At 68.4% G+C, this 114134-nt stretch carries 105 protein-coding genes, 1 tRNA gene and 1 riboswitch (2 of these 107 cut by a window edge); of the genes, 33 read left to right on the top strand and 73 right to left on the bottom strand.

The annotated features are described in order from the left end of the window. The 5 genes from AB8K43_RS07610 to glgA all read right to left on the bottom strand — a co-directional run. Positions 1-746: the 5' portion of a sulfite exporter TauE/SafE family protein gene (locus AB8K43_RS07610; RefSeq protein ID WP_370893073.1), read on the bottom strand. 28 nt of this gene lie to the left of the window's left edge; the window shows 746 of its 774 coding nt (coding positions 1-746); the start codon lies at positions 744-746; its stop codon lies beyond the left edge, outside the window. A 64-nt stretch (positions 747-810) separates the two neighbouring features. Continuing rightward, entirely contained in the window at positions 811-2031 is a 1221-nt protein-coding gene (locus AB8K43_RS07605; protein ID WP_370893070.1) for an SPFH domain-containing protein, read from the bottom strand. A 15-nt stretch (positions 2032-2046) separates the two neighbouring features. Next, positions 2047-2550, bottom strand: coding sequence for an NfeD family protein (locus AB8K43_RS07600; protein ID WP_370893068.1), 504 nt, complete (start codon positions 2548-2550; stop codon positions 2047-2049). 90 nt (positions 2551-2640) lie between these two features. Further along, a complete protein-coding gene (locus AB8K43_RS07595) occupies positions 2641-3429 on the bottom strand; it encodes an ABC transporter ATP-binding protein (protein ID WP_370893066.1) in 789 nt (262 codons plus the stop codon). 33 nt (positions 3430-3462) lie between these two features. Beyond that, a complete protein-coding gene (glgA, locus tag AB8K43_RS07590) occupies positions 3463-4653 on the bottom strand; it encodes a glycogen synthase (RefSeq protein WP_370893064.1) in 1191 nt (396 codons plus the stop codon). A gap of 77 nt (positions 4654-4730) precedes the next feature. Here glgA and glgC point away from each other — a divergent pair, with 77 nt between their 5' ends. Next, positions 4731-5981, top strand: a complete 1251-nt coding sequence (gene glgC, locus AB8K43_RS07585; RefSeq protein WP_370893062.1) for a glucose-1-phosphate adenylyltransferase — start codon at positions 4731-4733, stop codon at positions 5979-5981. A gap of 24 nt (positions 5982-6005) precedes the next feature. Continuing rightward, a complete protein-coding gene (gene serB, locus AB8K43_RS07580; protein ID WP_370893060.1) occupies positions 6006-6734 on the top strand; it encodes a phosphoserine phosphatase SerB in 729 nt (242 codons plus the stop codon). Here the strand turns inward: serB and fabI are convergent. Next, positions 6731-7486, bottom strand: a complete 756-nt coding sequence (gene fabI / locus AB8K43_RS07575; protein ID WP_370893058.1) for an enoyl-ACP reductase FabI — start codon at positions 7484-7486, stop codon at positions 6731-6733. The two genes, serB and fabI, sit on opposite strands and share 4 nt — an antisense overlap. Before the next feature lie 51 nt (positions 7487-7537). After that, positions 7538-8251: a 3-oxoacyl-ACP reductase FabG gene (gene fabG / locus AB8K43_RS07570; protein ID WP_370893056.1), complete on the bottom strand. Its 714-nt coding sequence runs from the start codon at positions 8249-8251 to the stop codon at positions 7538-7540. Between the two features lie 168 nt (positions 8252-8419). Between fabG and AB8K43_RS07565 the strand changes: the two genes are divergently transcribed. Further along, positions 8420-8704: a DUF3099 domain-containing protein gene (locus AB8K43_RS07565; RefSeq protein WP_370893054.1), complete on the top strand. Its 285-nt coding sequence runs from the start codon at positions 8420-8422 to the stop codon at positions 8702-8704. Positions 8705-8741: 37 nt separating this feature from the next. After that, positions 8742-9521, top strand: coding sequence for an SURF1 family protein (locus AB8K43_RS07560; protein WP_370893052.1), 780 nt, complete (start codon positions 8742-8744; stop codon positions 9519-9521). Here the strand turns inward: AB8K43_RS07560 and AB8K43_RS07555 are convergent. The 6 genes from AB8K43_RS07555 to AB8K43_RS07530 all read right to left on the bottom strand — a co-directional run bounded on the left by AB8K43_RS07555 (position 9518) and on the right by AB8K43_RS07530 (position 16686). After that, complete coding sequence (locus AB8K43_RS07555; protein ID WP_370893050.1) at positions 9518-11395, bottom strand: ABC transporter ATP-binding protein; 1878 nt, start codon at positions 11393-11395, stop codon at positions 9518-9520. The two genes, AB8K43_RS07560 and AB8K43_RS07555, sit on opposite strands and share 4 nt — an antisense overlap. A 19-nt stretch (positions 11396-11414) precedes the next feature. Continuing rightward, on the bottom strand, positions 11415-12116 hold the full coding sequence (locus tag AB8K43_RS07550; protein WP_370893049.1) for a sirohydrochlorin chelatase: 702 nt from the start codon (positions 12114-12116) through the stop codon (positions 11415-11417). Beyond that, entirely contained in the window at positions 12117-12626 is a 510-nt protein-coding gene (locus AB8K43_RS07545) for an NAD(P)-dependent oxidoreductase (protein ID WP_370893047.1), read from the bottom strand. It abuts the gene before it with no gap. Beyond that, the gene (locus AB8K43_RS07540) at positions 12623-13351 is read right to left on the bottom strand and encodes a phosphoadenylyl-sulfate reductase (RefSeq protein ID WP_370893045.1); all 729 of its coding nucleotides are present in this window, start codon (positions 13349-13351) and stop codon (positions 12623-12625) included. Before AB8K43_RS07540 ends, AB8K43_RS07545 begins: the two co-directional genes overlap by 4 nt. Beyond that, positions 13348-15018 carry a nitrite/sulfite reductase gene (locus tag AB8K43_RS07535; RefSeq protein ID WP_370893043.1) on the bottom strand — a complete coding sequence of 557 codons (1671 nt, stop codon included), beginning with the start codon at positions 15016-15018 and terminating at the stop codon, positions 13348-13350. Before AB8K43_RS07535 ends, AB8K43_RS07540 begins: the two co-directional genes overlap by 4 nt. A gap of 69 nt (positions 15019-15087) precedes the next feature. Then, the gene (locus tag AB8K43_RS07530) at positions 15088-16686 is read right to left on the bottom strand and encodes an ABC-F family ATP-binding cassette domain-containing protein (RefSeq protein ID WP_370893041.1); all 1599 of its coding nucleotides are present in this window, start codon (positions 16684-16686) and stop codon (positions 15088-15090) included. A gap of 119 nt (positions 16687-16805) precedes the next feature. Between AB8K43_RS07530 and AB8K43_RS07525 the strand changes: the two genes are divergently transcribed. Continuing rightward, positions 16806-17717, top strand: a complete 912-nt coding sequence (locus AB8K43_RS07525; protein WP_370893039.1) for a neutral zinc metallopeptidase — start codon at positions 16806-16808, stop codon at positions 17715-17717. A gap of 323 nt (positions 17718-18040) precedes the next feature. On the opposite strand, the gene AB8K43_RS07520 is transcribed toward AB8K43_RS07525, so the two are convergent. Genes AB8K43_RS07520 through AB8K43_RS07470 form a run of 11 tightly spaced genes read right to left on the bottom strand, consistent with a single transcriptional unit; the run spans position 18041 to position 26904 of the window. After that, positions 18041-18628 carry an acVLRF1 family peptidyl-tRNA hydrolase gene (locus AB8K43_RS07520; protein WP_370893038.1) on the bottom strand — a complete coding sequence of 196 codons (588 nt, stop codon included), beginning with the start codon at positions 18626-18628 and terminating at the stop codon, positions 18041-18043. Positions 18629-18638: 10 nt separating this feature from the next. Then, a complete protein-coding gene (locus AB8K43_RS07515) occupies positions 18639-18968 on the bottom strand; it encodes a metal-sulfur cluster assembly factor (protein ID WP_370893036.1) in 330 nt (109 codons plus the stop codon). Beyond that, the gene (gene sufU, locus AB8K43_RS07510) at positions 18965-19438 is read right to left on the bottom strand and encodes a Fe-S cluster assembly sulfur transfer protein SufU (protein WP_370893034.1); all 474 of its coding nucleotides are present in this window, start codon (positions 19436-19438) and stop codon (positions 18965-18967) included. The genes AB8K43_RS07515 and sufU overlap by 4 nt, the downstream gene beginning before the upstream one ends. A gap of 6 nt (positions 19439-19444) precedes the next feature. Next, entirely contained in the window at positions 19445-20722 is a 1278-nt protein-coding gene (locus AB8K43_RS07505; RefSeq protein WP_370893033.1) for an aminotransferase class V-fold PLP-dependent enzyme, read from the bottom strand. Between the two features lie 2 nt (positions 20723-20724). Beyond that, positions 20725-21483, bottom strand: coding sequence for a Fe-S cluster assembly ATPase SufC (sufC, locus tag AB8K43_RS07500; protein ID WP_370893031.1), 759 nt, complete (start codon positions 21481-21483; stop codon positions 20725-20727). Positions 21484-21536: 53 nt separating this feature from the next. Further along, positions 21537-21887, bottom strand: a complete 351-nt coding sequence (locus tag AB8K43_RS07495) for a non-heme iron oxygenase ferredoxin subunit (RefSeq protein WP_370893029.1) — start codon at positions 21885-21887, stop codon at positions 21537-21539. Then, complete coding sequence (gene sufD / locus AB8K43_RS07490) at positions 21884-23080, bottom strand: Fe-S cluster assembly protein SufD (protein WP_370893027.1); 1197 nt, start codon at positions 23078-23080, stop codon at positions 21884-21886. Before sufD ends, AB8K43_RS07495 begins: the two co-directional genes overlap by 4 nt. A gap of 40 nt (positions 23081-23120) precedes the next feature. Beyond that, positions 23121-24542 carry a Fe-S cluster assembly protein SufB gene (gene sufB / locus AB8K43_RS07485; protein WP_370893025.1) on the bottom strand — a complete coding sequence of 474 codons (1422 nt, stop codon included), beginning with the start codon at positions 24540-24542 and terminating at the stop codon, positions 23121-23123. Further along, complete coding sequence (locus tag AB8K43_RS07480) at positions 24539-25261, bottom strand: helix-turn-helix transcriptional regulator (protein WP_370893023.1); 723 nt, start codon at positions 25259-25261, stop codon at positions 24539-24541. The genes sufB and AB8K43_RS07480 overlap by 4 nt, the downstream gene beginning before the upstream one ends. 47 nt (positions 25262-25308) lie before the next feature. After that, positions 25309-26235, bottom strand: a complete 927-nt coding sequence (gene pssA / locus AB8K43_RS07475; protein WP_370893021.1) for a CDP-diacylglycerol--serine O-phosphatidyltransferase — start codon at positions 26233-26235, stop codon at positions 25309-25311. 12 nt (positions 26236-26247) lie between these two features. Then, positions 26248-26904: a phosphatidylserine decarboxylase gene (locus AB8K43_RS07470; protein WP_370893019.1), complete on the bottom strand. Its 657-nt coding sequence runs from the start codon at positions 26902-26904 to the stop codon at positions 26248-26250. Between the two features lie 24 nt (positions 26905-26928). Here AB8K43_RS07470 and AB8K43_RS07465 point away from each other — a divergent pair, with 24 nt between their 5' ends. From AB8K43_RS07465 to AB8K43_RS07455, 3 genes are all read left to right on the top strand, one after another. After that, positions 26929-27636: an ABC transporter ATP-binding protein gene (locus tag AB8K43_RS07465; protein WP_370893017.1), complete on the top strand. Its 708-nt coding sequence runs from the start codon at positions 26929-26931 to the stop codon at positions 27634-27636. Then, positions 27633-28397, top strand: coding sequence for an ABC transporter permease (locus AB8K43_RS07460; protein WP_370893015.1), 765 nt, complete (start codon positions 27633-27635; stop codon positions 28395-28397). Before AB8K43_RS07465 ends, AB8K43_RS07460 begins: the two co-directional genes overlap by 4 nt. A 98-nt stretch (positions 28398-28495) precedes the next feature. Next, the gene (locus AB8K43_RS07455) at positions 28496-28993 is read left to right on the top strand and encodes a DUF2231 domain-containing protein (RefSeq protein ID WP_370893013.1); all 498 of its coding nucleotides are present in this window, start codon (positions 28496-28498) and stop codon (positions 28991-28993) included. Here AB8K43_RS07455 and AB8K43_RS07450 read toward each other — a convergent pair. Continuing rightward, positions 28990-29844, bottom strand: coding sequence for a polysaccharide deacetylase family protein (locus AB8K43_RS07450; RefSeq protein ID WP_370893012.1), 855 nt, complete (start codon positions 29842-29844; stop codon positions 28990-28992). The genes AB8K43_RS07455 and AB8K43_RS07450 overlap by 4 nt on opposite strands. Positions 29845-29900: 56 nt before the next feature. Between AB8K43_RS07450 and AB8K43_RS07445 the strand changes: the two genes are divergently transcribed. Then, on the top strand, positions 29901-30842 hold the full coding sequence (locus tag AB8K43_RS07445) for a heme A synthase (RefSeq protein ID WP_370893010.1): 942 nt from the start codon (positions 29901-29903) through the stop codon (positions 30840-30842). Here AB8K43_RS07445 and AB8K43_RS07440 read toward each other — a convergent pair. Beyond that, positions 30839-31777 (bottom strand): heme o synthase, encoded by a 939-nt coding sequence (locus AB8K43_RS07440; protein WP_370893380.1) that lies wholly within the window; start codon positions 31775-31777, stop codon positions 30839-30841. The two genes, AB8K43_RS07445 and AB8K43_RS07440, sit on opposite strands and share 4 nt — an antisense overlap. A gap of 215 nt (positions 31778-31992) precedes the next feature. Between AB8K43_RS07440 and tkt the strand changes: the two genes are divergently transcribed. From tkt to pgl, 6 genes are all read left to right on the top strand, one after another. Beyond that, positions 31993-34140: a transketolase gene (gene tkt / locus AB8K43_RS07435; RefSeq protein WP_370893008.1), complete on the top strand. Its 2148-nt coding sequence runs from the start codon at positions 31993-31995 to the stop codon at positions 34138-34140. Between the two features lies 1 nt (position 34141). Beyond that, the gene (gene tal, locus AB8K43_RS07430) at positions 34142-35254 is read left to right on the top strand and encodes a transaldolase (protein WP_370893006.1); all 1113 of its coding nucleotides are present in this window, start codon (positions 34142-34144) and stop codon (positions 35252-35254) included. A 64-nt stretch (positions 35255-35318) separates the two neighbouring features. Further along, positions 35319-36935, top strand: a complete 1617-nt coding sequence (locus AB8K43_RS07425) for a glucose-6-phosphate isomerase (protein ID WP_370893004.1) — start codon at positions 35319-35321, stop codon at positions 36933-36935. After that, a complete protein-coding gene (gene zwf, locus AB8K43_RS07420; RefSeq protein WP_370893002.1) occupies positions 36932-38473 on the top strand; it encodes a glucose-6-phosphate dehydrogenase in 1542 nt (513 codons plus the stop codon). Before AB8K43_RS07425 ends, zwf begins: the two co-directional genes overlap by 4 nt. After that, entirely contained in the window at positions 38470-39528 is a 1059-nt protein-coding gene (gene opcA, locus AB8K43_RS07415; RefSeq protein ID WP_370893000.1) for a glucose-6-phosphate dehydrogenase assembly protein OpcA, read from the top strand. The genes zwf and opcA overlap by 4 nt, the downstream gene beginning before the upstream one ends. Beyond that, positions 39525-40247, top strand: coding sequence for a 6-phosphogluconolactonase (gene pgl, locus AB8K43_RS07410; protein WP_370892998.1), 723 nt, complete (start codon positions 39525-39527; stop codon positions 40245-40247). The genes opcA and pgl overlap by 4 nt, the downstream gene beginning before the upstream one ends. On the opposite strand, the gene AB8K43_RS07405 is transcribed toward pgl, so the two are convergent. The 10 genes from AB8K43_RS07405 to AB8K43_RS07360 all read right to left on the bottom strand — a co-directional run bounded on the left by AB8K43_RS07405 (position 40244) and on the right by AB8K43_RS07360 (position 49522). Next, positions 40244-40594 (bottom strand): RNA polymerase-binding protein RbpA, encoded by a 351-nt coding sequence (locus AB8K43_RS07405; RefSeq protein ID WP_370892996.1) that lies wholly within the window; start codon positions 40592-40594, stop codon positions 40244-40246. The two genes, pgl and AB8K43_RS07405, sit on opposite strands and share 4 nt — an antisense overlap. Positions 40595-40631: 37 nt before the next feature. Then, positions 40632-40877 (bottom strand): preprotein translocase subunit SecG, encoded by a 246-nt coding sequence (secG, locus tag AB8K43_RS07400; protein ID WP_370892994.1) that lies wholly within the window; start codon positions 40875-40877, stop codon positions 40632-40634. Between the two features lie 121 nt (positions 40878-40998). After that, entirely contained in the window at positions 40999-41790 is a 792-nt protein-coding gene (gene tpiA / locus AB8K43_RS07395) for a triose-phosphate isomerase (protein WP_370892992.1), read from the bottom strand. A gap of 5 nt (positions 41791-41795) precedes the next feature. Beyond that, positions 41796-43004, bottom strand: a complete 1209-nt coding sequence (pgk, locus tag AB8K43_RS07390; protein WP_370892990.1) for a phosphoglycerate kinase — start codon at positions 43002-43004, stop codon at positions 41796-41798. Positions 43005-43051: 47 nt separating this feature from the next. After that, positions 43052-44059, bottom strand: coding sequence for a type I glyceraldehyde-3-phosphate dehydrogenase (gene gap / locus AB8K43_RS07385; protein ID WP_370892988.1), 1008 nt, complete (start codon positions 44057-44059; stop codon positions 43052-43054). 148 nt (positions 44060-44207) lie between these two features. Further along, on the bottom strand, positions 44208-45188 hold the full coding sequence (gene whiA / locus AB8K43_RS07380; protein WP_370892986.1) for a DNA-binding protein WhiA: 981 nt from the start codon (positions 45186-45188) through the stop codon (positions 44208-44210). A 52-nt stretch (positions 45189-45240) separates the two neighbouring features. Then, a complete protein-coding gene (yvcK, locus tag AB8K43_RS07375) occupies positions 45241-46185 on the bottom strand; it encodes a uridine diphosphate-N-acetylglucosamine-binding protein YvcK (protein ID WP_370892984.1) in 945 nt (314 codons plus the stop codon). Positions 46186-46190: 5 nt separating this feature from the next. Beyond that, entirely contained in the window at positions 46191-47102 is a 912-nt protein-coding gene (gene rapZ / locus AB8K43_RS07370) for an RNase adapter RapZ (protein WP_370892982.1), read from the bottom strand. Then, the gene (gene uvrC / locus AB8K43_RS07365) at positions 47099-49078 is read right to left on the bottom strand and encodes an excinuclease ABC subunit UvrC (RefSeq protein ID WP_370892980.1); all 1980 of its coding nucleotides are present in this window, start codon (positions 49076-49078) and stop codon (positions 47099-47101) included. The genes rapZ and uvrC overlap by 4 nt, the downstream gene beginning before the upstream one ends. Positions 49079-49087: 9 nt before the next feature. Further along, on the bottom strand, positions 49088-49522 hold the full coding sequence (locus AB8K43_RS07360) for a Rieske (2Fe-2S) protein (protein WP_370892977.1): 435 nt from the start codon (positions 49520-49522) through the stop codon (positions 49088-49090). A 235-nt stretch (positions 49523-49757) separates the two neighbouring features. On the opposite strand from AB8K43_RS07360, the gene AB8K43_RS07355 reads away from it, so the two are divergent. The 5 genes from AB8K43_RS07355 to AB8K43_RS07335 all read left to right on the top strand — a co-directional run bounded on the left by AB8K43_RS07355 (position 49758) and on the right by AB8K43_RS07335 (position 55431). After that, the gene (locus AB8K43_RS07355) at positions 49758-50975 is read left to right on the top strand and encodes a branched-chain amino acid ABC transporter substrate-binding protein (RefSeq protein ID WP_370892975.1); all 1218 of its coding nucleotides are present in this window, start codon (positions 49758-49760) and stop codon (positions 50973-50975) included. 169 nt (positions 50976-51144) lie between these two features. After that, positions 51145-52110 carry a branched-chain amino acid ABC transporter permease gene (locus tag AB8K43_RS07350; RefSeq protein WP_370892974.1) on the top strand — a complete coding sequence of 322 codons (966 nt, stop codon included), beginning with the start codon at positions 51145-51147 and terminating at the stop codon, positions 52108-52110. Further along, positions 52107-53819 (top strand): branched-chain amino acid ABC transporter permease, encoded by a 1713-nt coding sequence (locus AB8K43_RS07345; protein WP_370892972.1) that lies wholly within the window; start codon positions 52107-52109, stop codon positions 53817-53819. Before AB8K43_RS07350 ends, AB8K43_RS07345 begins: the two co-directional genes overlap by 4 nt. Further along, entirely contained in the window at positions 53816-54718 is a 903-nt protein-coding gene (locus AB8K43_RS07340; protein ID WP_370892970.1) for an ABC transporter ATP-binding protein, read from the top strand. Before AB8K43_RS07345 ends, AB8K43_RS07340 begins: the two co-directional genes overlap by 4 nt. Then, positions 54715-55431, top strand: coding sequence for an ABC transporter ATP-binding protein (locus tag AB8K43_RS07335; RefSeq protein WP_370892968.1), 717 nt, complete (start codon positions 54715-54717; stop codon positions 55429-55431). The genes AB8K43_RS07340 and AB8K43_RS07335 overlap by 4 nt, the downstream gene beginning before the upstream one ends. 18 nt (positions 55432-55449) lie before the next feature. Here the strand turns inward: AB8K43_RS07335 and uvrA are convergent, their stop codons facing one another. Beyond that, positions 55450-58458 (bottom strand): excinuclease ABC subunit UvrA, encoded by a 3009-nt coding sequence (uvrA, locus tag AB8K43_RS07330; protein WP_370892966.1) that lies wholly within the window; start codon positions 58456-58458, stop codon positions 55450-55452. 61 nt (positions 58459-58519) lie between these two features. Here uvrA and AB8K43_RS07325 point away from each other — a divergent pair, with 61 nt between their 5' ends. Continuing rightward, positions 58520-59185: an MBL fold metallo-hydrolase gene (locus AB8K43_RS07325; protein WP_370892964.1), complete on the top strand. Its 666-nt coding sequence runs from the start codon at positions 58520-58522 to the stop codon at positions 59183-59185. Further along, positions 59179-60066 (top strand): DMT family transporter, encoded by an 888-nt coding sequence (locus AB8K43_RS07320; protein ID WP_370892962.1) that lies wholly within the window; start codon positions 59179-59181, stop codon positions 60064-60066. The genes AB8K43_RS07325 and AB8K43_RS07320 overlap by 7 nt, the downstream gene beginning before the upstream one ends. A gap of 21 nt (positions 60067-60087) precedes the next feature. On the opposite strand, the gene AB8K43_RS07315 is transcribed toward AB8K43_RS07320, so the two are convergent. Both AB8K43_RS07315 and uvrB read right to left on the bottom strand, forming a co-directional pair. Continuing rightward, complete coding sequence (locus AB8K43_RS07315; RefSeq protein ID WP_370893378.1) at positions 60088-61074, bottom strand: TerC family protein; 987 nt, start codon at positions 61072-61074, stop codon at positions 60088-60090. 122 nt (positions 61075-61196) lie between these two features. Then, entirely contained in the window at positions 61197-63299 is a 2103-nt protein-coding gene (uvrB, locus tag AB8K43_RS07310) for an excinuclease ABC subunit UvrB (protein WP_370892960.1), read from the bottom strand. 79 nt (positions 63300-63378) lie between these two features. Here uvrB and AB8K43_RS07305 point away from each other — a divergent pair, with 79 nt between their 5' ends. Then, positions 63379-64185 carry a phytanoyl-CoA dioxygenase family protein gene (locus AB8K43_RS07305; RefSeq protein WP_370892958.1) on the top strand — a complete coding sequence of 269 codons (807 nt, stop codon included), beginning with the start codon at positions 63379-63381 and terminating at the stop codon, positions 64183-64185. Positions 64186-64199: 14 nt separating this feature from the next. Here the strand turns inward: AB8K43_RS07305 and AB8K43_RS07300 are convergent, their stop codons facing one another. The 3 genes from AB8K43_RS07300 to rpsA form a co-directional block, all read right to left on the bottom strand. Beyond that, entirely contained in the window at positions 64200-64556 is a 357-nt protein-coding gene (locus AB8K43_RS07300) for a hypothetical protein (RefSeq protein ID WP_370892957.1), read from the bottom strand. Positions 64557-64561: 5 nt separating this feature from the next. Next, on the bottom strand, positions 64562-65752 hold the full coding sequence (gene coaE / locus AB8K43_RS07295) for a dephospho-CoA kinase (RefSeq protein WP_370892956.1): 1191 nt from the start codon (positions 65750-65752) through the stop codon (positions 64562-64564). Between the two features lie 101 nt (positions 65753-65853). Continuing rightward, complete coding sequence (gene rpsA / locus AB8K43_RS07290) at positions 65854-67332, bottom strand: 30S ribosomal protein S1 (protein ID WP_370892954.1); 1479 nt, start codon at positions 67330-67332, stop codon at positions 65854-65856. A 158-nt stretch (positions 67333-67490) separates the two neighbouring features. On the opposite strand from rpsA, the gene AB8K43_RS07285 reads away from it, so the two are divergent. After that, entirely contained in the window at positions 67491-68426 is a 936-nt protein-coding gene (locus AB8K43_RS07285) for a class I SAM-dependent methyltransferase (RefSeq protein WP_370892952.1), read from the top strand. A 72-nt stretch (positions 68427-68498) separates the two neighbouring features. On the opposite strand, the gene AB8K43_RS07280 is transcribed toward AB8K43_RS07285, so the two are convergent. Then, the gene (locus tag AB8K43_RS07280; protein ID WP_370892951.1) at positions 68499-69419 is read right to left on the bottom strand and encodes a DUF3068 domain-containing protein; all 921 of its coding nucleotides are present in this window, start codon (positions 69417-69419) and stop codon (positions 68499-68501) included. A gap of 184 nt (positions 69420-69603) precedes the next feature. Between AB8K43_RS07280 and AB8K43_RS07275 the strand changes: the two genes are divergently transcribed. Continuing rightward, entirely contained in the window at positions 69604-71355 is a 1752-nt protein-coding gene (locus AB8K43_RS07275; RefSeq protein ID WP_370892949.1) for a hypothetical protein, read from the top strand. Continuing rightward, positions 71352-72536 carry an acyltransferase family protein gene (locus AB8K43_RS07270; RefSeq protein ID WP_370892947.1) on the top strand — a complete coding sequence of 395 codons (1185 nt, stop codon included), beginning with the start codon at positions 71352-71354 and terminating at the stop codon, positions 72534-72536. The genes AB8K43_RS07275 and AB8K43_RS07270 overlap by 4 nt, the downstream gene beginning before the upstream one ends. Here the strand turns inward: AB8K43_RS07270 and AB8K43_RS07265 are convergent. Both AB8K43_RS07265 and AB8K43_RS07260 read right to left on the bottom strand, forming a co-directional pair. After that, positions 72437-76567, bottom strand: coding sequence for an alpha-(1->3)-arabinofuranosyltransferase family protein (locus AB8K43_RS07265; RefSeq protein WP_370892945.1), 4131 nt, complete (start codon positions 76565-76567; stop codon positions 72437-72439). The genes AB8K43_RS07270 and AB8K43_RS07265 overlap by 100 nt on opposite strands. Continuing rightward, positions 76564-77349, bottom strand: a complete 786-nt coding sequence (locus AB8K43_RS07260; protein ID WP_370892943.1) for a class I SAM-dependent methyltransferase — start codon at positions 77347-77349, stop codon at positions 76564-76566. The genes AB8K43_RS07265 and AB8K43_RS07260 overlap by 4 nt, the downstream gene beginning before the upstream one ends. Before the next feature lie 31 nt (positions 77350-77380). Here AB8K43_RS07260 and AB8K43_RS07255 point away from each other — a divergent pair, with 31 nt between their 5' ends. Continuing rightward, positions 77381-78529, top strand: coding sequence for a glycosyltransferase family 4 protein (locus AB8K43_RS07255; protein ID WP_370892941.1), 1149 nt, complete (start codon positions 77381-77383; stop codon positions 78527-78529). Position 78530: 1 nt separating this feature from the next. On the opposite strand, the gene AB8K43_RS07250 is transcribed toward AB8K43_RS07255, so the two are convergent. The 3 genes from AB8K43_RS07250 to polA all read right to left on the bottom strand — a co-directional run bounded on the left by AB8K43_RS07250 (position 78531) and on the right by polA (position 83048). Further along, entirely contained in the window at positions 78531-78686 is a 156-nt protein-coding gene (locus tag AB8K43_RS07250) for a hypothetical protein (RefSeq protein WP_370892939.1), read from the bottom strand. Positions 78687-78757: 71 nt separating this feature from the next. Then, positions 78758-80377 (bottom strand): hypothetical protein, encoded by a 1620-nt coding sequence (locus AB8K43_RS07245; protein ID WP_370892937.1) that lies wholly within the window; start codon positions 80375-80377, stop codon positions 78758-78760. Further along, positions 80364-83048, bottom strand: a complete 2685-nt coding sequence (gene polA / locus AB8K43_RS07240) for a DNA polymerase I (protein WP_370892935.1) — start codon at positions 83046-83048, stop codon at positions 80364-80366. Before polA ends, AB8K43_RS07245 begins: the two co-directional genes overlap by 14 nt. A gap of 113 nt (positions 83049-83161) precedes the next feature. On the opposite strand from polA, the gene AB8K43_RS07235 reads away from it, so the two are divergent. Both AB8K43_RS07235 and AB8K43_RS07230 read left to right on the top strand, forming a co-directional pair. Further along, the gene (locus AB8K43_RS07235; RefSeq protein WP_370892933.1) at positions 83162-83584 is read left to right on the top strand and encodes a hotdog fold thioesterase; all 423 of its coding nucleotides are present in this window, start codon (positions 83162-83164) and stop codon (positions 83582-83584) included. A 31-nt stretch (positions 83585-83615) separates the two neighbouring features. After that, a complete protein-coding gene (locus tag AB8K43_RS07230) occupies positions 83616-84371 on the top strand; it encodes a DUF554 domain-containing protein (RefSeq protein ID WP_370892931.1) in 756 nt (251 codons plus the stop codon). 40 nt (positions 84372-84411) lie between these two features. Here AB8K43_RS07230 and AB8K43_RS07225 read toward each other — a convergent pair whose 3' ends face one another. The 14 genes from AB8K43_RS07225 to hisI form a co-directional block, all read right to left on the bottom strand. Beyond that, complete coding sequence (locus AB8K43_RS07225) at positions 84412-85020, bottom strand: ANTAR domain-containing response regulator (RefSeq protein WP_370892929.1); 609 nt, start codon at positions 85018-85020, stop codon at positions 84412-84414. Between the two features lie 33 nt (positions 85021-85053). Next, positions 85054-85137: transfer RNA gene (locus AB8K43_RS07220), tRNA-Leu, on the bottom strand. Between the two features lie 58 nt (positions 85138-85195). Continuing rightward, entirely contained in the window at positions 85196-86644 is a 1449-nt protein-coding gene (pyk, locus tag AB8K43_RS07215) for a pyruvate kinase (protein WP_370892927.1), read from the bottom strand. Positions 86645-86729: 85 nt separating this feature from the next. Further along, on the bottom strand, positions 86730-88187 hold the full coding sequence (locus AB8K43_RS07210; protein WP_370892925.1) for a glutamate synthase subunit beta: 1458 nt from the start codon (positions 88185-88187) through the stop codon (positions 86730-86732). After that, a complete protein-coding gene (gltB, locus tag AB8K43_RS07205; protein ID WP_370892923.1) occupies positions 88180-92733 on the bottom strand; it encodes a glutamate synthase large subunit in 4554 nt (1517 codons plus the stop codon). The genes AB8K43_RS07210 and gltB overlap by 8 nt, the downstream gene beginning before the upstream one ends. A 130-nt stretch (positions 92734-92863) precedes the next feature. After that, complete coding sequence (lgt, locus tag AB8K43_RS07200) at positions 92864-93757, bottom strand: prolipoprotein diacylglyceryl transferase (RefSeq protein ID WP_370892921.1); 894 nt, start codon at positions 93755-93757, stop codon at positions 92864-92866. After that, the gene (locus tag AB8K43_RS07195) at positions 93754-94575 is read right to left on the bottom strand and encodes a DsbA family protein (protein ID WP_370892919.1); all 822 of its coding nucleotides are present in this window, start codon (positions 94573-94575) and stop codon (positions 93754-93756) included. Before AB8K43_RS07195 ends, lgt begins: the two co-directional genes overlap by 4 nt. 68 nt (positions 94576-94643) lie before the next feature. Further along, the gene (locus AB8K43_RS07190) at positions 94644-95117 is read right to left on the bottom strand and encodes a MauE/DoxX family redox-associated membrane protein (RefSeq protein WP_370892917.1); all 474 of its coding nucleotides are present in this window, start codon (positions 95115-95117) and stop codon (positions 94644-94646) included. A 3-nt stretch (positions 95118-95120) separates the two neighbouring features. Next, positions 95121-95933 carry a tryptophan synthase subunit alpha gene (gene trpA, locus AB8K43_RS07185; RefSeq protein WP_370892916.1) on the bottom strand — a complete coding sequence of 271 codons (813 nt, stop codon included), beginning with the start codon at positions 95931-95933 and terminating at the stop codon, positions 95121-95123. Then, on the bottom strand, positions 95934-97130 hold the full coding sequence (trpB, locus tag AB8K43_RS07180) for a tryptophan synthase subunit beta (RefSeq protein ID WP_370892914.1): 1197 nt from the start codon (positions 97128-97130) through the stop codon (positions 95934-95936). It abuts the gene before it with no gap. After that, a complete protein-coding gene (trpC, locus tag AB8K43_RS07175; protein WP_370892912.1) occupies positions 97127-97945 on the bottom strand; it encodes an indole-3-glycerol phosphate synthase TrpC in 819 nt (272 codons plus the stop codon). Before trpC ends, trpB begins: the two co-directional genes overlap by 4 nt. Before the next feature lie 10 nt (positions 97946-97955). Next, positions 97956-98567, bottom strand: a complete 612-nt coding sequence (locus AB8K43_RS07170) for a Trp biosynthesis-associated membrane protein (protein ID WP_370892910.1) — start codon at positions 98565-98567, stop codon at positions 97956-97958. Then, on the bottom strand, positions 98564-100126 hold the full coding sequence (locus AB8K43_RS07165) for an anthranilate synthase component I (protein ID WP_370892908.1): 1563 nt from the start codon (positions 100124-100126) through the stop codon (positions 98564-98566). The genes AB8K43_RS07170 and AB8K43_RS07165 overlap by 4 nt, the downstream gene beginning before the upstream one ends. Next, a complete protein-coding gene (hisI, locus tag AB8K43_RS07160; RefSeq protein WP_370892906.1) occupies positions 100123-100494 on the bottom strand; it encodes a phosphoribosyl-AMP cyclohydrolase in 372 nt (123 codons plus the stop codon). The genes AB8K43_RS07165 and hisI overlap by 4 nt, the downstream gene beginning before the upstream one ends. Positions 100495-100632: 138 nt before the next feature. Here hisI and AB8K43_RS07155 point away from each other — a divergent pair, with 138 nt between their 5' ends. Further along, positions 100633-101268: a TIGR03085 family metal-binding protein gene (locus tag AB8K43_RS07155; RefSeq protein ID WP_370892904.1), complete on the top strand. Its 636-nt coding sequence runs from the start codon at positions 100633-100635 to the stop codon at positions 101266-101268. Between the two features lie 8 nt (positions 101269-101276). Here the strand turns inward: AB8K43_RS07155 and hisF are convergent, their stop codons facing one another. After that, on the bottom strand, positions 101277-102077 hold the full coding sequence (gene hisF, locus AB8K43_RS07150) for an imidazole glycerol phosphate synthase subunit HisF (protein ID WP_370892902.1): 801 nt from the start codon (positions 102075-102077) through the stop codon (positions 101277-101279). 37 nt (positions 102078-102114) lie between these two features. Between hisF and AB8K43_RS07145 the strand changes: the two genes are divergently transcribed. Continuing rightward, on the top strand, positions 102115-102714 hold the full coding sequence (locus AB8K43_RS07145; RefSeq protein ID WP_370892900.1) for a hypothetical protein: 600 nt from the start codon (positions 102115-102117) through the stop codon (positions 102712-102714). Positions 102715-102716: 2 nt separating this feature from the next. Then, positions 102717-103835: an aromatic acid exporter family protein gene (locus tag AB8K43_RS07140; protein WP_370893377.1), complete on the top strand. Its 1119-nt coding sequence runs from the start codon at positions 102717-102719 to the stop codon at positions 103833-103835. Here AB8K43_RS07140 and AB8K43_RS07135 read toward each other — a convergent pair. The 4 genes from AB8K43_RS07135 to pnuC all read right to left on the bottom strand — a co-directional run bounded on the left by AB8K43_RS07135 (position 103832) and on the right by pnuC (position 106272). Further along, entirely contained in the window at positions 103832-104233 is a 402-nt protein-coding gene (locus AB8K43_RS07135) for a PH domain-containing protein (protein ID WP_370892899.1), read from the bottom strand. The two genes, AB8K43_RS07140 and AB8K43_RS07135, sit on opposite strands and share 4 nt — an antisense overlap. Before the next feature lie 68 nt (positions 104234-104301). After that, positions 104302-105144 carry an ATP phosphoribosyltransferase gene (gene hisG / locus AB8K43_RS07130; protein ID WP_370892897.1) on the bottom strand — a complete coding sequence of 281 codons (843 nt, stop codon included), beginning with the start codon at positions 105142-105144 and terminating at the stop codon, positions 104302-104304. Between the two features lie 43 nt (positions 105145-105187). After that, the gene (locus AB8K43_RS07125; RefSeq protein WP_370892895.1) at positions 105188-105451 is read right to left on the bottom strand and encodes a phosphoribosyl-ATP diphosphatase; all 264 of its coding nucleotides are present in this window, start codon (positions 105449-105451) and stop codon (positions 105188-105190) included. Between the two features lie 65 nt (positions 105452-105516). Next, positions 105517-106272, bottom strand: a complete 756-nt coding sequence (gene pnuC, locus AB8K43_RS07120) for a nicotinamide riboside transporter PnuC (RefSeq protein ID WP_370892893.1) — start codon at positions 106270-106272, stop codon at positions 105517-105519. 17 nt (positions 106273-106289) lie between these two features. Then, positions 106290-106418, bottom strand: a riboswitch (FMN riboswitch). 79 nt (positions 106419-106497) lie between these two features. Between pnuC and AB8K43_RS07115 the strand changes: the two genes are divergently transcribed. Further along, positions 106498-107340 (top strand): hypothetical protein, encoded by an 843-nt coding sequence (locus AB8K43_RS07115; protein ID WP_370892891.1) that lies wholly within the window; start codon positions 106498-106500, stop codon positions 107338-107340. A gap of 95 nt (positions 107341-107435) precedes the next feature. Here AB8K43_RS07115 and rpe read toward each other — a convergent pair whose 3' ends face one another. The 6 genes from rpe to metK all read right to left on the bottom strand — a co-directional run. Continuing rightward, the gene (gene rpe, locus AB8K43_RS07110) at positions 107436-108092 is read right to left on the bottom strand and encodes a ribulose-phosphate 3-epimerase (RefSeq protein WP_370892889.1); all 657 of its coding nucleotides are present in this window, start codon (positions 108090-108092) and stop codon (positions 107436-107438) included. 55 nt (positions 108093-108147) lie between these two features. Continuing rightward, positions 108148-108810 carry a hypothetical protein gene (locus AB8K43_RS07105; RefSeq protein ID WP_370892887.1) on the bottom strand — a complete coding sequence of 221 codons (663 nt, stop codon included), beginning with the start codon at positions 108808-108810 and terminating at the stop codon, positions 108148-108150. 5 nt (positions 108811-108815) lie between these two features. Then, on the bottom strand, positions 108816-110396 hold the full coding sequence (locus tag AB8K43_RS07100) for an RsmB/NOP family class I SAM-dependent RNA methyltransferase (RefSeq protein ID WP_370892885.1): 1581 nt from the start codon (positions 110394-110396) through the stop codon (positions 108816-108818). 30 nt (positions 110397-110426) lie between these two features. Beyond that, complete coding sequence (fmt, locus tag AB8K43_RS07095; protein ID WP_370892884.1) at positions 110427-111359, bottom strand: methionyl-tRNA formyltransferase; 933 nt, start codon at positions 111357-111359, stop codon at positions 110427-110429. Positions 111360-111419: 60 nt separating this feature from the next. Continuing rightward, positions 111420-113510 (bottom strand): primosome assembly protein PriA, encoded by a 2091-nt coding sequence (locus AB8K43_RS07090; protein ID WP_370892882.1) that lies wholly within the window; start codon positions 113508-113510, stop codon positions 111420-111422. Positions 113511-113582: 72 nt separating this feature from the next. Then, positions 113583-114134, bottom strand: the final stretch of a protein-coding gene (gene metK / locus AB8K43_RS07085; protein ID WP_370892880.1) for a methionine adenosyltransferase. The gene runs 669 nt beyond the window's last position; 552 of the gene's 1221 nt are visible here — the last part of the coding sequence; its start codon lies off the right edge, out of view; it ends in the stop codon at positions 113583-113585.

The following is a 114134-nucleotide window of genomic DNA, read 5'->3' as shown; positions in this document are numbered from 1 at the left end:
CCGACGAGGCCGATCACGACGATCACGGCGCGCAGCACATTGGGGGGCAGGCGGCGGCCGATCCGGGCACCGAGGAAGCCGCCCATCAGCGCACCGATTGCGATGAGGGCGGCGATCCGCCAGTCCACGAGTTCCGGCGCGACCAGGATGAAGATCAGCGAGGCGACCGCATTGACGGCCGTGCCGAGCACGTTCTTGAGGCCATTGAGCCGCTGCAGCGGCTCGGTGGATAGGGCGCTTAGCAGCCCGATCAGGATGACCCCCTGAGCGGCTCCGAAGTAGCCGCCGTACATCCCGGCGACAAAGATCCCACCGATAAGCGCGATGACCTGCCAGGTCGGGGTCACTCCCCCTTCACGATGGTGTGATCGGCCCCAGGCCTGAAGGCGGGGCCCGGCGATCACGAGGATCACTCCGAGCGCGATGAGCACCGGGACGATCGCCTGGAAGGCCTCGGGCGGCAGGACAAGTAGCAGCAGGGCGCCGCTGATCCCGCCAAGGAGCGAAGCCGGCAACAGCCGTGCGACGAGCCGGCCCGCGCCCTTGAGTTCCGGCAGGTACCCCGCAGTCCCGCTGATCCCACCGGCCACCAGCCCGATGGAGTTCGAGATATTCGCGGTGACGGGCGGGACCCCGAGCGCGAGCAGGGTCGGGAAGGTGATCAGGGTGCCCGAGCCGACGATCGTATTGATGGCCCCGGCGGCCAGCGCTGCCACGATGACGGCAACGACTTCAACGACGGACACCCGGCCAACCCTAGAGGGCTGGCCGGGTGTCCGGAGAGTCGGCTCGCGCCGGGAGGAACGAGGACTACCGCTGCGGGAAGTCCGGGCTCTCCGGTGCGGGCGGGGGCACGTCCGGCATCGGCGGACCGGTCGGAGGCGCGGTGGGCGCGCTCGGTGCACTCGGCGGCTCGGGAGCGCGCGGGGCGTCCGGGATCGAGTGCCGGGGCGAGGCGGAGGGCTGCACCCGTTGGGCCGGGGTCGCGTGCTCGGTCGCCTCCCGGCTGGCCTGACCGGCCTGACCGCGGGCTTCCTTCAGTGCCTCGCGCGGGTCCTCCAGGACCGTGTCGTCGAAGGCGTCGTCGGTGACCTCTTCGGGCACATCGACCCAGTCCTCGCTGTCGATGCCGCCGGGGCCGTTGCTGTCGCCGCCCTGGCCGAGCGCGCCGCCAATGCCGCGAAGGGCGTCGGTGAGCTCGGAGGGGACGATCCACATCTTGTTGGAGTCACCACGGGCGATCTGCGGGAGGACCTGCAGGTACTGGTAGGCCAGCAACTTCTGGGTGGGCTTGCCGCGGTGAATCGCGTCGAAGACCTGCTTGATGGCGCGAGCCTGACCCTGTGCCTCGAGGATGCGAGCCTGGGCCGAACCCTCGGCGCGCAGGATCTGGGACTGCTTCTCACCCTCGGCCGTCAGGATCTGCGACTGCTTGACACCCTCGGCGTTCAAGATGGCGGCGCGGCGGTCCCGCTCGGCCTTCATCTGCTTCTCCATCGATTCCTGCACGCTCATCGGCGGGTCGATGGCCTTCAGCTCGACGCGGTTGACGCGGATCCCCCAGCGGCCGGTCGCCTCATCGAGGGCGCCGCGGAGCTGGCCGTTGATCTGGTCACGGCTCGTCAGGGTCTGCTCCAGGTCCAGCGAACCAATGACATTACGCAGCGTGGTCACGGTCAGCTGCTCGATGCCCTGGATGAAGTTGGCGATCTCGTAGACGGCCCGCTTGGCGTCGATCACGGTGTAGTAGATGACCGTGTCGATGTTCACCACGAGGTTGTCGGAGGTGATGACGGGCTGCGGCGGGAAGGAGACGACCTGCTCGCGCAGGTCGATATTGGCGCGGACCTTGTCGACGAAGGGCACCAGGATGTGGATGCCCCCTTCGAGGGTGCGCGAGTACCGGCCGAGTCGCTCGATGATGAGCGAGGTCTGCTGCGGGACGATGCGTACGGTCTTAAAGAGCAGGACCAACGCGAAGAGCAGCAGGGCCAGCAGGAAGATCAGCAAGACCCCTGTACCTGAGTTCATTGTTTCCTTTCGACGTTAGGCTCCGCCGACCGGCGGACCCCCCTGATGAGCATCGGGCGATTGGTAGCCGGCGGGCTGGTTGGTGACGACGGCAATGGCGCCGTCGATGGCGAGGACTCGCACCTCTTCGCCGGGCTCGCAGGGCGGCGCGCCATCGGGGACGCGGGCGCTCCAGGTCTCGCCGGCGAGTCGAACCCGGCCATCGGTTTCGGTGACGGTCTCGATCACCCGGGCCAAGCGGCCCGGTAAGGCCGCTGCCCCGATCGAATGCGAGGCCTCGGAACTGGCGAACTGGCGCTTGACGTAGGGGCGCAGGAAGAGGATCAGCGCGAAGGAGACGACCACCGCGATGATGACCTGCCACACGAAGCCCAGGCCGGCTCCGGCCGCGACCGCTCCGGCGAGTGAACCACCGGCGAGCATGACGAAGGTGAAGTCGACGGTCGCAGCCTCGATCGCCACCAGGACGAGGGCGAGGCCGAGCCACGCGAGCCAGAGGTTCTGATCGAGCCACTCCATGGGTGATCCCCCTTCATCGGATGGGTGCGACGGTGCTGCCTTCATCTTGCCTTGTCAACGGCCCCGCCGACGAACCCAGGACCGAAGTTGTTACCGGTCCGTCGCCCGTGCGGCCCACCGGTCGCCGCGCCGCTCCAACTCCAAAGGGAGCCCGAAGGTGGCGCTCAGATTCTGCGCGGTGAGGGCCAGCTCGAGCGGACCTTGGGCGACGATCCGCCCCTCGCGGAGCAGGAGCACGTCGGTGAAGTGCGGCGGGATCTCCTCGACGTGGTGGGTCACCATGATCGTGACCGGGGCTTCGACATCCTCTGCGAGGGCGCCGAGTCGGCCGACGAGGTCCTCGCGGCCCCCGAGGTCCAGTCCGGCGGCGGGCTCGTCGAGAAGCATCAGCTCCGGATCGGTCATCAGGGCCCGGGCGATCTGCACCCGCTTGCGTTCGCCTTCGGAGAGCGTCCCAAAGCGCCGCTGCGCGAGATGCTCGGCGCCAAGCGAGCGCAGCAACTCCCTTGCGCGCGCGTGGTCGAGGTCGTCATAGGACTCACGCCACCTTCCGACGACCCCCCAGGAGGCGGTGACGACCACATCGGAGACGGTCTCCCCCGCCGGGATCGCTTCGGCCAGCGACGAACTCGCGAGGCCAATCCGAGGCCGCAGTTCGAAGACGTCGACCGCACCGAGGACCTCATCGAGGATGCCGGCGACGCCGGAGCTCGGGTGCATCCGGCCGGCGGCCAATTGCAGCAGCGTGGTCTTGCCGGCCCCGTTCGGTCCGAGGATCACCCAGCGTTGACCCTCTTCGACCTCCCAGGTGATATCGGCGAGCAGGTGATTGCCGCCGCGCACGACACCGACTCCAGCGAAGGCGAGGACGTCACTCATGTCCTCGACCCTAACGGCTGACCGCGATCGGTATTAGGGCAGGACCGAGCGGTACACCTCGAGCGTCGACTCCCCGATGCTCGTCCAGGAGAACTCATCGATCGCGCGGGCCCGCCCAGCGATCCCGAACTCTCGGGCTCGGGTGAGGTCGGCGAGGGAGGTGTTGAGTGCCGCCGCGAGGTCGGCGACGAAGCGATCGGGATCGGTCGGCGTGCCGGTGCCGTCTTGGACCTGTTCGATCGGTACCAGCCAGCCGGTCTGCCCGTCGGCGACGACCTCCGGGATGCCGCCCGTGGCGGTCGCGACGACGGGCAACTCGCAGGCCATGGCCTCGAGGTTGACGATCCCGAGCGGCTCGTAGATCGACGGGCAGACGAAGACGGTGGAGGCGGTCAGCAGGGCGATCACCTGCTCGCGCGGCAGCATGTCGGCGATCCACACGACCCCGTCGCGGGTCGCGCGGAGGTCGGCGATGAGTCCTTCCACCTCGGCCAGGATCTCGGGCGTGTCGGGAGCCCCGGCGCAGAAGACGAGCTGGACTTCCGGCGGCAGTTCTCGCGCGGCGCGCAGCAGATAGGGCAGGCCCTTTTGGCGGGTGATCCGACCGACGAAGATGACTGCGGGGCGCTCGGGGTCGACGCCGTGGGAGCGCACGATCTCGTCATTGCGCTGCGGTCGCCACAACTCGGAGTCGATGCCGTTGTGGACGACCTGGACTCGGTCGGGGTCGATCGAGGGGTAGCTGCGCAGGATGTCGGCGCGCATCCCATGGCTCACCGCGATCACCGCCGCTGCGGCCTCGTACGACGTCTTTTCGATCCACGAGGAGAGGCGGTAGCCGCCGCCGAGTTGCTCGGCCTTCCACGGGCGAAGGGGTTCGAGGCTGTGTGCGCTGATCACGTGCGGGATGCCCTGGAGGAGGGAGGCCGTGTGGCCGGCTAAGTTCGCATACCAGGTGTGCGAGTGGACGAGGTCGGCGCCGGCGGTATCGGCCGCCATCGCGAGGTCCACCCCCATGGTCTGAAGGGCGGCGTTGGCCCCCTTCAGCTCGGTGAGGTCGGGATACCCGGTGGTGCCCTCTTCGCCCCGTGGTTCGCCGAAGCAGCGCACCATGACCTCGAGATCGCCGCGGGCCCGAAGCGCCTTGGTCAACTCCGCAACGTGCACCCCCGCCCCACCGTAGATCGCTGGCGGATATTCCTTGGTGAGGATGTCGACTCGCACGGTTCCCACACTAGGGGGGACCGGCTAGGTTCGATAGGTAGGCAGCGATTCGAGACCGACCCCTCCTGGAGGTTCCCATGCCCCGTCGCGGCGCACCGAAGGTGCTCGTCATCGTTTTGGCGGGAGGTGAGGGTAAACGGCTGATGCCGCTCACGGCGGACCGGGCCAAGCCCGCGGTCCCCTTCGGCGGGATCTATCGGTTGATCGACTTTGCGCTGTCCAATGTGATCAACAGCAAGTACATGAAGGTGGTCGTGCTGACCCAGTACAAGTCGCACAGCCTCGACCGGCACGTCTCGAGGGCGTGGCGGCTCTCGACGATGCTGGGCGACTACGTGGCGGCGATCCCGGCGCAGCAGCGGCGCGGCAAGCAGTGGTACATGGGTAGCGCCGATGCGATCTATCAATCGCTCAACGCGCTCAATGACGAAAAGCCCGACATCGTCGTGGTCGTCGGCGCCGATCACGTCTACCGGATGGATTTCTCCCAGATGGTGGCCGAGCACATCGACAACGATGCCGCCTGCTCCGTCGCGGCGATTCGGCAGCCGATCACCATGGCTGATCAGTTCGGGGTGATCGAGGTCGACCCGGCGAACCCGCAGCGGATCAGCGCCTTCCGAGAGAAGCCGACCGACGCGAAGGGGCTCCCGGATAACCCCAACGAGGTGTACGCCTCGATGGGCAACTACGTCTTTAGCGCCGACGCCCTCGTCGAGGCGGTCACGGCCGACGCCAAGAAGGAGGGCAGCAAGCACGACATGGGCGGCGACATCGTGCCCGCCTTCGTCGAGCAGGACGCCGCCTACGCCTACGACTATTCGACCAATGACGTGCCGGGATCGACCGACCGCGACCGCGGGTACTGGCGCGATGTGGGGACGATCGACTCCTACTACGACGCCCACATGGAGCTCATCTCGATCCACCCGGTCTTCAACCTCTACAACTACGACTGGCCGATCTACACCCACTACGGCCCGTACCCGCCGGCGAAGTTCGTCCACGGGGACGGCAACCGGATGGGCGAGGCCCTCAACTCCTCGGTCTCTCCCGGCGTGGTGATCTCGGGGGCGCAGGTCAACAACTCGATCCTGTCGCCAGCCGTGCACGTCCACTCGTATTCGACGGTCACCGACTCGGTCGTGATGGATGGCGCCAACATCGGGCGGTACTGCACGATCCGCAAGGCGATCCTCGATAAGGGCGTCACCGTCCCCGAGGGCACCCGGATCGGGATCGACCGCGAAGAGGACCTGGCGCGTGGCTTCCACGTCACCGACAGCGGCATCGTCGTGATCGGCAAGGGCCAGCACATCGACGGGTAGGCACCCCCCGTAGCCTTACCCGGCGTGAGCACCATTGCGCCCGATGACTTCCGGTTGCCCCCTTCGCTTGAAGGCGGTGAGCCGCGCCTGCTCATCATGGATGTCGACTCGACCCTGATCGAGGACGAGGTGATCGAGCTGCTCGCCGACCACGCGGGGGTGCGCGCCGAAGTGGCCGCCGTCACCGAGGCGGCCATGCGCGGCGAACTGGACTTCGCGCAGAGCCTCCACGCCCGGGTGCAGACCCTCACCGGATTGCCGATCTCGGTGATCCACGAGGTGCGCAGGCGGGTCCGGCTCACCCCCGGCGCGCGCACGCTCGTGCGGACCTTCCGGGCGCAGGGCTGGCCGGTCGCCGTCGTCTCAGGCGGTTTCACCGAGGTGGTCGAGCCGCTCGCTGCCGCCCTGGACATCCCGTACGTGCGGGCCAACACCCTCGAGGTCGAGGATGATCGCCTGACCGGCCGGGTCCTCGGCGCCGTCATCGACCGCGCGGCGAAGGCGCAGTTCCTCCGTGAGGTCGCTGCCGACGCGGGCGTCCCGGTGGAACGGGCCGTCGCCGTCGGTGATGGCGCAAACGATCTCGACATGCTGGCCGCCGCCGGTCTCGGCGTCGCCTTTTGTGCCAAGCCAGCGGTGCGCGAGCAGGCCGATGTCGCGATCACGACGCGGCGCCTCGATCGGGTGCTCGACCTCTTGGGGATGGACCCCGTCCCCGTCGCGAACGACGACGGCTCCACTCCCCTGGCTTAAATGCCCATCGCGTGCACGCCGCCGTCGACGTGCACGATCTCCCCCGTCGTGGCGGGGAACCAGTCGGAGAGCAGCGCGATGCAGGCCTTCGCGGTCGGCTCGGGGGCGTCCACATCCCAGCCGAGCGGGGCTCGGTCATCCCAGGATTCCTCGAACTGCTCGAAGCCCGGGATGGATTTCGCCGCGGTCGTGCGGATGGGCCCGGCCGCGACGAGGTTGCAGCGAACCCCCTTCGGCCCGAGATCGCGAGCCAGGTACCGGTTGGTCGACTCAAAGGCCGCCTTCGCCACCCCCATCCAGTCGTAGACCGGCCAGGCGAAGGAGGCATCGAAGGTCAGCCCGACGACGCTGCCCCCTTCGCTCATGAGCGGCAAGGTCGCAACTGCCAGGGCCTTTAGCGAATACGCGGAGACGTGCACGGCGGTCGAGACGTCCTCCCAGGTCGCGTCGAGGAAGGTGAAGGCACCCTCGGGCGCGAAACCGATGGAGTGCAGGACCCCGTCGATCCGGTCGGTGTGCTCGCGGAGGCGCTCGGCGAGGGTGTCGAGGTCCTCCGTGCTCGTGACGTCGAGCTCGATGACCGGCGCCTCCTGCGGCAGTCGCTTCGCGATGGTGCGGGTGATCTTCATCGTCCGCCCGAAGGAGGTGAGGATGACCGTCGCCCCCTGCTCCTGGGCGATCCGGGCGACGTGGAAGGCGATGGAGGACGGCATCAGCACGCCGGTGATGAGCAGGGTCTTGCCGGTCAGCATGAGGTGGGGCCTTTCGGGAGTCGGGAGCGAAGGGAGGAGGCGCGGGCGAGGTCAGTGACCCATGCCAAGGCCGCCGTCGACGGGGATGACAGCGCCGCTGATATACGCGGCGTCATCGGAGGCGAGGAAGGCCACGGCTGCGGCGACCTCTTCGGGGGCGGCGAATCGCCGGGCGGGGATCGACGCCTGGTACTCCTTTTGGGTCTTCTCCGGCAGGACCGCGGTCATATCCGTCTCGACGAAGCCCGGAGCAACGACATTGGCGGTGATCCCGCGCGCCCCGAGCTCGCGGGTCACCGACCGGGCCAGGCCGACGAGGGCCGACTTGCTGGATGCGTAGTTGACCTGCCCCGGCGATCCGTAGAGCCCGACCACGCTGGAGATCAGGATCAGCCGTCCGAAGCGGGCTCGCACCATGGGGGTGGCCGCCTTGCGCACGCACCGGAAGGTGCCGGTGAGGTTGGTGTCGGTCACCTCGGTGAAATCGTCATCGCTCATCCGCATGAGGAGGGTGTCCTTGGTGATCCCGGCATTGGCGACGAGCACCTCGACTGCTCCCCCAAGGTGCTCCTGCGCGGCGGCGAAGGCGGCATCGACGGACTCGGTGTCGGTCACCTCACAGGGGACGACGGTGAGTCCCTCGACGGGGTCACCGGACCGCGAGGTCACAACGACCTGGTGGCCATCGGCCACCATCCGGTGGGCGATGGCCAGGCCAATCCCCCGACTGCCTCCGGTGACAAGGACTCGGCGTGCGGTCGTCATCGGTAACGATTCCTCCGTGCGTGTGGTGCGTGAGCGCTTCTTTGCGATGTGGCCTGGGTCACCCTCGACGGTAGAGCACTGGGGCCGGATCGCGCGCATCGTGGGGGCCGAGCGGTCAGGTGGGGCGGCAGTCGGTCGATCCTCAGCCAGGGCGCGTACCCTGGTGCGGTGCCAGAACCCGCACCCATCCAATCGATCACCACGGCCCCTGTCACAGCGGCCGCGGAGCGAGCGGTGCGCACGCGGAACTACTTAATTTCCATGGCGATTCGCACGATCTGCTTCATTTCGGCAGTGATCGCCGACGGCTGGTTGCGCTGGGTCTGCGTCGCGGCCGCCGTGGTGCTGCCGTATGTCGCTGTGGTGGTCGCGAACGCGGTGCGGCCGCGAGGTGTGCCGGCCTCCGCTACCCCAGCCGGGGTGCACCACTCCCGTCACCTCGGGCGCGCATGAGGCAAGTGGTTTGGCAGCGCGGTCGTCAGGGCCGCCCATGATTCGCCGTGCCCTCACCTGGCGCTGGCTCGGGTGGTTCGCCGCGGCCACCGCCTTCGCCGTCATGGCTTACCTGCTCGGTCAGTGGCAATGGGGGCGGTACGAGGACCGCTCCGCCCGGGCCGATCGGATCGAGGCCAACTACGACGCGCCGCCGGTCGCGATCGACGGGGTGCTCGATAGTGCCCCGGTCCCCCTTCAGCGGGAATGGACCCGCGTCACCGCGACGGGCACCTACGACGACGAGCATCGGTATCTCGTCCGGAACCGACCGCACGACGGGACCTACGGGTACGAAGTGGTGGTCCCCCTTCGGCTCGACGACGGTACCGCGGTGCTGGTGGATCGCGGGTGGGTGCCGAACTCCGACGAAGGGGCGACGGTCGCGCCGCAGGTCGCCCCATCGCCGAGCGGGGAGGTCACGGTCACCGGATGGGTACGCCCGAGCGAGCCCGCCGACTCCCGCGACTTGCCGCAAGGCCAGACCTACAACATCGATGTCCCCACCCTCGCCGAACGCTCGGAGCTCGACTTGCGTGGGGGCTATCTGATCCTCCAAGAGGACGGCGGCAGTGAGCGTCCCGCTCCCCTGGAGCGCCCGGATACCGGCATCGGTCCGCACATGGCCTACGCCATCCAGTGGTGGCTCGCGATCCCCGCCGCCTATGCCCTGATCTTCTTCGCGCTGCGCCGGGAACACCAGGGCGCCACGGGGACGACCCCAGTACGGCCGGTCAAGCCGAAGAAGACCCGCATCTGGGACGAAGAGGACGGCTAGACCTGGGCGACAGCCTCGGAGAACTGGGTCTCGTAGAGGTCGGCGTAGAGCCCTCCCGCGGCGAGGAGTTCGACGTGCGTCCCCTGCTCAACGATCCGGCCGCCGTCGACGACGACGATCTGGTCGGCGCCGCGTACGGTCGAGAGGCGGTGCGCGATGACGAGCGCGGTCCGACCTGCGAGGGCATGGTCGAGCGCAGCCTGGACCGCGGCCTCGGATTCGCTGTCGAGGTGTGCGGTCGCCTCATCGAGGACCACCACCGCCGGGCTCTTTAGCAGCAGTCGGGCGATCGCGAGACGCTGCTTCTCGCCTCCGGACAGGCGATGCCCGCGGTCTCCGACGATCGTGTCCAGGTCGGCGGGCAGCGAGGTGACGAGCGGCCAGATCTGCGCAGCGCGCAGCGCGTCGATCATCTCGGCCTCGGTCGCGCCGGGGCGTGCGTAGTCAAGGTTGGCGCGGATGGTGTCGTGGAAGAGGTGGGCCTCTTGGGTCACAACTCCCACGGTGTCGCCGACCGAGGCGAGCGTCGCATCACGCAGGTCAACACCACCGATCCGCACGCTCCCTTCGCTCGGGTCATAAAGGCGCGCGACCAGGGAGGTGATCGTCGTCTTGCCGGCGCCGCTCGGGCCGACCAGGGCGACGAGGTGGCCGGGTTCGACCCGCAGGGTGACATCGCTAAGGACCGGTCCGCCCCCGGTGCGATCGCCGGTGGTCGACCCTTCGAGGGATCGGATGGAGATGTCGTCGGCGCTCGGGTACGAGAAGGTCACGTGATCGAGGTCGACCGCGAGCGCGTCGCCGGAGGGCAGCGGCTGGGCGCCGGGCCGCTCGGTGACCGTCGGTGCGAGGTCGAGGACCTCAAAGATCCGCGAGAAGGAGACCAGGGCGGTCATGACGTCGACCCTGGCGTTCGAGATCGCCGTCAACGGCCCGTAGAGACGCGCGAGGAGAGCGGTCAGGGCGAGCAGGGTGCCGATCGTGAGCGTGCCATCGACGGCCAGCAGGCCGCCGACGCCATAGACCATGGCGGTCGCGATCGAGGCGACGAAGGTCAAGGCGACGAAGAAGATCGTCCGGTTCACCGCGATCGTGACGCCGATATCGCGGACGCGGGCCGCCCGCGCGGCGTACTCGGTGCTCTCGCGGTCGGGACGTCCGAAGAGCTTGACGAGGAGCGCGCCGCCGACGTTGAAGCGCTCGGTCATCTGCGAGCCCATATCGGCGTTCAAATTCATCTGCTCGCGGGCCATCCCGGCGAGGCGCCGACCCATCCACCGCGCGGGGATGAGGAAGAGCGGCACGAGGGCGAGGGCGCCGAGGGTGAGCGGCCAGGACAGGTAGGCCATGGCCCCGAGGATCAGGACCAGGGAGATCACATTGGAAACGAGCGAGGAGAGCACGGTCGTAAACGCCTGCTGAGCGCCGATCACATCGGAGTTGAGCCGGGTGACGAGCGCGCCGGTCTGAGCCCGGGTGAAGAAGGCGATCGGTTGGCGCAGGACATGGCTGAAGACCTGCGATCGCAGGTCGTAGATCAAGCCCTCTCCGATGCGGGCGGAGAACCAGCGCTGGATCACGGTGGTGACCGCCTCGAGGATGGCGATTCCGGCGACGATCAGGGCCAGCGTGATCACGACCTCACGGTCGCCGGGGGTGACGCCTGCGTCGATCAATTCCTTGAGGAGCAAGGGGGTTGCGACGACGGTCCCGGCGCCAAGGGAGACGAGCGCGAGGAAACCCGCGATCAGGCGGCGATAAGGGCTCGCATAGCCGAGGACGCGGCGCGCGGTCCCTGGTGGCAGATCGACATCCTTGACCGAATCCTCTTTGGTGAGCGAGCGCATGAGCTGCCAGTTGCCGCCCATAGACATGGCCCACGCTCCGATTCGCCTAGATCTGCTCTTCCGCCGGGTCGTAACGCCGAGCCGGCGCCCTAGATTCCCACACTCGGTGCACGACCAGGTCTTGCACGGCCCGGGTGCGGGCGAGTTCGCCCGGGATGTGCGGTAGCCCGCGGGCCGCCGCGACCTCACGAACACGGTCGCTCAGCACCCCTTCGGCCAGGGTGAAGGGAGCCAAGGTCACCGTTCCATGACGCGCGACGAGCTGATCGAGCAGGCCGGTGAGAGCGCGACGATCGGACAGGGCCGCCCCGTGCCAATCGGGCCGACGAATATCGGCCGCGAGTTGGGCTTTCAGGCCCCGCAGCGCGTTCCCGTCGGAGGATCCACCAGCGACGAGGACGACGGGACCGCTCCCGACGAGTTCGGCCACGGCATCGAGCAGCGCCGGGTCCGGTCCGAGCGCCCGGGTCACGGTGACCTCGGCACCCGCCTTCTCCAGCGCGGCCGCAGCGGCCGGGATGTCGACGCGGGCGTGATAGGCAGGCGTGAGGAGCAGGGGGACGACGGTCACCCGCTCCCCCGCCGCCAGGTCGGCCGCGATGGCCTCTGGCGAGGGAGCGTCGTGCTCGAGGTAGGCGATCTCCACCCGCTCCGGGGCGAGCGCGGTCCGCGCGGCGGCGACGAGCCCAGCGAGACCGCTGCGGTGACGAGCATCCGGGGAGCCGTGCGCGATGAGCAGGACCGTCATCTAGATCGCGGGAACCCGGCGCCGTCGTACGGGCAGGATTTCGTGCTCGAGCTCGAGCATGACCGCATCGCGAACCGCGACCGCGCGCCTCGGATCCCGGTCCCCGGTGACCGCGATCGTGAGGCCCTCGGCGGGTCCCCCGGCCGCGCCACGGGCGACCGCCGGGGTCCACGCGGCCGAACGAGTCGCGTTATCGGCGCGCACGCACCAGATCCCTCTGGTGTCCGCGTCGCGCGCTACCTCGGCGTTGACCTCAGCGTCATCGGTCGCGGCATGCACCAGCCAGACGCGCTCGGGATGCTCGAGGGCGTGCGCGTCGTAACCCTTCGCGGTCCAGGCCACCCGAGGATCGGTGAGCAGAGCGCGGGCGTCTGCGCCGAGGGTTGGGGCGACGAAGAGGACGCGTCCGCCTCCTTCGAGCACGCCCTGCGCTCGCCGCGCACCGACCCGGCCAGCCCCGACCACGACGACGAGCCGGTCGGTGAGATCCAGGCTGAGGGGGTAGGTCATGTGTGCAGGCCGCATTCGGTCTTGGCCTGGCCGGACCACCGTCCGGCGCGAGCATCCTCGCCCGCGAGCACGGCTCGGGTGCACGGCGCGCAGCCGATCGAGGCGTAGCCCTCGTCGCGAAGGGGGTTTAAGAAGACGCCATTGTCGGCGACATACCGATCGACGTCATCGGCGCTCCAGCCGGCGATGGGGTTGATCTTGGCCATCTCGCGGCGGGCATCCCACGACACGACCTCGATATCGGTGCGGGTGGGAGCGTCCTCGCGGCGCATGCCGGTGACCCAGGCGCTGCGGCCCGTGAGGGCCCGCTCGAGGGGCTCGACCTTGCGCATTGCGCAGCAGCGGTCGGGTGCCCGCTCGTAGAGCCGCGGTCCGTGCTCAGCGTCCTGATGAGCGACGGTGGTGAGCGGCAGCACGGTGCGCACCGAGATCGGCAGCATCGCCTCGTAGGCGTCGCGAGTGCCCAGGGTCTCGGCGAAGTGGTAGCCGGTGTCGATGAAGAAGACGTCGGCTCCCTCGAGCGTGGTCCCGACGAGATGGACGAGGACCTCATCGCCCATGGAGCTGGCGACGGTCAAGCCCTCGCCGTGCTGGGCCTGCGCCCACTGGAGCGCTCGACGGGCCACCTCTACGCGCCCTTCGTAGGTGTCGCCGAGGTCGCTCTCCAGCGCAGCGAACAGGCGGCTGGCCGTCGCGGTTTCGGCTTCGATCGTGGTGGTGGTCATCGGATCTGCTCCTCATCGGCAAGGCGCACCCAGGACGCGAACGATTGACGCGGCTCGCGGTGCGCCAGGTAGGTCCGGGCGAGCCGTTCGATGTAGTCGGGGAGGTCGTCCGCGGCGACCTTGAGGGCGCGGGTCTTGCGGGCGAGGGCCGCATCCTCGGCGAGTGCCCCACCGAGATGGACCTGGTACATCTCGACCAGGCCGCCGTCTTCGCCCTTCTGCACCATTCCCTTCAGGCCGACGTCGGCGACCTGACTGCGCGCGCAGGAGTTCGGGCAGCCATTGATGTGGATGGCGAAGGGGACGTCCATCTCGGGGAGGCGCTGCTCCAACTGCTCGACGGTCCAGCGTGCCCGCGCCTTCGTTTCGGTAAGGGCCAGCTTGCAGAACTCGATGCCGGTGCAGGCCAGCACTCCACGGCGCCACTCGCTCGGCGTGGCGGTCAGGCCCAGCTCGCCGAGTTCGGCGACGAGCCCGTCGGCGCGGTCCGGTTCGACGTCGAGGACGAGCAACTTTTGGTGGGGGGTGAGCCGCACGCGGCGCGACCCGACGGCCTCGGCGAGCTCGACGACCCGGCGCAGGATTGTCCCACTCACGCGCCCGGCGATCGGTGCCACACCGACCCAGACGCGACCGTCGCGCTGCGGGTGCACGCCCACATGATCGCGGCGGGCGCCCTCGGCGAGTTCGGCAGCCGGTCCGTCGATCAGTTCCCGGTGCAGGTACTCCTCTTCGAGCACCTCCCGGAAGCGCTCTACGCCCCAGTCGGCGACGAGGAACTTCAGCCGGGCCTTGTTGCGTAGGCGGCGGTAGCCGTAATCCCGGAAGATCGAGATGACGCCAGACCAGACGTCGGCGACCTCATCGAGCGGCACCCACACGCCGAGGCGTTGGGCCAGCATGGGGTTGGTCGACAGGCCGCCACCGACCCACAGGTCGAACCCTGGGCCGTGCTCGGGGTGCTCGACCCCGACGAAGGAGACGTCGTTGATCTCGTGGGCGACGTCGAGGCTTGGCGACCCGGAGATTGCCGTCTTGAACTTGCGCGGCAGGTTCGAAAAGGCGGGGTCACCGATATAGCGGCTCACAATTTCGTCGACCGCGGGCGAGCCGTCGATGATCTCATCGGCGGCGATCCCGGCTACCGGGGAGCCGAGGATGACCCGTGGGGTGTCCCCGCACGCCTCGGTGGTCCCAAGGCCAACCGCCTCCAGGCGCTCCCAGATGGTAGGGACATCTTCGATCCGCACCCAGTGCAACTGGATGTTCTGCCGGTCGGAGATGTCGGCGGTGTCGCGAGCGAACTCGCTGCTGATGTCGGCGATCACGCGCAGTTGCGTGGTGGTGAGGGCCCCGCCGTCGGAGCGGACCCGCATCATGAAGTACTCGTCGTCGAGGCCGTCTTCGCCGGTGTGGCTCGCATCGAGGCCGTGCTTGCGCTGGGTATAGAGGCCATACCAGCGCATCCGACCGGTGAGGTCGTCCTTGGGAATCGAGGAGAATCCTTCGTGCGCGTAGATCGTCTCGATCCGCTCGCGCACGCTCAGGCCGTCATCGGCGGCCTTGAAAACCTCGTTGGGATTGAGCGGGGTCCGGTCGCCATCGGCCCAGGCTCCGGTGGCCTTGCTCCGGGTCGGTCGGCTCGGGCGGTCGGTGGTGGCAGTCACTCGCCCCACAATACATGTCTACTTATCTAACGCATAACGTCCCGTTATGGATATGGGCGTCCGGGGACATCACGCCAGCGAGATGAGATCCCGGTAGTCCGGACCCCAGAGGTCCTCCACCCCGTCAGGAAGCAGCAGGATGCGCTCCGGGGAGAGGGCATCGACCGCCCCTTCGTCGTGGGTGACCAGGACAACGGCCCCCTTATAGGTCGCAAGCGCCCCCAGGATTTCGGCCCGGGAAGCCGGGTCGAGGTTGTTCGTGGGTTCGTCGAGGAGCAGGACATTGGCCGAGGAGACGACGAGAAGGGCGAGCGAGAGTCGGGTCTTCTCGCCGCCGGAGAGCACCCCGGCGGGCTTGTCGACATCCTCGCCGGAGAAGAGGAAGGACCCGAGGACCTTGCGGACCTCGGTCTCCCCCAGATCCGGCGCGGCCGACTTCATGTTGTCGAGGACGCTGCGGTCGACATCGAGATTCTCGTGCTCCTGGGCGTAGTAGCCAAGGCGCAGGCCATGCCCGTGGTGGACCTCGCCGGTATCGGGCGAATCGACACCGGCGAGCATCCTAAGCAGGGTCGTCTTCCCGGCGCCGTTCAGCCCGAGCACAACCACGCGCGAACCGCGGTCAATGGCGAGGTCGACGTCGGTAAAGACCTCCTGGCTGCCATAGGAGCGGGAGAGGCCGCTTGCGGTAAGTGGCGTGCGTCCACACGGGGCCGGCTCGGGGAAGCGCAGTTTGGCCACCTTGTCGTGGACCCGCTCCCCTTCGACCCCGGCCAACATCTTCTCGGCGCGGCGCATCATCTGCTGGGCGGCGACGGCCTTGGTCGCCTTGGCGCGCATCTTCTCGGCCTGCTCAAGCAGCGCGCCAGCCTTCTTCTGCGCGTTGGCCAGCTCGCGCTTGCGGCGGCGCTCGTCGGTCTCGCGCTGCTGGAGGTAGGCCTTCCAGCCGACGTTGTACTGGTCGAGCTCACCGCGATTGGCGTCGAGGTGGAAGACGCGGTTGACCACGACCTCGAGGAGATCAACATCGTGGCTGATGATGACCAAGCCGCCCGCGTAGTTCTTGAGGTGATCGCGCAGCCAGGCCACGGAGTCGGCGTCGAGGTGGTTCGTTGGCTCGTCGAGCAGCAGTGTCTGCGCCCCGGAGAAGAGGATGCGCGCCAATTCGACGCGGCGGCGCTGACCGCCGGACAGGGTCCCCAGCTCCTGGTCGAGGCGATGGGTCTCGATGTTGAGCGCGGCGGCGATCGCCGAAGCTTCCGACTCGGCCGCGTATCCGCCCGCGGCCTCGAACTCGGCGTCGAGGCGGGCGTAGCGGCGCATCGCCCGCTCCATCGTCTCCGGGTCCGCGCTTGCCATCTTCTTCTCCGCCACCGTGCGGTCGGTGACGATTCGATCGAGGCCACGCGCCGAGAGGATGCGCTGACGAGCGGTGACCTGCAGGTCACCGGTTCGTGGGTCCTGGGGCAGATATCCGACCTCGCCGGAGGACGTGGTGGTGCCGGCCGCGGCTTGCCCCTCCCCCGCGAGGTACTTCGTCAGGGTCGTCTTCCCCGCGCCATTGCGTCCGACGAGGCCCACGCGGTCTCCCGGCGCGACCCGGAAGGTGGCGTCCGAGAGGAGAATGCGCGAGCCGGCGCGCAACTCGATGCCGGAGGCGGTGATCACGGGTCAAGAACTCCTGAGTCGGCGTTATGCACTACCTCGGGGCAGCGCCGGGCTAGTCTAGGCGCGTTCTGGGCAGGCACCCCCACCGCTTTTTCTGCCCCTGCGCCCCGGGAGGCCACATGAGCTTCAACGACAACGCAAACCTCGACACCTCACGGGTGGGCGGTGGAGGCGGCGGTCGTGGTCCGGTCGTGGCCGGTGGCGGCATCCTCGGGCTCGTCGTGCTCGTCGTCGCGATGCTCCTTGGCGTCAACCCCAACGATGTGCTGGGTGACCAGGGGCAAGGGAGCGGGCAGCAATCCGACAACTCCTCCCTTGAGCAGTGCAAGACCGGTTCTGACGCGAACGCCAACCGTGACTGCCGGATGGTGGCGACGGAGAACTCGCTCTACGACTTCTGGTCGAACGAGCCCGGAGTCGCGAGCGATCTGGGTCAGTCGGGGCGCTCCTTCGAGCCCCCAGCGGAGGTCGTGATCTATCACGGCACCGCGCAATCACGGTGCGGGACCGCGAGCAACCAGGTGGGCCCCTTCTACTGCCCGCTCGATCGCAAGATCTTCATCGACACCGACTTCTTCGACCTCATGCAAAAGCAGTTGGGTGCCGAGGACGGCGCGCTCGCCGAGGAGTATGTGCTCGCTCACGAGTACGGGCACCACATCCAAAACCTCTACGGGATCCTCGGCGAGTCCCAAAAGGACCCGAAGGGCCGCACCTCCGGCGCGGTCCGCGTCGAGCTCATGGCCGACTGCTTCGCGGGGATGTGGGTGCAGCACGCGACGACCACCAAGGACAAGAGCGGTCAGCCGCTGATGAAGCCGATCACCGAAGAGGACGTGAAGAAGGCCCTGAGCGCCGCCCGCGCGGTCGGGGACGACACGATCCAGCAGCGCTCCGGTGGCGGGGTGAATCCCGACGGCTGGACCCATGGGTCGGCGCAGGCGCGCCAGCAGTGGTTCCTCACCGGGATGAAGGCCGACGGGATCAATAGCTGCGACACCTTCGCGGTCCAAGATCCCGAAAACCCGTAACTCGGACGTCCCTCCCCGACGGTTCGGGGGCCGGGATGTGTCGGTGGGGCGCGTGACCTTGCACTTACCGACGGTTCGGGGGTCGGGTGGTGTCGGTGGGGGGCGTGAGTGTGCACTTACCGACGGTTCGGGTGCCCGGGTGGTGTCGGTTGGGGGCGTGACCTTGCACTAACCGACGGTTCGGGTGCCCGGGTGGTGTCGGTTGGGGGCGTGACCTTGCACTAACCGACGGTTCGGGGGCCGGGTGGCGTCGGTCGGGCGCGTGACCTTGCACTTACCGACGGTTCGGGCGCCGGGAAGTGGCGGTCCCGGCACCCCTGTGGTCAGGGATCGGTGATCGCGAGGCGGACCGCGCGGCCGCGATGGGCGGCGTCCTGCAACACCTTTAGGCGCGGATCCGGCAGGTCGTAGAGCTCGCGTCGCGGCAGAGCAAGAAGGGGGCGCAGCCGGGCCTCGTCGGCGAACACCGTGAGCAGGCTTGCAACGAGCGCCTTGTCCCCGCCCACGACCAGGGCGCCGAGTGGGGCATCGCTAAGGTGCCGGATCGCGGGTTCGACCAGGGCGAGGACCAGTGCGTCGGCCTGGTTGGCCCGGCGCCGGGCGAAGCGTTGCTGGGACCATCCACCGGCGGCAGTACGGGACTGGACGTACTTCGTGCCGGTGGTGTGGGCCGGGAGCGCTCCCCCTTCGGCACGACCGACCGCCCAACCACCGCGGCGGACCAGCAGCAGCCCTAAGGGGTCATGATCGAAGCGCTCCCCCACGATGTGGGTGCCGTCCGCGGCGACGATCTCGAAGGACGGGTCGTGCGGACCTCCGGTCCAGGCGAGGTCACCGTGGCGCTCTCGAACGCCGTCGAGCCAGCGCGGGAGTCGCGCTGGCTCGACTTCGACCCGACGGGGCCCACTCATCGTCGGAGTTTTAGATGTTGAAGCCCAAGGCCCGCAATTGCTCGCGGCCGTCCTCGGTGATCTTGTCCGGACCCCACGGCGGCATCCAGACCCAGTTGATCCGGTGGCCGGTCACGAGGGAGTCGACGGCCTGGGCCACTTGGTCCTCGATGACATCGGTCAGCGGACAGGCCGCGGAGGTGAGGGTCATGTCGATGACGGCGTGGTTTGCCGGGTCCACGGTGATCCCGTAGACGAGGCCGAGGTCGACGACATTAATCCCGAGCTCGGGGTCGACGACATCGCGCAGCGCCTCTTCGACATCGGCGACATTGCTGGGGGTGGTCACGGTCTCGCTCATGCGTCTACTCCTTGCTCGGTACGCCCGGAGACGTCGATGCCGGCCTGGGCCAGCGCGTCGGTGAGGGCCATCCAGCCCAGGAGGGCGCACTTGACGCGCGCCGGGTACTTCGCGACGCCGGCGAGGGCGACACCGTCGCCGATCACCTCTTCGTCGCCGCTGATCTCGCCCTTCGAGGTCAGCATCTGCTTCATCGCCGCGTGGGTCGCGAGGGCGTGTGCGACATCCTCGCCGGTCAGTTCTTCCGCGAGGATCGATGTCGACGCGGTCGAGATCGAGCAGCCCACGGCCTCATACGAGATGTCGGTGAGGCGCGCGGTCTCGTCATCGCCGTCGACGTGCACCCGCAAGGTCACCTCGTCGCCACAGGTCGGGTTGACGTGGTGTACCTCCGCGTCATACCCGTCGCGCAGCCCGGCGCCATGAGGGCGCTTGCTGTGCTCGAGGATCAACTCCTGGTAAAGGTCCAAGGGTCGTCAACTCCCGTTCGTGTCGAGCCCGAAAATCACGGGCACCTGGTCCAGCGCCGAGAGGAAGGCGTCTATTTCCGCAGGGGTCGTCGTGACCGCGAGCGAGGCACGGGTGCTCGCCGGGACACCGAAGCGGCGGTGCAGCGGCCAGGCGCAGTGATGCCCGACCCGCACGGCGATGCCCTGGTCGTCGAGGACCTGACCCACGTCGTGAGCGTGAACCCCGTCGACGACGAAGGAGACCGCGCTACCCCGCTCGATGTTCTCGGTCGGCCCGATGACCCGCACCCACGGGCGCTTGGCGAGCCCGTCGAGGAGCAGCCCGGTCATCGCGTGCTCGTGGGCGGCGATCCGCTCGACACCAATCTCTTGCATCCAGCGCACCGCCGCCGCGAGGCCGATCGCCTGGGAGGTCATCGGCACGCCCGCCTCGAAGCGGGTGGGCGGAGCGGCATAGGTGCTGCCCTCCATCCGGACCAGCTCGATCATCGAACCGCCGGTGATGAAGGGGGGCAGCTGCTCGAGGATCTCGTATCGGCCCCAGAGGACGCCGATCCCGCTCGGGCCGTACATCTTGTGCCCCGAGAAGGCGAGCAGGTCGACCCCGAGCTCGGAGACGTCGACCGGCATGTGGGGCACGGACTGGCAGGCGTCGAGCACGGTGAGGGCACCGACGCCCTTCGCGGCCTCGACAACCCGGGCCACATCGGTGACCGCGCCCAGCACATTGGACAGGTGCGTAAACGCAACGATCTTGGTGCGCTCGGTGACGAGCTCTGGAAGGGAGTCGAGGTCGAGGCGGCCCTCGTCGGTGATGTCGATCCACTTCAGCGTGGCCCCGGTCCGTCGCGCGAGCTCCTGCCAGGGCACGAGGTTCGCGTGATGCTCGGCGACCGTGATCAGGATCTGGTCATCCGGACCAACCCGCATCGGCGAACCCGGCTCGGCGTTGGAGCCCGCGTACGCGACGAGGTTCAGCGCCTCGGTGGCGTTCTTCGTAAAGACGATCTCGTGCGCCGGCGCGCCGATCAGTGCGCCGATGTCCCGGCGCGCCTGCTCGTAGGCCTCGGTCGCCTCTTCGGAGAGCGCATGCGCCCCACGGTGCGGCGCCGCGTTGTGGGTGGTCAAGAACTCCCGCTCGGCGTCGAGCACCGCGACCGGTTTTTGCGAGGTCGCGCCCGAGTCGAGGTAGACGAGGTCCCGCCCATCGCGCACCGTGCGCGTCAGAATCGGGAACTGGTCGCGGATCTGCGCCAGTTCCTCGGAGCTGATGGGGTCGGTCAAGGTCAGGCCTGCGCAGCGACGAAGCGGTCGTAGCCCTCGGCCTCGAGCCGCTCGGCGAGCTCGGGACCGCCCTGCTCGGCGATCCGGCCGTCGACGAAGACGTGCACGAAGTCGGGCTTGATGTAGTTGAGGATCCGCGTGTAGTGCGTGATCAGCACGACGCCAGCGTCGGTCTCGTCCTGGACCCGGTTGACGCCCTCGGAGACGATCCGGAGGGCATCGACGTCCAGGCCGGAGTCGGTCTCGTCGAGGACGGCGAAGCGCGGCTTCAGCAGCTCCATCTGGAGGATCTCGTGGCGCTTCTTCTCCCCGCCGGAGAAGCCCTCGTTGACATCGCGCTCGGCGAAGGCGGCGTCCATCCGCAGGTTCTCCATCGCGCCCTTGACGTCCTTGATCCAGTGGCGCAGCTTCGGGGCCTCCCCGGAGATGGCCGTCTTGGCCGTCCGCAGGAAGTTGCTGACCGTGACGCCGGGAACCTCCACGGGGTACTGCATCGCGAGGAAGAGGCCGGCGCGGGCCCGCTCGTCGACGCTCATCGCGAGGACATCCTCACCGTCGAGGGTGACGGTGCCGGAGGTCACGATGTACTTGGGGTGCCCGGCGATCGAGTACGCGAGGGTGGACTTGCCCGAGCCGTTGGGGCCCATGATCGCGTGGGTTTCGCCGGAGTTGATGGTGAGGTCGACGCCCTTGAGGATCGGCTTGGAACCTTCCTCGGTGTCGACGCTGACGTGCAGGTCGCGGATCTCTAGCGTTGCCATGACAGTGGTACTCCTGAAAAAAAGTGAAGAAATCGAAGGGGGACGAAGGGGGCTTAGGCGCGCCGGGGCGGAGTTTCGGACAAGGTGACCCACACCTGGCCGTCGATCACCTCGACGGTGTGGGTCACGACCGGGACGGTCGCGGGCAGGCCGCTCGGCTCACCGGTGCGCACATCGAAACGCGAGCCGTGGAGCCAACACTCCAGCTGGCAGCCGGAGAGCTCGCCCTCGGAGAGCGAGACGTTGCCATGCGTGCAGGCATCGTCGATGCAGTAGACGCCGCCATCATCGGTGTGCACGATCGAGACGAGCCGTCCGTGGATGTCGGCCTTAGCCGCGCCCACCTCGGGCAGCTCGCCGACCGAGCAGACGAGTATCGGTTCGGCGCTCGCGGGGGCACTCACAGCGCTCCCCCTTCGAGTTCGGCGTCGATCGCGGTCATGATCCGCTCGCTGATCTCGGGGACGCCGATCCGAGCGACGATCGCCGCGAAGAATCCGCGCACGACGAGGCGGCGGGCCTGGTCCTGCGGGATGCCGCGGGCCATCAGGTAGAAGAGTTGCTCATCGTCGAAGCGCCCGGTCGCCGAAGCGTGCCCGGCACCGGCGATCTCACCGGTCTCGATCTCGAGGTTCGGCACCGAGTCGGCGCGCGCCCCGTCGGTCAAGACAAGGTTGCGGTTGAGCTCGTAGGTGTCGGTGCCCTCGGCCGCGGCGCGGATGAGGACATCGCCGACCCACACGGTGTGGGCGGTCTCGCCCTGCAGCGCGCCCTTGTACTCGACGTTGCTGCGGCAGTGCGGCGCTTCGTGGTCGACGAAGAGGCGGTGCTCCAGGTGCTGGCCCGCATCGGCGAAGTACACCCCGAGGCCCTCGAAGGAACCACCCGGCCCCGCGTAGGTCGCGTTGGTGTTGAGGCGCACGATCCCACCGCCGAGGGTGACCGCGATGTGGCGCACGCTCGCGTCCCGCCCGACGACGACGTCGTGCTGGCCGAGGTGGATCGACGAGTCGTCCCACTCCTGCACGGTCACGACCGTGAGGTCGGCGCCATCACCGGCAGTGATCGTGAGCAGTTGCGAGTACTCCGCGCGCCCCGTGTGCCGCAAGACGATGGTCGCCTTCGCGTGATGCCCGACTCGCAGCCAGTAGTGGCCGTGGACGAGTTGCCCATCGGTGCCATTGAGCGTGAGCCGCAACGGCTCGTCGAGCTCGGCGTTGGCCGCGACATCGACCACGGCGACGCCATCGCTGTGGGCGGCGGCGAGGACCGCGGCGCGGTCGGCGGGCTTGGGCAGGTCGCTCGTGCGCGCCTGCTCGACCGTGAGGTGGGCGGCACTTACGCCCTCGGGCAGGGCCGCATCCCAGTCGAGCCGCTGGCCCGTCGCCTCGTCGCGAAAGAGCGCGCTGAGGTCAGCGACCGGCGTGAAGCGCCAGTCCTCCTCCCGGCCCGTCGGCACGGCGAAATCCGCCACGTCGAAGGACTGGGTCCGCTCGGCGCGAGACTGGTCCGGGACCATCGCCTCCGCAGAATCGGTGTGCGCGGAGGAGCCCGGGGTGACCAGGCCGGCCCCCTTCGAATCGGTCAGCAAGCTCATGCATCGTCCTTATTCACGCTCAGGGGGTTCGTTGTGGGGATCACCCAACGGCTCCTTCCATCTGGAGCTCGATCAGGCGGTTGAGTTCGAGGGCGTACTCCATCGGCAACTCGCGAGCGATCGGCTCGACGAAGCCGCGCACGATCATCGCCATCGCCTCTTCCTCCGTCATGCCCCGCGACATCAGGTAGAACATCTGATCCGCCGAGACCTTCGAGACCGTCGCCTCGTGGCCCATCTGCACGTCGTCCTCACGGACATCGACATAGGGGTAGGTGTCCGAGCGGGAGATCGTGTCGACGAGCAGCGCGTCGCAGACGACCGAGCTCTTCGACCCGTGGGCTCCCTCGAGCACCTGGACGAGACCGCGATAGGACGTGCGGCCACCGCCGCGCGCGACCGACTTGCTGACGATCGTCGAGGAGGTGTTGGGCGCGGCGTGGACCATCTTCGATCCCGCGTCCTGGTGCTGGCCCTCGCCGGCGAAGGCGATCGAGAGCGTCTCACCCTTCGCGTGCTCCCCGAGCAGGAAGACCGCGGGGTACTTCATCGTGACCTTGGACCCGATATTGCCGTCGATCCACTCCATCGTCGCGCCCTCGGCGCAGGTCGCGCGCTTGGTGACGAGGTTGTAGACGTTGTTCGACCAGTTCTGGATGGTCGTGTAGCGCACGCGAGCGTTCTTCTTCACGACGATCTCGACGACCGCGGAGTGCAGCGAGTCGGTCTTGTAGATCGGCGCGGTGCAGCCCTCGACGTAGTGCACGTAGGAGCCCTCGTCGGCGATGATCAGCGTCCGCTCGAACTGGCCCATGTTTTCGGTGTTGATCCGGAAGTAGGCCTGGAGCGGGATGTCGACGTGGACGCCCGGCGGGACATAGATGAAGGACCCACCGGACCAGACGGCCGTGTTGAGCGCGGCGAACTTGTTATCGCCCGGCGGGATGACGGTGCCGAAGTACTCCCGGAAGAGGTCCTCGTGCTCGCGCAGACCGGAATCGGTGTCGACGAAGATGACGCCCTTTTCTTCCAGGTCCTCGCGGATCTGGTGATAGACGACCTCCGACTCGTACTGCGCGGCGACGCCGGCGACGAGGCGCTGCTTCTCCGCCTCGGGGATGCCGAGCTTGTCGTAGGTGTTCTTGATGTCCTCGGGCAGGTCCTCCCAGCTGGTGGCCTGCTTCTCCGTGGACTTCACGAAGTACTTGATGTTGTCGAAGTCGATCCCGGTGAGGTCGCTGCCCCAACTCGGCATGGGCTTCTTGTCGAAGAGGGTGAGCGACTTCAGGCGCAGGTCGCGCATCCACTTCGGCTCGGACTTGCGGTCGGAGATATCGGCGACGACCTCGGGACTCAGGCCCCGCTTCGCGGAGGCGCCAGCGGTGTCGCTGTCGGCCCAGCCGTACTCGTAGTGGCCGATGTCCTTGAGCCCTGGGTTGAGCTCTTCGATGTTGCTGCTCATCGCGTGGGCCTTCCTGGTTGGGGGTCTGATGCCGCGGCGGTGACCGCCGCGGTGGGGATGAAGGTCGTGCAGACGTGATCGCCGCCCGCGAGGGTGGCGAGCCGTTGAACGTGGACGCCGAGCAGGCGCGCGAAGGCGTCGGTTTCGGCGTCGCAGAAGGCGGGGAACTCGGTCGCGACCTGCTGGACCGGGCAGTGGCCCTGGCAGAGCTGGATCCCGATGTCATCGCGTCCCCCGACGGATCGGGTGCTTGCCGCGTAGCCGTCACGGCGCAGGGCCGCGACGAGGACCGCGGCGCGCTCCATCGGGTCGTCCCCAGCGGCCGCTACCTCATCGGCGTACCGCCGCTCCAGTGCGGCGAAGCGCTTGGTGGCGAAGGCGTGCACGGCATCGTCGCCGGCAGCCTCGGCCAGGAAGCGTACGGCGTCGGCCGCCAGGTCGTCGTATCCCGTCGGTAAATAGTCGTGGCCCTGATCGGAGACCACCCACTCGCGGGCCGGTCGTCCTCGTCCGCGCTTGCCGCTCGCCGAGGTCCGTGAGGTGATCAGCCCGCTGGCCGCGAGTTGATCGAGATGACGGCGGATGCCGGGGGCACTAAGACCCAACGCGTCCGCGAGAGCCTTGGCGGTAATCGGACCGCGCTCACTGATCGCGGCGACCACCCGGTCGCGGGTACGCGGGTCCGAGCCATCGGTGCTGAGCTCGGTCGCAATAACCACACGACAATGTTACGTAATTCGGCGCAGAACCCCAAAGGAAGGGTGCCCTAAGCGCGCTCCTCCTGCCGATCGTCGCACTCCACCTCGTCGTCTTCCTCCCCTTCGGCCGGAGTGACCGGGACGAAAACCGAGGGCATCTTGACCCGCGGAGGCGCGATCGAGGCATCCCCAAAGATGCGCCGGCGCGGGAGTTGAGTGACGAACCCCAGGGGCGCCGTCAGGATGTAGCCGTAGGCGATGACGAGGCCGGTCATCCCGGGGTTGATCACGAGTCCGACCACGATCACGGCGAGCGTGACGGCGGTGATGATCCGAGCGTGGCGAGTCCGTGGCGTCACCAGGTCGCGGAAGGAGCGAAACCGCACCGTCGAGACCATGAGGAGGGCTGGGATGATCCCGACCGCGAGCGGGAGCAGCATCGCCGGACCGACTTCTGGGGAGGCCATCGCGAAGATCGTCGCGATCACCACGGCGGCCGCCCCCGGACTCGGCAACCCGATGAAATAGCGCTTGTCGTCCATCGGGTCGACGGTCACGTTGAAGCGGGCGAGCCGGAAGGCCGCGCAGGCCAGCCAGAAGAAGGCCCCTAGCCAGGCGAGCACCGGCCAGCCGGGCATCACCCAGGTGTGGACCAGGACCGCCGGAGCGACGCCGAAGGAGATCAGATCGGCGAGGGAGTCCAGCTGCATCCCGAAGGGGGATGTCGCGCCCACGGCTCGCGCGACGGCTCCGTCGCAGATATCCATCACGATCGCGGCCGCCACAAGGGTCGCGGCCAGCACGAAGTGCTCCCGGAAGGCGAGCAGGACCGAGGCGAACCCGGCGCAGAGGTTCAAGGTCGTAAAGATGCTGGGCGCGGTGACGCGCAACTTCTCCCGGTGGCTCAACTGCCGAAGGGAGACGACCTCGGCACCGCTCGGGGCGACGAGGCGCCAGCGGCGCAGCCGTAGGCGCCGGGGCTTGACCTCCGTCATCAGCGCCTCCCCTTAGGCGGAGGGCCAGCGGGCGAGGACCGATTCACCGGCCACGACCCGATCGCCGCCCTCGGTGAGGAGCTCGACGTGCGGCGGGACGAAGACATCCATCCGGCTGCCGAACTTCATCAGCCCGATCCGCTGCCCCGCGGTGAGGCGCTCGCCCACGGTGACGCGGGTCACGACCCGCCGGGCCATGAGCCCGACGATCTGGCGCACGTGGGTCCGGCGCACCTCGCCGTCGACGACGTCCTCGATCGTGATGTCACTGCGTTCGTTTAAGTAGGCGCTCTCGTGCTTGTAGGCCGCGAGCCATTTGCCCGGTCGATAGGTCACATCCGTCACGACGCCGGAGACGGGCGATCGGTTGATGTGGACGTCGAAGGCGGACAGGAAGATCGAGATCTGCTGCCACTCCCCCTCGGGCGCGACCCCTTCCTGCCCGGGCCCGGCGTACATCACCTTGCCGTCGGCGGGCGAGAGGACATCATCGCGTCGGGCCGGTTCCACGTCGGTACGACGCTGTGGGTCGCGGAAGAAGGCTGCCACGGCGACGGGCAGCACACCGAGGGCAAGCGCGAGGCGGCCACGGCCGGTTACGGCGGCTAGGAGCGAAGGGAGCGCGGCCACCGCAGTAGCGGGGGCGGCCTCCCGGTCGATAGTCGTCACCCGCTAAGCCTAGGATGTTGCGCCATGGCTGTGGTCGTCGTGTCGGAGGTGGTGCGCACCTTCGGGGCGGTTCGCGCGCTCGATGGAGCGAGTTGGAGCGCGCCGGCGGGGTCGGTGACCTGCGTCCTTGGGCCCAACGGTGCGGGCAAAACCACGATGATCGAGTGCTTAGAAGGCCTCCAACGCCCAGACGGTGGCCGCGTCGAGGTCCTCGGCGTCGATCCGGCCCACGCCGGACCAGATCACCGGGCCCGGGTCGGAGTCATGCTTCAAGACGGGGGGCTCCCCCAGAGCGTCTCCGCCGAGCGGCTCCTCGCCCACCTCACGCGCCTCGTCGAGGGACCGACCGACACCGAGCGGCTGATCGAGCAGCTGGACATCGCCCCCTTCGCCCGGACCCCCGTCCGTCGCCTATCCGGCGGGCAGCGGCAGCGGATCGCCCTCGCGGCGGCGTTGCTCGCCCGACCCGAGGTGGCCTTCCTCGACGAGCCGTCCGCCGGCCTTGACCCGCATGCGCGCCGCGAACTGTGGCGAGTGCTGCGCGATGTCGTCGCTGCCGGGACGACGCTCGTGGTCACCACCCACTCTTTCGAAGAGGCGGAGCGGCTCGCCGATCGGGTCGTGATCCTGCGACGTGGCGCGGTGGTCGCCGATGACACCCCGTCTGGGATCGCCGGTGGCGGCACTCTCGAGGACGCCTACTTCGCCCTCACCGAGGGATACGTGCGATGAGCGCAACCATCGAACGGCCGCGCGCTGCCCCCTTCGCCACCCGGATGCTCGCTCAGGCGCGCTTCGAGGCCGGGGTACACCTGCGCAATGGTGAGCAACTGATCGTCTCGGTGGTCCTGCCGCTGATGGCCCTCGTCGGGCTCACCCTCGCCCCCTTCCCGGATCTCGGGTCGGGGCCGCGGATCGATGTGATCGCCCCCGGGGTCCTCGGTCTCGTGGTGATCAGCACCGCCTTCACAGGGCAGGCCATCCAAACCGGGTTCGACCGGCGGTACGGCGTGCTGCGCTATCTCGGGGTGACTCCCCTCGGCCGCGGCGGCCTCCTCGCGGGCAAGTCGCTCGCCGTGCTCGGGGTGATCGCCGTCCAGGTCCTCGCGATTGGTGCCGTTGCCCTCGCCATGGGGTGGCGACCCCATCTCGCGATGATCCCGGTCGCCATGGTCTCGCTGGCGCTCGGGGCGTGGTGCTTCGTCGCCTTGGCACTCGCGCTCGCCGGTTCGGTGCGCGCTGAGGCCGTGCTCGCGCTCGCGAATCTGGTCTGGGTACTGCTCCTCGCCGTCGGCGGGATCGTCGTCCCGAGCCATGTCCTCTCTGGGCCGTGGCAGGTCGTGATCGATGCGTTGCCGTCGGCCGCGCTCGGTGAGGCGATGCGTCAGCCGCTCGGCGCGGGCACGTGGCCCTTTGCTGCGTGGGGAATCCTCATCGCCTGGGGCGCGGTATCCACCCTCCTCGCGGCCCGGACCTTCCGGTGGCGAGACTGACCGGTCGCGAGCGGAAGGTTCCCCACCGCCGGGAGTCATAGGACGTTCACAGGATGGCCATAGCGTTCTCCCGGGAACCCGCTGGCACGCTGTGGCCCATGTTCGACACCATCGCCGGTCTCCCGGTCCACGTCCTCGTCATCCACGCCGTCGTCGTCCTCACGCCGATCGCGGCCATCCTCGCCCTCGTCTACGTCGCCCGACCACAGTGGCGGCGAGCGCTGCGCTGGCCCACGCTCGGCCTGGCGCTGGTGAGCGCGGCGAGCGCCTTCGTGGCGGCCGAGAGCGGGGAGAATCTGGAGCGGCGGCTGGAGAGCATCGGTGAGCACAGCCAGGCGCTCGAGACGCACACCGAGGCCGGGGACGTCGCGAGGACCGTGATCGCCCTCTTCGCGCTGGTGGTGCTCATCGCCGTGCTGTGGGCGCTGCGCCCCGGTGCGCCAGCACCGGCCCCGGTCGCCATCATCGTGACCGTCCTGCTGGTGGCCGCCTCGCTCGCCGCGCTGTGGTTTGTCTTCCGGGCCGGGCACACCGGTGCCGAGGTGGCCTGGGCCGACGTCATCTCTAAGACGCACCTGGCCCCGGAAGCCGACTAGCCGAGCGTCACGAAGCGGGTCCCCCGCTCCAGCATCTGCGGCAAGGCCGCTGACACCCCTTCTGCCGTCCCGCCTGCCGGCCGATTCAGATGGCCGATCACGATGTCCCCCGCCTGCGCGGTGAGCATCGCGGTCGTCACCGAGTCGGCCGGCAGGCTCGCTCCCGCATCGGCATTGACGGCGAAACCCGCGATCGGTTGACCGAGCGCGCGCGCCATTCGGGCACACGCGCGATCGGTATGCGCGGTCCCCGGGCGGAACCATCGAGGCAAACCGCCGGTGTGGTCGATGAACCACTGCGATGCCGCTGCGATCTCGTCGTAGGCCTCGCCGATGGACCTCGTGCCGCGAATCCCGTAGGCCGAGCGCCCGGCGACCGACAGTGGGAGGTGGCGGTGGCCGTGGTTCGCGAGCTCGAAGAGGGGGTCGGCGACCAACTCTGCGGCGATGGCCTCGTTGGCGGCGATCCATCGGGTGTTGAGGAAGAGGGTTGCGCGGACTTGATGATGCCGGAGCGCAGCGATGAGGGCGTGGTCGTACCCGTCGCCTCCTCCCGGTCCCCCACAGGCATCGAAGGTGAGCGCCACCCCCTTCGTGCCCGGCGTGAGGTGGGAAACGACACCGGGGACCGCCGTCCCAAAGGGCCCGCTCGGTTGCCTGCCAAAGCGCTCCACCGCCTCGGCACGGGTCAGCGGGAGGGCGCTCGAGGGCGCGGTGGCGCTCGGAGGAGGCTCTGGAGGCGAGGTGACGGAGGTCCGGACCTCCCGCGAGGAGCAACCCGCCGCCGCGGCGAGGACCCCGACGCCCAGCACCACGATCGAGCGTCGATCAGGGGGTGTGGTCTCGGACACTCCGCCGATGCTAACCCTGGCCCTGGCACGAGGCACGCCCGGTGGAGAACTACGGTATGGGGGTGTCTCGAACGCCCCTGCCGACCGCCGAACCAACCACCACGAGCAAGGATCTGTTGATTACCAGCCCGTGGGTGGGCCGACTGCTCGTCGCCAATCTGGTGGTGCAGGTGGGGATCATCGTGACCGGCGGCCTGGTCCGGCTCACCGGCAGCGGCCTCGGGTGTCCGACCTGGCCGCAGTGCACCCCGGGGTCGTACACGCCGACGGTCCACCAGGAGCAGGGCTTCCACAAGCACATCGAGTTTGGGAACCGCCTGCTGACCTGGGTCCTCACTGCGGTCGCCATCGCGCTCCTTGTCGCGCTCTACAAGTGGGCGCGCCAGCGCACGGACCTCATCCGGGGCGCTTGGATCATCGTCGCGGGCATCGTCGCGCAGGCGCTCCTCGGCGGCGTGACCGTCCTGACGGGCCTTAACCCCTGGACGGTGGCCTTCCATTTCCTGGCCTCTGCTGCCCTGGTCGCCGTCGCCGCGTGGATGCTCTGGCGCTCTCAGCAGCGTCCCGGTCCGCGCAGCTTCCTGATGCATCCCCTCGCCGAGCGCCTCGCCCAAGGGGTTGCGGTGGTGACCGCGGTGGTGCTGGTGCTCGGGACGATCGTGACCGGCTCCGGTCCCCACTCCGGTGATGCCACGACCCCGGCGCGCACCGGTTTTGATCCGCGCGCCATGTCGTGGCTGCACGCCGATGCCGTGATGCTCCTCGTCGGGCTAGTGATCGCGATGTGGGTCGCCGCGCGGATGACCTCGCGCTCGGAGCGGGCGACCCGGGCGTGGGCCCTCGTCGTCGGAGTGGTCCTCGCCCAGGGGTTGATCGGCTACGTCCAGTACTTCACCAAGTTGCCCGAGGTCCTGGTCCTCGCGCACATGCTCGGTGCCGCGCTCCTCGTGGTCGTCGTGACCCGCGCGATGGTGCTGAGCCGAACCCCTACGGACTAGTTGAGGCCGGGCAGCGGCCAGTAGAGCAGCGGGTCGATCGCGACGCCGAGGAAGAGCAGCGTCACGTAGGTGATCGAGAAGTGGAAGAGGCGCATCGGCTTGACCTTGGCCTGCGGCTCGCCACGGCGCGTCAGCGCGAGCAGCCGGTGGGCCTCAGCGAGGAAGAGCGCTCCCGAACCGACCGCTGCGACGGTGTAGAGCCAGCCCATCGGCGCGACGGGGATGAGGGCCAGCGAGGTCGCGACCATGACCCACGAGTAGATGACGATCTGGCGCGCGACGGTGATCCGCTCCTGGACCACGGGAGCCATCGGCACCCCGGCCCGCGCGTAGTCGTCCTCGAAGCGCATCGACAGCGGCCAGTAGTGAGGGGGCGTCCAGAAGAAGATGACGAGGAAGAGGATGATCGCCGGCCAGGCGACGGTGTTCGTGACTGCCGACCAGCCAATCAGGGTCGGCATGCAGCCCGCGACGCCACCCCAGACGATGTTTTGGGCGGTGCGCCGCTTCAAGATCATCGTGTAGCCGACGGAGTACAGCACGACCGCGCCGAGCGACAGGGCCGCCGAAAGCGGGTTGACGAGCACCGCGAGCCAGGCGGTCGAGATCGCGGTCAGGGCGGCACCGAAGATCAGCGCGGCGCGCGGGGTGATCTGACCGGTGACGAGCGGTCGATCCGCCGTGCGGTCCATCAGCGCATCGATGTCTCGGTCGTAGACCATGTTGAAAGTGTTTGCCGCACCCGCACTGAGCGATCCACCGATCAAGGTGGCGAGCACGAGCCAGAGGTTGGGGACACCTCGCTCGGCGAGAAACATCACGGGGACCGTCGTCACGAGAAGGAGTTCGATCACCCGCGGCTTGGTGAGCGCGAGATAGGCCGCGAAAGTGCTCGGCCGGGCCGATGGGGCGGCCGCGCTGCGCGTCGGCTGGATGGTGGTCACGAACCAACCCTTGTTCATGGTCGCTGGTGGGAAGGGCGTCACGCCTTCGCCGTCGGGAGGGGCACGAGACCCGATCGGTCAGGTCCCAATCTGGGGCAGTCTACCCGTCTCGACGAGCCCCCACTGACCAGAGGTGTCGCACCGCGCGTCGGCGTCTAGTGTGGTGTCGAGCACTATGCCGACCCTGACCGAAAGGCCCGCATCTCGTGAGTACCGATACCGGACAAACCTCCCGCAACGGCGCCGAGCGGCGCGTGCCCGCCCCGGTGGCCGAACGGGCGGGCTGGGGCCCGCTCGACGTCCGGGCCGTCGACACGGCGCGGCTGCTCGCCGCCGACGCCGTCCAAAAGGCCGGCAACGGCCACCCGGGGACGGCCATGAGCCTCGCGCCTGCGGCGTACCTCCTTTACCAGCAGGTCATGCGTCACGACCCCTCCGACCCGCACTGGCTTGGCCGCGACCGGTTCGTCCTCTCTGCTGGACACTCCTCGCTGACCCAGTACATCCAGTTGTACTTCTCCGGATATGGCATGGAGATCGAGGATTTGAAGGCGCTGCGCACCTTCGAGTCGGCGACCCCCGGCCACCCCGAGGTCCATCACACGACGGGTGTCGAGGTCACGACCGGCCCGCTCGGATCCGGCTTCGCGACCGCAGTCGGCATGGCCATGGCGCAGCGTCGTCAGCGCGGGCTGCTCGACCCCGACGCTGAGGCCGGCGAGTCCCCCTTCGACCACCGCATCTGGGTCATCGCCTCCGACGGTGACCTTCAAGAAGGGGTGTCCTCCGAGGCATCGTCTCTGGCGGGTCACCAGCGCCTGAGCAACCTCACTGTGATCTACGACGCGAACCAGATCTCGATCGAGGACGACACCGACATCGCCTTCAGCGAGGACGTCGGCGCCCGCTACCGGGCCTACGGCTGGAATGTCGTGGAGGTGGACTGGAGGCGCAACGCCGACGGCGAAACCTACGTCGAGGATGTCGACGCCCTCCTCGACGCGCTCGAGGGTTCCCGCACGAGCGAGGCTCCCACGCTGATCGTCTTGCACACGATCATCGCCTGGCCCGCGCCCACCAAGCAGAACACCGGGGCCTCGCACGGTTCGGCCCTCGGCAGCGAGGAGGTCGAGGCCACTCGCGACATCCTCGCCCTGCCGGACGAGCCCTTCGCGGTCGAGGACGACGTCATCTCTCACGCTCGCCAGGTGGTCGAGCGTGGCCAGGCCGCCCACGCGGAGTGGGACAAGGGTTACCAGGCCTGGCGGGAAGCCCACCCGGATGAGGCCGCGCTGCTTGACCGGTTGGTCGCTAAGGAACTCCCCGCCGACCTCAGTGAGGCGCTGCCGACCTTCGAGGCGGACGCGAAGGGGATGGCTACTCGCGCGGCAAGCGGGAAGGTCCTCAGCGCGCTCGCGCCCGTCATGCCCGAACTGTGGGGCGGTTCGGCGGACCTCGCGGGGTCCAACAACACGACGATGGACGGCGAGCCCTCCTTCATCCCGAGCGACCGCCAGACCAGCACCTGGCGGGGCGGCCCCTACGGTCGCACGCTGCACTTCGGGATCCGCGAGAACGCGATGGGGATGGCCCTCAACGGCATTGCGCTGGAGGGCCTCACCCGGCCGTACGGGGGCACCTTCCTCGTCTTCTCGGACTACATGCGTCCCGCCGTCCGGCTCGCCGCGATCCAGAAGTTGCCCGTCACCTACGTCTGGACCCATGATTCGATCGGTCTGGGCGAAGACGGTCCGACGCACCAGCCGATCGAGCACCTCGCTTCCCTGCGCGCGATGCCCGATCTGGACGTCGTGCGGCCCGCCGATGCCAACGAGACGGCCGTGTGCTGGGCGCAGATCCTGCGCAATGCCCGTCCCGCGGGCCTCGCGCTCTCGCGTCAGAACACCCCGGTCTTCGACCGTACGAAGCTCGCCGAGGCTGCGGGCGCCGCGAAGGGCGCGTACATCCTCGCCGAATCCTCGACCGAGGTGCCCGAGGTCATCCTGATCGGTACCGGCACCGAGGTGGCGATCGCGCTGGACGCCCGCGACGAGCTCGAGTCCGCTGGGATCGGGACCCGCGTGGTCTCTATGCCGAGTTGGGAATGGTTCGCTCGGCAGGACGACGCCTACCGCGAAGAGGTGCTGCCGGCCGCCGTGCGGGCCCGCGTCAGCGTCGAGGCCGCGACCCCCTTCGGGTGGCGCGAGGTCGTCGGGGACGCCGGTCGGATCGTCGGCATCGATCACTTCGGTGCGTCCGCCGATCAAAAGACCCTCTATGAAAAGTTCGGGATCACCCCGGCTGCCGTCGTCGAGGCCGCGCGCGAGTCGATCGACGCGGCGAAGGAGAACTGACATGACGACTCCACGTCCCTTGACCGACCTCGCCGAGGCTGGGGTCTCGATCTGGCTCGATGACCTCTCTCGCGAACGCCTGACGAGCGGGAACCTCGCCGAGCTCATCGCCGAGCGCGGCGTGGTCGGCGTGACCACGAACCCCTCGATCTTCCAGGCCGCTCTCGCCGAAGGCTCGGCGTACGACGCGCAAGTGGCCGAGCTGGCTGGCTCCGGCGCCGACGTCGACCAGACCGTCTTTGCCCTCACGACGACCGACGTACGCGACGCCTGCGATGTCTTCGCCGAGGTCTTCGCCGCGACCGACGGGGTCGACGGCCGGGTCTCGATCGAGGTCGACCCGCGCCTTGCTCGCGACACCGAGGCGACGATCGCTCAGGCGAAGGAACTCGCCGAGGCCGTGGGGCGCGACAATGTCCTGATCAAGATCCCGGCCACGGTCGAAGGGCTCCCGGCGATCACGGCGACGCTTGCCGCTGGGATCAGCGTCAACGTCACCTTGATCTTTAGCCTCGAGCGGTACCGCGCGGTCATGAACGCCTTCTGCGAGGGTCTGGAACAGGCTCGCTCCGAGGGCAAGGACCTCCGAGCGATCCACTCGGTCGCGTCCTTCTTCGTCTCTCGAGTCGACAGTGAAGTGGACAAGCGCCTGGAGGAGATCGGAACCCCCGACGCCCTCTCCCGTCGCGGCCAGGCCGCCATCGCCAACGCTCGCCTGGCGTACCACGCCTACCAAGAGGTCTTCGCGACCCCGCGCTGGCAGTCCCTCGCTGACGATGGTGCGCGCCCGCAGCGACCGCTCTGGGCCTCCACCGGAGTGAAGAATCCCGACTACCCGGACACGTTGTACGTGACGGAGCTGGTCGCGCCGAACACGGTCAACACCATGCCGGAGAAGACGCTGGAGGCGGTCGCCGACCACGGCGAGATTACCGGGGACACGGTGACCGGCCGGGAGGTCGAGGCGGAGCAGCTGCTCGATGAGCTCGCCCGGCTCGGCATCGACTACGTCGAGGTGACCGACCAACTCGAGGCCGAGGGCCTGACGAAGTTTGAAGACAGTTGGGCCGAACTGCTCGGCGGTGTCCAAGCCTCGCTCGACGACGCCCGCTGATCCCCGGCCTTAACCCGCACCATCGATCGCTGACGAACCCCACGAATCAGGAGAACACACCGCCATGAGCAGCCTGACCGTCGTCGCCTCCGGCGCCGCCGCCGATGCCGCCCGGACCCACGTGCCGACCCTGGTGGCCGACCAGGTCGCGAGTCGCCTCTTCGACCAGGATGCGAGCTTGTGGGGCCCACAGGCCGAGTCGGAGGCCAGTAAGCGTCTCGCCTGGGTCACCCTTGCGCGCACCTCGCCGCCGCTGGTCGGTGAGGTCGCGGCCTTGCGTGAGGAGTTGCGCGAGCGGGGAATCGACCGGGTCGTGCTGTGCGGAATGGGGGGATCCTCCCTCGCCCCCGAAGTGATCTGCGGGACCGAGGGTCTCCCCCTCGTGGTGCTCGACTCCAGTCACCCGGATGTCGTGCGGGCAGCGCTCACCGACCTCGAGCGGACGGTGGTCGTGGTCTCCAGTAAGTCCGGGTCGACGGTGGAAACCGACAGCCAGCGCCGGGCCTTCGTCCAGGCCTTCACCGACGCCGGTCTCGATCCCACCGAGCACCTCGTGATCGTCACCGACCCCGGCAGCCCGCTCGATGAGCAGTCGCGCGCCGACGGCTTCCGGGTGGTCAATGCCAACCCCGACGTCGGCGGTCGGTACTCGGCCCTCACCGCCTTCGGGCTGGTCCCCTCCGGACTGGCGGGCGCCGATATCGAGGCGCTCCTCGACGACGCCGAGGCGGTGGCGGACCTGCTCGCCGCCGATGACGACGGCAACCCGGCGCTCAGCCTGGGGGCCGCGATGGCGGGCACGGACCCGTTGCGGGACAAGCTCTATCTCGTCGACCACGGCAGCCCACTCGTGGGCTTTGGCGACTGGGCCGAGCAGCTCATCGCCGAATCGACGGGCAAGGACGGCAAGGGCATTCTGCCCGTCGTCCTCGCCGGTCCCGGCCGGAGCGCGCCGCCGGCGGATGCGACCGTCGTCCGGCTGGTCGCGGACGACGATGACATCGCCCCGTCCGATGCGCCCTCCTCGGTGGATGTCTCCGGCGGTCTCGGTGCTCAGTTCCTGCTCTGGGAGGTCGCCACGGCCGTCGCCGGCCGCCTGCTCGGAATCAACCCCTTCGACCAGCCCGATGTCGAAAGCGCGAAGGCCGCGGCCCGGGAGCTGCTCGATGGTGGGGCGAGCGAAGGGGTGAGCGTCGACGCGACCGACGATGCGGTCGAGATGAGCCACCGTGGCGGCGACTGGCTGGGTGCCGTGACGACGGTAGGCGAAGCCATCGACGCCCTCCTCGGGCAACTCGACTCCACCGGCTATGTCGCCGTGATGGCCTATCTCGACCGCGAAGGGGACGCCCCCTTGGCCGAGGTGGCCGATGTGCTGGCCGAGCGGCTCGGTCGGCCGGTCACCTTCGGGTGGGGCCCGCGCTTCCTGCACTCGACGGGCCAGTACCACAAGGGCGGACCCGCGAATGGGGTCTACCTGCAGATCACCGACGTTCCGCGCGAGGATCTCCCGGTCCCGGGACGCGAATTCACCCTCGGTGAGTTCATCGCGGCCCAGGCGGGTGGCGACGCGCAGGTGCTCGCGGACCACGGGCGACCCGTCTTGACCTTGCACCTGAGTGACCACGACCGTGGGCTCGCCCAGGTCAAGGCCGCCGTGGCCGGTGGTTCGAGCGCATGAGCCCGGCTCGAATTAGCGCGGACCGCAACCCCCTTCGCGATCCGCGCGATAAGCGACTCCCCCGGATTGCCGGGCCGTGCAGCCTCGTCCTCTTCGGCGTGACGGGCGACCTCGCCCGCAAGAAGTTGATGCCGGCGATCTACGACCTCGCTAACCGAGGGCTGCTCCCGCCGGGCTTCTCGCTCGTCGGCTTCGCCCGTCGAGACTGGGAGGACCAGGACTTCGGCGAGGTCGTCTACGAAGCAGTGCGCCAGCACGCGCGCACCCCCTTCCGCGAAGAGGTATGGCGCTCACTCGCCGAGGGCTTCCGCTTCGTGCCGGGCACCTTCGATGATGACGAGGCCTTCGATCTGCTCGCCAAGACCGTGCGCGATCTCGATGAGCAGCGCGGGACCGGCGGCAACCACGCCTTCTACCTCTCGATCCCGCCCGCCTTCTTCGCTCCGGTGTGTCAACAACTGAAGCGCTCGGGGCTCACCGAATCTGAGGGTGACTCCTGGCGCCGAGTGGTGATCGAAAAGCCCTTCGGTCATGACCTAAAGAGCGCCCGCGAGCTCAACGCGATCGTCGAGGACGTCTTTGCCCAGGATTCGATCTTCCGGATCGACCACTACCTCGGGAAGGAGACCGTCCAGAACCTCTTGGCGCTGCGCTTCGCCAACCAGATGTTCGAGCCGATCTGGAACTCGCACTACGTTGACCACGTCCAGATCACGATGGCCGAGGACATTGGGATCGGGGGGCGCGCGGGGTACTACGACGGGATCGGCGCGGCCCGCGATGTCATCCAAAATCACCTCCTGCAACTCCTCGCCCTGACGGCCATGGAGGAGCCGACCGACTTCGCCGCGCAAAGCCTGCGGGCGGAGAAGGAGAAGGTGCTCTCCGCGGTTCGCCTCCCCGAGAACCTGGGCCGCCACACGGCGCGCGGGCAATATGCCGCGGGCTGGCAGGGCGGCGAGGAAGTGATCGGCTACCTCCAAGAGGACGGTGTCGCGCCGGACTCGACGACCGAGACCTACGCGGCGATCACCCTCGATATCGCGACCCGTAGGTGGGCAGGGGTCCCCTTCTACCTGCGGACCGGCAAGCGACTCGGCAAGCGGGTCACCGAGATCGCGGTGATCTTCAAGCGCGCCCCGCACCTGCCCTTTAGCGATACCGAGACCGAGGAGCTCGGGCAGAACGCGATCGTGATCCGCGTCCAGCCCGACGAGGGCATCACGATCCGCTTCGGGTCGAAGGTGCCGGGTAACCAGATGGAAGTGCGCGACGTGACGATGGACTTCGGGTACGGGCGCGCCTTTACCGAGTCCAGCCCGGAGGCCTACGAGCGGCTCATCCTCGATGTCCTCCTCGGCGATCCGCCGCTCTTTCCCCGCCACGAAGAGGTCGAACTCTCCTGGAAGATCCTCGACCCGATCGAGCGGTTCTGGGCGGGCGCCGGACAACCCGAGCAGTATGCGGCCGGGACCTGGGGTCCGCGTTCCGCTGACGAGATGATGGCCCGTGACGGCCGCTGCTGGAGGATCCCGTGATCGTCGACCTGCCCAATACCTCGACCTCGAAGGTCTCCAAGGAACTCGTGCGTCTGCGCGAGGATGTCGGCGCGATGGCGCTCAGCCGGGTCCTCACCCTGGTGATGGTCGTCGCCGACGAACACGCCGAGGATGCCATCTCCGTCGCGAGTGCCGCGAGCCATCAACACCCGAGCCGCATCGTCGCCGTGGTGATCGGTGATGGGCGGGGCCTGTCGCGCCTCGACGCGCAGATCCGGGTGGGTGGGGACGCCGGAGCGAGCGAAGTGGTGGTGCTGCGCCTTTTCGGGCCGCTCACCAAGCACGCCCGCAGCGTCGTGATCCCCCTTCTGCTGCCCGACTCCCCCGTGGTCGCCTGGTGGCCGAACCGGCCTCCCGCCGATGCCAGCGAGGACCCGGTCGGCGCGATGGCCCAGCGCCGGATCACCGACATCACGCGCACCGGAGCCGCCCCTCGCTCGGCTCTGCGTAAGCTCGCCGAGACCTATGAGGCCGGCGACACCGATCTCGCCTGGGCGCGGATCACGCTGTGGCGCGGCCTCTTGGCGGCGGCGCTCGACCGTCCTCCCTACCAAGAGGTCGAGTCGGCGGTCGTCGTCGGGGCCGAGGACTCGCCCTCGGTCGACCTGCTGGCCGGATGGCTCGCGGCGCGCCTGAAGTGCCCGGTCTCGACGGTGCGTTCGCGCAGTCGCACGGGAGTGATCAGCGTGCGGCTCACCCGGGCGTCGGGCGATATCGATCTCGTCCGACCGCAGGATGGGGAGACGGCGATCCTGTCGGCCCCTGACCAGCCGGAACGCTCGATCGCGTTGGCGCACCGCTCCGACGTCGAGTGCCTCGCCGACGAACTCAGCCGCCTCGACGCCGACGAGGTCTACGAGGAGGCTCTCACCCGCGGCCTGGGCGAGGTGACCGCCCGCCGGATGACCATGACAGCGGCCATCGACAAGGGCATTGCTCCCTCGGTATCCGAATCCCGTCAGGTGGCCCGCCGACTCGCCGAGGAAGCGGCGACCGCCTTGACCTCGACGATGGTGACGGCGGAGAAGCGATGAGCGGCATCGTGATGGTCCACCCGAGCCGGGCGCAGCTCGCCCGGGCGACCGGGATGCGCCTCGTCTTGTCGATCCAGGCGGCCCAGGCCGAACGAGGCTGGGCCGAGGTGGGCCTCACCGGGGGTTCGATGGGTTCGGCCGTGGTCGCGGCGGCCTATGAGTCAGGGATCACCGATTGCGTCGACTGGACGAAGGTGGGGATCTGGTGGGGCGATGAGCGGTACCTACCCGCCGGCGAGCCCGATCGCAACGACACCCAAAACGACGAGGCGGGCCTGTCGCTGCTCGGGATCCCGCCGGAGCACATCCACCGGGTCCAGGGGCCGGACGAGTCCGGGTCGCTCGAAGATGCTGCCGCCGCCTACGAAGCAGCGATTCGCGAGCACGGTCGCGGAGCCTTCGACATCACCCTGCTCGGGGTGGGTCCAGATGGCCACGTGGCCTCGCTCTTCCCCGGCCACCCGATGCAACTCGCGGACGACGCCATCGCTCTCGCGGTGACCGACTCCCCGAAGCCCCCGTCCGACCGGGTATCGCTCTCCTTGGAGGCCCTCCGCCGCTCGCGCGAGGTGTGGTTTGTCGTCTCTGGTGAGGACAAGGCGCAAGCCGTCGTCGACGGCGTGGGCGAGGCTCCCCCTTCGAAAAGCACCGCTTCGCAGGTGAGCGGGACCGAGCGCACGCTGTGGCTGGTCGATCCCGCTGCCGCGAGTGGTCTTTAGGTAATCAGGCCCCGGCCGCGAAGTTCGCTCAGGCGTTCCTTCAAAATATCGGCGCCCTCGCTGTCGCTCCGGCGCTCCTTCACGTACGCGAGGTGGGTCTTATAGACCTCGGCCTTCGGCGGAGCCGGCGGGTTGTCCTTGTCCTTACCGGCCGGGAATCCGCAGCGCGGGCAGTCCCACTGCTCGGGGATCTCGACGCCGGGTTCGTCGGCGAAGCTCGGGCGCACCTCGTGCCCGTGAGCGCACCAGTAACTCACGACGAGCCGGGGCGCGGATTCGCCGCGCTCGGCTTCGCCCATGGGTCCGGCACCGACTCGGCTGCCGCGGATCGCATTACCACCGGCCATCAAGGTCCTCCTACGTGGCGATTAGGGGGTTGTGCCGCTAGGCGGCGAAGCGGTCGATCAGGCCAATGCCGACGATCACGGTGAACCACAGCAGGCCAACGACCACGGTGAAGCGGGTGAGGTTGCGCTCGGCGACCGACGAGGAACCAAGAGAGGTGGACATCCCGCCGCCGAACATGTCCGACAGGCCGCCGCCCTTGCCCTTATGCATGAGGATGAGCAGGGTCAGGATCAAGCTGGTGATCACGAGGATCACCTGCAGGCCAATGCGTACTACGTCCACGGGTTCTCTTCTTCGTCCTGGTCGTCGATGCTCGGGCGGTAGCGCCCGGCTAGAGGATACCTCTCGGGTGCGTCGACGGAGGCCGACGCACCCGAGAGGGCGATGACTTTACCGGTGACCGTCAGCCGGTCACGTGGCTTTGGTAGCGCGCGATCCCGGCGAACTCCTCCGGGTCGAGCGAGGCGCCACCGACGAGCGCGCCGTCGACATCGGCGCCCGCCATGATCGCGGCGACGTTGCTGGACTTCACCGATCCGCCGTAGAGGATGCGCACGCCATCGGCGAGCTCCTGGTCCTGCAGCTCGGCGAGCTTCCCGCGGATCGCGGCGCAGACTTCCTGCGCGTCCTCGGGAGTCGCGACCTCGCCGGTGCCGATCGCCCAGACCGGCTCGTAGGCGATGACGACGGTCTTTAGCTGCTCGGGCGTGAGGCCCGCGAGGCTGCCCTCGATCTGGGTGAGGACGTGCTCGACGTGCGTGCCGGCCTGACGGATCTCAAGGCCCTCGCCGACGCACACGATCGGGGTGAGGTCATGCCGGTAGGCGGCGGCCGCCTTCGCGGCGACGATCTCGTCGGTCTCGTGGTGGTACTCGCGCCGCTCGCTGTGACCGACGACGACGTAGGTGCAGCCGAGCTTGCTGAGGAAGGCGCCGGAGACCTCGCCGGTGTACGCACCAGAGTCATGCTCGGAGAGGTCCTGCGCGCCATACCGAAGGGAGAGCCCGTCACCATCGACCAGGGTCTGCACGCTCCGAAGATCGGTGAAGGGCGGCAGCACTGCCACTTCCACGGCGGCGAAGTCGTGCTTCGCATCGCGCAGCGTCCAGTCCAGCTTCTGCACCAGGTGGGTGCCCTGCTGGTGGTCGAGGTTCATCTTCCAGTTGCCCGCCATGAGCGGGGTGCGGCTCGTCATGCTGGTCAGTTCTCCTTGGTCTCGTGGACGGCGAGCCCGGGCAGTTCCTTGCCCTCGAGGTACTCCAGGCTGGCGCCGCCGCCGGTGCTGATGTGGCCGAACTGATCGTCGGAGAAGCCCAGCTGACGCACGGCAGCGGCGGAGTCGCCGCCGCCGACGACGGTGAGGGCGCCGCTCTCGGTCGCGTCGACGAGAGCCTGCGCCACGGCCTTGGTGCCCGCGGCGTAGGGGGCCATCTCGAAGGCGCCCATGGGGCCATTCCAAAAGACCGTCTTGCAGTCGACCAGTTTGCTCGCGAAGAGGTCTGCGGACTTCGGTCCGATGTCGAGGCCCATCTGCTCGGCCGGGATCGCGTCAGCCGCAACGACCTCATGGTTGGCATCGGCCGAGAAGGCGTCTGCGGCCACGATGTCGACCGGTAGCACGATCTCGACCCCGTCACGCTCGGCCCGATCCAGGTACTCGCGGACCGTGTCGAGCTGGTCGGCCTCGAGCAGGCTCTTGCCGACCTCGTGTCCCTGGGCCTTTAAGAAGGTGAAGACCATGCCGCCGCCGATCAGCAGCCGGTCGGCCGTCCCGAGGAGGTTGTCGATGACCCCGAGCTTGTCGGACACCTTCGCACCACCGAGGACGACCGCGTACGGGCGCTCGGGGTCGACGGTGAGGCGCTGCAGGACCTCTACCTCGGTCTGGACGAGTCCGCCGAGGGCGGCGGGCAACCGGGTCGCGATGTCATAGACCGACGCCTGCTTGCGGTGGACGACGCCGAAGCCGTCGGAGACGTAAGCATCGGCGAGTGCCGCGAGCTGGTCGGCGAAGGCGCCGCGCTCGGCCTCATCCTTGGAGGTCTCCCCCGCGTTGAAGCGCAGGTTCTCCAAGAGCGCGACGTCTCCGTCGCTCAGGGACGCCACGGCCTCTTCGGCGACCGAACCGACGGTCTCCGGCACGAAGGTGACGTCCTGCCCGAGGAGTTCCCCGAGCCGGCGAGCGACCGGCGCGAGCGAGTACTTGGCCTCGGGCTCTCCCTTCGGCCGACCGAGGTGGGCGGCAACAATGACGCGCGCGCCCGCCTCGGTCAGGGCCTTGATCGTCGGCAGCGATGCCCGGATCCGTCCATCGTCGGTGATCGTCTCGCCGTCCAGAGGGACGTTGAGGTCCGATCGGACAAGCACCCGCTTGCCGTGGAGGTCACCGAGGTCGGAAATGGTTTTCACGGGCCGTCAGCCGCCTTTCGCTTGTTAAGGGAGGAACGCCGGGTCGGTCAGAGGCTCTTGCCGACGAGGGTGATGAGGTCGGCGAGGCGGTTGGAGTAGCCCCACTCGTTGTCGTACCAGCCGACGACCTTGACCTGGTTGCCGATCACCTTGGTGAGGCCCGCGTCGAAGATGCACGAGTGCGGGTCGGTCACGATGTCGGCGGAGACGATCGGGTCCTCGGTGTACTTGAGGTAGCCCTTCAGCGGGCCCTCGGCCGCGGCGGCCTTGACGATCTCGTTGACCTCTTCGACGGAGGTCTCGCGGCTCGCCTCGAAGGTGAGGTCGGTGGCCGAACCGGTCGGGGTCGGCACGCGCAGCGCGTAACCGTCGAGCTTGCCCTTCATCTCCGGCATGACGAGGCCAATCGCCTTGGCGGCACCGGTCGAGGTCGGGATGATCGACAGAGCAGCGGCGCGGGCGCGACGCGGGTCGCGGTGCGGGCCGTCGAGGAGGTTCTGGTCCGAGGTGTAGGCGTGGACCGTGGTCATCAGGCCCTTGACGATGCCGAGCTTGTCGTTGAGGGCCTTGGCCATCGGGGCGAGGCAGTTGGTCGTGCACGACGCGTTGGAGATGACGTTGTGCTTCTCGGGGTCGTAGTCGCCGTCGTTGACGCCCATCACGATCGTGACGTCTTCGTTCTTGGCGGGGGCCGAGATGACGACCTTCTTGGCGCCACCGTCGATGTGGGCCTTAGCTGCCTCGGCGTCGGTGAAGAAGCCGGTGGACTCCACGACGACGTCGACGTTCTCGTCGCCCCAACCGATCTGGGCCGGGTCCTTCTCGGCGAAGACGCGGATGCGCTTGCCGTCGACGGTGATCGAGTCGTCGTCGTAGCTGACGTCGGCGTCAAGGACACCGAGGACCGAGTCGTACTTCAGGAGGTGGGCGATGGTCTTGTTGTCCATCAGGTCGTTCGCGGCGACGATCTCGATGTCGGCGCCCGAGGCCTTGACGGCGCGGAAGAAGTTGCGGCCGATTCGGCCAAATCCATTGATGCCAACGCGAACAGTCATTGGTGGTGTTGCCTTCCCTTTGTGGTGGCCGCGTCATCGCGGCCCGTCATCGGTCCCCTCCACCCTATTCCTTGGCGTGTCGCGGGGCACATCGTGGTCGGGCGCGAGAGATGAACGGTTGGTGACCGATATCGAAGGGGGTGTGCCGTCAGCCGTCGAGCATGTCGGGGGTGAGGCTCGCCTCGGTGTCCGGGACCCCGAGCTCGGCGGCGCGCTTGTCGGCCATCGCGAGCAGGCGCCGGATGCGCCCGGCCACCGCGTCCTTGGTCATCGGGGGGTCCGCGAGCTCGCCCAGCTCCTCCAGTGATGCCTGCTTGTGGGTGAGGCGAAGTTCGCCGGCCTCGCGCAGATGGTCCGGGATCTCCTCGCCGAGGATTTCCATGGCGCGCTGCACGCGCGCCCCGGCGGCGACGGCGGCCCGCGCCGAGCGGCGCAGGTTGGCGTCATCGAAGTTGGCGAGCCGGTTCGCGGTCGCCCGCACCTCCCGGCGCATGCGCCGCTCCTCCCAGGCCATCACCGCGTCGTGGGCTCCGAGACGGGTGAGCAGGGCACTGATCAAATCACCGTCGCGGATCACGACCCGGTCCACGCCGCGAACCTCGCGGGCCTTGGCCTGGATTCCGAGGCGACGCGCCGCTCCGACCAGCGCCAGCGCGGACTCCGGCCCGGGGCAGGTAATCTCCAGCGAACTCGAGCGGCCGGGTTCGGTGAGCGAGCCGCGGGCCAGGAAGGCGCCGCGCCAGGCGGCTTCGGCGTCATGGGCCGATCCGCCGACGACCTTTGGCGGGAGCCCGCGCACCGGGCGGCCGCTCGCGTCCACGAGCCCCGACTGCCGGGCGAGGGCTTCGCCGTCCTTGCCGACGCGCACGACATAGCGGGTACCGCGCCGCAGCCCACCGGCAGCAAGCACCAGGAGCTCGGTCTCGTGCCCATAGAGGTCGGTGATATCGCGCCGAAGGCGCCGCGCCGCTTGTGCGGTGTCGAGTTCCGCCTCGACCACGATGCGGCCACCGACGATGTGGAGCCCACCGGCAAAACGCAGGATCGAGGCGACCTCCGCCTTGCGGCAGCAGGTGCGGGTCACCGGGAACCGCCCGAGTTCGTCCTTGACCTTGGCGGTCATCGCCATCGCGGGGGTCCTCCTGGTCGGCGGTCAGTACTGGTCACCCTCGTGAGGTGACCTATTGCAGGATGTCACGATAAGCCGCCGCGAGGCGCAGGGTGTCGTGCTCACCCGGACGGCCATGCCGACTGACCGACTGGACGATCAACTCGGCGCCGAGTTCGGCGCAGGCCCGCTCGAGGCCAACCCGGTCATCGACGACGCTCGGATCAGCAAGGACAGCATCGAAGCGCAGGTCGGGCACGGTGCGATGCAATGTGGTGAGGTGCTGCGCCGCCGAAAAGCCGGCAGTTTCGGTCGTGCTCATCTCGAGGTTGAGGGTGAGCAAGCGGCGGGCGGTGGTGACGAGGAGAGCCTCGCGCAGATCCGGGACCAGCAAGTGGATCAAGACCGAGGTGTACCAGGAGCCGGGGCCAAGGATGACCCAATCAGCGTCCGCGACCGCGGCGAGGACCTCCGGGCGGACCGGCGGATTCTTCGGCAGCACCGAGATCGACTCGACGCTGCCCTCGGTCCCGGCGATCTCGACCTGACCGCGCACGACCTGAACCTCATCCGGAGCGTGAGGGTCGGCTCCGAGCACATGCGCCTCGAGGTCGAGCGGGACGGCCGACATCGGCAGCACCCGCCCCCGAGCGCCGAGCAGGCGGCCCACAAGGTCCAGCCCGCGCACGGGGTCGTCGTGCAATTGCCAGAGCGAGATGATCAGCAGGTTGCCGAGCGGGTGACCTGCGAGGCCCCCTTCTCCGGTGAACCGATGCTGCATCACCTCCGCCCAGGCGTGGCCCCATTCGCTGTCATCGCAGAGCGCGCTCAGTGCCATCCGCAGGTCCCCAGGCGGGAGCACGCCGAAGTCGGAACGCAGCCGACCGCTTGATCCACCGTTGTCGGCGACCGTGACCACCGCGGTGAGGTCCTCGGTGATCAGCCGAAGGGCGCCGAGCGACGCAGCGAGGCCGTGTCCACCGCCGAAGGCGACGACATGCGGGAAACGGGTCGACATCTCACCTACTCCCGGCCGAGGTCACGGTGGACCACGAAGGTGGAGATCTCGTCGTTGGCGAGCCGCTCAGCGAGGGCCTCGGCGGTCGCCACCGAGCGGTGCTTGCCGCCCGTGCAGCCCACCGCGATCGTCGCGTAGCTGCGGTTCTCGCGGATATATCCCGCGGTCACCGGTACGAAGAGGGACACCACCGCGTCGATGAACTCGTGCGCGCCCGGTTGCGACATCACATAGTCGGAGACCGCCTGCTCGCGGCCGGTGTGCGCCCGTAACTCTGGGACCCAGAAGGGGTTGGGCAGGAAGCGCATGTCGAAGACGAAGTCCGAATCCAAGGGGACGCCGTACTTGAACCCGAAGGACATCACCGCGAGGCGGACCTTGTGGCGCCCTTCGCGGGCGAAGATCGGATGGATCTTGCGGGAGAGCTGATGGACGTTGAGCCCCGAGGTGTCGACCACGACATCGGCGATCGAGCGCAGGTCCGACAGACGTTCCCGCTCGGCTTGGATGCTGTCGAGCAGTCGCCCCTTGCCCTGAAGAGGGTGTGGTCGCCGAACGCTTTCGAAGCGCCGGACGAGAGCTTCGTCGTTGGCGTCGAGGAAGAGCACGAGGGGGTTCCAGCCGGCAGTGCGCATATGTTCGACGGCGCCCGCGAGATCGGTGAAGCCCTCCGCCCGCACATCCACCACTACTCCGACCCTGCGGACGTCTTGGGTCTGTTTGTTGGCGATCGCCAGGTCGACGAGGTCGGGCAGGAGCTGGATCGGCAGGTTGTCGATGACGTACCAGCCGAGGTCCTCCATCACATTGGCCACCGTGGAGCGACCGGCGCCGCTCATCCCGGTCACGACCACGACCTCGGGCGTGGTCGGAGCGCGGAGGGCCTCGACGGGACGGTCTGGGGAGTTCTCGCTCACGATGTCTCTCCTTCGTCGAGGACCTCACCCGTGGTGAGGTTGATGGCCGGCTCGGTCGGGCTCGTCCCCAACTCTGCCGCAATCGAGGCGGCAAGGGCAGGACCGACTCCCTTGACCGCCGTGAGGTCCTCCGGACTCGCGGCCCGGATCTTGCGGACCGACCCGAAGTGGGCCAAGAGCGCCTTGGCGCGGGTCGGTCCGAGTCCCGGCACCGCGTCGAGGGCGCTCGCCGTCATCGCCTTGCTGCGCCGCTGGCGATGGAAGGCGATTGCGAAGCGGTGGGCCTCGTCGCGAACTCGCTGCAGCAGGTACAGGCCTTGAGAGGTGCGGGGCAAGATCAACGGGTACTCCTCGCCTGGGACCCACACCTCTTCGAGGCGCTTGGCGAGCCCGACCAAGGCGACGTCCGTGATCCCGAGGTCGGTGAGGACCGCCTGGGCGGCGTTGACCTGAGGCAGGCCACCGTCGACGACGACGAGTTGGGGCGGGTAGGCGAAGCGGCGGGTCTGCTCTCGCGCAGGCTGCTCCGGGTCCGCACCCTCCGTCGGCGCCTCGGGCTCGGTTGGGGCGACCCCCCGGGCGAAACGGCGTCGTAGCACCTCGTCCATCGCTGCGGTGTCGTCCTGCCGGACCGGGGTGTCGTCGGCCGCGTCCTGGCCCCGGATGATGAACCGCCGGTACTCCCCCTTGCGCGGGAGACCATCTTCGAAGACGACCATCGAGCCGACCGTGCTCGTCCCCTGGACATGGCTGATGTCGTAACACTCGATCCGAAGGGGCGCGTGCGGGAGACCGAGCGCATCTTGGAGGTCTTGCAGCGCCTGTCCCCGCGCGGTGAGGTCCCCCGCTCGGGCGACCTTGTGACGAGCAAGCGATTGGGTGGCGTTGCGGGCCACGGTCTCCATCAGGGCGCGTTTGTCGCCTCGCTGCGGGACCCGCAGGGCCACCCGGGATCCGCGCCGCTCCCCCAGCCACGCCGCGACGGCATCGGCGTCCGGCGGTAACACCGGGACGAGGACCTCCCGGGGGACCCCCTCGCCCCCTTCGCCGCCGTAGACCTGCTGGAGGAGATGCTCGACGATCTCCCCGGTCTGCTGGGCCTCGCGTTCGGCCACCCAGCCGCGTTGCCCGCGGACCCGGCCGCCGCGGACGTGGAAGACCTGGATCGCGATCTCGAGCTCATCCTCGGCGAGGGCGAAGACGTCGGCGTCGGTCCCGTCGGGCAGGACGACGGCGGACTTCTCGAGAGCGGTGGTCAGTGCCTTCAAATCGTCGCGCAGGCGAGCGGCGCGCTCGAAGTCGAGCTCGTCGGAGGCCGCGCGCATCTCCTGCTCGATCCGCCGCACGAACTTGCCGGTCTGCCCGGCCATGAAGTCGCAAAAGTCGTCGGCGATCGCCCGGTGCTCCTCCTCGGTGACCCGCCCCACGCACGGCGCCGAGCACTTATCGATATAGCCGAGCAGGCAGGGCCGCCCCGAGGCGGCTGCCCGGTTAAAGACCCCCTTCGAGCAGGTCCGCATCGGGAAGACGCGAAGCAACTGATCGAGGGTCTCGCGGATCGCCCAGGCGTGGGTATAGGGGCCGAAGTAGCGCGTGCCCTTGCGCTTGGCACCGCGCATGACGAGGGCGCGCGGGTAGGTCTCACCCAGCGTGACCGCGAGATAGGGATAGGACTTGTCGTCGCGGTACTTGACGTTAAAGCGCGGATCGAACTCCTTGATCCAGGCGTACTCGAGCTGCAGTGCCTCGACCTCGGTCGCGACGACCGTCCATTCGACGCTCGCGCCCGCGCGCACCATGCGGGCGGTCCGGGGGTGCAGACCCGCGACATCTTGGAAGTAGGACGACAGCCGCGACCGGAGGGACTTGGCCTTGCCGACATAGATCACCCGGCCGTCGGCGTCGCGGAAGCGATAGACCCCGGGCTCGGTCGGGATGGTCCCCGGGGCCGGTCGGTAGGTCGCAGGGTCAGCCACGCAGCGAGCCTACGACGAGCTCCTGACAACCAGGTCCGTGCCGTCTTCGCTGACCGGTAGCGGATCGAGTCCACGAGGCGCAGGCCCTCCGGTCCGCTCCCCCGTGGCCGCATCGAAGGTGCTCTGATGGCAGGCGCAGACGATCGTGCCGTCGGTCACCGCGCTCACCACGCAGCGCTCGTGGGGGCAGATCGCGGAGAACGCCTTGAACTCCCCCTCGGCGGGCTGGGTGACGACCACGCGCTCGGTGGCCGAGATCCGGCCGCCCCCGACCGGTACGTCGCCCGCGGGGAAGCGCACCTCACCATTCGCGCCTCGGGTTGCTGCCGCTCCCGAGTCCTCGGAGGAACCGGACCCGCACGCCGTGGCCGGGACTACGGCGCCCGCAGCGACCGCGCCCAGCACGACGCGGCGGGAGAAGGGGGACGAACTGGGGGTGGTCATGGTGGCTCCGAAGGGGTCATCGACGAGGTCGATGTCATCGTCCCATGTCCCACTCGTTGCCCCCGTGGCATCCCCGCGCGGACGGGTCACGGGACGGGGGGCAATTGGTTACGAATGGGTCACGGTGCGTCTCATCCGTATCGCGAAGGGTCAGGCCCGGTCTACGTTCCCACCAGTCCACGCGCAAGACGTGCGACCCGGGCGGGTCCCGGATGAACTCATTCATGGAGGAAACGTGCCAAAGCGTTCCGTAATTTCGGTCGGCGCCACCCTGTTGGCCGCCTCCCTGGTCCTTAGTGCATGCGGGACCCGCAGCACCGATGGCGGGGGTAGCGGCGAGGGCGGCGACAAGGTCGTCAAGATCGGCGTCATCGCGCCGCTGTCCGGTGACCTCTCGGCCCTCGGCCTCGGGATCAAGAACTCCGTCGACCTTGCGGTGAAGGAGGCCAACGACTCCGGCGACTTGAACGGCTGGAAGATCGAGGTCGCTGCCGAGGACGACCAGGCGAACCCGGATGTCGGCAAGAACGCCGCCACCAAGCTCGCGGGCGACAAGGACGTCATCGGGGTCGTCGGCACCTTGAACTCCTCCGTGGCCGGCACCGTTCAGCCCGTGCTCAACACCGCGAAGATCGTCCAGGTCTCGCCGGCGAACACCGGCACCCAGCTGACCCTCGGACCGGATGAGGCGAACCCGAAGCGTCCGTACCCGAACTACTTCCGGGTCTGCGCGACCGACGCCGTCCAGGGTCCCTTCGCCGCGCGTTACCTCTTCGAAAAGGCCGGCGTGAAGAAGGTCGCAACCATCCACGACAAGAAGGCCTACGGTCAGGGCCTCGTCGAGTCCTTCACCAAGGAGTACAAGAAGCTCGGTGGTGAGGTCGTCGCGGCCGAGACCATCAACCCCGATGACGAGAAGTACGACGCGGTCGTCACCTCGGTCAAGGCCAAGAACCCCGATGCCGTGTACTACGGCGGCGAGTACCCGCAGGCCGGTCCGCTGAGCCAGCAGATGAAGGCCCAGGGCCTGAACGTCCCGCTCATGGGTGGCGACGGCATCAAGGATGGCAAGTACATCGAGCTCGCGGGCAAGACCGCTGACGGTGACCTCGCCACCTCGATCGGCGCCCCGACCGAGAAGAGCGACAGCGGCAAGAAGTTCATCGAGGACTACAACAACGCCGGCTACAAGGAGCCCTACGCCGCCTACGGTGCGTACTCCTACGACGCCGCGACCGCGATCATCGACGCCATGAAGGTCTCGCTGAAGGACGCCGACAACGTCGAAGGGGCTCGCCAGGCCACCATCGATGCGATGAAGGATGTCAACTTCGACGGGGTCACCGGCAAGGTCGCCTTCGATGAGTTCGGTGACACCACCACCCGGATCCTCACCGTGTACGAAGTGAAGAACCAGGAGTTCGTCGACGTCTCGACCGAGGAATTCAAGTAAGCCGAACGGCTGAGCTGGCGGTCCCCTGAAGGGGGTCCGTAGCGATCAGGGCGGGGGCCGGTGACGACCACCGGTCCCCGCCCTGATCGTGCCACTGCATCGCCATCGTGGGGCCGCCGGTTACCCCGAGCCGCCCCATGTCCCCTCGTGCACGTCCCAGGAGGACTTTGTGGAACAGTTCGCCCAACAATTGGTCAATGGGCTGACCTTGGGCTCCCTCTACGCACTGATTGCCGTCGGATACACCGTGGTTTACGGCATCGTGCAATTGATCAACTTCGCCCACGGTGAAGTCTTTATGATCGGCGCCTTCGGCGCGCTCAGCACCTACCTCATCCTTGGGCTAGAGACCACGTCGTTGTGGGTCCTTCCGCTCATGATCATCGGCGCGATGATCGCCTCGGTCGGCACGGCGGTGCTGATGGAGCGGGTCGCCTACCGTCCCCTTCGTGGGGCCCCCCGACTTGCCCCGCTCATCACGGCGATCGGTATCTCGGTCTTCTTGCAGGAGTTCGTCCGACTCTTCTACGACAAGATCCCCTTCACCGACTTCCCGAGCGCTAAGCAGAAGATCCCCTTCCCGCAGATCGACGTCGTCACTGGACCCGCCGTCGAGATCTTCGGGGTGAGCATCCAGCGCGCCGCGATCTTTACGATCGGCTGTCTCCTGATGGCCTCCGCGGCCCTCTGGTGGTTCATCAACCGGACCAAGCCGGGCCGCGGCATGCAGGCCGTCTCCCAGGACCCCGACACCGCTCGCCTCATGGGCATCAATGTCGACCGGGTGATCGTGATCGCCTTCGCCGTCGGCGCCGCGCTCGCCGCGATCGCCGGTGTCGCGCAGGGCCTGCTCAACACCAATATCAACTTCAAGATGGGCTTCATCGCGGGCCTGAAAGCCTTCACCGCAGCCGTCCTCGGTGGGATTGGCAATATCCAGGGCGCGGTGGTCGGCGGTTTGGTCCTCGGAGTGGTCGAAGCCATGGTGACGCAGTACACCCGCTTCCTCCCCTTCGGGCTCGACCAGTTCGGTGGCTCGTCCTGGAAGGACGTCTGGGCCTTCGCCTTGCTGATCCTGATCCTTGTCTTTAGGCCCCAGGGCCTGCTCGGCGCAAAGGTGGTGGACCGCGCATGACCGCTGTCAACGAATCCCCGGTCGCGGACCGGCCCGTCGCCTCACGCGGACGCGGCGTCTCACTCGTCACGATCCTCGGAGCGGCTGGCTCGCTCTTGCTGATCATCTCCGGGCTGCTCTCGTGGTCCTACGAACCGTCGGTGCTCGAGGACATCTCCCCGCGCCTCTCCCCCGTCACCTTGCAGCTCTTCGCCATCTTGATCGGCGTGACCGGCCTCGTGCTCGTCGCCGGCCGGGTCGGCCCGCTGCGCCACACCCTCTCCTTCTTGGACACCCGCCGCGGGCTCCAGGCGCTCGGTATCGGTGCGGTGCTCTTCATGGCGCTATCGCTCACCGCGATCACGGTGACGACCGGCGGCCTGATCAACGCCAATGAGGGCGCCTGGGTCGCCGTCGTCGGGGCGCTCGCCCTCGCGGCCACCGTGACCCAGCGCGGCGAAGACCTCTTCGTCCGCGATCCGCTGCGCATCACCTGGCCTGGGTGGTTCGAGATCTTGATGATCGTCGCCCTGTGTGCCGCCGCTCTCTGGGTCGCGGCCTATGCCCTCGGCCATGGTGACGTGTGGGTCTTTATGACCTTCCTGCTCACCATCGCGGTCATCTGCACCGCCCTGGCCCGGGCTGGGTTCTTCTCGGTGGTCGGGCTCATCGCTCAGCGTCACCGTCACGTCCTCACCCTCGGTGCCTTCGCGGCGGCCTTCCTCTTCCCGTTCACACAGGACGGGTCGGAGGTCAACATGTCGGTCGCGACCCTGGTGCTGATCTTCGGTGCCACCGCGATCGGCCTCAACATCGTGGTTGGTCTCGCCGGACTGCTCGACCTCGGATACGTCGCCTTCCTCGGTGCCGGTGCCTATGTCGGCGCCATCCTCTCCGGGTCGGCCTTCGCGACGGTGGGGTGGCAACCCCCCTTCATCGTGACCGTCCTGCTCGGTGGCATCTTCGCGGCCTTCCTCGGCCTCATCGTCGGATCTCCGACGTTGCGGGTGTCCGGGGATTACCTCGCGATCGTGACCCTCGCCTTCGGTGAGATCTTCCGCCTGACGATGTTCAACCTCGACGGCAACAACGGTCCGAACTTCACCAACGGCCCGAACGGCATCACCGCGATCCCCGACCTCAACCTCTTCGGGTTCGACTTCGGGGCCACGCACGTGATCCTCGGGGTGCCGCTCAGCCGAGCCGCGAACTACTACCTGTTGCTGCTCTTCCTCACCGCCTTCATCATCATGGTCTTCGCCAACCTCAACAACAGCCGGATCGGCCGTGGTTGGGTCGCGATCCGTGAGGACGAGCGCGCCGCTGAGGCGATGGGCGTCAATACCTTCGGCCTGAAGCTGCTGGCCTTCGCCGGTGGCGCCTTCCTCGCCGGGGTCGCGGGCACCATCAAGGCGCACTACGACACCTCGGTGACCCCGGATCAGTACATCTTCTTGGAGTCGGCATTCCTCCTCGCCGCGGTCGTCTTGGGCGGTATGGGCACCATCGCCGGCGTCATGCTCGGCGCGGTGATCTTGAAGATGCTGCCGGAGAAGTTGCGCTTCTTCGAGGACTACCGGCTGCTCCTCTTCGGCCTGCTCCTCGTACTGATGATGCGCTTCCGCCCCGAGGGCCTGGTCGCGAACCGGCGCCGCCAGCTCGAATTCCATGACGACGATGAACAGCTCGCCGAGGAGATCGAGGCCGAGCATGTGGAGGTAGCCAAATGAGCACCGTGACTGAGCGCTCGAGAGCGGACGCCCCGACCGGGGCCGTGGTCCTGCAGGCCAAAGACATCGTCATGCGCTTCGGTGGCCTGGTGGCCGTCGACCATGTCGACCTCACGGTGCACGAGGGCGAGATCGTCGGTCTGATCGGACCCAATGGGGCCGGCAAGACGACCTTCTTCAACTGCCTCACCGGGATGTACAAGCCGACCTCGGGTCAGGTCATGGTCCAAGGGAGCGAACTGCCGCCGAAGCCGCGCCGGGTGGTCCAGGCCGGGATGGCCCGGACCTTCCAGAACATCCGACTCTTCGGCAACATGACGGCCCTGGAGAACGTCATGGTCGGGCGCTACTGCCGGACCTCCTCGATGGCACTCACCTCGATCTTCCGCGGACCGAAGTTCCGCCGGGAAGAAAAGGAGAGCACCGAGCGGGCCCACGAGCTGCTGAAGTTCATCGGGCTCGATCACAAGGCCGAGCACCTCGCCCGGAACCTGCCCTATGGCGAGCAGCGGCGCCTCGAGATCGCCCGGGCGATGGCCACCGATCCGACCGTGCTGTTGCTCGATGAGCCGACCGCTGGCATGAACCCGCGTGAGACCGAAGAGGCCATGCACCTGATCTTCAAGATCCGGGACATGGGGATGGCGGTGGTCGTGATCGAACACGACATGCGCTTCATCTTCGGCCTCTGCGACCGGGTGACCTGCCTGGTGCGCGGTGCCACGCTCATTGAGGGCACGCCGGAAGAGGTCCAGTCCGACCCGCGTGTCATCGAGGCGTACATCGGTGGTTCCGATGACGACGAGATCACCGCCGAGGAACTCACCGAGGAGGACCGCGAGGTCCTGCGTGCTGCCGGTGAACTCCACCCTGACGACGAACCGGAGGCCACCCGATGACGGCGATGCTCGAGGTCGAAGACCTGGAGGTTTCCTACGGCAAGATCGTCGCGGTGAAGGGCATCAGCTTCACCGTTGACGAAGGGGATGTCGTCACCCTGATCGGGACGAACGGGGCCGGGAAGACCACGACCCTGCGCACGATCTCCGGTCTGCTGCGCCCAAGCGGCGGCCAGATCCGCTACCAGGGGCAGCGCATCGACTCGATGCCGGCGCACAAGATCGTGACGCTCGGGATGGCCCACAGCCCGGAAGGGCGGCGGATCTTCCCGAGCATGACGGTCGAGGAGAATCTCCTGCTCGGTGCCTTCTCGCGTCAGGACCGGCCCGCCATCGCCAAGGATTTGCAGGCGGCCTACGACCTCTTCCCGATCCTCGGGGAGCGCTCGAAGCAACCGGCGGGCACCTTCTCCGGCGGCGAGCAGCAGATGCTCGCCATGGGCCGGGCGATGATGAGCCGGCCCAAGCTGCTCATGCTCGACGAACCGTCGATGGGCCTCTCCCCGCTCATGATGAAGCGGATCATGGAGACGGTGAAGACCCTGCAGGCTCAGGGCACAACGATCCTGCTGGTCGAGCAGAACGCCCGAGCGGCGCTGCGCCTTGCGACCAAGGGATACGTGCTTGAGGTCGGCAAGATCGTGCTCACCGGCAGCGGCCAGGAGTTGCTGCACTCCGACGAGGTCCGAAAGGCCTACCTCGGCGAGGATTAACCCGGAGCCGAAGGGCCCCTACCCAGCCTTCTTCGCCCGTCGGGCGGAGGCGGACTTGGTAGGGGCCTTTCGCTTGCCCACGGCCGCGATGGCCTTGACCGTGGGGCCCGCCGGGACCGGCCCGTGCTTGGCCAAGGTCGAGCGGAGGAAGCGGCCGGTGTGCGAGCCGGTCTCCTCCGCCTGGTCCGCGACCTGCTCGGGAGTGCCGGCCGCGACGACCTCGCCGCCGCGGAATCCCCCTTCGAGACCCATGTCGATCACCCAGTCGGCGTTCTTGATGACATCGAGGTTGTGCTCGATCACGATCACCGTGTTGCCCTTGTCGACGAGGCCCTGCAGGACAAGGAGCAGCTTGCGGATGTCTTCGAAGTGCAGCCCGGTCGTCGGTTCATCGAGGACGTAGACGGTCCGGCCCGTGGAGCGCTTTTGCAACTCCGAGGCCAGCTTGACGCGTTGAGCCTCACCGCCAGAAAGGGTCGGCGCGCTCTGACCGAGGCGGACATAGCCCAGCCCGACGGCGTTGAGGGTCTTCATATGCCGGGCGATCGCGGGGACCGCGGCGAAGAACTCCTCCGCTTCCTCGATCGGCATGTCCAGCACCTCGGCGATGGACTTGCCCTTGAAGTGGACCTCCAGGGTCTCGCGGTTGTAGCGCGCCCCATGGCATACCTCGCACGGGACGTAGACGTCCGGCAAGAAGTTCATCTCGATCTTGATCGTGCCGTCACCGGAGCACGCGTCGCAACGTCCGCCCTTGACGTTGAAGGAGAAGCGCCCCGGCAGGTAGCCGCGGACCTTGGCCTCGGTGGTCTCGGCGAAGAGTTTGCGGATGTGGTCGAAGACGCCGGTGTAGGTGGCCGGGTTGGAGCGTGGAGTGCGACCGATCGGGCTCTGGTCCACGTGGACGACCTTGTCGAGGTGGTCCAGTCCGGTGACGCTCTTGTGCCGCCCGGGGACGTGGCGCGCGCCGTTCAATTTGTTGGCGAGCACGTGGTAGAGGATGTCGTTGACGAGCGTCGACTTGCCCGAGCCCGAGACCCCCGTCACCGCGACGAAGGTTCCGAGCGGGAAGGCGACGTCAATCCCCTTCAGGTTGTGTTCGCGGGCACCGGTCACGACCAGCTCGCGGCCCTTCGCCGGCGTGCGGCGCTCGGCGGGAACCGGGATCTGGCGGGCACCCGAAAGATACCGGCCGGTCACCGACTCCTTGTTGGCGAGCAGTCCCTTCAGGGGTCCGGAGTGCACGACCGCTCCCCCGTGCTCGCCGGCGCCGGGACCGATGTCGACGATCCAGTCGGCAGTCTCGATCGTGTCCTCATCGTGCTCGACGACGATCAGGGTGTTGCCGAGGTCGCGCAGGCGGGTCAGCGTCTCGATCAGGCGGTGGTTGTCCCGCTGGTGGAGGCCAATGCTCGGCTCGTCGAGGACGTAGAGCACGCCGACGAGACCGGAGCCGATCTGGGTGGCGAGCCGGATGCGCTGCGCCTCGCCACCGGAGAGGGTCCCGGCGGCGCGGTCCAAGGAGAGGTAGTCCAGGCCGACGTCAAGGAGGAAGCCGAGGCGCGCGTTGATCTCCTTGATCACCCGCTCGGCGATCTGGGCCTCGCGCTCACTGAAATCGACGGTGTCGAGGAAGCCGGCCGCCTCCCCGATCGACAACGAGGAGACTTCGGCGATCGAGCGATCCCCGACGAGGACGGCGAGCGACTCGGGCTTCAGGCGGGTGCCTTTACAGGTCGGGCAGGGCACCTCGCGCATGTACCCCTCGTACTTCTCCCGGCTCCAGTCCGACTCGGTTTCGGCGTGGCGCCGCTTGATGAAGGGGATGACCCCTTCGAAGCCGGTCGAATAGGACCGCTCCCGGCCGAACCGGTTGCGGTAACGGACGTGCACCTTGTGGTTCTTGCCGTGGAGAAGGGCGTCCTTGGCGCGCTTGGGCAGCGCGCGCCACGGGGTGTCCATGTCGAAGGCGAGGTCGTCACCGAGCGCTGCCATCGTGCGTTGGAAGTACTGCGCGGACTGAGTTCCCTGAGACCACGGGGCGATCGCCCCTTCGGCGAGGGTGAGGTCCTCATCCGGGATGACCAGCTCGGCGTCGACCTCGAGCTCGGTGCCGAGCCCGGTACACGCGGGGCAGGCCCCGAAGGGAGAGTTGAAGGAAAACGAGCGCGGCTCGATCTCGTCCATGGTGAGCGGATGCCCATTCGGGCAGGCCAGGCGCTCGGAGAAGCGCCGCTCGACGGGCAGATCCCCGCCCTCTTCGGTGACATCGACGAAGTCGATCACGACGATCCCGCCCGCGAGGCCGAGGGCGGTCTCCACCGAGTCGGTGAGGCGTTGCTTGGCGGTGGCGTCCTGCGCCCCCTTCGCCACGAGCCGGTCAACGACCACCTCAATGGTGTGCTTGACCTGCTTTTCGAGGCTCGGCGGCTCGGCGAGCGAGACCACTTCGTCATCGACGCGGGCGCGGGAGAAGCCCTGGCTTTGCAGCTCGGCGAAGAGGTCGACGAACTCGCCCTTGCGGGCGCGCACCACCGGTGCGAGCACTTGGAAGCGCGTGCGCTCGGGCAACTCGAGCAGTTGGTCAACGATCTGCTGCGGGCTCTGGCGCGTGATCGCGGCCCCGCAGACCGGACAGTGGGGGCGACCGGCGCGGGCAAAGAGCAGACGGAGGTAGTCGTAGACCTCGGTGATCGTGCCGACCGTCGAGCGCGGGTTGCGGTTGGTCGACTTCTGGTCGATCGAGACCGCGGGCGAGAGACCCTCGATGAAGTCAACGTCGGGCTTGTCCATCTGGCCGAGGAACTGGCGCGCGTAGGCCGACAGCGATTCGACGTACCGGCGCTGGCCCTCGGCGAAGATCGTGTCGAAGGCGAGCGAGGACTTCCCTGAGCCGGAGAGGCCGGTGAAGACGACGAGCGAGTCGCGAGGGAGTTCGACGGAGATGTTCTTCAGGTTGTGCTCCCGGGCCCCGCGCACGATCAGGTGATCGTGCAGCGAGGAGCCGGTGCGGCGCGGTTCGGTCACGGCCGACACTCTATGTCCCGGCACCGACAACCCCTTCCTTCGATGCGGCACAATCGCTCGTGTGAGCTATTCCGGCAAGGTGACCCCCGGCGGCCCGGCGGACGTGCGCGAGCTCGACGCCCTGACGATTCGCAAGCTGGCGGTGTCGCCACAGAGCAATAACGTCTACCTCCTCACCTGCCGCGCCACCGGCGAGCAGCTGCTGATCGATGCCGCGGACGATGCCCCGCGGATCCTCCAGTACGTGGCCGAAGGGGGCGACGGGCTCGCCCATCTCCTCACGACTCACCAGCATTGGGATCACACCCGAGCCCTGGAGGAGGTCGCCTCGGCCACCGGAGCACGCACCTACGCCGGCGACGCCGATGCCGACGCGCTCCCGGTCGCGCCCGACGTCCGGTTGAACCAAGGCGATTCGGTCACCGTCGGCGAAGTGACCCTGGACGTCATCCACCTTCGTGGACACACTCCCGGGTCGATCGCGCTGCACTACCGCGATCCGGCGAGCGGCGGCCACCTCTTTAGTGGAGACAGCCTCTTTCCCGGCGGAGTCGGCGCCACGACTCACTTCGAGTACCAGTCGTTCGACGATCTCATCACGGATGTGACCGAGCGGGTCTTCGACGTCCTGCCCGACGACACCTGGGTTTACCCAGGCCACGGCGATGACACGACGTTGGGTGACGAGCGGCCCTCTCTCCCGCAGTGGCGCGAACGCGGTTGGTAACAAAGCACAGCGACCCCCGTGCCCTGGTCCTCGTCCTCGGCGCGGTTGTCTCGGTTCAGTTCGGCGGCGCCCTCGCCGCCACCCTCGTCCCGAAGATCGGCGCGGCCGGATCGGTCACGATGCGCCTGCTCTTCTCGGTCACCATCCTGCTGATCTTCTTGCGCCCGAGGGTTCGCGGTTACACCGCAGCGCAATGGCGCACGGTCGGCCTCTTTGGCCTCGCGCTTGGCCTGATGAACTTCTCCTTCTATGCCTCGCTCGCCTACTTGCCGATCGGCGTCGCGGTCACCATCGAGTTCATCGGGCCACTGCTCCTCGCGACCGTCCTCTCGCGGCGCCCCCGTGATCTCTTCGCCGTCGCGGCCGCCGCGGTTGGGGTGGTCCTGATTTCGGAGATCACGCACGTCCCCCTGGCCGAGATCAGCTGGATCGGCCTCGGGCTCGCCCTCACCGCCGGGGCGTTTTGGGCCGCCTACGTTGTGCTGTCGGAAAAGACCGGCGCGATCTTCCCCAAGCTCGACGGCCTGGCGCTTGCGCTGGTCGTCTCGACCGCGGTGGTCCTCCCCTTCGGTATCCCGTCCATGGCGCAGTGGGATCGCTCCGCGCTGCTGCTCGGCTTCGGGATCGCGCTGCTGTCCTCGGTGATCCCCTACTCTCTCGAGTTGGTCGCGCTGCGGCGGATCGCACCGGGTGTCTTCGGGATTCTGCTCAGCCTGGAGCCGGCCGTCGCCGCCTTGGCCGGACTCATCGTCCTCGGCCAGCGCCTCCATACCCTGCAGTTGGTGGGGATGGCTTTGGTCGTCGCGGCGAGCGTCATCGTGATGGGCCTCGGTGCCCGGCCGACAGATCGGCCCGACCCCGCCCAGACCGCAGCGACGTAGGGGGTCCCGCGCCCCGCGGGGTCAGCGCGAGAGGGTGCCCTGGTCCGCCCCATCGCGCCGGGTCTTGATCAGGCTCGCGATGGTCGTGACGCCGAGGATCACCACGATCGCCCCGAGGGAGACCGCGATCGGGATCTCCGGGACGTGGAACGGCTCTCCGTTGTTGAGGAAGGGCAGGTCGTTTTCGTGCAGGGCGTGGAGGATCAACTTCACCCCGATGAACGCGAGGAGGACGGCGAGGCCGAGCGAGAGGTAGACGAGCTTCTTCAGCAGGCCACCGATCAAGAAGTACAGCTGCCGCAAACCCATCAGGGCGAAGAGGTTGGCGGTCAAGACGATGTACGGCTCCCTCGTGAGCCCGTAGATCGCCGGGATCGAGTCAAGCGCGAAGAGCAGGTCGGTCATGCCGAGGGCGAGGACCACGAAGAACAGGGGCGTGACGACGATCTTGGCGTTTTCCCGAGTGAAGACCCGTGCGCTCCACTCCTTGGTCGAGGGCAGCTTCGCTTCGAACCACTTCAGCAGGCGGTTCTCCTCGAACTCCTCGTCGTCATCCTTTTCGAAGGCCAACTTGATCGCGGTGTAGATCAAGAACGCGCCGAAGATGTAGAACACCCACGCGAACTGGTTGATCGCCGCCGCTCCGACAAAGATGAAGATGGCCCGCAAGACGATCGCGATGATGATGCCCCACATTAGGGCGATCTGCTGGTACTTCCCGGGCACACCGAACTTCGCCATGATCAACAAGAAGATGAAGAGGTTGTCGATCGACAGCGAGTACTCGGTGAGCCAACCGGCGTAGAACTCCCCCGCCAGCGTGCTGCCGTTGGTGTACCAAATACCGGCCCCGAAGAGGATCGCCGCGCTGATGTAGACCGCGAGGATCGAGCCGACTTCCTTGTTGGACGGCACATGCGGGTTGCGGGCGATCATCACGACGTCGAAGGTCAAGACCGCGACCGCGACACCGATGGTCACGAGCCAGACCCAGGTCGGGACGTTCATATCCCCGCCGCTGATGATCGTGGCGTAGGTGGGAACCGTCAACGAAGGTCCTTCCAAAAGGGGCGAAGGGGGCATGCTGCCGCCTCATGGTGTGGCGACCCCTCACTCTAACGGCCCGTCGGTCAGCGGGTGGCCTCGGTCATCTGGCGGAGTTCCTTCTTCAGATCCCCGATCTCGTCGCGCAGGCGCGCGGCCAACTCGAACTGCAGGTCGGTCGCGGCCTGATGCATCTGCTCGGTGAGTTCTCCGATCAGGGCGACCAGATCCGCTGCGGGGAGGTCGCGCTCCCTGGCCGCCGGCGCATCCACCCCGGCCGCCGACGCCAACCGACCACGGGTGCCCTTGCCGCGGGACTGGTTGCGCCCGGACCCGATCAGGGCATCGGTATCGGCGTCCTCGCGCTGGAGCATGTCGGTGAAATCGGCAATCTTCTTGCGCAGCGGCTGCGGATCGATCCCCCGCTCGGTGTTGTAGGCGATCTGCTTCTCCCGCCGACGCTTGGTCTCATCGATCGCCTCGGCCATGGACGGGGTGATCTTGTCGGCGTACATGTGGACCTGACCCGACACGTTACGAGCCGCCCGACCGATCGTCTGAATGAGCGAGCGGGTGGAGCGCAAGAAGCCTTCCTTGTCGGCGTCCAGGATCGATACGAGAGATACCTCGGGCAGGTCGAGGCCCTCGCGGAGCAGGTTGATGCCCACGAGCACGTCGTACTCACCAAGCCGGAGCTCGCGCAGCAACTCGACACGCCGCAGGGTGTCGATGTCCGAGTGGAGGTAGCGGACTCGGACCCCCTTATCGAGCAGGTAGTCGGTGAGGTCCTCGGCCATCTTCTTGGTGAGGGTGGTGACGAGCACCCGCTCATCGCGGTCGGCGCGGGTGCGGATCTCATCGAGGAGGTCGTCGATTTGCCCCTTCGTCGGCTTGAGCACGATCTCGGGATCGACCAGTCCGGTGGGCCTAATGATCTGCTCGACCACACCATCGCTCTTCGCGGTCTCGTAGGGGCCGGGTGTCGCGGAGAGGTACACCGTCTGCCCGACCCGCTCGAGGAACTCCTCCCACTTCAGCGGGCGGTTATCGAGGGCGCTCGGGAGCCGGAAGCCGTGGTCGACGAGGGTCCGCTTGCGCGACGAATCGCCTTCGTACATCGCCCCGATCTGCGGCACGGTGACATGGGACTCATCGATGACGAGGAGGAAGTCCTCCGGGAAATAGTCGAGCAGCGTGCTCGGCGCAGAGCCGGGCAGGCGCCCGTCGATGTGCATCGAGTAGTTCTCGATGCCGGAGGTGGTCCCGACCTGGCGCATCATCTCGATGTCGTAGGTGGTCCGCATCCGCAGGCGCTGGGCCTCGAGCAACTTGCCCTGCGCCTCGAAGGTCTCGAGCTGCGCGGCGAGCTCCTTTTCGATGCCCGCGATCGCGCGCTCCATGCGCTCGGGTCCGGCGACATAGTGGGTGGCCGGGAAGACGTAGATCTCGTCCTCTTCGCGCACGACCTCACCGGTCAGCGGATGCAGCGTGTAGAGCCGCTCGATCTCGTCCCCGAAGAACTCAATCCGGATCGCGTGCTCCTCGTACGCGGGGATGATCTCCACGGTGTCCCCGCGCACCCGGAAGGTGCCGCGAGTAAAACCAATGTCATTGCGGGTGTACTGCATCGTGACGAACTGGCGCAGCAGGTCATCCCGGCCGATCTCATCCCCCACGCGAAGGGGGACCATCCGGTCGACGTACTCCTGTGGGGTGCCGAGGCCATAAATGCACGACACCGAGGCCACCACGACGACATCACGGCGAGTCAGCAGCGAGTTGGTCGCGGAGTGGCGCAGTCGCTCCACTTCGTCGTTGATCGAGGAGTCCTTCTCGATGTACGTATCCGTCTGTGGGACGTAGGCCTCGGGCTGGTAGTAGTCGTAGTAGCTGACGAAGTACTCGACCGCGTTGTGGGGCAGGAGTTGGCGGAACTCGTTCGCCAGCTGCGCCGCGAGCGTCTTGTTGGGGGCCATGACGAGCGTCGGGCGCTGAGCCCGCTCGATCAGCCAGGCAGTGGTCGCGGACTTCCCCGTCCCGGTAGCGCCGAGCAGCACGACGTCCTGCTCCCCCGCTTGGAGGCGGTCCGCGAGTTGGGTGATCGCCTCCGGCTGGTCGCCCGCCGGGTCGTACTCCGAGACGACCTCGAAGGGGGCAACACGCCGCTGCAGGTCGGTTACAGGTCTCATGGCATCCCACCGTAAGTCACGGCACCGACAACGCGCGGTCCTCGCGTGATATGCCCGTCGCGGTCATACGATGTGGCCCGTGACCGATCTCGTGACTCAGGCCGATATCGAGGCCTACCGCAAGGACGGCGTCCTCGTCGTGCGGGGCCTCCTCACCGACGAAGAGGTGGAACTGGCCCGGGAGGGCATCGCCACCGTCTTGGAGTTCCCATCGATGCTTGCCCAGGTGGCGAGCGGGGTGGACGATCCGGGTCGATTCGTCGAGGACTTCCGCCGTTGGCAGGATGTGCCCGAGATCGGCACCCTCGCCCTCACCTCGCGCACCGCGGAGGTTGCCGCGGCCCTGCTGCAGACCGACCAGGTCCGCTTCTATCACGACCACGTCCTCGTCAAGGAGGGCAAGACGCGCCAGCCGACACCCTGGCACCAGGACCAGCCGTACTACAACGTCGACGGGCACGGCACGAGCGCCTGGATCCCGGTCGACCCGGTCCCGGTCGCGGGCTGCCTGGAACTCGTCGCCGGGTCGCACGAGGGCCCGTGGAAGATGCCCCGCACCTTCCTCGATGGCAAGGCGAAGTGGTTCCCCGAGGGAAGCCTGGACGAGTTGCCCGATATCGACGCCGATCGGGACGCCTTCGACATCCGGGCGGCCGAGTTGCAGCCCGGGGACGCCATCTTCTTCGACTTCCTCACCGTCCACGGTGCCCCGGGCTTCCCCTTCGAGGGGCGCCGGCGGGTGCTTTCGTTGCGCTATCTCGCCGCAGATGCCCGGCACGCGCCGAGGGAGTGGACGACATCTCCCCCGTTCGACGAGCTCTACGACGTCCTGCCCGAGGGTGCCGAAATGGACCACCCCCTCTTCCCCGTCGTTTGGCCTCGCTGACTTCGCGCGCGGTCCTAGAAGTGGACGGGGAAGTCCGGCGGGTCCTGCGGCTCGGCCTCCCCGCTGCGGATCTCGCGCCAGTGCCCGCCGGGGCCTCGGCGGAGCACCCAGCGACCGCACTCGGCATAGGGTGCGAGGGCCTCGACGAGGCGGCGCACCGCCGCTTCGGCTTCGTCGTCTTCGACGCCGTCGTTGCTCGCCGAGACGCCGAAACGCAGGTGGATCTGGGGCTGACCGCGCACGAGCTCGACCGACCGGTCCTCGACCCGGTGGGTTTGCGCGAGAATCTGCTCCGCTGCTGGCAGCACCGAAGGGGGCGCCACCCCCGGCCGCGCAGCGTGAATGTCGATCGCCACTCGATACGACGGCACGGCCGCTACTCCCCTGCCGCCGGAGGTTGCCAGCCGGTCTCTTCGGCCCAGGCAAGAACTCGCGGGTGGACCGCGTCGAACCACGGTTCCTTCGCCTCGGGGTACCGCGCCCACCGGGTCTCGTCGGCGGCGATCCGGCGTTTGAGCGCCTCGTAGTCGCCGCGCCCGGCCCCATCCGCGCGCAACCAATCCCGAAAGCGCAGCGCCCATACCCAACCGGGCGAGCCCACTTCGCGGACATGGACGTGGACGACCTGGCCGGGATCACACCCACCGTGGAATCGCTTGGGCCAGTCCTGCTCGTCCTTGGGATGGTCGGCGTCGACGCCCGCGACCCGTGGGTATCCAGCCCGGGCCAGCGCCTCGATGAAGTCCGGCGCGTCGGCGTCGTCGAGCGACCTCACTGCCACCTGGAGGTCGATCACGTCTTTGGCAGCGAGCCCCGGTACGGCGGTCGACCCAATGTGGTCAACCCGTAGGGCGCGCTCGCGCAGGGCCGCCGCGACGCGGGCGGCCAGCCGCACCCCGGTCGCGGCCCAGGTCGGGTCGGTCACGAGCTCGACCCGTTCGGGCCGGCGAACTCGGGTGCGGTGCCAGAGATTATGAGCGAAGGGGACAAGCCGCTCGTCCCACAACCGGTCGACCTCGGCGCGCAGATCCTCTTCGTCACCATGGTTTTCGAGCCATACATCGGCGGCATCGCGCCGCGCCTCGTCATCGGCCTGGGCGGCGATCCGCGCGCGGGCGTCCTGCTCGGTGCTGCCGCGCGCGATCACCCGCTGAACCCGGATCTGCTCATCGGCATGGACGACGACCACGAGGTGATAGGACGAGGCGAGGTCCTTTTCGACAAGCAGGGGCATGTCGTGGACGAAGACCGCGCCGTCGGGAGTGCTGGCTGCGATCTGCGAGGTGCGCTCGGCGATCCGCGGATGAGTGATCGCCTCGAGGTCGCGGCGGGCGGCCTCATCGCGAAAGACGATCGCGCCGAGCGCGGCCCGGTCCAAGGTGCCGTCCGCGGCGATCACCCCACCGCCGAAGCGATCCGCGATCTCGGCGAGCGCCGGTTCCCCTGGAGCCACCACCTCGCGGGCGATCGCATCCGCATCGGCGAGGTGGGCGCCGCGCTCGATCAGGCGTCGCGCCACGGTCGATTTGCCGGCTCCGATGCCTCCGGTCAGTCCCACGCGCAACATGAGACTCAGCCTAGAGCGCCCCGCCGACATGACGAAGGGGGTCACGCACCGGTCGGTGCGTGACCCCCTTCGTTTGGCGAAGAACCGGTCGTTAGACCAGATCAGCCACCGGTGAGCTTCTCGCGCAGCGCCGCGAGGGCCTCGTCGGAGGCCAGGGTGCCCTCGGCCGCCGGAGCGCTCTGCGAGGACGAGGTGGAGCCGGAGTCCGAGGAGTAGGACGTCGCGTCGCCGGCCTCGGAGGCCGCCGCCGCGTCTTCCTTGGCAGCGGTCTCGACCTGGGCGCGGTGCGCCTCCCAGCGAGCGTGCGCCTCGGCGTACTGCTTCTCCCAGGCCTCGCGCTGAGCCTCGTAGCCCTCGAGCCACTCGTTGGTCTCGGAGTCGAAGCCCTCGGGGTACTTGTAGTTGCCCTGCTCGTCGTACTCCGCAGCCATGCCGTAGAGGGTCGGGTCGAACTCGGTGAGGTTCGCGCCGTCCTCGTTGGCCTGCTTCAGCGACAGCGAGATGCGCCGGCGCTCAAGGTCGATGTCGATGACCTTGACGAAGATGTCCGCACCGACGGTGACGACCTGCTCGGGCAGCTCGACGTGACGCTCGGCCAGCTCGGAGATGTGGACCAGGCCCTCGATGCCATCCTCGACGCGCACGAAGGCGCCGAAGGGGACGAGCTTGGTGACCTTACCCGGCACGACCTGACCGATCGCGTGGGTCCGAGCGAAGTGCTGCCACGGGTCTTCCTGGGTCGCCTTCAGCGACAGGGAGACGCGCTCGCGGTCCATGTCGACGTCGAGGACCTCGACGGTGACCTCGTTGCCGACCTCGACGACCTCGCTCGGGTGGTCGATGTGCTTCCAGGACAGCTCGGAGACGTGGACGAGACCGTCCACACCGCCGAGGTCGACGAACGCACCGAAGTTGACGATGGAGGAGACGACGCCGGAGCGCACCTGCCCCTTCTGGAGCTCCTTGAGGAAGGTGGTGCGGACCTCGGACTGGGTCTGCTCGAGCCAGGCACGGCGCGACAGGACCACGTTGTTGCGGTTCTTGTCGAGCTCGATGATCTTGGCCTCGATCTCCTTGCCGACGTACGGCTGGAGGTCGCGGACGCGGCGCATCTCGACGAGCGACGCGGGGAGGAAGCCACGCAGGCCGATGTCGAGGATGAGACCACCCTTGACGACCTCGATGACGGTGCCGGTGACGACGCCGTCCTCTTCCTTGATCTTCTCGATGGTGCCCCAGGCGCGCTCGTACTGCGCACGCTTCTTGGACAGGATCAGGCGGCCTTCCTTGTCCTCCTTCTGGAGGACGAGGGCCTCGACGGCGTCACCGACGGAGACGACCTCGGAGGGGTCAACGTCGTGCTTGATCGACAGCTCACGCGAGGGGATGACGCCCTCGGTCTTGTAGCCGATGTCGAGCAGGACCTCGTCCCGGTCGACCTTCACAATGTGGCCATCGACGATGTCGCCATCGTTGAAGTCCTTGATGGTCTCGTCAATAGCGGCGAGAAGCTCTTCCTCAGATCCGATGTCGTTGATCGCGATCTGGGGGGCGGTCTGGGCGACCGTGCTGGCAGTCATGTAGTAGGAACTCCGTTTACGGACAATGGAAATCGTGCGGACAAAAAGACAAACTCGTCGCCGACCCGTCCGGGCGGACGACGAGCGCGGCCCCGCATGTCTTAGGCTCGGCCAAGCCGACGACTACGACGGCACGACAAAACGATCGACACACGAAGGTGCTCGTCCATCCTAATGACCGAGGGCGCTCGTGGTCAAAGACAGCCGAAGGGCGGGAACTCGCGGTGGAGCCGGACAGTCCTGAACTCACGGCCTGGCTCGATGAGGTCGGTGGGGTGGCCCGTCGCCCGGCCGACCAGGGCGAAACGGTGACGGCCAACCGTCGCTGGTGGGATGCCGAGGCCCCTACATATCAGCGTGAGCATGGCGCCTTCCTCGGCGAGAGCGATTTTGTCTGGGGACCCGAGGGCTGGCAGGAGCACGAGCTCGCCGTCCTTGGGCCTCCCGGCTCGCTGCGCGGCGCCCGAATCCTGGAGTTTGGCTGTGGCACTGCGCCGTGCGGCCGGTGGCTCGCACTCCAGGGTGCGCAGGTCGTCTCGAGCGACCTCTCGGCTGGCATGCTGCGCGAGGGCGAGGCCATCCACGAGCGGATACGGCAGGAGAAGGGTGAGGCGCACCCCCTTCCCACCCTGGTTCAGTCCGACGCGACGTGCTCCCCCTTCGCCGACAACTCCTTCGATCTCGTTGTGTCCTCGTATGGCGCGGTCCCCTTTGTGGCGGACTCCGCGGGGCTGATCCGAGAACTTGCCCGTGTGCTGCGCCCCGGAGGTCGACTGGCGTACTCGACGACGCACCCGGTGCGCTGGGCCTTCCCCGACGTCCCGGGTCCGGACGGACTGGTGGCGCACGGGTCCTACTTCGACCGGACCCCTTATGTCGAGACCGATATCGATGGCACGGCGACCTATGTCGAGCACCACCGCACGGTCGGTGACCGCGTGCGCGATGTGATCGCGGCCGGGCTGCGCCTGGTGGACCTGATCGAGCCAACCTGGCCGGAGCGCAACCCGCAGACCTGGGGCGGGTGGTCGCCGCTGCGCGGAGAGCACCTGCCCGGCACCCTCATCGTGGTCGCCGATAAGCCAGCGTCTTAACGACAGACAAAGGGGGGGCGCCCGGCCGGGCGCCCCCCTTTATCTGTTCTCTCGCCGAGTGCTTCGGCTTCGCTACTGGCGTCGGGTGCGAGTGCGCTCCCCCGCCGGCGCTGCCGCCTGCGAACGGCCCGAACGAATCAGGAAGAAGCCGAGCACCAGGAGGATCAGGCCGAGCGGGAGCAAGACCCAGGGCAGGGCCGAGAGCATGCCGAGCCGGCTCGCGTTGTCCTTGGCGTCTTCGACATTGGCCTTGATGGTGTCGTCGGTGTAGACGAGGTTCACATCGAGCATGGTCTGCCCGTCCAGCTTGCGGACCTGGTGCTGGGCCTGCTTCAGCATGCTGCCGGTCACCGGGTCGACCCACATCTCACCCTCGGTCGTGTAGAGGCCCTGGATGCCCTCGGAGATCTCGGCGGGCTCGTCGACGGCGGAGGTGGTGAACTTGTAGACCTCAACACCATCGAGGTTCTCAACGCCCTCGAAGTTGGCGTCGATCGAGCGCTGCAGCACGCCGTCCCAGAAGGGGTAGGTCTTCTTCTCGGTGTTGAAGGGGAACTTGTTGACCAGACCCTCGTGCGGCTCAGCGTCATCGCCGAGGATCTTCTTGGTCTGGTCGGCGTTCAGCGCCAGGGCCGAACGGCGGTCCGTGACGAAGTTGTCGGTGCCCGCATTGACGAGGCGCTTGTCGGGGTCGTTGGCGTCGACGCAGTCGGGCGCCGGCTCCTCGGTGACCTTCGTCAGGCAGGTAAAGGTGCTAAAGACGACGTTGTCACCATCGGACTTGTCGGGGTTGGTCACGGTGTGGCTGAAGTACTGGACCGGACCCGGGTCGCCGACGGGCACGGCCGCCGCCTCACCGGTCAGGTAGGTCTTGGTGTCAAGCACGACGGGGGTTCGCTTCGCACTGCTGCTCAGCCAGGTGCCAGACAGCACAGCGCTGACGAGGAGAAGCCCGGCGAGGACAAGGCACACGAGGCCGACAATTCTGCGCATAAAGATGGCTACCTTAACTCCGTTGGTATGGCATGGGGCCGTCAGGTACGGCGCGGCCGAACATACCAGCAAGTAGCCTGGACGAGACACACAATGTGACGCGTGTCCTCATGGTGAACACGGATGTCACAATCGTGATGTTCTGTAGGCCCAAACCGCCACGAGATTCGAGGACATTGCCACCATGAAGTCGTGGTTCGAGATCCCTGGACGGACCCGAATTCAGGTGCTCGTCCTGGCCGCCGTCATCGCCGGGATTCTGGGCTTCCTCGCCTCCCGAGGATCGTGGTACGCCGACGATTTCGAGTTCCTGATCAACGGTCGTCGCGGCTTTACCGCTGATGCTCTCCTCGAGCCCGTCAACGACCACATCGTCCCCGGCCTGCGCCTGAGTTACGCCCTCTTCGCGCTCGTCGATGGTCCGAGTTGGACCCTCACCGTCGTCTTCCGCGCGGTGCTCTGGTTCGCCGCGGTCTGCCTCATGGCGGGGCTAATCTGGCGGACCACCAAGACCCCCTGGGCGACCCTGGCGGCGGTCGTCTTCTACGGCCTCGCGCCGGTCTCGATGCCGTCCTTTATGTCCCTGTCGAGTGGCGTCAACACGATCCCGGCGCATTGTCTCGGTCTGATCGTCTTGCACTGCACGTTGGACTGGTTTGCCCACCGCCGGTGGACGAGCCTCCTCGGCGCCGGCGCAGCACTCGCGGCGAGCATGGCGTTCTGGGAAAAATCGGGCCTGATCTTCGTCACCGCGATCGCGCTCGTGATGGTGGTCGTGCCGAAGGGAGAACGCGGCCGCCGCCCCTTCGGGACCTGGTTCCTCTCGATGGCGGGAGCTGCCGGGGTCTATGCGGTCCTCTATATCGTCCTCGGAAGCTCCAGCGGCTCCTGGCCGGGGATCGGTGTGATGGGGCGCCTGCTCTGGCTCGGTTTTGTCCGGGCGCCGGTGGTGACCCTGGTCGGCGGTCCGGCTCAGTGGCGGACCACCGATCCGCCCTACTTTGGGTTGTCCTCGCCCCACCCGATCGTCATCGGCATCGGGCTCCTCGTGTTGATCGCCTTCCTCGTGATCGCCTACCGCCGTGCGCGGTCGACGCTTTGGCTCTGGGGAGCCGTCCTCGCCTTCACGGTCGCGACCGTGATCACGGTCGGCATCGGGCGCTACACCGCCTTCGGCGAGGTCCTCACCGCTCACTATCACTACTGGACCGACATCTCGATCCCACTCACCCTGGCGGTCATCTTGACCCTCACCCGGTCGGGGTGGCTGCCGAAGGCCAAGGCGCTGCGGTACGGGATTCCGGCGCTCTGGGTCGGCGCGGTGGCGATCTCCTTCGCGATGTTCGCCGGCCCGTGGGGCGAAAACCCCTCCGGCCGCTACCTGGAAAACATGACGACCGATATCGCCGCGGACCCCGGGGAGACCAATCTGTGGGACACCCGGCCACCGCTCTCGGTCATGCCATACATCTCGACCGAGCGGCGAATCTCGCATGTCCTCGAGCTGACCGGGACCAAGGCGGTCTTCATGCGGAGCACCCCTCAGCCCCTCTTCGTCGATGACGATGGTCATGTCCGCTCGGCGCAGCTGGTGCCCTGGGCGACCGGGGTCACCAAACCCGAGTGTGGAAACCAGATCAGGGGGCGCGATCCCCTCACGATCAAGCTCAACGAGCCTCTGCCGGAAGGGGAATGGGCGGTCGCCATGTCGTACCTCGCCAACCCCGAGGCTCATGTCGACGTCGACCTGGTCAGCCCTGATGGTGGGGTGACCCCGACCCGGTCGACCCCGGTCTGGGATGCGGGCCTCGCGAACGCCTTCGCGGTCGCCGACGAACCAACCGCCGTCGAGGCGGTGCGCTTGACCCCACGCGAGGACGGCACCCAGGTCTGCCTCGACCAGGTCTTTGTCGGGCTACTGAAGGCTCAGGAATGACGACGCTGCGCTCCCACTTCCCCGGTCTCGACGGACTTCGTGCGCTCGGGGCCTTGTTCGTCGTGACGACCCACGTCGGGTTCACCAGCGGCGATGCGGTCAACGGCCCGTTTAAGGGGTTGCTCGCCCGGATGGACTCGGGTGTGGCCCTGTTCTTCGTGCTCTCCGGCTTCCTCCTCTTCCGACCGCACGTCATCGCGTGGTTCGGAGAACGCACCGCGCCGGATCTGGGCACCTACGCCCGTCGCCGCGTCCTGCGGATCATGCCGCCGCTGCTGATCGCGGTGGTCGCGGCGATGGTCCTGCTGCCCTGGGAGGACGCCACCTGGTTTAACTACCTGGCGCACGCCACCTTCTTGCAGATCTACCTCGATGACATGCAAACCAATGGCCTCACCCAGATGTGGAGCCTGTCGACCGAGGTCGCCTTCTATGTCGCGCTGCCCGTCGTGGCCTACGTTCTCGTCCGGCCGCCTAAGACCGTTCCCGATCGCCGGGCGGTCCTGCAACGCCTCGGGTTGCTCCTTGCGACGCCGCTCCTCGGCGCCTCCTGGATGGCCCTTGGAGTCGCGGTCGAGAAGCCAAACTGGGGGCTGTGGCTCCCCGGCTTTATCGGCTGGTTTGGCCTCGGCATGGCTCTTGCGCTCTGGCAGGTCTCTCGCGCGCTCGGCGTGCTGCGCTTTTCCATCGTCGATGAGGCGGCCCGGCACCCCTGGACGACGTGGACCCTCGCCGTCGGCATCTTTCTCGTCGCCGGCTCTCCGATCGCTGGCCCGTACACCCTCGTGGCCTCGACACCGACCAGTGCCTTCATCAAGAGCCTGCTGTACGCGATCTTCGCCGCGCTGGTCATCTTGCCGGCCGTGGGGGTGGCCGGCGAAGAGGATCCCGCTCCGGTGCGTGCCCTCGGCGGCCGGGTCGGCAAGTTCCTCGGCGATATCTCCTACGGCATCTTCTGTTACCACCTGATCGTGCTCTACCTCACCGAGCGCGCGATGAATCACCAGGTCTTCGGCGGCAACTTCTGGCAGCTGTGGGTTTCGACCGTGGTCGGCAGCATCATCCTCGCGTCGATCAGCTTCTACGGCTTGGAGCGTCCGCTCATGCGGCGCGCCCGCCAGGCCGATCGGCGCCAGCGCCCGAGTGATGCGCCCGCGACGGCGGTCAGCGCCAGGAACTGAACCGCCCAGCTCTTCACTCCCGTCGCCTCGACCGGCCAGGTCACGCGGACGGCGAGGATCGCCGCGAGGACGCCGGTCACCACGATGAGGGCGATCATGACGGCGCTGCGGCGCCGCGCCAACCAACTGCCGAGGACCGCGATGGCTGCGCCCACTGCGCCTGGGATCCCTGCGAGGAGCACCAAGAGGAGGACGGCGAGTGGCTGCGGCACCGCTCGGCCCCGAAGCACGGGGACGCTTCGGCCGTGGAGGGGTATCGGCCGGCGACGGCCCATCGCATCGGAGGTGAGGATCACCCCGAGGACGATGAAGAGGGCGAGGAGGCCGCCGATCAGCAACGCGAGCTGGTAGGTGCCATTAGGGGCAAAGCTCGCGTGGATCGCGCCGATCGTCCCGGCGGGCACCACCCACGCCTGCTTCCACCCGTCGACGCGCAGGGGTCGCAGCTCGGTCCCGTCGGCCGTCTGTGCCCGCCACCCAATGTTGAAGTTCTGCGGGATCACGAGCAGGCTCTCGCCGCGACCCTGGCGGCTCGTCAGCGTCAGATCGAGGGTGGTCGGGCTCGGCCGCTCCACGGCGACCTGGACGCTGCGGTCCGGCTCGCCCTCGCCGTGGTCGAAGGCGATCTCGGTCGGAACGAACTCGCCGGAGGGACCGGCGACGACGTGGTTCGTGCCCTCGCTGAACTGCGGTCGTTCTTGACCACACAGCGACCAGGTGAGGTCGCGCCCTTCAACGATGTCGGCGAGGGTTCCCCTCACCCTTGTCTTGAGGATCTGGCCGTTGATCGCGAGATCGGGTCCAAAGCCGCAGGCCGCGCCCGTCGGTGAGGACAGGGTCGCGGGAGGCTTCGGGATCTTCACCCCAGCGAAGACCACCTCGGAGACGCCCGGGGGCAGTCCCTCTTCGAAGCCGGAGACGGAGTCGACCGAGACGAGGGGACGGGTCTGCAGGAAGTCGATGCTGACCTGCCGGAACGACCGCTTCGGGAAGTGAGCCCAGCCCTGCTCGTCGACATCGGCCTCGATCGCGTCCTTCCCGTCGAAGATCAGCCGGATCCGGCTGGCCCGGGAGGCCGCGAGGAACTCATCGACCTGCAATTGCACACCATCGGTGCGGATGCGCTCTGGGAGCAGCAACTCCAGGCGTGGAATGAGTTCGCGCGGCGAGGCCACCCAGCCGGTGCCGAGCGATCCATCGACGGCCGCCTCGGGCCGCCCGGCCGGAGCACTGACGCCCCGCGAAGAAGCCTTGGCGCGGATGGTCGTCAGGCCACCAAGGAGTTCCTCGATCCCCTCGCCTTCGCGAGCGCGAACGGTGCCTTGCATCGAGTACCGAGCGTCCTGCGGCATGGTCAGGGTGCGGCGGATTCCCCCTTCGTTTTCCGGAGACCGGCCCAGGGGGGTCACGCAGAGCGGCCGGTCACCGACCATCGGGCACTGGGGCTGCCCAACGGTGGTCTCGCGCAAGAGGATTGCCGCCGGTGGCACGTCGGTCGCCGGGACCACGAGCTTGCTCCCGAGGAGCACATTGGCCAGGCCAAGTTCGCTGATCCCGGCCACGGTGTCGGTGCGACCGGGTTGCATCGACTCGATGGTGACCCGCACCCAATCGGCCGCGCCGATCGGCGTGGCGACGGTCTGGGCCTTCCCCGGGGTCGGGTCGAGCGCAGAGGTCACCTTGCCGTTGCGCGTGCTGACCGTCACCCGGTTTGGCAGCGCGTCGACGGGGGCATTGCCCGAGAGCCGGATCGTTAAACCATCCATGGGGACCGGGCGGTCGAAGCGCAGTTCGAGCCACTGCCCAACCCCGCCACCGAAGGTCCCGGACATCCAGGCGGTCGAGGGGTCGTTGTCGATCGCGGCCTGCGGCCCATTGCCGGGGCCGGTCCGCACACCGGCATTGGCATCGGATCCCGACGAGGAAGCGAGGACCGCAGTGAGCGGCGGATCCCACACGCGATGCGTTTGGGGCGCCTGCGGGTCGGCGATGTAATCCCAGATCGCGCGTCCCGAGCGGACCGGATCGGTATCGGCGCGCACCTGAGAACTCGAGTCGATGGCACCGAAGCCGATCTCACGTTGCTTGTTGCCGTCGACGACAATCCGCTCCGGGACGCTCGTCTGGTCGCCGAGTTCACTCACGTCGGTGCCGGTGACAACGGCCTTGACCCAGGGGAAGGCTGCGCGCACGTCGGCGACGTCCTCGGCTCCTGCCCCGGGCGCGCTCACCACCTGATCGAGCGGGACCTGGCGGGCCGACGGGACGGCACCGAGGTCGTAGACCTCCACCGCGGGGTACGGCAGGCGGGTCCGCCAGTCGACGGTCCGCTCGGGGCTCTCGAGCGAGAACTGTGCTTCGCCGAAGGTGCGCACGGGCGTCAGGCGGGAGCGCGCGAGGCTCTGGTGCAACGCCAACTGTGCCCCGTTCTCGGCGTCGGTCCGTAGGTCATTACGCACCACGAGGAAGCGGATGCCGGCGCTGCGCAGGGCGTTGGTCAGGGGCGGTCCCCCACGGCCACTGCGCAACTCACGCTCGATGTAGTCCATCGCCCTCGTCCCACCGGCCGAACCGAGGGGGACGGCGTCGCGCACGGCGAACGGGCGATTCATGAGCGCCTGGAGGGGCTCATCCTTGGTCGATCCCCAGATGAAGTCGGCGAAGGAGGCGCCGGGGATCACGAGGACCGTGCCATCTTCGGGACGCTCGTCGAGGTAGCGGGCCGCGTCGTGCCAGTACCTAGGGATCTCGGTGTACCCCTCCGGCCGGGGCAAGGCGCCAGCGATGCCGGGAGCCGCGAGCCCGACGATCAAGGCACCGGTGAGGCTCGGGACGACCCAGCGGGCGAGATTGATCCGGCGGGCACCCCGGGCCGCCACATCGATGGCGTGCGCAAGGCCAACGGTCAGCACAACCCGGACCACCAGCTCGAACTTGTGGGTATTGCGCAGGGGCGCAAGGGGCCCATCCAGCAGGGCCTGCAGCTGGCCAGCGAAGGGGCCAGCGAGCGCTCCGGTGTGGCCGAGGGTGACCAGGATGAGCCCGGTGAGCAGGCCGACCACGAGGAAGCCGCGGACCTCTTCGCGAAGGCGCAACACACCGACCAGGGCGATGACGAAGAGGACTGCGGTGACGAAGATCAACCCCGGCTCGGTCACAAAGAGCCACTGCGCGGGCCAGCTCGGCCCCTTGGGCCCGGCGAGGAATCCCAGCCACGGCGTGGTGCCGCGCAGGCCCTCGAAGACGCTCGCGTAGGCCGTCGTGATCGGAGCGTTTTCGATCCAATCGAGGAAGGGAGGGCTGTAGCGGCCGAGGACCACGAGGGGGCCGAGCCACCACGCGCTGGCGGCGATCACGGCACCGAGCCAGACGGGGAACCACTTCACCCCCGCGAGCCAGGGCTTGCGGGTGAAGAACCAGATGGTGGGCAGGATCAATGTTGCCCCGGTCGCCACCGCATTGATCCCGCCGACCAGGGCGAAGGCGAGGGCCGAGCGGGAGATCCGCCAGGCCCACGAGCGTGGTGCGGGATCAACGAGCGGGATGAGCACCCAGGGCGCCATCGCGAGCGGCCAGACCTCGACGGAGGTGACGGCGACCTCGGACATGAGCCGGGGTGAGAGCGCGAAGGCGAGAGCAGCGGCGAAGCGGGCCCAGGGCGAGGCGACGCCGAGGTGCTGGAGGAGCCGCCACATCCCGATCAGCGCCACCGAGAGCACGACGGTCCACCACAGGCGCTGGATCACCCACGCGTCGAGCCCGATCGCGCTGAGCGCCCAGTGGAAGGGCCCCACCGGGGCGAGGTAACCGTAGGCCTGATTCTGCAGCTGCCCGAACTGGCCTTGGGGATCCCACAGATTGAGCGCTCGGCCGAGGAACCCAGCGGGGTCAGCGGTGAGGTCGAGCTTGGTATCGGGGACGATCAGGCCGGGCGCCTGGTGGAAGCAGAGCGCGGCCAGCATCGCCACCGCTGCGGCCAGGCGGAGCCGCCACACGGCAGGCGAGGCCTGCGGGGAGGCGGCCTGCGTCATGCGCGCTCCAGCACGATCACCGCGTTCCACGCGACGACCTCCCGAAGCCCGGGGACGCGGATGACCCACCGAGCCCACCGCGGGTGATAGCGCGGCAGCACCTCGACGATCCGGACCTCACCCCGGCTTTCGAGGGCCCGTGCCCACCGCATCATGCGACCGACAGAGCAGGCGAACAGACTTGTGCCGTAGTCGTTCTTCGGCCGTTTGCCTTCCTTGCGCGCGTAGCGGTTCGCGGCCCGGTATCCGCCGAGGTAGTGCCAGGGCGCGGTCTCGTGACCTCCCCACGGGGACAGCCACGGGGTCCAGGACAAGACGACCGTGCCGCCCGGCCGGGTGACGCGCAGCATCTCCTCGGCCATCGTTTCGGGCGCGGGGACGTGCTCGAGGACATTGCTCGAGTAGGCGATGTCCACACTGTGGTCGGCGAGCGGCAGTTGCGTTCCGGAGCCGCGCAGCGCGTTGACCCCCACCTCTCCCCGAGCGCTCAACTCCCCCGCGTCGGGTTCGATCCCCGCGTACCTCGCGCCCTCGGCAGCGAAGGCATCGGCGAAGTATCCCGGGCCCCCGCCGACGTCGACCACGGAGCGCCCCGAGAGGGTCGTCCAGCGCAGCACCTCAGCGACCGAATCGCGAGCCAGCAGAGAGTAGAAGTGGTCCGGATCACGTTGCTCTACAAGGAAAGCACGGAAGAGGGCTACGCTCCGTCGGAGCGAACCGCGCCGGTACACGGGGGCGGTTACCTGAGGGTTAACATCGCTTCTGCCGGTCGTCACGGCCATATCTTGTCATCGTCGAGCAACGGAGTTCGCCATGCGTGTCGCCTTCCTCAATTGGCGGGACTCAGGTCACCCCGACGGAGGGGGTGCCGAGCACTACGCCGAGCAGATTTGCGAGGGTCTCGCGGGGCTCGGGTACGACGTCACCTTGTACTGCGCGGCCTACCCCGGGGCGGAGCATCGCGAGCGCGTCGGGGGCTACCGCGTGAGCCGCCAAGGGAACCGCCTGACGGTCTACGGGGCCTCGGTACGGGCTCTGCGCGAAGACCAGCGGGTGGAGGGTGACTTCGACGTCGTGGTCGATGTGCAAAACGGCTTGCCCTTCTTTGCTCCCCTTGGTGTCGAAGCCCCTGTGGTGAACCTCACCCACCACGTCCACGAGGAACAGTGGCCGGTCGTCTTCGGCCCGATCGTCGCCCGTCTCGGATGGTGGATCGAATCGGTCCTCGCGCCCAAGGTCTATCGAGGACGCCAGTACGTCGCGGTGTCGGACACGACGCGTGACGAACTGAGCGAACTCGGGGTGAACCGGGAACACATCGCCGTGATTCACAACGGCACCGACACCCCGAAGGCCCTCGACGTGCCGAAGGCCGAGACGCCGACCATCGTCGTGCTCGGCCGCCTGGTCCCCCACAAGCGCGTCGAGCATGCCATCGATGTCGTCGCTCGGCTGCGCGATCAGTTCCCGGGGTTGCGGCTGCGCATCATCGGCGATGGCTGGTGGCGCGATGAGATCAGCGCATACGCGACCCGAATGGGCCAAGAAGACATCGTCGATGTCCTGGGGTTTGTCTCCGATGAGGCAAAGCACGCCGAGCTTGCCAGCGCCTGGGTCGCCCTTGCCCCGAGCATCAAGGAAGGGTGGGGCCTTTGCGTCGTCGAGGCCGCGAGCCACTTCGTCCCCACCGTGGCGTATCACGGGACGGGCGGGCTGGAGGACTCGATCCAGGATGGGCGCACGGGTCGGCTCGTGGGCAGCCTCGATGAGATGACCTCCGTCGTGGCGGACCTGCTCACCTCGGCCGACGAGCGTGCGCGACTGGGCCGCGCCGCCCGAGAGTACTCACGTCAGTTTGAGTGGGAGGGCACCGTGGCCGCGTGGGATCGCCTGTTGCGGCACGTAGCAACGGAAAATCGCCCCACCGCGCAAGGCGATGAGGCGACTTTCGATCAGCAGTAGATCAGTTGCCGTAGTTCTCGATCTGGCTCGAGTCGGTGGGCTGGCCGGCGGCGTTGGTCGGCGACACCGCGCCGATGACGGCCCAGAGCGCGAAGACGGCGATCATCGCCCCGACGATGAAACTGATGAATCCGGCGATGGCCGGGTTCTTCTGCATAGCGGACATGCTGGACCTTTCTGGCGCGTATAAGAAGTCGCCTCAATACTAGCCGGTAATCGAATGCAGCGTCACCTTTGTGGCGCAGAACGCGCCGGGCGGATCCACACCTGCCAGTGCTCACCGTCGTGCACCAGGTCGAAGCCGGGGATCTCCCGAGGGATCGGTCCGGGCGTGTCGCGCCAGATCATGACCGCGTCGACCCCCTCCTGATCGAGTCCGGCCCGGCTCACTCGGCCGTTCGCCCACTCGATGGCGGACGCCGGCTCGGCATCGGCAACCCGGTAGGTCTGATCGCCCCGTCCAACCACCAGCGTGGATGCTCGGGCCGTGCGCCCCGAGAGCGCGAGTCCGGTGGGATCGAGGAAGGGAGCCCCGCTGGCCCAGGGCGTGGAGCGGATCGGGCGCCACGGGAGAACGAGTGTGTGCGCACGATCCGGCACTGCCGCAACGGCTTTGGACCATTCGGCTGGGTACGTCGCGGGCGTGTAGGCGGCGCGCAGTGCTCCGCTGGCGTCAGGGGTGGTGAGGATCGCGAGGCTCATCCCTAGCACCGGCAGGGCGCCGACGAGGCGGCGCCCGATGAGATCTGGGAGCCGCCCGCCGATATCGCTGAGACCGCGGGCCGCGAGGACCGCCACGCCGAGCGCGGACCAGCCAATCAGTCGATGGGTATCCCTGATCAGGCCGACCCCCGGCACCGATTGCAGGGCGGAGAGCACCGCGATGCCGAGCGGCGTGGCGAGCAGCGTGACGAGAATCACGGGGAGCGCCCAGGCTGCCCCGGCGAGTCGTACGGCTCGTCGGTCCCTCCCGCACCACGCACCCCAGGCCGCGATGGCGAGGACCGCCAGCGAGATCGAAACGCCACGTCCCTGGGCCCGCGAGGCGAGGTGGACCCCTTCGGCCCAAATCCCCCCGAGGGTGGCCACCGAGACGAAGCCGCCGAAGGGCGAGTCCGTCCCGGCCGCGAAGGCGCCGGCTCCCGCGGCCGCCGCGGTGGTGGGAGCGCCAAGGAGAGACGGGATCACCCAGGGCAGGCAGAGCAGGATTGGCACCAGAGCGAGGATGAGATCGCGAGGGCGCCGGCTGAGCGTTAGGGCCGTGACGATGACCGTCAGCGTGGCCGCGACCCCACCCCACGGCGTCAAGGCCGCCGGGAGCACGGCCGCGGTGGTCAGCGCGAGGCGACGGCGCAGCGATCCGCCGCTGCGCACCGCGGCGACGATCCACGGGACGGTGCTGTAGGCCAGCAGGGTCGGGGCCTGGCCGAGGAGAAGGCGCTCGACGAGGAAGGGATTCCAACTCGCGAGGGCTGCCGCGACCGGCGCCGCCCACGGGGTTCGGCGCACCAGCCAGGCGGCGCCCGAACCCGCCAGGATGATGCTCGCGAAGAGGATCACCTTCTGCTGGACCCCTGCCGAGATCACCGGCGCGAGGATCGCGGTCACCGCATTAAGCGGGACCGCCCGCGCGGCCTGCCCGTCGCGGCCTAGAGCGGCATCGTTGAGGACTGGGTCGGGGACGGTCACGAAATCGCGGACCAGCAGCACCCCAGGGGCGAGGGCCGGACCGACGAGGAGCAGCGCGAACGCGATCGAAACGACCAGCCCGAGGAGTGCCTGCCCGCCGGGGCTCGCGAGGCGCTCGCGCCAACCGCCCGTCGAACGCCCGGGTCTAGTGGGCCGCATCGTGCCAGCTGTGCCCGACACCGATGCTGATTTCTAAGGGGACGTCGAGGTCGATCGCGGTCCCCATCTCCCGGCGGAGCAACGCCTCGACGGCCTCCTGCTCCCCCGGGGCGATTTCGAGGACGAGCTCATCATGAACCTGCAGGAGCATGCGCGAGCGCAGGTCCTGTGCCGCGAGCGCCGTCTCGACGCGCAACATGGCGATCTTGACGATGTCGGCGGCCGATCCCTGAATCGGCGCGTTGAGCGCCATGCGCTCGGCCATCTCGCGGCGCTGGCGGTTGTCGCTCGTGAGGTCGGGCAGGTACCGGCGCCGGCCCAGCATGGTCTCGGTGTACCCGACCGCGCGGGCCTGATCGACGACCTCACGGAGGTAATCGCGCACGCCACCGAAGCGCTCGAAGTACTCATCCATAAGCGCGCTCGCCTCGCCGGTCGCGATCTGGAGCTGCCGGGACAGCCCGTAGGCGGAGAGCCCGTAGGCGAGGCCATAGGACATCGCCTTAACCTTGCTGCGCATGGCCGGGGTGACCGCTTCCGGGGTCACCTCGAAGACCCGGGCGCCGACAAAGCGGTGAAGATCCTCGCCGGTGTTGAAGGCTTCGATGAGGCCCTCGTCCCCGGACAGATGCGCCATGATCCGCATCTCGATCTGGCTGTAGTCCGCCGACATCAGCGACTCGTACTCACGGCCATCGTCGCGGCCGACCACGAAGACCTCGCGGATCCGGCGCCCCTCGTCGGTGCGAATCGGGATGTTCTGCAGGTTCGGATCGGTGGAGGACAGTCGTCCGGTCGCCGCGATCGTCTGCTGGTAGGTCGTGTGGATGCGCGCGTCATCGGAGACCGAGCGGATCAGCCCTTCGACGGTCACCCGCAACTTCGCCGCATCGCGGTGGCGGAGTAGTGCTTCGAGGAAGGGGTGCTCGGTCTTGGCGTAGAGGTCGGCGAGGGCCTCGGCGTCGGTGGTCCATCCGGTCTTGGTCCGCTTGGTCTTCGGCATCCCGAGGGTGTCGAAGAGGACGACCTGCAACTGCTTGGGTGAGCCGAGGTTGATCTGCTCGTCTCCGATCGCTGCCCACGCGTCGGCCTGTGCCTCGGCAACCTTCCCGGCGAAGCCGGACTCCAATTGGGCCAGAGCGGTCTCGTCGACCGCGATGCCGGCGCGCTCCATGTCAGCGAGGACCCGCACGAGCGGGAGTTCGACATCGCGGAGCAGGTCGCTGCCGCCAGCCGCCTCGACCTGATCGGCGAGCTGGGGGGCGAGCTCGGCGATGGCGGCCGCCCGGCTCATCGCGGTCCGAGCCTCCTCGTCGTCATCGGCCGCGAAATCCAGCGTCCCCTGGGCCGACTGTGCTTGGGCGGCCTGGATCTCCCGGCCGAGGAGGCGCACGGTGAGATCGCTCAAGTCATATGAGCGCTGGTCCGGCCGGACGATATAGGCCGCGAGCGCGGTGTCCATCGTGAGGCCCTCGACGACCCAGCCGCGCCCGGTGAGCGCGTGCCACGGCCCCTTGGCATCGTGGAATGCCTTGAATCGGGTCGGGTCCGCGAGCCAGGCGGCGAGGGCCTGCTCGGCCTCGGGGTCGAGTTCGACCAGGTCGATGTGAGCGGCGACCCCGTCGGCGGTCGCCAGGGCGATCCCGGTCGCGTCTCCCCGGCCCCGTCCCCAGGTGCCGATCACCTCGACCCCGAGGGTCGCTCCCGGGGTCGCGTGCTGATCGAGCCAGGTCCCAACGGCCTCCCCCGTCAGGGTCTCCCCCGTCACCTCCAAGGCACCGGAGACCTCTTCGGTCGCCACCTCGAAGGTCGAGAAGAGACGGTCGCGCAGGACCCGGAACTCCAGCGAGTCGAAGAGGGTATGGACGCGCTCGCGGTCCCATTGCCGCCGGGCGAGATCGTCGAGTCCGACCGGGAGGTCGAGATCACGGACGAGTTCGTTTAGGCGCCGGTTGCGCAGCACGCCGTCCAAGTGGTCGCGGAGGGACTGACCGGCCTTGCCGGTGATCTGGTCCACGGAGGCGACGATCCCGGTGAGGTCACCGTATTGACCGATCCATTTCGCCGCGGTCTTCGGACCGACCCCAGGCACGCCCGGCAGGTTGTCGCTGCTCTCGCCGACCAGGGCCGCCAGATCGCTGTACCGGTTTGGCGGCACGCCGTACTTCTCCTCGACCGCCTCGGGGGTCATCCGCGCGAGGTCCGAGACCCCCTTCCGCGGGTAGAGGACGGTCGTGTGCTCATCGACAAGTTGCAGCGCGTCGCGGTCTCCCGAGCAGATCAGCACGTCCATCCCGGCGCCGCGGCCGGTGGTCGCGAGCGTGGCGATGATGTCGTCGGCCTCATAGCCGTCGACCTCGACGTGCCGGATCTGGAGCGCGTCGAGGACCTCCTTCAGCAGGGAAACCTGTCCCTGGAAGGCGTCCGGGGTGGCCGAGCGTCCGGCCTTGTACTCGGCGTACTGCTCGGTGCGGAAGGTCTGCCGGGAGACGTCGAAGGCCACCGCGAGATGGCTGGGGTCTTCGTCGCGCAGGACATTGATGAGCATCGCGGTGAAGCCGTAGACGGCATTGGTGTGCTGTCCGGTGCTCGTCGAGAAGTTCTCGGCAGGCAGCGCGAAGAACGCCCGGTAGGCCAGGGAATGTCCGTCTAGCAGCAGGAGTCGACTCACGGGCTCCACCCTAGGCGGTGGCACCGGCTACGCTCATCGTGCTGCGCGGGGGACCGAAGAATCGACCCCGCTCGTCGATCACGATCGGTACCCCCTAGGAGTGCACCCCCGCCATGACCCTCTCCCCCGAAGACGCCGCGGCCATCGAGGCCATGAACGCCGGCACCCTGCTCGAGCGGATGCACATCGAGCTCACCGAAGTCGGCCCGGAGCGGGTCGTCGGTCGCATGCCGGTCGAGGGCAACACCCAGCCCTACGGGTTGCTCCACGGCGGCGCGTCGGTCGTCCTCGCCGAATCGCTCGGCTCGATCGGGTCGGCCCTGGTGGCGGGCGAAGGGCGGGTCGCTGTCGGCCTGGACATCAACGCCACTCATCACCGGGCTGCGCGCTCGGGGTGGGTCACCGGGGTCGCCACGCCGGTCTCGGTGGGCCGCACGCTCGCCTGCTGGGATGTCGTCATCACCGATGAGGAAGGGCGCCGGACGTGCACCTCCCGGATCACCTGCCTGCTTCGCGACGCCGCTCCCGGGGCATGAGCGCCCGCGTGACGCCGTGGTGGGGTGAGGCGTGAGCGCCTTCGTCGGCGCGGGGACCGTCCTTAATGTGACGACGGTCGTCATCGGAGCACTGCTCGGCATGGCCGTGGGCCACCGCTTGCCCGATCGCACCCGAAGCGTCGTGACCGACTGCCTCGGGCTCGTCACGCTGCTCATGGCAGGGCTGTCCGCAATGTCGGTCACCTCCCCAGACTTCGCCGCCGCGACCGGGCGGGGAGCGCCGGTCTTGATCGTCCTGGGGTCCCTGCTCATCGGCTCGATCATCGGCTCGTTGCTCCATATCGAGCAGCGACTGGAGCAACTCGCCGGGGTGGTCCAGCGCCGCGTTGGCGCGACCGGCGGCGGACACGAAGGGCGCGAGCGCTTTATCGAGGGCTGGCTGACCGCCTCCCTGTTGTTTTGCGTCGGGCCGCTCACGATCCTTGGATCCCTCTCCGACGGGCTCGGGCGCGGGATCGATCAGTTGGCGCTGAAGTCGGTGCTCGACGGCTTCGCCGCGCTCGCCTTTGCCTCATCCTTCGGGATCGGCGTCCTCTTCTCGGCCGTCAGCGTGGCCGTGATCCAGGGGTCGATCACCCTGATCGGGTTCCTGCTCGGATCGATCATGCCCGAGGCCCAGATCGCGGCGCTGACGGCGACCGGCGGGCTGATCCTCGTCGGGATCGCGTTGCGCCTGCTACAGATCCGCAACCTGCCGGTCGGTGACATGCTCCCGGCCCTGCTGGTCGCGCCACTGCTGACCGCCGCGGTGACGGCCCTGACCTAGCCACCCTCCGTGGCAGGGTGGGCCAGCGGTGGGAAGGGGTCTAAGCCTTTTCCATCCCGGCGACCACGGCGTCGGCGACCTCGCGCATCCCCATGCGACGGTCCATCGCGGTCTTTTGGATCCAGCGGAAGGCGTCCGCCTCGGAGATCTTCAGCTTCTTCATCAGCACGCCCTTCGCGCGCTCAACGGCCTTGCGGGTCTCGAGGCGCTCCCCCAGGTCGGCGATCTCGGCCTCGAGCGAGGTCATCTGCGCCCAGCGGGAGATGGCGACCTCGATCGCGGGGGTGACATCCGAGACGGTGAAGGGCTTGACGATATAGGCCATGACGCCGGCGTCGCGGGCCCGCTCGACGAGCTCCTTCTGGCTGAAGGCGGTCAGCATGATGACCGGGCAGATCCGCTTCTCGCCGATGGCCTCCGCAGCCGACAGGCCATCCATCACCGGCATCTTGACATCCATGATGATCAGATCCGGACGGGTCGACTCGGCGAGCGCAACCGCCTGCTCTCCGTCGGCCGCCTGACCCACGACCTCGTACCCGGCCTCCCCCAACATCTCGGCGAGGTCGAGACGGATCAGCGCCTCGTCCTCGGCGAGGAGAATCCGCAGCGGCGCGGCGGGGTCAGCGGTGGTGCTGGCATCGGGCATGGTCGACCTCGTCGTCTACTAGAAGCGAATCAGTGCCGAGGGCGGGATTTGAACCCGCACGCCCGAAAAGGGCAGAGCATTTTGAGTGCCCCGTGTCTGCCATTCCACCACCCCGGCAAGGGTGCGGCCAGTGTAGCCAGACGGGATGCCCCCGATGCACACCGGCCCCGTCGGATCAGTACAACTCTTCGTAGGCAGCGGCGAGTCGGTTGCGTGCGTCACCGATCTGGTGGACCCGCAACGCGTTGGTCGAGCCCGGAAGCCCCGGCGGTGATCCCGCGACGATGACGACCAGGTCGCCCTCTTCGACCCGACCGGCGTCGAGCAGGACCTGGTCGACCTGCATGGCCATTTGGTCGGTGTGTCGCGTCGGCGAGACGAGGAAGGTCTCCACGCCCCAGGTCAGCGCGAGCTTCGAGCGAGTCGACTGCAAGGGGGTAAAAGCGAGCATCGGAATCCGCGGCCGCACCCGCGCCATTCGCCGAGCGGTGTCGCCGGATTGAGTGAAGGTAATGAGATATTTCACATCGAGCAGATTGCCGATGTGGGCCGCCGAGGCGGTGATGGCGCCGCCCTTCGTCGTCGGCGTCGTGCCGAGCACCGCCATGCGTTCGAGCCCATGGGTCTCGGTGTTTTCGATGATCCGCGACATGGTGCGGACCGCCTCGACGGGATGGGCCCCGACCGAGGTCTCCCCAGAGAGCATCAGCGCGTCGGTGCCGTCGAGGACGGCGTTTGCGGCGTCCGAGGCCTCGGCGCGGGTCGGGCGCGGGTTTTCGATCATCGACTCGAGCACCTGGGTCGCGACGATCACCGGCTTGGCCTGGCGCCGCGCGATCTCGACGGCGCGCTTTTGGACGAGCGGGACCTCTTCGAGCGGCAGTTCGACTCCGAGATCGCCGCGAGCCACCATGACGCCGTCGAAGGCCTGGATGATCTCCGGGAGGTTCTCCACGGCCTGCGGCTTTTCGATCTTGGCGATGACGGGCAAACGCTTGCCCTCTTCGTCCATGATCCGGTGCACGATCCCGATGTCGTCGGCGGAGCGGACGAAGGACAGCGCAATGACGTCGACGCCAAGTTGGATGGCGAAGCGCAGGTCGGCCTCGTCCTTTTCGGACAAGGCCGGGACGCTCACGGCGACGCCGGGGAGGTTGATGCCCTTGTGGTCCGAGATCATCCCGCCGTCGATCACCGTCGTGATCACGTCGGTATCGGTCACCTGGCGGGCGATCAGTGAGATCTTCCCGTCATCGATCAGGATGCGGTCGCCGACGCGGACATCCGCCGCCAGGCCGTGATAGGTCGTCCCGACGATCTCCTTATCGCCCGGGACATCGCGCGTCGTGATCGTGAAGGTATCCCCCGCCGAGAGCAACACGGGGCCCTCCGCGAAGAGGCCGGTGCGGATCTTTGGGCCCTGGAGATCCGCCAGGATGCCGACGGCCCGCCCGACCTCGTCGCTCGCTCGGCGGACGCCCATGTAGACGTCCGCGTGGCCCTCATGGGTGCCGTGGGAGAAGTTCAACCGGGCGACGTCCATCCCGGCGCGGACCAGGGCAACCAACTTCTCGTGGCCCGCGGTGGCCGGCCCCATGGTGCACACAATCTTGGCTCTGCGCATGCGGACAACCCTAATGCGCCGAAGGGGGTGGGCGTGACCGCAGTCACGCCCACCCCCTTCGCCAGGAAGTGAACTTCAGGTGGCCTCAGACGACGAGGGGCCGGTCCGTGGGGTTGATCGGCCGCGGGAGCGCCGAGCTGCCCATGAGGTAGGCGTCGACGCCGTGAGCGGCGGCGCGGCCCTCGGCGATGGCCCAGACGATCAGGGACTGACCGCGCCCGGCGTCTCCGGCGACGAAAACGCCGGGGACCGAGGTCATGTAGTTGCGGTCGCGCACGATATTGGAGCGCGCATCGAGCTCGACCCCGAGCTGCTGGACCACGCCGTCACCCTCCGGGCCGAGGAAGCCCATCGCGAGCAGGATCAGCTGCGCCGGCAGGACCCGCTCGGTGCCGGGGACCGGCTCGAAGCCGCCCTCGCCGAGAGTGACCTCTTGGAGTTTCAGACCGGCGACCTTGCCGTCCTCGTCCTCGATGATCTCGGTGGTGCTGACGGCATAGACCCGCTCGCCCCCTTCCTCGTGGGCGGAGGCGACCCGGAAGATCTGCGGGTAGGTGGGCCAGGGCTGTCCGGGCGCGCGGTCCTCGCCGGGGCGGGGCATGATCTCCAAGCTGGTGACCGACTTCGCGCCCTGGCGAAGGGAGGTCCCGAGGCAGTCGGCGCCGGTGTCACCGCCACCGATGATGATGACGTCCTTGCCCTCCGCGGTCACCTGGCCCTCGACCTCTTCGCCAAGGCTCACCCGGTTGGCGTCGGGGAGGAAGTCCATCGCCTGGACGATCCCGTCGCAGTGCCGACCCGGGACGGGCAGATCGCGCGGGACGGTCGCGCCGGTCGCGAGCACCACCGCGTCGTAGCGGTCCCGCAGCTGCTGGCCGGTGATCTCGGTGCCGACGTCAACGCCGGAGCGAAAGCGCGTGCCCTCGGCTTCCATCTGCCAGATGCGCCGGTCGACGATCCGCTTTTCCATCTTGAACTCGGGGATGCCGTACCGCAGCAGACCGCCGGGCTTATCGGCCCGCTCGTAGACCGCGACGGTGTGACCCGCGCGGGTCAGTTGCTGGGCGACGGCAAGACCCGCTGGGCCCGACCCGATGACGGCCACGGTCTTACCGGTCAGGCGGTCCGGGATCTGCGGCGGGACATCGCCGCGCCCGAAGGCCTGCTCGATCGTCGTGACCTCGACCTGCTTGATGGTGACGGCCGGTTGGTTGATGCCGAGCACACACGCGGTCTCACACGGCGCCGGGCAGAGCCGCCCGGTGAACTCCGGGAAGTTGTTCGTGGCATGGAGGCGCTCGATGGCGTCGTGCCAGTCCCCCTTCCAGGCGAGGTCATTCCACTCGGGGATGAGGTTCCCAAGCGGACAGCCGGAGTGGCAGAAGGGGATGCCACAGTCCATGCAGCGGCCGGCCTGACGTTGGAGCTGGCTGAGTTCCTGCTCCTCGTAGACCTCCTTCCAGTCCTTGATCCGCACCGGGACGGGGCGGCGTGCCGGGAGCTCGCGCTCGCGGGTAGTCAAAAAGCCTTGAGGATCAGCCACGGGAAGCCTCCATGATCCGGTCCCAGACGAGCGGTCCGTCGAGGTCGAGTCCCTCGGACTCGGCATCGGAGCGCACGTCGAGGACGCGCTGGTAGTCACGCGGCAGGACCAGCGAGAAGCGCTCCGCTGCGCTTTCGAAGTCCGCCAACAAACGTTCGGCGACGGCCGAGTCGGTCCACGCGAGGTGCTGCTCGAGCAACTGGCGGACCGTAGTGCGGTCGTCGGGCCGAAGGGGGGTCACATCGACGAGTTCGGGGTTGACGCGGGACTCGTCGAGGTCGAGGACATAGGCGACGCCACCGGACATGCCGGCCGCGAAGTTGCGCCCGGTCTGCCCGAGGACAAGGACGATGCCACCGGTCATGTACTCGCAACCGTGATCGCCGACGCCTTCGACGACCGCGGTCGCCCCGGAGTTTCGGACACAGAAGCGTTCACCGACCATGCCCCGCAGGAAGATCTCCCCGGAGGTCGCGCCGTAGCCGATGACATTGCCCGCGATGATGTTGTCCTCGGCGACGAGCGCGGAGGATTCGTGCGGGCGGACGACGACCCGGCCACCGGAGAGACCCTTGCCGACGTAGTCATTGCTATCGCCGATCAGGCGCAGCGTCACGCCCGCCGGCAGGAAGGCCCCGAAGGACTGGCCCGCCGAACCGCGCAGGGTGATCTCGATCGTGCCGTCCGGCAGACCCTCGGGATAGCGACGGGTGACCTCGTGGCCGAGCATCGTGCCGACCGTGCGGTTGACATTGCTGACCTCGATCTCACCGCGCGCCGGGGCGCCATCGGACAACGCCGGCTCGGCGATGGAGATGAGGCGGTGGTCCAGGGCGTGCTGGAGGCCGTGATCCTGACCGATGCGGTGGCTGATCCCGGAGCCGTCGAAGGACTCGACCTCGGCGAAGATCGGCGCGAGGTCAAGGCCAGAGGCCTTCCAGTGCTCGATCGCCTTGCGGGTGTCGAGAGCCGAGACCTGGCCGACCGCTTCCGCGATCGAGCGGAAGCCGAGCGCCGCCAGGTGCTCGCGGACCTCTTCGGCGATGTACTCGAAGAAGGTCTCGACGAACTCCGGCTTGCCCGAGAAGCGGGAGCGCAGCTCGGGGTTCTGGGTCGCGATCCCGACCGGGCAGGTGTCGAGGTGGCAGACCCGCATCATGATGCAGCCGCTCACGACGAGCGGAGCGGTGGCGAAGCCGAACTCCTCCGCGCCAAGCAGCGCCGCGATGACGACATCGCGGCCGGTCTTGATCTGCCCGTCGACCTGCACCACGATCCGGTCACGCAGACCGTTGAGCACCAGCGTCTGCTGGGTCTCGGCGAGTCCGAGCTCCCAGGGACCGCCCGCGTGCTTGAGCGAGGTGAGCGGCGAGGCGCCCGTCCCGCCGTCATGGCCGGAGATGAGGACCACGTCCGCGTGCGCCTTGGACACCCCAGCCGCGACCGTGCCGACGCCGACCTCGGACACGAGCTTGACGTGCACGCGAGCCTGCGGGTTGGCGTTCTTCAGGTCGTGGATCAGCTGAGCGAGATCCTCGATCGAGTAGATGTCGTGGTGCGGCGGCGGGCTGATCAGCCCCACACCCGGGGTCGAGTGCCGCGTCTTCGCCACCCAGGGGTAGACCTTGTGGCCGGGCAGCTGACCCCCTTCGCCCGGCTTGGCACCCTGAGCCATCTTGATCTGGATGTCATCGGCGTTGGTGAGGTAGGTCGAGGTCACCCCGAACCGTCCCGAGGCCACCTGCTTGATGGCGCTGCGCCGCTCCGGGTCCATAAGCCGGTCGAGGTCCTCACCGCCTTCGCCGGTATTGGACTTAGCGCCGAGGCGGTTCATCGCGACGGCGAGCGTCTCGTGGGCTTCCTGGCTGATCGAGCCGTAGCTCATCGCGCCGGTGGAGAAGCGCTTGACGATCTCGCTGACCGGCTCGACATCGTTGATGTCGATCGGCTCACGGGGCGTCGCGCCACCGAGCTCGAAGAGGCCGCGCAGCGTCATGAGGCGCTCGGACTGCTCGTCGACGCGCGCCGTGTACTCCTTGAAGACGTCGTAGCGGCGCGCGCGGGTCGAGTGTTGGAGGCGGAAGACCGTCTCGGGGTCGAAGAGGTGGGGCTCACCTTCGCGACGCCACTTGTACTCGCCACCGACCTGGAGGTTCCGGTGCGGCAGGCGCATCCCGTCGGCCGGGTAGGCCGTCGCGTGGCGCGCTTCGACCTCGGAGGCGATGACCTCAAGGCCAATGCCGCCTAGCTGGCTCACCGTGCCGGTGAAGTACTCATCGACCAGTTCCTGGGAGAGGCCGATCGCCTCGAAGACCTGGGCCCCGCGGTAGGAGGCGACGGTCGAGATGCCCATCTTGGACATCACCTTCAGCACGCCCTTACCGAGCGCCTTGATGAGGTTGCGGACGGCCTGCTCCGAGGTCACCCCGTCAATCACCCGACGGCGCACCATGTCCTCGACGGATTCCATCGCGAGGTAGGGGTTGATCGCCGCGGCCCCGTACCCGACGAGAAGGGCGACGTGGTGCACCTCGCGGACGTCGCCAGCCTCGACCAGCAGACCGACCTGGGTCCGGGTCTTCTCGCGGATGAGGTGGTGGTGGACGGCGGAGGTGAGCAGCAGCGACGGGATCGGCGCCAGATCGCGCCCCGAGTCCCGGTCGGAGAGGACGATGAACCGCGCGCCCCCTTCGATCGCCGCGGACACCTCGGTGAAGATCTCCTCGATCCGGGCCCGGAGCGCTTCCGCTCCCCCACCGACTTCGTAGAGACCCCGCACGACATGGGTTGCGTAGCCCGGGAGGTCGCCATCGGCGTTGATGTGCACGATCTTGGCGAGTTCGTCGTTGTCGATCACCGGGAAGGGGAGCACGACCTGACGAGCGTGCGATGGCGACGCGTCGAGGGCATTGCCCTCGGGCCCGATCGCGGTACCGAGCGCGGTAACGAGTTCCTCGCGGATGGCATCGAGCGGAGGGTTCGTCACCTGGGCGAAGAGTTGGGTGAAGTAGTCGAAGATCAGCCGCGGCTTTTCGGACAGGACCGCGATCGGCGTGTCGGTCCCCATCGACCCCAGCGCCTCACCACCGAGTTTGGCCATCGGGGTCAGCAGGATCGTCAGCTCTTCTTGGGTGTACCCGAAGGTCTGTTGGCGCCGCGCCACCGACGCCGGGGTGTGCATGATGTGCTCGCGCGGCGGGAGGTCGCCCAAGTTCACCAGGCCAGCGTGCAGCCACTCGGCGTAGGGCTCGGCCGCGGCGAGCTCGCTCTTGATCTCGTCATCTTCGATGATCCGCCCGGCAGCGGTGTCGACGAGGAACATCCGGCCCGGGGTGAGCCGTCCCTTGCGGATGACCTTCTCGGCCGGCAGGTTCAGCACACCCGACTCGGAGGCCAGGACCACCAGGCCGTCGTCGGCCACCCAGTACCGCCCGGGGCGGAGGCCATTGCGGTCCAGGACCGCACCGACGAGGGTGCCGTCGGTGAAGGTGACGCAGGCCGGACCGTCCCACGGTTCCATAAACATCGAGTGGAACTCGTAGAACGCCCGACGGGCGGGGTCCATCGTCGCGTGGTTCTCCCAGGCCTCGGGGATCATCATCAAGACCGCGTGCGGCAGGGAGCGGCCACCGAGATGGAGCAGCTCAAGGACCTCATCGAAGGTCGCCGAATCCGAGGCACCCGGGGTGCAGATCGGGCTCAGCCGCTCGAAGTCGCCAGGGATCAGCTCGGAGTGCAATTGCGACTCGCGCGCGTTCATCCAGTTGCGGTTGCCCTTGACGGTGTTGATCTCGCCGTTGTGGGCGATGAACCGGAAGGGGTGCGAGAGCGGCCAACTCGGGAAGGTGTTGGTCGAGAAGCGGGAGTGGACCAGGGCCAACTCGCTGGCGAACCGCAGGTCGCTGAGGTCGGGGTAGAAGGGCTCGAGCTGGGCGGTCGTCAGCATGCCCTTGTAGACGAGGGTCCGCGCCGACAGCGAGGCGAAGTAGACATCGGATTCGTGCTCGGCCCGCTTGCGCACCGTGTAGGCCTGCCGGTCGAGGTCCAGCCCGCTCAGCGCGCGATCGGGGCTCGCGATGAACAACTGCCAGAAGTACGGCATACAGTCGCGGGCCATCTGGCCGACGATGTCCCGGTTGACGGGCACCTCGCGCCAGCCGAGGACCTCGAGGCCCTCCTCATCAACGACCCGTTCGATGGTCTCGATGACGGCGGCGCGTTCGTCATCCTCGCGGGGGACGTAGGCGATACCAACCGCGTAGTGGCCCGCCTGCGGCAGGTCGAAGTCGACGACCTCGCGCAGGAACGCGTCGGGGACCTGAGTCAAGATCCCGGCGCCATCCCCGACGAGGGGGTCGGCACCGGTGGCACCGCGGTGCTCAAGATTCGTCAGAGCCGTCAGGGCATGGTCGACGATGTCCCGTCCGGCATGGCCGCGCATCGTGGCCACCATGGCGACGCCGCATGCGTCGTGTTCCTGGTCGCGGCGGTAGAGGCCCTGGTCAGCGGGGTGAGCCGAGTAGCGGGTGAAGGGGGTCGAAGACATCAGTCACCGTCCTTCGTCGTCGAGTTGATCTGGACATGCCCGAACCAGCCTGCTGGCGCAGGTGATCCGGCATGTGGAGGAGCGACGTGGACGGCATCGGCCACGTGGCGGGATCATAACAGCGACCGTCTTACGTTGTGGTCGCTACCTTCTCACTATCTGAGACGGACGCTGGGTGCGAAGGGGTGGTGGGGCCGGACGTGGGGCGCTTCGCGCGCCGACCGCAATACACCCAGATCGCAAGGCCAAGGATGAAGACGAGAACCGAGGTCCAGATGTTGACGCGGAGGCCGAGGATCTCGTTGGCGTGGTCGGTCCGCATCGTCTCCAGGATGATGCGCCCAAGCGGATAGCCCGCCACATAGGCGCCGAGGACCTGGCCGGGAGCGAGGTCGCGGTAGCGGTCGAGCAACAGCAGCGCGATCGCGAGCAGCAGGCAGAAGATCGACTCGTACAAGAAGGTCGGGTGGAAGGTCCCAAGGACGATCGGCTGGCCCTCGGCGTCGAGCACCGCGCGGCCACCGGAGAACTGATGGATCACAAGGCCCCAGGGCAGGTCTGTCGGTTCACCGTAGATTTCGTTGTTGAACCAGTTCCCCCACCGCCCGATGGCCTGAGCAACCGCGATCCCAGGCGCCGCCGAATCGGCGAGGGCGAGGAAGGGGATGTCATAGCGCCGGCAGGCGATGTACGCCCCGAGGGCGCCCATGGCGATGGCACCCCAGATCCCGAGTCCACCGTTCCAGATCTTCAGGGCATCGAGCGGATTCCCCCCTTCACCGAAATAGGGCTGGGGGGTGGTGATGACGTGGTAGAGCCGCCCGCCGATGATTCCGAAGGGGACCGCCCAGAGGGCCACGTCGAGCACGGCTCCCTCCCTGCCGCCCCGGTCGGCAAGTCGGCGCTGCGCGATCGCCACGGCCGCGGCGATCCCGATGAGGATGCACAGGGCATAGGCATGGATCGCGAGCGGACCGATCTGAAGGACGCCGACCGTGGGGCTCGGCAGGGAGGTGGGAATCACCGCTTCGGAGCGACGCGATCTGCGGGGACGTCGCCGGAGGTCACGATCTGCTCGAAGACCGGCAGCTGGGCCTCATTGGCGGACCCGTCCTGGTTGACGAAGGTGCCCCAGTTGAGTTCGGTCCCGTTGACCTTGATCGCGGGGGTTCCACGCACGCCGGCCTTGAAGCTGGCTTCGTCGACGCTCTGGACGTACTTGACGTAGGTCCGCTCGTTGGTGCACTTCTGCCAAGCGTCCAGCTTCTCCCCTTCGAGACCCGCGCCCTTCGCCGCCTCGGTCAGGGCGTCGTCGGTGAAGGGGTTCGGCTCCTGCGGCTGACGGGCGAAGAGCTCCTCGTGGTACTTCGTCCACGCGCCCTGGTCCGCGGCGCAGAGCGCGCTCGAGGCCGACACCGCCGAGTTATCGGAGTTGGTGTTGGTGTCGATCACGGTCTTTAGGTGGTAGACCAACTTGATCTTGCCGTCCGCCGCGAGGGTTTCGAGCTCGTGACCGAGGGCGCGCTCAAAGACGGCGCAGACCGGGCACCGGAAGTCTTCGTAGACATCGATGGTCGGGGCGCCATTGGCGAGATTCACGTCGGAATTGGACACCCAGCCTTCGCCGTCCTTGGTCCCCTCCGGGACCCGGTCGACCTGGGCGACGTTCTTGGCCTCTTCGACCTTGTTGTTGGCCGAGACCTGCTGGAAGATCACCGCGGCCACCACCGCGATCACGGCGACGATCGCCACGATGCCAGCCACGACGATCTTGTTGGCCGAACCGGAGTTTTTCGGGGCTGCCGCGGCGATCTTCGCCTTGCGGTCGTTTTGCGGTGCCATGGACGTGCTGTTCCCCTTTAACGGTGAGGTGGTGCCCTGACTCTATGCGGTGCAGGGCCGGTCGTGAGTCAGGCGTTGCCGAAGAGGCGCCGGTCGAGGCTCGCGAGGGAGCGGGGACGCCAGATCAACCAGGCGCCCAGGAGGACGAGCCCGGCGTCTCGAAGGAGGTCGACGAGATAACTCGGTTCTTCTCCGGCGGCGAGCGCTCCGCCCCCGCCGAAACAGCCGCAATCGATCTGGAGGCCACGCGCCCAGGCCTGGGAGATCCCGATGACAAAGGCGATCATGAGCAGGGTGCTGATGATCGCCGCGAAGCGGGTGAAGATGCCAAGGACGAGCAGGACCCCGACGAAGACCTCGATGTACGGCAGGACGATTCCGACCGTGCCGGCGAGGTCATACGGGAGGATCTCGTAGGCCTGGACGGCGCGGCTGGACAACTGAGGGTTGGGGATCTTCACCGCGCCGGCGATGATCAAGACCACGCCAAGGATCAGCCGGGCAGCGAGCCCGATGAGGTCCAGCACCTGCTCTTTGCGCATCCCTTATCCCTGCCTCACGCCGGCGGCGAGGTCCGCCGTCAGCTCCTCCAACGCGGCGATGCCCGCGTCGGGTTCCCGGTCCGCCAGGCAGGCCACGAGCGCGCTGCCGACGATCACTCCATCGGCGAACTGAGCCACTTCTGCCGCCTGCTCACGATCAGAGACCCCAAGGCCCACGCAGATCGGCAGATCCGTAGCCTCGCGGGCACGGGCGACGAGTTCGGGTGCGGCCGAACCGACCTCCCGGCGCGCCCCGGTCACCCCCATCGTCGAGGCCGCGTAGACAAAACCTCGGCACTGGGAGGTGACCCAGGCGAGGCGCTCCGGCGTCGAACTCGGGGCGATCAAGAAGACGCGGTCGAGCCCGTGCTCATCGCTCGCCGAGATCCACTCGCCCGCCTCATCCGGCACGAGGTCAGGGGTGATCAGCCCGGCTCCGCCGCTCTCGGCGAGGTCGGTGGCGTAGCGCTCGACGCCGCGACGCAGGACGAGATTCCAGTAACTCATCACGATGGGCGGCGCCCCCGCGTCGCGAACCGCTCGGGTCGCTCGGAAGACATCGGAGACGTGCACCCCGCCGGCGAGGGCCTCGGCCGCCGCGCGCTGGATCACGGCGCCGTCCATCAGCGGGTCCGAGTAGGGCACGCCGACTTCGACAATGTCGACCCCGGCACGGACCATCGCGACCATCGCGCGGATGGACGTCTCCACGTCGGGGTAGCCGATCGGGAGATATCCGATGAGCGCAGCGCGCCCTTCGTCCCGGCAGGCGCGAAGAACCTCCCCGGTCCCCCGGGTCGTAGACGGTGCCGTCACTTAGGCCTCCTGCTCGTCGACCAGGCCGAACCACCGGGCCGCGGTGTGCATGTCTTTGTCGCCCCGGCCGGAGAGATTGACAAGGATGAGCGCGTCCGGACCCAGTTCCCGGCCGACCTCGAGGGCACCAGCGAGCGCGTGCGCCGACTCCAAGGCCGGGATGATCCCCTCCGTGCGGCAGAGCAGGCGGAAGGCCTCCATCGCCTGGTCGTCGGTCGCGTACCGGTACTCGGCCCGGCCAGTGTCGCGCAAGTAAGCGTGCTCTGGGCCCACGCTCGGGTAGTCCAGTCCCGCGGACACCGAATGCGTCTCGAGGGTCTGGCCCTCGTCATCTTGCATGAGATAGCTCATCGCGCCGTGGAGGACGCCCGGCTCGGCCGTCGCGAAGCGGGCGGCGTGTCGGCCCCCTTCGATGCCGGCCCCTCCCGCCTCGACGCCGATCAGGCGGACCCCTTCGTCACCGATGAAGCGGTGGAAGATCCCCATGGCATTGGACCCGCCCCCCACGCACGCGATGACGGCATCGGGGAGGCGATCGGTGAGCTCGAGAACCTGCTCGCGGGCCTCTTCGCCGATGATCTTGTGGAAGTCGCGCACCATTTCGGGGAAGGGGTGCGGGCCGGTCACCGTCCCGAGGACGTAGTGGGTGTGGCCGACATTGGTGACCCAGTCGCGAAGGGCTTCGTTGATCGCGTCCTTCAAGGTCGCGCTGCCGTGCTCCACCGGCACCACTGTCGCGCCGAGGATCCGCATCCTCGCGACGTTGAGGGCCTGCCGCTCGGTATCGACCTTGCCCATGTAGACGGTGCATTCAAGGCCCATGAGCGCCGCAGCGGTCGCCGTCGCGACGCCATGCTGACCGGCTCCGGTCTCGGCGACCACCCGACGCTTGCCCATGCGCTTGGTGAGCAAGCACTGCGCCAGGACGTTGTTGATCTTGTGCGATCCGGTGTGGTTGAGGTCTTCGCGCTTGAGGATGATCCGCGCACCACCGGCGTGTGCCGCGAAGCGCGGAACCTCGGTGATGATGCTCGGTCGTCCGGTGTAGGTGCGGTGCAAGCGGGCGAGTTCGTCCTCGAATTGCGGATCCACCATCGCCTTGCGCCAGGATTCGTCGAGTTCCTCGAGCGCGGGGATCAGGGCCTCGGGGACGTATCGACCGCCGAAGGCTCCAAAGCGCCCCGGGGTGCCGGTCATCGGAGCACCCCCTTCGTCATCGTCTGGGCTGCCGTCCCTTCGGCAATCATCGCGGCGACCGCAGCGGCCGGGTCCCCTCCGGTCACGAGGGCCTCACCGACAAGGATCGCGTCAGCGCCCGCTCGGGCGAAGGACGCTGCATCCTGCGGCCCACGGACCCCGGACTCGGCGACGCGGACGCACTCGGCGGGGATCAGCGGTGCGAGGCGGGCGAAGGTGGAGTTGTCCACCTCCAGGGTCTTCAGGTTGCGGTTGTTGACCCCGATGACGCTCGCGCCGAGATCGAGCGCGCGCATGGTCTCGGCTTCGTCGTGGACCTCGACCAGAGCGGTCATCCCCAGTTGGGCGGTGAGGTCCAGCATGCGGGCCAGGTCCTGGTCCTCCAGCGCGGCGACGATCAGCAAGATCAGGTCGGCGCCGTGCGCCCGCGCCTCCCACAACTGGTAGTCGGTCACCATGAAGTCCTTGCGCAGCAAGGGTGTCGGGACCGCCGCCCGGACTGCATCAAGGTCGGCCAGGCTGCCCCCGAAGCGGCGTTCTTCGGTCAGAACCGAGATCGCGGTGGCTCCCCCGATCGCGTACTGGGAGGCGAGGGCGGCGGGATCGGTGATCTCGGCGAGCGCGCCCTTGCTCGGGCTGCTCCGCTTCACCTCGGCGATCACCGACAGTCCCGGGGCCTGGAGCCGGGTCACGACGTCACGGGCGGGCTCGGCCGCTTCGGCGAGTTGGGCGAGGCGGGCCAGCGGGAGGTCGCTCTCGCGCCGGGCGAGGTCCGCTCGGACGCCGTCGATGATGGTCTCGAGCACGCTGGGCATGGGGTTAAGGCTAACCTCGCCGCCGCGCTTCGCCGTCCCCGGGCTCGGTCGGGTCCTCCCCTGCGCTCAACCGATCCCAGTCGGAGGTGACCCGTTCGCCGCGCGCTCCACTGACGTCGGCTTCCCCGCCGCCGGCGTCGTACCGACCACCGAGGCCACTCCACGCGCGTCCACCGACGGCGATCCCGAAGACGGCGAGGGCGAAGAAGAGGGCGCTGATCAGCGTCAGCCAGGGCCAGATACTGACCGTCGCATGCGCCTCGTACGCCCCGAGGGCACCGGTGTCGGTCGCGGCGACCCCGCCCAGAATCGAGTCGGCGGAGGTGATCGAGCGAATCACGAGGAAGACGACGCCCGCACCACACGCGAAGAGGATCACCGCGGCAATGATCCGGCCGATCCGCCGCCCGGTCACCGCAGCGACCGCTGCCGCCAACGCGACCAGGCCGATTGCCGCGAGGCCCGGGGCGGCCTGGGTGCCGTCGACCTCGGCCCGCACCGGGCCGAGCAGCGAATCGGCGGTCCCGGTGATCCAGGTCGAGCGGCTCGCCGCGAGCGCGACGAGTCCGCCGAGGACGGCGAAGAGGACGACGCTCAGCTTGCGCCCGAGGAAGCGGGTCATGCGATCGTCTGCATCGCTCGGGCCTGGGCGACCGCGGTGAGCGCCGAACGGGCCTTGTTGACGCACTCCTGATACTCCGTGGCGGGCACGGAGTCGGCGACGATCCCGGCACCGGCCTGGACGTGGGCCCGGCCGTCGATCAGCACGGCGGTTCGGATCGCGATCGCCATGTCGAGGTCGCCGTGGAAGTCCAGGTAGCCGACGACCCCGCCGTACACGGCGCGACGGGACCGCTCGTACTGCTCGATCAGGGCCAGGGCGCGAGGTTTCGGTGCCCCGGAGAGCGTCCCGGCAGGGAAGGTCGCGACGAGCACGTCGTACGCGGAACACTCGGGACGCATCTGACCGACCACCGTCGACTCCAGGTGGATGACGTGGCTGTAGCGGCGCACGGCCATCAGCTCAACGCAGTCGACCGTCCCGGCCTCGCACACGCGCTGCAGGTCATTGCGCCCGAGGTCGACCAGCATGACGTGCTCGGAGCGCTCCTTGGGATCGGCGAGCAGGTCCTCGCCGAGGTGCCGGTCCTCATCGGGACTCTTGCCGCGCGGTCGGGTCCCGGCGATCGGGTGAGTAATCGCCTCGCGGCCGGTCACCTTCACCAGGGCCTCCGGCGACGAGCCGACGATCTCGTAGCTCCCGCCGTCGGGGTGCGGGAGGCGGAAGAGGTACATGTACGGGCTGGGATTGCTCGCCCGAAGCGCCCGGTAGACCTGCAGCGCCTCGACATCGCACGGCATGGAAAAGCGCTGACTCAAGACGACCTGGAAGACCTCCCCTGCGCGGATGTCCTCCTTCGCCGATTCGACCAGCTCTTGGTAGCGCTCGGCCGTGACATCGCTCACGACCTCCTCGAGCGCCGCCTCGGCGGTGGGGACGTCAATGACGGCGACGGTGCTCGGCGCGGGTTCGGCGAGGCGCGCGGTCATCTCATCGAGCCGGGCCACCGCATCGGCCCAGGCTTGCTCGGCCCGCTCGTCGCTGGCGTCGTAGTTGATCGCATTGGCAACGAGCAGCAAGGAGCCGTCGGAGTGATCGAAGACGGCGACATCGGTGGCGAGCACCATCGCGATCTCGGGGATGTGGAGCGTGTCGGGCAGCTCGGCCGGGACCCGCTCCCAGCGGCGCACAGCGTCGTAGGTGATCGAGCCGACGAGCCCGGAGGTGAGCGGCGGCAAGCCGGTGATCGGCTCGGTCGCGAGGGCGGCGACGGTGTCCCGCAGGGCATGGGTCGGGTCTCCGCTCGTCGGCACGCCGACCGGGGGCTCACCGATCCAGTGCGCTTCTCCCCCCTTCTCGGTCAGGGTGGCCCGGCTCGCGGCGCCGATGATCGACCAGCGGGACCACACCCCACCGTGTTCGGCGGATTCGAGCAAGAAGGTCCCGGGCTCGTCGCCGGCGAGTTTGCGATAGACGCCGACGGGGGTCTCGGCGTCGGCCATGAGCTTGCGTACCACCGGGATGACCCGGCGGTCTTCAGCGAGGACCAGGAAGGTGTCGCGGGTCGGCCAGGTCTGCCCGAAGCCCAGGTCCGGCAACGTATCCGGGGCGGCCGTCATGCCGCTCCCTCGACCGTTGCTCCGAGGTCGCCGGAGTCGAAGCAGGTGCGATCGCCGGTGTGGCAGGCGGCGCCGACCTGGTCGACGCGCACCAGCAGGGCATCTCCGTCGCAGTCGAGAGCGACCGACCTGACGTGCTGGACATGGCCCGAGGTATCCCCCTTGCGCCAGTACTCCGCGCGGCTGCGTGACCAGAAGGTCACCCGCCCCTCGGTGAGGGTGCGGCGCAGCGCCTCGTCGTCCATCCAGCCGAGCATGAGGACCTCTCCGCTGTCGTGCTGCTGGATGATCGCGGCCACCAGACCCGACGGGTCGCGCTTGAGCCGCGCTGCCACGGCAGGGTCGAGAATCGAAGTCACGCGAGCCATTGTGCCGTCCTCACCGCAGATCACCGACCTCGGTCGGGGCTCCTGCGGGCAGCCGACCCCGTAGTCTTCCTAGCGTTCATCGGCCGGTCGGCCCGAAGAGGCCGCGGCTTACCCGAGTTTTGCTAAGGAGTTGTCGCGATGTCCCGTCCGGCACGCGCCGAGCGCCTTGCCCTCGCCGACACCCTCGAGGAGTACGGCCCGAATGCCCCGACCCTGTGCGGCGACTGGACCACCGCCGAACTCGCCGCCCATCTGGTGATTCGAGAGCGGCGCCCCCTGACGGCGGCCGGCATCATGATCCCCTTCCTCGCCGAGCGGACCGACCGGGAAACCCGTCAGTTGGCCGCGACGACCCCCTTCGAGGAACTCGTCGACCTGATCCGCAGCGGGCCGCCAGCCTGGCACCCCGCCCACCTCGGCGTGATCGATGACCAGATGAACCTCATCGAAATGTTCGTCCACCATGAGGACATCCTGCGAGCATCCGACCCCAGCGCGCGGCGGCCGCTCTCGCTGCCCTTCCGCGACGCGCTGTGGAAGCGACTGCGGCTCATGGCCAAGATGCTCTACGGCAAGTCTCCGGTCGCCGTCCGGCTCCTCGGCAGCCGGGGCACCCTCACCGCCAAGGGAAGCGGCGACGGGCAGGTCGACGTGCACGGGTCACCGGGTGAACTGATCCTCTTCGGCTTCGGCCGTCAGCAGGTCGCCGGGGTCGAACTCATCGGCCAGCCCGCAGCCATCGAGCAGCTCCGCACGGCCCCTCTCGGGATCTGACGGCCGCGCTAGAGCGACCGGTCGTCCGCCCGGCCCCGTCGAACCGGGTATCCCGCAGCGGTGAGGCCATCCTTGACCTCGCCGATGGTGAGTTCTGCGAAGTGGAACACGCTCGCCGCGAGGACCGCATCGGCGCCCGCGGCGACGGCGGGCGCGAAGTGGTCGACCGCCCCCGCTCCGCCGCTCGCGATCACGGGAATCGCGACCTCGGCCCGCACCGCGCGAATCAACTCGAGGTCGAAGCCATCCTTGGTGCCATCGGCATCCATCGAGTTGAGCAGGATCTCCCCAGCGCCGAGCTCGGCCGCCCGCGCGCACCATTCGATCGCATCGAGGTCGACGCCGGTGCGCCCACCGTGGGTGGTGATTTCGTAGCCGCCCGTAGGCGCCCCGTCGGGGCCCCGCCGCCGTCGCACATCGGCGGATAGGACCAGCACCTGGGCACCGAAGCGGTCGGCCACCTCGCTGATCAGCTCCGGGCGGGCGATCGCGGCGGTGTTGACGCCGACCTTGTCCGCCCCGTGGCGCAGCAGCCGGTCGACATCCTCGACGGTCCGCACGCCGCCACCGACGGTGAGCGGGATGAAGACCTCTTCGGCCGTGCGCCGGACCACCTCGTAGGTCGTCTCCCGGTTGCCGCTGCTCGCCGTGACGTCGAGGAAGGTGAGTTCATCGGCGCCCTGCTCCCCATACTGCCGGGCGAGCTCGACGGGGTCGCCGGCGTCTCGAAGGCCGACGAAGTTCACGCCCTTGACGACGCGCCCGGCATCGACGTCCAGGCAGGGAATCACGCGCACGGCAACAGACACGCGGGCCAATCTACTGCGCGCACTACCCTCGGAGATGATGCGCCCATCTCACCGTCATGCGCCGGCCGCCGGGACCCTTGCCCAGCGCCTGCGCTCGGCGACGCCGCCGAGCGGTCGGACCCGGGTGCTGGCGATCGACGGGCGCGCCGGATCGGGCAAGAGCACCCTCGCCGCCGCGGTGAGCACCGCGCTCGGCGGTGCGGCGATCGCGCCGGTGGTCGCGATGGACGATCTGTACGCGGGCTGGTCGGGGCTCGCCCAGTCGGTGCCCCGCCTCGTCGAGGAGGTGCTGATCCCCCTTCGCGAAGGGCGTGAAGCGCTCGCGCCCCGGTGGGACTGGCTGGCCGGGCGATGGGGGCCGCCGATGCGGGTGCCGGTGACCGACGTGCTCATCGTCGAAGGGTGCGGTTCTTCCGTGCGCCCAGCGGGCGATCACGCCGCTCTGACCGTCTGGCTCGACGTGCCCGAGCCGATCCGAAGGGAGCGAGCACTGGCTCGCGACGGGGCGACCTTCGCCCCCTTCTGGGACCAATGGGCCCAGCAGGAAGAGGCGCTCTACGCCACCGATGACACCGCGGCGCGGGCCGACATCGTCCTCGACGAGAGCGGGCACATCAGGGCGGAGGCCCCGCGGTGAGCATGCGTGCCGAGGTGGCCGTGTTGCGACCGAAGGCGCCCTGGCGTGTGCGGCTGCGACGGCTTCGGGCCCGCTCCTCTCGGATCCTGACCGCCGCCTTCGGAGCGGCCATCGCCTGGTGGATCGCCCGGGACGTGCTCTCGCATCCGCAGCCCTTCTTTGCGCCGGTCACCGTCGTCGTGTGCCTCGGTCTGACGTACGGCCAGCGGATCCAGCGGGTGGCCGAACTCGTCGTCGGTGTCGCCGTGGGTGTGCTCGTCGGAGACCTCTTCGTCGCCGTCGTCGGCTCCGGGGTCTGGCAGATCGCGGTGATCGCCTCGGTCGCGATGGCGATCGCCACCGTGGTCGGGGCCGGTCCGCTCCTCACCGTGCAGGCCGGGGTGCAATCGATCATCGTCACCACCCTCGTGGCCCAGCCGGAGCAGGCCTTCTCCCGGTGGCTCGATGCCGTCGTCGGCGGCGTGGTCGCGCTGATCCTCGCCATGGCGGCCCCGGGATCACCGGTGCGGCAACCGCGACGGGAGGCCGCCGAGGTCGTCGCCGAGGTCGCGGACATCCTGCGCGAGTGCGCGGCAGCCCTGGTCGACCTGGACCCGGTCGCCGCCGACCGGACGCTCGCGCGGGCGCGGGCCAGCGAGGACCTGCTCACCCAACTGAAGCAGGCAGCAAACGAAGGTCTCTCGGTCGTCGCGCTCTCCCCGCTGCACGCCCGTTCGCGGCCAGAGGTCCGCGCGATCGCCGGGCTGCTCGAACCGCTCGATCGCAGCGTGCGCAACCTTCGGGTCCTCGCGCGCCGGGTCGACATCCTCGTCCGCGACGGTCAGCGGGTGCCCGAGGAGTACATCGAGTTGCTCGAGTCTCTTGCCGATGTGGTGAGCGCCCTCGCCGAGGAGTTGCGTGATCAGCAGGTCCCCGATCTGGCGCGCGACGGCCTGATCGAGGTTGCCGAGACGAGCGCGATTGGCGTCCAGGGGACCACGATCTCGGCGGAGGTCTTGCGGGCGCAGGTGCGCTCCATGGTCGTCGATCTGCTGATGCTGACCGGCCTCACCCATGCCGAGACGGTCGCGATCGTGCCGCCGGAGCAGCCGCCGCGCGCCCCGCGCTCGGAGCACTCCTAAACCTGCGGGGGGACCTCTCGATCCTCAGCGGTCCCGGTCGGACCCTGCGCGGCGATTAGATCGGCGAGCCGTTGGGCCTCGTCCACCGATCGCGGCCCGTCGGCCCGCTGGATCGCCATCACGGCGACCTCATCGCCGTCGTCGAGATCCATCCGCACCCACGGCATTCCATCCGAAAAGCGGATCGCCTCGATGCTGTTCCAGGCCACCAACCGAGGTCCGCCGAGGTTGCGGACCCACAGGCCGTCTGCGCGAGGGATCGCCCGGATCGTCGCGTAGCGGCTCATCAGCGCCGCGATCGCGAGCCCGAGGCCCAGGATCTGGACCCGGTCGCTCATCGACCACTTGTCCCCGGGCACCAGGAAACCTGTCGCCCCGAAGACCACGATCGCGGTCACGGCGATGATCGTGGCCACAAGGCGACCCCGATGCGAGACAAACGGCGGGGCGATCGCCCCCTTCTCGCTCATAGCCGGCACGCCGTGATCTCGGTAACCAAGATCGCGCGCGCTCCCACTTCGTACAGCTCATCCATGATCGCGTTGGTCCGGGCCCGCGGCACCATCGCTCGGACCGCACACCAGGTCTTGTCGCGAAGGGGGGAGACCGTGGGCGACTCAAGTCCCGGCGTGAGGGCGCTCGCGCGCTCCACGAGGTGTATCGGGCAGTCGTAGTCGAGCATCACGTACTCACGGGCGGTGGTGACGCCCGTCAGCCGTCGGTGCAGGACCGAGATCGCGGCGGTTTCGGTGGAGGTCGGGTCCTTGATGAGCACCGCCTCGCTGTTGAGGATCGGCTCGCCGAAGACCTCCAACCCCTGATTGCGCAAGGTCGTGCCGGTCTCGACGACGTCGGCGATCACGTCGGCGACCCCGAGGGTGATGGCCGTCTCGACGGCCCCGTCGAGGCGGACCACCTCGGCCTCGACCCCGTGCTCGGCGAGATGGTGGCGGACCAGGCCCGCGTACGAGGTCGCGATCCGATGACCGGCGAGGTCGCCGACCGTCGTGAGCGACCCGGGGCGCGCCGCAAAGCGGAAGGTCGAGCGGCCAAAGCCGAGGCTCATCATCTCGCTCGCCGGCGAATCCGAGTCGAGCAGCAGGTCGCGTCCGGTGACGCCGGCGTCGACCTGGCCGGTCCCGACGTAAACCGCGATATCGCGCGGTCGCAGGTAGAAGAACTCCACGCCATTGTCGGGATCGGCGACGACGAGTTCCTTGGCATCCCGGCGGACCCGGTAGCCGGCCTCGCGCAGCATCGCGACGGCGGGTTCGGACAAAGACCCCTTGTTGGGGACGGCAATACGCATAACGCCCTTCGGTTACGTCAAACGGTCAGACACGAGTCGAGCATCAGAGGTGACGGTAGACATCCTCGAGACCAAGGTCATTGGCGATCATCAACACCTGCAGGTGGTAGAGCAACTGGCTGATCTCTTCGGCCGCGCGCTCTGCCCCTTCGTGCTCGGCGGCCATCCATACCTCGGCGGCTTCCTCGACGATCTTCTTCCCGATCGCATGAGTGCCCGCGTCCAGGGCCGCAACGGTGCCCGACCCCTGGGGGCGAGTCACCGCCTTCTCACTGAGTTCGGCGAATAGGTCATCGAAGGTCTTCACGGGCACTTAGGGTACGTCCCGCCCAGCGGAGCGAGCTCCACCGGTCCGCTGGGCGGGCACCCACATCAGGTGACCTTGAGCAGGTCGTCGTCGGTCTGCGCCGCATCCTCTCGGGTCACCTTGACCCACCGGGTGAAGCCGTAGATGACGAAGAGCCCGTAGAGGCTGTACATGACCGCGGTCGGGACGTAGCCGGTCGCGAAACCGAGCGGAACCCCGACGAGGTCGACGGCAATCCACGCGAGCCAGAACTCGTTCCAGCCGCGGGCCATCATGTAGGTCGCGAGCATCGAGCCGACGAAGATCCAGGCGTCGCACCAGAAGAACCACCACTGCGGCTGCCAGTGCGGGTTCGGAGCCAGGTGCCAGAGCCACTGGAAGACGGTGTGCGCGATGACCGTCCCGACCAGCCAGACCGCGACGATCGTGAGGCGCTCGGCCGTGCGGGCCCACCGGGGCTGAATCGCCGGGGCGTCGGCACTCACGCCGCGGGCCTTGCGGAGTTGGCTCCAGCGCCACCAGCCGTAGATCGCGGTGATGATGAAGAAGACCTGGCGTCCGGCCTGGCCGAAGAGGGGGATCCGCTCCCCTGCGCCGAAGAGGGCGCCGAGGTAGACCGCGAAGAGGATGATGTTGGCGCTGATGCCGACCGGCCAGGCCCACACGGCCCGCTTCATCCCGAACCACGCCGAGACGACACCGATCGCGATCCCGATGAACTCCAGCCAGTTCAGGGTGTAGGGGCCGATCGGGATGCCGGCGGCCAAGATGGTTTGGAAGATGTTCTGCTCGGCTTGCGCCGCTGCCACGAGGGCATGCATGAGTGACTCCTTCTTCTGCCGTGCCTCTCTCGTCCGGACTATGACCGTCGGCCCTGGGATCGCACCAGGTTCACCGTCCGCATGGGCGGCCGGGTCGCGGGCTTTACACCGCCGGTTCGGAATTTCACCGAGTCACGAAGCACGTGCCCGCACATCATGCCTAATCGCCCCGCGCTCCCCGAAACCTGCTGGCGGGTTGGGGGCGTCACCGGCACCCTTACCCGCATGGACCTCACCGAGAACCGCTGGCGAGCATTGGCCAGATCGTCCCCATGGCGATGGCGCACGATCCACCTCAGCTTCAAGGGAGCCGGGAGCGCATCGCCGGTCATGGCCTGGATTCGTCGGCCGGGCGAGATGCGGGTGGTCGTCGACGGGCAGGTCCACGTGGTGAGCCAGGGGGCGAGGGCGGTATCGCTCCTACAGGCGCGCGAAGGGGGCGAGCCGGTCCCCACCGATCCTCCTCACCTCGAGCCGGTGCGCGACGCGGATGCGGTCATACCGGTGCGTGATGACGATAGGTTCGTCGCGCTACGACCGCGGTGGCCAGCCTTCGAAGCAGACGACCCGATGTGGCAGTCCTATCAGTGGGTGGCGATGCTCGATCCGGTCGAACTCGCCGACGGCGCTGACGACCGAGACGCGGAGGGCACCGAGGTCGAACCGGTGCGGGTGCTGCCCGAACCCTTCCCCGAGCTGCGCTGGCCGACATTTCGGACGTCCGATGGGACCGAGATCCACGACCTACGCGTCACGTCCCGGCGCGGGCGGGTCACGTGGTGGGCTCGAGTACGGCCGCTTGAGACCTACGCGCCCCGCTGCGGCTGCTGTCCGCTGCTATGGGGGGAAATATCCGAGCGCCACGAACACCTCGCTGGGGGGCCGACCGCGGACCCGCCGATGGCGGACTACCCGGTCTCGTACGAGGTCGCCTTGGATCTGCAAACCGGGGTGTGCGTCGCCCTGCACCCGTCCAACCCCGTGGCCCGCGCGGACCTGGGCTTCGATGTCACGATCCATGAGGTGAATGTCGACTACCCGGACGACCTCTTCACCGACCAGCGCTAAACCCCTTCGCCGGTTCGAGGTATTCGCCCGTCACCCGTGACGGCGCAATACCTCGAACCGCAGGGGCGTGACGGCGCGCTACATCGAACCAGGGATCAGCAGGCGTGTGCGTTGGCGAGGCGTCGGAGGTCGTCGACGGCGAGCGCCGGATCGTCGGCGCCATAGACCGCAGAGCCCGCGACGAAGACGTCGGCTCCGGCCTCGGCGCACTGCTCGATCGTTGCGGCCGAGACTCCCCCGTCGACCTGGACCCAGATCTCGCCCCCATGGCGGCCGACTGCCTCTCGAACCTCGCGCACCTTGGGCATCATGTCGGCCATGAAGCTCTGCCCACCGAAACCCGGCTCGACGGTCATCACGAGGACCATGTCGAGCTCCGGCAGCAGGTCTTCGTAGGGGGCGAAGGGCGTGCCCGGCTTGATCGCCATGCTGGCGCGGGCACCGGCCGCGCGGATATCGCGCGCGAGTCGTCGGGGATCTGCAGCGGCCTCGATGTGGAAGGTGACGCTCCCCGCACCCGCCTCGGCGTAGGGCGGCGCCCACCGGTCGGGGTCTTCGATCATGAGGTGGCAGTCAATCGGGATCGGGCTCACCGAGAGGAGGGATTCGACGACCGGGAGGCCCAGCGTCAGGTTCGGCACGAAGTGGGCGTCCATCACATCGACGTGGGCCCAATCGGCGTTGCGGATCGCCGCCAGTTCGTCTTGGAGGTTCGCGAAATCGGCGGAGAGGATGCTCGGTGAGATCTGCACGACGAGAGCCTAACTGGCCGCGCGAACCCCACCGGACGTCCACCGGCGACGGGCTTTAGCGAGGCGCGCAGCTGTGGCCGGAGTACATCTGGGCAACCCGGTCCGCGCTGTCTAAGACGAAACCGACGCCGGAATCGCCGTACCAGACGCCAAACTCCCGCTTCCCGGTCGCTGGGTTCGTCTCCACCGACGCGGCGCGCTCTCCGTCGAAGGCTCGCTCGACGGTGGTGAGGTCGTCTCCGATCGTGACGCCCTCGGGGCCGGTCGCGGCGGGCTTGCCCCCGTCGGCTCCGTCGGTCGGAGCGAGATCCCACCCGATGATGCTGCCTCGCGACCACCCGAGGATGTTCGGACCAGCAGGCTGCTGATCGAGCACGGTCACGACGAGATCGCCCCAGCGGTAGAGGGTGTTGCGGGTGAGCTCATCGCCGCACATCGTCTGCGTCGTCGTCCGATCGGGCCGCCCGAGGACGCCGACCAGTCGGGTTCCGCGAGTGAGGGGCTCGCCCCCATCGACGCTGATCTGGCCATCGATGTGGAGTTCGATCGCGCGGTCCTCCCACGGACGCGGCGCGCTCGTCGGCGATTCCGATGTCGAAGGGGGAATCCCCTCGGTGGTCGCGGATCCCCCTTCGGCAGACCTGGCGTCGACCCCGCACCCGGCGAGGCTCATCGCGAGCGCGGTGCACACCGCCAGCGGGACACCGGCGCGTGGCATCGGCGTCAGCGCTTCCTCAACAGGGCGACGTACATGCCGTCGGTGCCATGGCGATGCGGCCATAGCTGCACGGCCGGCCCGTCCCCGGTATCGGCCACGACCTCACCGGCCGCATCGCGGAGGAAGGGCCGCGCGTCGATCTGCTCGACATCGTCGCGCTTCTTCAACACATCGGAGACCACGAAGGTGGTCTCCGATAGGTGCGGACTGCACGTCGCGTAGGCGATCACTCCCCCGGGTGCGGTCGCGTCGATCGCGCTCGCGAGGAGATCGCGCTGAAGGGGGCCGAGCTCGCCGAGGTCACTCGGCTGGCGACGCCACCGCGCTTCGGGGCGTCGGCGGAGTGCTCCAAGTCCCGTGCACGGGGCGTCGACGAGCACCCGCGTGTAGCGCTCGGGTTCGTCCTCGCCGACCTCCCGGCCGTCCCCGGTGCGAACCTCGATCGTGCGACCGGACGCTTCGGCGGCAGCGATCGCCGGGGCGAGGGTCTGGCGGACCAACTCGGTGCGGTGCTCGCTGACCTCGTTAGCCACCAGGTCGGCTCCCTCCTGGACCGCGAGAGCCGCCAGCAGGCCAGCCTTGCCGCCCGGCCCAGCGCAGAGGTCCAGCCATCGCTGCGGCCCGTCGGTTTCAACAGGGACGGCAGCGAGCGCAAGGGCGAGGAGCTGACTCCCTTCATCCTGGACCGCTGCGCGGCCTTGCCGGACCGCTGCAATCGACCCCGGATCTCCTTGCGGCCAGTGCGCCCCGACCGGCGACAAGGTGCTGCGCTCCGCGCCGGCGTCTTCGAGCTCGGCCATCTCGGCGAGGCCCGGACGGGCGACCAGCGCGACTCGTGCGGGCGCGTTGTCCGCGGCGAGCAGTGCCTCGAGCTCGGCGTCGATCGTCTCTGGTGTCGCCGCCCCATGCCCGAGCAGGCCCTGGCGTAGGGCCTTGACGACCCATTCGGGGTGGGAGTGGACGAGCGCAAGACGCTTGATCGGCGCGAGGTCGTCGGGAGCAACCTGAGCGATCCACTCATCGAGACTGTGCTCGCTGATCCGTCGCATCACCGCGTTGGTGAGGCCAGCCGCGCCCTGACCGGCGACATTGCGCGCCAGACCCACGGTCTGGTCCGCAGCCGCGTGAGCCGCGACTCGCATCCCGAGGAGCTGGTGGGTGCCGAGGCGGAGCACGTCGAGGAGGTGGCCATCGATCCGGGCCGCTGGGCGGTCCGCAGCGGCCGAAATGATCGCGTCGTAGAGGCCCTGCATCCGCAGGGTGCCGTAGGTGAGTTCGGTCGCGAAGGCGGCATCGCGGCCGTGAACACGGCCGTCTCGCAAGGCTTTTGGCAGTTCGAGATTGGCATACGCACCGGCTGCCACGGCCCGCAGGACGTGATAGGCCGCCGAGCGAGCCGGGTCGGCCGAGCGGGATCGCTGCGACTGAGCCTGGGCGCTGTACCGGCGCGGACCGCGGTGCCCGCGGTCACCTCGCCCGTGACCGCGGCGCTCATCACGCCGCTCGTCGCGGCGGCCCTGGCCACCGGAGCCCCGTCGCTCGCTCCAACCTCGTCCGCCGTGCTGATCTCCCGCGCGCTCATTCATCACGAGAAAGGGTAACCGCGAGGTCGGTGATCAGGCGTCGCCGAGCACTTCGCCGGGCTCGATCCGGGCACCACGCGCCCAATCCGCAGCGGCGAGCTCCTTCTTGCCATGCGGGCGGACCGTGGTCAGCCGCACGGGCACCGTCGTGGTCCCGACGAGCACCTCATGCTTAGCCACCCGCAACAGGCCAGGGGCGAGCGCCTCGGCTTCGGGCACGGGTTCGACCGGTCCGAGCCCCAGCCGTTGACTGCGGAAGGTCGTCCAGCCGCCAGGTGCTGGCGTGCAGCCGCGGATCACCCGGTCGATCACCATGGCGGAGGTCGCGAAATCGACCCGGGCATCGTCCACGGTGACCTTCGGAGCCTGCGAGACCCCCTCTGTGGGCTGAGGAACGGCGGTCAGCTCTCCGGTCGCGATCCCATCGACGGTCGCCGCAAGCAGACCCGCGCCCGCCTCGGCGAGCCGACCGAGGAGTTCCCCAGCGGTGTCGCGCGGTCGGATCGTCTCGGTCATCACGCCGTAGACGGGGCCGGTGTCGAGTCCGCGCTCGATCTGGAAGGTGCTTGCGCCCGTCATCTCGTCGCCGGACATCAGGGCCCACTGGACCGGAGCGGCGCCACGCCAGGCCGGCAGAAGGGAGAAGTGGAGGTTGACCCAACCGTGCGGCGGCCCGGCGAGCAGGTCGGCGGGCAGGATCGCTCCGTACGCGACGACCGCGCAGACATCCGGCGCCAACTCGGCGAACCGGGCGCGGAAGTCGGGATCGCCCGGTTTGGCCGGTGTGAGGACCTCGATCCCAGCCTCCTCGGCCACGGTGCGCACGGGAGAGGGCGCGAGGCGGCGCCCACGACCGGCGCGCGCATCGGGCCGGGTCAGCACCCCGATGACCTCGTGAGGACTCGCGAGCAAGGCCCGCAGGCTGGGCACGGCGACTTCCGGCGTCCCAGCGAAGAGAACCCTCATCGCTTCCTCTTCGGCATCGATTGGCTCATCGGCTCGTCACGGCGTCCCACGCGAGAGAGTCTAGGCACCGGCCCTGCGGCCAGGTCCGCGCGAGGTGGCCCCGAGAGCGATCTCGTCGTAGCCGCCCGAGCCGCCCACCCGGATTGCCGTGAGCGGGTCAAGTTTGCGTCCGCTCTCGGTCGCCCGGATGCCGCGCAGCGTCGCCGCGACGGCTCCCCCGCTTTCCCAGGGAGCGCGCACCAGCAGGGCGCGGCGGTCGGCCTCGCCCCCTTGGAAGGGTCCGAGGACCTCCACTCCGGGCGCTGCGGCCCTTACCTGTTCGGCGATCCCCTCCGCGCGTGCCCGGGGGGTGCGGACCGTGGCCGACCAGGTGGTCGGCGGGAGGTGGAGCTCGGCTCGCTCCTCGAGTTCGCGCTCGGCCAACCACGCCGGGCCCCACCGCACTAGTGCCTCGATCGCGGGGATCTGAGCGTGGGTGGGTGCACCGCAAAGGACGACCTCTCCCCCTTCACTGGACGGGCGCACCAGCGCCGCGGCCGCCAACCAGCGGCGCAGCGCCTCCGGGCCGGCCTCGAGGCTGGGCCGGTCGAGCAGCGCCCAGGCATCGAGCAGCAGGGCCGCGGCGTACCCGCCGTCGGCCACCGGTTCGGCACCGGGCGTCGCGATGACCAGCGCCGGATCGGACCCGACGGCGGCGAGCACCTCGCCCGACCCCGAGGTGATCACCTTGGTCCCGGGGAAGGCTCGCCCGATCTCCTCGGCGGTGCGGCGCGCCCCGATGACACCGGAGCGCACGCGAATGGAATCGCACGCGGGACATCGGAAGGGGTCGCGTGGCACCGTCCCACACCATCGACAGCGCGCGGGCCCGTCGGGCCCGTCGAGGGCCATGGGGCCCTCACACACCTGGCACCGGGCGGGTCGGCGGCAGTCCGCGCACATGAGGGAAGGGAGGTAGCCGCGGCGCGGTACCTGGATCAAGACTGGCCCGCGTTCGAGCGCCGATCGCGCGACCCGCCACGCCGCCGACGGGATCCGGGCCCGTGCGGCCGGCCCGTCCCGCTCCGCATCGAGGCCCTCCCCCGCGATAGACACCCGTGGCCGGCCATCGGTGGCCCCATCGATCACCGGCATCGTCCCGGCGGCGACCAAGCGAGCGATTGGGACCGACATCGCGAACCCTCCGGCCAGCACCGCGGCCCGCTCGATGCCCGCCCGGGTGATCAGCACGTCGCGGGTGTGGGGGTATGGCGCGCGGGGTTCGTCGTGGAGGTCGTCTCCGTCGTCCCACCACGCGACGAGACCGAGGTCGCGCACGGGCGCGTATGCCGCGGCGCGGGTCCCCACCACGACCCGCACGTGGCCGCGCAGCACCTTCAGCCACGCCGTGTAGCGCGCCTGCGGACCCTGATCGGCGGTCAGCGTCACGTGCCGCTTTGGTCCGAGGACCTTGTCGAGAGCGGCGCTGACTCGGGCGACATCGCGCCCATCGGGGACCACGATGATCGAGCCCCGACCGCTCGCGAGGGTGCCTGCTGCAGCCGCCGCGAAGGCATAGGGCCAGTCCAGATCGGGCGGTACGCCCGGCGCGGCGAGCCACGCGGCCCAGGGGCTTTCACCCGCAGCAACCCGTGACCACCACGCGGCGCCGGCACGGTACTGCGCCCACACGGGCGGCGTCTCCTCAAGGGCTGGTCCCTCGTCCTCGTCCGGTGCCTGATCCGCGAGGGCGCGCTCGGCGCGAGCGTGCCGCGGCGGGATCGCGAGACGGAGCACATCGCCGACGGTCCCCGCCCCCTGAGCGGCGATTCGCTGCGCCGCCTCGAGAATCGGCGGGGTGAGGACCGGCTCGGCCGATACCACGCTACGCACAGGGGTGAGGCGGCCCTGATGAGAGGGCGCGACGGGGCGCGAGACGATATATCCCGCCAGGTCCTGGCCCGCGAAACGCACCCGCACGCGGGCCCCGGGGACGGCCTCCCCTTCGAGCTCGGCGGGCACCGCGTAGTCAAACGGGCGGTCGAGGTGAGCAAGACCGGTATCGACGAGCACCTCGGCAACGCCGCGAGTGTGGGGCCGCTTCGGCTCCGGCAAGCCCGTGAGGGCCAACGTGCCGGGATCAACCGATGGCTCCTCTCGATCCTCGCTCATGAGCGTCACCATAAGAGAAGGGGGCGACAACCCAACCGGGCCATCACCCCCTTCTCAGCGGACGTGAGGCGGCTACGCGCCGACCGCCCGGCGAAGTTCCTCGGCGCGGTCGACCCGCTCCCAGGTGAAGGCGTTGTCGTATCCCTCGGCGCCGGTCCGGCCGAAGTGCCCGTAGGCCGCGGTCGGCTTGTAGATCGGCCGGAGGAGCTCGAGCTGCTCGACGATCGCGAGGGGGCGCAGGTCGAACACGGCGGTCACCGCGTCCTGGATCTTGTCGACCGGCACCGTTTCGGTCCCGAACGTCTCGACGTAGAGGCCGACTGGCTGGGCCTTACCGATCGCATAGGCCACCTGGACCTCGCAGCGCCGGGCGAGACCGGCGGCGACGACGTTCTTGGCCACCCACCGCGTGGCGTACGCCGCGGAGCGGTCCACCTTCGACGGGTCCTTGCCCGAGAAGGCGCCACCGCCGTGGCGGGCCATGCCGCCGTAGGTGTCGACGATGATCTTGCGGCCGGTGAGGCCCGCGTCACCCATGGGGCCACCGATGACGAACTTCCCAGTGGGGTTGATCAGCGTGCGGTAGTCGCTCGTGTCGAGGCTGGTACCGGCGTCGGCGAGCCC

It is taken from the genome of Janibacter sp. GXQ6167 (assembly GCF_041365945.1).
Classification (GTDB): Bacteria; Actinomycetota; Actinomycetes; order Actinomycetales; family Dermatophilaceae; genus JBGFSK01.
The sequence above is the reverse complement of the archived record's forward strand: the minus strand, read 5'-3'. Positions and strand labels throughout refer to the sequence as shown.

Excerpts from the sequence above, each read along its gene's own strand:
- pssA (WP_370893021.1), bottom strand. The coding sequence starts at position 26,235 with ATGACGGAGGTCAAGCCCCGGCGCCTACGGCTGCGCCGCTGGCGCCTC.
- AB8K43_RS07560 (WP_370893052.1), top strand. The coding sequence starts at position 8,742 with ATGATTCGCCGTGCCCTCACCTGGCGCTGGCTCGGGTGGTTCGCCGCG.
- AB8K43_RS07090 (WP_370892882.1), bottom strand. The coding sequence starts at position 113,510 with ATGAGCGAGGATCGAGAGGAGCCATCGGTTGATCCCGGCACGTTGGCC.
- pgl (WP_370892998.1), top strand. The coding sequence starts at position 39,525 with ATGAGCGGCATCGTGATGGTCCACCCGAGCCGGGCGCAGCTCGCCCGG.
- fmt (WP_370892884.1), bottom strand. The coding sequence starts at position 111,359 with ATGAGGGTTCTCTTCGCTGGGACGCCGGAAGTCGCCGTGCCCAGCCTG.
- AB8K43_RS07275 (WP_370892949.1), top strand. The coding sequence starts at position 69,604 with ATGAAGTCGTGGTTCGAGATCCCTGGACGGACCCGAATTCAGGTGCTC.
- AB8K43_RS07165 (WP_370892908.1), bottom strand. The coding sequence starts at position 100,126 with ATGACGGCCGCCCCGGATACGTTGCCGGACCTGGGCTTCGGGCAGACC.
- AB8K43_RS07265 (WP_370892945.1), bottom strand. The coding sequence starts at position 76,567 with ATGACGCAGGCCGCCTCCCCGCAGGCCTCGCCTGCCGTGTGGCGGCTC.
- hisI (WP_370892906.1), bottom strand. The coding sequence starts at position 100,494 with ATGGCTCGCGTGACTTCGATTCTCGACCCTGCCGTGGCAGCGCGGCTC.
- AB8K43_RS07545 (WP_370893047.1), bottom strand. The coding sequence starts at position 12,626 with ATGACCTACCCCCTCAGCCTGGATCTCACCGACCGGCTCGTCGTCGTG.
- fabG (WP_370893056.1), bottom strand. The coding sequence starts at position 8,251 with ATGACGACCGCACGCCGAGTCCTTGTCACCGGAGGCAGTCGGGGGATT.
- AB8K43_RS07270 (WP_370892947.1), top strand. The coding sequence starts at position 71,352 with ATGACGACGCTGCGCTCCCACTTCCCCGGTCTCGACGGACTTCGTGCG.
- AB8K43_RS07225 (WP_370892929.1), bottom strand. The coding sequence starts at position 85,020 with ATGCCCGATGCCAGCACCACCGCTGACCCCGCCGCGCCGCTGCGGATT.
- AB8K43_RS07605 (WP_370893070.1), bottom strand. The coding sequence starts at position 2,031 with ATGAACTCAGGTACAGGGGTCTTGCTGATCTTCCTGCTGGCCCTGCTG.
- AB8K43_RS07280 (WP_370892951.1), bottom strand. The coding sequence starts at position 69,419 with ATGCGCAGAATTGTCGGCCTCGTGTGCCTTGTCCTCGCCGGGCTTCTC.
- tpiA (WP_370892992.1), bottom strand. The coding sequence starts at position 41,790 with ATGACGAGCCGCACCCCGCTCATGGCGGGCAACTGGAAGATGAACCTC.
- AB8K43_RS07515 (WP_370893036.1), bottom strand. The coding sequence starts at position 18,968 with ATGAGCGAGACCGTGACCACCCCCAGCAATGTCGCCGATGTCGAAGAG.
- AB8K43_RS07195 (WP_370892919.1), bottom strand. The coding sequence starts at position 94,575 with ATGGCACCGCAAAACGACCGCAAGGCGAAGATCGCCGCGGCAGCCCCG.
- AB8K43_RS07540 (WP_370893045.1), bottom strand. The coding sequence starts at position 13,351 with ATGACCACCACCACGATCGAAGCCGAAACCGCGACGGCCAGCCGCCTG.
- AB8K43_RS07360 (WP_370892977.1), bottom strand. The coding sequence starts at position 49,522 with ATGACCACCCCCAGTTCGTCCCCCTTCTCCCGCCGCGTCGTGCTGGGC.
- AB8K43_RS07115 (WP_370892891.1), top strand. The coding sequence starts at position 106,498 with ATGGACCTCACCGAGAACCGCTGGCGAGCATTGGCCAGATCGTCCCCA.
- AB8K43_RS07260 (WP_370892943.1), bottom strand. The coding sequence starts at position 77,349 with ATGGCCGTGACGACCGGCAGAAGCGATGTTAACCCTCAGGTAACCGCC.
- gltB (WP_370892923.1), bottom strand. The coding sequence starts at position 92,733 with ATGTCTTCGACCCCCTTCACCCGCTACTCGGCTCACCCCGCTGACCAG.
- AB8K43_RS07405 (WP_370892996.1), bottom strand. The coding sequence starts at position 40,594 with ATGGCCGGTGGTAATGCGATCCGCGGCAGCCGAGTCGGTGCCGGACCC.
- hisG (WP_370892897.1), bottom strand. The coding sequence starts at position 105,144 with ATGCGTATTGCCGTCCCCAACAAGGGGTCTTTGTCCGAACCCGCCGTC.
- AB8K43_RS07100 (WP_370892885.1), bottom strand. The coding sequence starts at position 110,396 with ATGAATGAGCGCGCGGGAGATCAGCACGGCGGACGAGGTTGGAGCGAG.
- AB8K43_RS07170 (WP_370892910.1), bottom strand. The coding sequence starts at position 98,567 with ATGACCCGCTTCCTCGGGCGCAAGCTGAGCGTCGTCCTCTTCGCCGTC.
- trpB (WP_370892914.1), bottom strand. The coding sequence starts at position 97,130 with ATGACCGGCACCCCGGGGCGCTTTGGAGCCTTCGGCGGTCGATACGTC.
- AB8K43_RS07550 (WP_370893049.1), bottom strand. The coding sequence starts at position 12,116 with ATGACGGTCCTGCTCATCGCGCACGGCTCCCCGGATGCTCGTCACCGC.
- pyk (WP_370892927.1), bottom strand. The coding sequence starts at position 86,644 with ATGCGCAGAGCCAAGATTGTGTGCACCATGGGGCCGGCCACCGCGGGC.
- pnuC (WP_370892893.1), bottom strand. The coding sequence starts at position 106,272 with ATGCATGCCCTCGTGGCAGCGGCGCAAGCCGAGCAGAACATCTTCCAA.
- AB8K43_RS07315 (WP_370893378.1), bottom strand. The coding sequence starts at position 61,074 with ATGAACGTCCCGACCTGGGTCTGGCTCGTGACCATCGGTGTCGCGGTC.
- zwf (WP_370893002.1), top strand. The coding sequence starts at position 36,932 with ATGAGCCCGGCTCGAATTAGCGCGGACCGCAACCCCCTTCGCGATCCG.
- AB8K43_RS07235 (WP_370892933.1), top strand. The coding sequence starts at position 83,162 with ATGACCCTCTCCCCCGAAGACGCCGCGGCCATCGAGGCCATGAACGCC.
- AB8K43_RS07335 (WP_370892968.1), top strand. The coding sequence starts at position 54,715 with ATGACGGCGATGCTCGAGGTCGAAGACCTGGAGGTTTCCTACGGCAAG.
- sufD (WP_370893027.1), bottom strand. The coding sequence starts at position 23,080 with ATGAGCTTGCTGACCGATTCGAAGGGGGCCGGCCTGGTCACCCCGGGC.
- AB8K43_RS07140 (WP_370893377.1), top strand. The coding sequence starts at position 102,717 with ATGCGTGCCGAGGTGGCCGTGTTGCGACCGAAGGCGCCCTGGCGTGTG.
- AB8K43_RS07145 (WP_370892900.1), top strand. The coding sequence starts at position 102,115 with ATGCGCCCATCTCACCGTCATGCGCCGGCCGCCGGGACCCTTGCCCAG.
- sufC (WP_370893031.1), bottom strand. The coding sequence starts at position 21,483 with ATGGCAACGCTAGAGATCCGCGACCTGCACGTCAGCGTCGACACCGAG.
- tal (WP_370893006.1), top strand. The coding sequence starts at position 34,142 with ATGACGACTCCACGTCCCTTGACCGACCTCGCCGAGGCTGGGGTCTCG.
- AB8K43_RS07455 (WP_370893013.1), top strand. The coding sequence starts at position 28,496 with ATGTTCGACACCATCGCCGGTCTCCCGGTCCACGTCCTCGTCATCCAC.
- AB8K43_RS07465 (WP_370893017.1), top strand. The coding sequence starts at position 26,929 with ATGGCTGTGGTCGTCGTGTCGGAGGTGGTGCGCACCTTCGGGGCGGTT.
- AB8K43_RS07595 (WP_370893066.1), bottom strand. The coding sequence starts at position 3,429 with ATGAGTGACGTCCTCGCCTTCGCTGGAGTCGGTGTCGTGCGCGGCGGC.
- AB8K43_RS07425 (WP_370893004.1), top strand. The coding sequence starts at position 35,319 with ATGAGCAGCCTGACCGTCGTCGCCTCCGGCGCCGCCGCCGATGCCGCC.
- AB8K43_RS07460 (WP_370893015.1), top strand. The coding sequence starts at position 27,633 with ATGAGCGCAACCATCGAACGGCCGCGCGCTGCCCCCTTCGCCACCCGG.
- trpC (WP_370892912.1), bottom strand. The coding sequence starts at position 97,945 with ATGCCCAGCGTGCTCGAGACCATCATCGACGGCGTCCGAGCGGACCTC.
- rpsA (WP_370892954.1), bottom strand. The coding sequence starts at position 67,332 with ATGACTGCCAGCACGGTCGCCCAGACCGCCCCCCAGATCGCGATCAAC.
- AB8K43_RS07445 (WP_370893010.1), top strand. The coding sequence starts at position 29,901 with ATGGGGGTGTCTCGAACGCCCCTGCCGACCGCCGAACCAACCACCACG.
- AB8K43_RS07525 (WP_370893039.1), top strand. The coding sequence starts at position 16,806 with ATGAGCTTCAACGACAACGCAAACCTCGACACCTCACGGGTGGGCGGT.
- AB8K43_RS07155 (WP_370892904.1), top strand. The coding sequence starts at position 100,633 with ATGTCCCGTCCGGCACGCGCCGAGCGCCTTGCCCTCGCCGACACCCTC.
- whiA (WP_370892986.1), bottom strand. The coding sequence starts at position 45,188 with ATGGCGATGACCGCCAAGGTCAAGGACGAACTCGGGCGGTTCCCGGTG.
- AB8K43_RS07345 (WP_370892972.1), top strand. The coding sequence starts at position 52,107 with ATGACCGCTGTCAACGAATCCCCGGTCGCGGACCGGCCCGTCGCCTCA.
- glgC (WP_370893062.1), top strand. The coding sequence starts at position 4,731 with ATGCCCCGTCGCGGCGCACCGAAGGTGCTCGTCATCGTTTTGGCGGGA.
- AB8K43_RS07600 (WP_370893068.1), bottom strand. The coding sequence starts at position 2,550 with ATGGAGTGGCTCGATCAGAACCTCTGGCTCGCGTGGCTCGGCCTCGCC.
- AB8K43_RS07255 (WP_370892941.1), top strand. The coding sequence starts at position 77,381 with ATGCGTGTCGCCTTCCTCAATTGGCGGGACTCAGGTCACCCCGACGGA.
- AB8K43_RS07340 (WP_370892970.1), top strand. The coding sequence starts at position 53,816 with ATGAGCACCGTGACTGAGCGCTCGAGAGCGGACGCCCCGACCGGGGCC.
- gap (WP_370892988.1), bottom strand. The coding sequence starts at position 44,059 with ATGACTGTTCGCGTTGGCATCAATGGATTTGGCCGAATCGGCCGCAAC.
- AB8K43_RS07190 (WP_370892917.1), bottom strand. The coding sequence starts at position 95,117 with ATGCGCAAAGAGCAGGTGCTGGACCTCATCGGGCTCGCTGCCCGGCTG.
- uvrB (WP_370892960.1), bottom strand. The coding sequence starts at position 63,299 with ATGAGACCTGTAACCGACCTGCAGCGGCGTGTTGCCCCCTTCGAGGTC.
- AB8K43_RS07105 (WP_370892887.1), bottom strand. The coding sequence starts at position 108,810 with ATGCCACGCGCCGGTGTCCCGCTGGCGGTGTGCACCGCGCTCGCGATG.
- coaE (WP_370892956.1), bottom strand. The coding sequence starts at position 65,752 with ATGTTGCGCGTGGGACTGACCGGAGGCATCGGAGCCGGCAAATCGACC.
- yvcK (WP_370892984.1), bottom strand. The coding sequence starts at position 46,185 with ATGTCGACCCGTTTCCCGCATGTCGTCGCCTTCGGCGGTGGACACGGC.
- sufB (WP_370893025.1), bottom strand. The coding sequence starts at position 24,542 with ATGAGCAGCAACATCGAAGAGCTCAACCCAGGGCTCAAGGACATCGGC.
- AB8K43_RS07250 (WP_370892939.1), bottom strand. The coding sequence starts at position 78,686 with ATGCAGAAGAACCCGGCCATCGCCGGATTCATCAGTTTCATCGTCGGG.
- AB8K43_RS07245 (WP_370892937.1), bottom strand. The coding sequence starts at position 80,377 with ATGCGGCCCACTAGACCCGGGCGTTCGACGGGCGGTTGGCGCGAGCGC.
- fabI (WP_370893058.1), bottom strand. The coding sequence starts at position 7,486 with ATGCTGACCGGCAAGACCCTGCTCATCACCGGCGTGCTGATGCCGTCC.
- AB8K43_RS07555 (WP_370893050.1), bottom strand. The coding sequence starts at position 11,395 with ATGTCTATGGGCGGCAACTGGCAGCTCATGCGCTCGCTCACCAAAGAG.
- AB8K43_RS07520 (WP_370893038.1), bottom strand. The coding sequence starts at position 18,628 with ATGAGTGGGCCCCGTCGGGTCGAAGTCGAGCCAGCGCGACTCCCGCGC.